Origin of the sequence: Azohydromonas sediminis (assembly GCF_003574675.1) — a bacterium.
Classification (GTDB): Bacteria; Pseudomonadota; Gammaproteobacteria; order Burkholderiales; family Burkholderiaceae_C; genus Calidifontimicrobium; species Calidifontimicrobium sediminis.
In genome coordinates this window covers 55,636-169,672 of the sequence record NZ_QOAZ01000002.1, presented here as the reverse complement: position 1 = coordinate 169,672, position 114,037 = coordinate 55,636, and the positions used below count along the sequence as shown (strand labels likewise).

At 72.0% G+C, this 114,037-nt stretch carries 98 protein-coding genes, 1 tRNA gene and 1 pseudogene (2 of these 100 running past the window's edge); 32 read left to right on the top strand and 68 right to left on the bottom strand.

The features are described 5' to 3' along the window. The 4 genes and pseudogenes from DRV96_RS02310 to DRV96_RS02295 form a co-directional block, all read right to left on the bottom strand. Positions 1-68 (bottom strand): annotated as a pseudogene (locus DRV96_RS02310) (CapA family protein) (it extends 1,042 nt beyond the left edge of the window). Positions 69-77: 9 nt separating this feature from the next. Next, a complete protein-coding gene (locus DRV96_RS02305; protein WP_119287248.1) occupies positions 78-623 on the bottom strand; it encodes an HPF/RaiA family ribosome-associated protein in 546 nt (181 codons plus the stop codon). Positions 624-702: 79 nt separating this feature from the next. Further along, on the bottom strand, positions 703-2,493 hold the full coding sequence (polX, locus tag DRV96_RS02300) for a DNA polymerase/3'-5' exonuclease PolX (RefSeq protein WP_119287246.1): 1,791 nt from the start codon (positions 2,491-2,493) through the stop codon (positions 703-705). After that, entirely contained in the window at positions 2,490-3,089 is a 600-nt protein-coding gene (locus tag DRV96_RS02295) for an isochorismatase family protein (protein WP_119287243.1), read from the bottom strand. Before DRV96_RS02295 ends, polX begins: the two co-directional genes overlap by 4 nt. A 128-nt stretch (positions 3,090-3,217) precedes the next feature. On the opposite strand from DRV96_RS02295, the gene DRV96_RS02290 reads away from it, so the two are divergent. Continuing rightward, positions 3,218-4,453, top strand: coding sequence for an SAM-dependent methyltransferase (locus DRV96_RS02290; RefSeq protein ID WP_235823248.1), 1,236 nt, complete (start codon positions 3,218-3,220; stop codon positions 4,451-4,453). Then, entirely contained in the window at positions 4,440-5,789 is a 1,350-nt protein-coding gene (locus DRV96_RS02285; protein WP_119287241.1) for an FAD-binding oxidoreductase, read from the top strand. Before DRV96_RS02290 ends, DRV96_RS02285 begins: the two co-directional genes overlap by 14 nt. Positions 5,790-5,804: 15 nt before the next feature. Here DRV96_RS02285 and purL read toward each other — a convergent pair whose 3' ends face one another. Then, positions 5,805-9,791: a phosphoribosylformylglycinamidine synthase gene (purL, locus tag DRV96_RS02280; RefSeq protein ID WP_119287239.1), complete on the bottom strand. Its 3,987-nt coding sequence runs from the start codon at positions 9,789-9,791 to the stop codon at positions 5,805-5,807. 104 nt (positions 9,792-9,895) lie between these two features. On the opposite strand from purL, the gene map reads away from it, so the two are divergent. The 5 genes from map (at position 9,896) to DRV96_RS02255 (ending at position 15,511) form a co-directional block, all read left to right on the top strand. Then, positions 9,896-10,717, top strand: a complete 822-nt coding sequence (map, locus tag DRV96_RS02275; protein WP_119287237.1) for a type I methionyl aminopeptidase — start codon at positions 9,896-9,898, stop codon at positions 10,715-10,717. Between the two features lie 5 nt (positions 10,718-10,722). After that, positions 10,723-13,344: a [protein-PII] uridylyltransferase gene (locus tag DRV96_RS02270; protein ID WP_119287464.1), complete on the top strand. Its 2,622-nt coding sequence runs from the start codon at positions 10,723-10,725 to the stop codon at positions 13,342-13,344. Between the two features lie 7 nt (positions 13,345-13,351). Further along, positions 13,352-14,434 carry a tRNA 2-selenouridine(34) synthase MnmH gene (gene mnmH, locus DRV96_RS02265; RefSeq protein WP_119287234.1) on the top strand — a complete coding sequence of 361 codons (1,083 nt, stop codon included), beginning with the start codon at positions 13,352-13,354 and terminating at the stop codon, positions 14,432-14,434. A 66-nt stretch (positions 14,435-14,500) separates the two neighbouring features. Continuing rightward, entirely contained in the window at positions 14,501-15,286 is a 786-nt protein-coding gene (locus tag DRV96_RS02260; RefSeq protein ID WP_119287231.1) for a DUF2189 domain-containing protein, read from the top strand. 6 nt (positions 15,287-15,292) lie between these two features. Beyond that, the gene (locus DRV96_RS02255; protein ID WP_119287229.1) at positions 15,293-15,511 is read left to right on the top strand and encodes a DUF2788 domain-containing protein; all 219 of its coding nucleotides are present in this window, start codon (positions 15,293-15,295) and stop codon (positions 15,509-15,511) included. 121 nt (positions 15,512-15,632) lie between these two features. On the opposite strand, the gene phbB is transcribed toward DRV96_RS02255, so the two are convergent. From phbB to phaC, 3 genes are all read right to left on the bottom strand, one after another. Then, on the bottom strand, positions 15,633-16,370 hold the full coding sequence (gene phbB, locus DRV96_RS02250; RefSeq protein ID WP_119287226.1) for an acetoacetyl-CoA reductase: 738 nt from the start codon (positions 16,368-16,370) through the stop codon (positions 15,633-15,635). A gap of 97 nt (positions 16,371-16,467) precedes the next feature. Next, positions 16,468-17,646: an acetyl-CoA C-acetyltransferase gene (locus tag DRV96_RS02245; protein ID WP_119287224.1), complete on the bottom strand. Its 1,179-nt coding sequence runs from the start codon at positions 17,644-17,646 to the stop codon at positions 16,468-16,470. 32 nt (positions 17,647-17,678) lie between these two features. Continuing rightward, a complete protein-coding gene (gene phaC, locus DRV96_RS02240; RefSeq protein WP_235823250.1) occupies positions 17,679-19,310 on the bottom strand; it encodes a class I poly(R)-hydroxyalkanoic acid synthase in 1,632 nt (543 codons plus the stop codon). A gap of 222 nt (positions 19,311-19,532) precedes the next feature. On the opposite strand from phaC, the gene DRV96_RS02235 reads away from it, so the two are divergent. Next, positions 19,533-19,802, top strand: coding sequence for a hypothetical protein (locus tag DRV96_RS02235; RefSeq protein ID WP_119287220.1), 270 nt, complete (start codon positions 19,533-19,535; stop codon positions 19,800-19,802). On the opposite strand, the gene pgeF is transcribed toward DRV96_RS02235, so the two are convergent. The 3 genes from pgeF to DRV96_RS02220 all read right to left on the bottom strand — a co-directional run bounded on the left by pgeF (position 19,728) and on the right by DRV96_RS02220 (position 22,041). Further along, positions 19,728-20,453, bottom strand: coding sequence for a peptidoglycan editing factor PgeF (pgeF, locus tag DRV96_RS02230; RefSeq protein WP_119287462.1), 726 nt, complete (start codon positions 20,451-20,453; stop codon positions 19,728-19,730). The genes DRV96_RS02235 and pgeF overlap by 75 nt on opposite strands. 221 nt (positions 20,454-20,674) lie before the next feature. Beyond that, complete coding sequence (gene maiA / locus DRV96_RS02225) at positions 20,675-21,313, bottom strand: maleylacetoacetate isomerase (RefSeq protein WP_119287460.1); 639 nt, start codon at positions 21,311-21,313, stop codon at positions 20,675-20,677. Between the two features lie 23 nt (positions 21,314-21,336). Next, complete coding sequence (locus tag DRV96_RS02220; protein WP_119287217.1) at positions 21,337-22,041, bottom strand: fumarylacetoacetate hydrolase family protein; 705 nt, start codon at positions 22,039-22,041, stop codon at positions 21,337-21,339. A gap of 97 nt (positions 22,042-22,138) precedes the next feature. Here DRV96_RS02220 and DRV96_RS02215 point away from each other — a divergent pair, with 97 nt between their 5' ends. Beyond that, positions 22,139-22,696 (top strand): NUDIX hydrolase, encoded by a 558-nt coding sequence (locus tag DRV96_RS02215; protein WP_119287215.1) that lies wholly within the window; start codon positions 22,139-22,141, stop codon positions 22,694-22,696. On the opposite strand, the gene DRV96_RS02210 is transcribed toward DRV96_RS02215, so the two are convergent. The 5 genes from DRV96_RS02210 to aceE form a co-directional block, all read right to left on the bottom strand. After that, complete coding sequence (locus DRV96_RS02210) at positions 22,693-24,645, bottom strand: bifunctional diguanylate cyclase/phosphodiesterase (RefSeq protein ID WP_119287213.1); 1,953 nt, start codon at positions 24,643-24,645, stop codon at positions 22,693-22,695. The genes DRV96_RS02215 and DRV96_RS02210 overlap by 4 nt on opposite strands. Positions 24,646-24,815: 170 nt before the next feature. Then, positions 24,816-26,057, bottom strand: a complete 1,242-nt coding sequence (locus DRV96_RS02205; protein WP_119287211.1) for a lytic murein transglycosylase — start codon at positions 26,055-26,057, stop codon at positions 24,816-24,818. 24 nt (positions 26,058-26,081) lie between these two features. Then, positions 26,082-27,884 carry a dihydrolipoyl dehydrogenase gene (gene lpdA / locus DRV96_RS02200; RefSeq protein ID WP_119287208.1) on the bottom strand — a complete coding sequence of 601 codons (1,803 nt, stop codon included), beginning with the start codon at positions 27,882-27,884 and terminating at the stop codon, positions 26,082-26,084. Positions 27,885-27,897: 13 nt separating this feature from the next. After that, on the bottom strand, positions 27,898-29,262 hold the full coding sequence (gene aceF, locus DRV96_RS02195; protein ID WP_119287206.1) for a dihydrolipoyllysine-residue acetyltransferase: 1,365 nt from the start codon (positions 29,260-29,262) through the stop codon (positions 27,898-27,900). A gap of 93 nt (positions 29,263-29,355) precedes the next feature. Then, complete coding sequence (gene aceE / locus DRV96_RS02190) at positions 29,356-32,082, bottom strand: pyruvate dehydrogenase (acetyl-transferring), homodimeric type (protein WP_119287204.1); 2,727 nt, start codon at positions 32,080-32,082, stop codon at positions 29,356-29,358. A gap of 175 nt (positions 32,083-32,257) precedes the next feature. Here aceE and DRV96_RS02185 point away from each other — a divergent pair, with 175 nt between their 5' ends. The 5 genes from DRV96_RS02185 to DRV96_RS02165 all read left to right on the top strand — a co-directional run bounded on the left by DRV96_RS02185 (position 32,258) and on the right by DRV96_RS02165 (position 39,074). Further along, positions 32,258-34,822, top strand: coding sequence for a PAS domain-containing sensor histidine kinase (locus DRV96_RS02185; RefSeq protein WP_119287201.1), 2,565 nt, complete (start codon positions 32,258-32,260; stop codon positions 34,820-34,822). Continuing rightward, entirely contained in the window at positions 34,819-35,442 is a 624-nt protein-coding gene (locus tag DRV96_RS02180; RefSeq protein WP_119287198.1) for a response regulator transcription factor, read from the top strand. The genes DRV96_RS02185 and DRV96_RS02180 overlap by 4 nt, the downstream gene beginning before the upstream one ends. 73 nt (positions 35,443-35,515) lie before the next feature. Beyond that, positions 35,516-36,385, top strand: a complete 870-nt coding sequence (gene folD / locus DRV96_RS02175) for a bifunctional methylenetetrahydrofolate dehydrogenase/methenyltetrahydrofolate cyclohydrolase FolD (protein ID WP_119287196.1) — start codon at positions 35,516-35,518, stop codon at positions 36,383-36,385. After that, positions 36,382-38,403 (top strand): M3 family metallopeptidase, encoded by a 2,022-nt coding sequence (locus DRV96_RS02170; RefSeq protein WP_119287194.1) that lies wholly within the window; start codon positions 36,382-36,384, stop codon positions 38,401-38,403. The genes folD and DRV96_RS02170 overlap by 4 nt, the downstream gene beginning before the upstream one ends. Positions 38,404-38,435: 32 nt before the next feature. Beyond that, complete coding sequence (locus DRV96_RS02165; RefSeq protein ID WP_119287192.1) at positions 38,436-39,074, top strand: glutaredoxin family protein; 639 nt, start codon at positions 38,436-38,438, stop codon at positions 39,072-39,074. Between the two features lie 191 nt (positions 39,075-39,265). Here DRV96_RS02165 and DRV96_RS02160 read toward each other — a convergent pair whose 3' ends face one another. Beyond that, complete coding sequence (locus DRV96_RS02160; protein ID WP_235823247.1) at positions 39,266-40,837, bottom strand: DNA recombination protein RmuC; 1,572 nt, start codon at positions 40,835-40,837, stop codon at positions 39,266-39,268. A gap of 127 nt (positions 40,838-40,964) precedes the next feature. On the opposite strand from DRV96_RS02160, the gene DRV96_RS02155 reads away from it, so the two are divergent. From DRV96_RS02155 to DRV96_RS02100, 12 genes are all read left to right on the top strand, one after another. Next, positions 40,965-41,726, top strand: coding sequence for a PAS domain-containing transcriptional regulator (locus DRV96_RS02155; RefSeq protein ID WP_119287190.1), 762 nt, complete (start codon positions 40,965-40,967; stop codon positions 41,724-41,726). A gap of 239 nt (positions 41,727-41,965) precedes the next feature. Then, positions 41,966-42,829 (top strand): FAD binding domain-containing protein, encoded by an 864-nt coding sequence (locus DRV96_RS02150; protein WP_119287187.1) that lies wholly within the window; start codon positions 41,966-41,968, stop codon positions 42,827-42,829. Between the two features lie 18 nt (positions 42,830-42,847). Beyond that, on the top strand, positions 42,848-43,339 hold the full coding sequence (locus tag DRV96_RS02145; protein WP_119287185.1) for a (2Fe-2S)-binding protein: 492 nt from the start codon (positions 42,848-42,850) through the stop codon (positions 43,337-43,339). A gap of 19 nt (positions 43,340-43,358) precedes the next feature. Further along, positions 43,359-45,767 (top strand): aerobic carbon-monoxide dehydrogenase large subunit, encoded by a 2,409-nt coding sequence (locus DRV96_RS02140; RefSeq protein WP_119287183.1) that lies wholly within the window; start codon positions 43,359-43,361, stop codon positions 45,765-45,767. Beyond that, entirely contained in the window at positions 45,768-46,433 is a 666-nt protein-coding gene (locus DRV96_RS02135) for an SRPBCC family protein (protein ID WP_119287180.1), read from the top strand. It begins immediately after the preceding gene. A 13-nt stretch (positions 46,434-46,446) separates the two neighbouring features. Further along, positions 46,447-47,343, top strand: a complete 897-nt coding sequence (locus tag DRV96_RS02130) for an AAA family ATPase (RefSeq protein ID WP_119287177.1) — start codon at positions 46,447-46,449, stop codon at positions 47,341-47,343. A gap of 16 nt (positions 47,344-47,359) precedes the next feature. Further along, positions 47,360-48,529: a vWA domain-containing protein gene (locus DRV96_RS02125; protein WP_119287176.1), complete on the top strand. Its 1,170-nt coding sequence runs from the start codon at positions 47,360-47,362 to the stop codon at positions 48,527-48,529. A 10-nt stretch (positions 48,530-48,539) separates the two neighbouring features. After that, positions 48,540-49,550: an XdhC family protein gene (locus DRV96_RS02120; RefSeq protein WP_119287173.1), complete on the top strand. Its 1,011-nt coding sequence runs from the start codon at positions 48,540-48,542 to the stop codon at positions 49,548-49,550. Between the two features lie 4 nt (positions 49,551-49,554). Beyond that, entirely contained in the window at positions 49,555-50,235 is a 681-nt protein-coding gene (locus DRV96_RS02115) for a nucleotidyltransferase family protein (RefSeq protein WP_119287171.1), read from the top strand. Positions 50,236-50,242: 7 nt separating this feature from the next. Next, on the top strand, positions 50,243-50,956 hold the full coding sequence (locus tag DRV96_RS02110; RefSeq protein ID WP_119287169.1) for a putative 2OG-Fe(II) oxygenase: 714 nt from the start codon (positions 50,243-50,245) through the stop codon (positions 50,954-50,956). 9 nt (positions 50,957-50,965) lie between these two features. Then, a complete protein-coding gene (locus tag DRV96_RS02105; protein WP_119287167.1) occupies positions 50,966-52,135 on the top strand; it encodes a hypothetical protein in 1,170 nt (389 codons plus the stop codon). After that, a complete protein-coding gene (locus tag DRV96_RS02100; protein ID WP_119287164.1) occupies positions 52,132-53,139 on the top strand; it encodes an XdhC family protein in 1,008 nt (335 codons plus the stop codon). The genes DRV96_RS02105 and DRV96_RS02100 overlap by 4 nt, the downstream gene beginning before the upstream one ends. Positions 53,140-53,185: 46 nt before the next feature. Here DRV96_RS02100 and DRV96_RS02095 read toward each other — a convergent pair whose 3' ends face one another. The 18 genes from DRV96_RS02095 to rpsB all read right to left on the bottom strand — a co-directional run bounded on the left by DRV96_RS02095 (position 53,186) and on the right by rpsB (position 70,146). Continuing rightward, complete coding sequence (locus DRV96_RS02095) at positions 53,186-54,601, bottom strand: FAD-dependent oxidoreductase (RefSeq protein WP_119287162.1); 1,416 nt, start codon at positions 54,599-54,601, stop codon at positions 53,186-53,188. 16 nt (positions 54,602-54,617) lie between these two features. Beyond that, entirely contained in the window at positions 54,618-55,001 is a 384-nt protein-coding gene (locus DRV96_RS02090; RefSeq protein ID WP_119287160.1) for a c-type cytochrome, read from the bottom strand. A 148-nt stretch (positions 55,002-55,149) separates the two neighbouring features. Continuing rightward, on the bottom strand, positions 55,150-55,929 hold the full coding sequence (locus tag DRV96_RS02085; protein WP_119287158.1) for a TrmH family RNA methyltransferase: 780 nt from the start codon (positions 55,927-55,929) through the stop codon (positions 55,150-55,152). After that, the gene (gene rnhB / locus DRV96_RS02080) at positions 55,926-56,618 is read right to left on the bottom strand and encodes a ribonuclease HII (protein ID WP_119287156.1); all 693 of its coding nucleotides are present in this window, start codon (positions 56,616-56,618) and stop codon (positions 55,926-55,928) included. Before rnhB ends, DRV96_RS02085 begins: the two co-directional genes overlap by 4 nt. Then, positions 56,590-57,702, bottom strand: a complete 1,113-nt coding sequence (lpxB, locus tag DRV96_RS02075) for a lipid-A-disaccharide synthase (RefSeq protein ID WP_119287455.1) — start codon at positions 57,700-57,702, stop codon at positions 56,590-56,592. Before lpxB ends, rnhB begins: the two co-directional genes overlap by 29 nt. A gap of 37 nt (positions 57,703-57,739) precedes the next feature. After that, positions 57,740-58,528, bottom strand: a complete 789-nt coding sequence (gene lpxA, locus DRV96_RS02070) for an acyl-ACP--UDP-N-acetylglucosamine O-acyltransferase (protein WP_119287154.1) — start codon at positions 58,526-58,528, stop codon at positions 57,740-57,742. 7 nt (positions 58,529-58,535) lie between these two features. Further along, complete coding sequence (gene fabZ / locus DRV96_RS02065) at positions 58,536-58,976, bottom strand: 3-hydroxyacyl-ACP dehydratase FabZ (RefSeq protein WP_119287152.1); 441 nt, start codon at positions 58,974-58,976, stop codon at positions 58,536-58,538. Positions 58,977-59,009: 33 nt separating this feature from the next. Beyond that, positions 59,010-60,032 carry a UDP-3-O-(3-hydroxymyristoyl)glucosamine N-acyltransferase gene (gene lpxD, locus DRV96_RS02060; protein ID WP_119287150.1) on the bottom strand — a complete coding sequence of 341 codons (1,023 nt, stop codon included), beginning with the start codon at positions 60,030-60,032 and terminating at the stop codon, positions 59,010-59,012. Further along, on the bottom strand, positions 60,029-60,538 hold the full coding sequence (locus DRV96_RS02055; RefSeq protein ID WP_119287148.1) for an OmpH/Skp family outer membrane protein: 510 nt from the start codon (positions 60,536-60,538) through the stop codon (positions 60,029-60,031). The genes lpxD and DRV96_RS02055 overlap by 4 nt, the downstream gene beginning before the upstream one ends. Beyond that, complete coding sequence (bamA, locus tag DRV96_RS02050; RefSeq protein ID WP_235823246.1) at positions 60,538-62,823, bottom strand: outer membrane protein assembly factor BamA; 2,286 nt, start codon at positions 62,821-62,823, stop codon at positions 60,538-60,540. The genes DRV96_RS02055 and bamA overlap by 1 nt, the downstream gene beginning before the upstream one ends. Before the next feature lie 33 nt (positions 62,824-62,856). Continuing rightward, positions 62,857-64,224: an RIP metalloprotease RseP gene (gene rseP / locus DRV96_RS02045; RefSeq protein WP_119287144.1), complete on the bottom strand. Its 1,368-nt coding sequence runs from the start codon at positions 64,222-64,224 to the stop codon at positions 62,857-62,859. After that, positions 64,221-65,408, bottom strand: a complete 1,188-nt coding sequence (gene ispC, locus DRV96_RS02040) for a 1-deoxy-D-xylulose-5-phosphate reductoisomerase (RefSeq protein ID WP_119287141.1) — start codon at positions 65,406-65,408, stop codon at positions 64,221-64,223. The genes rseP and ispC overlap by 4 nt, the downstream gene beginning before the upstream one ends. Positions 65,409-65,445: 37 nt before the next feature. Further along, the gene (locus DRV96_RS02035; protein WP_119287139.1) at positions 65,446-66,288 is read right to left on the bottom strand and encodes a phosphatidate cytidylyltransferase; all 843 of its coding nucleotides are present in this window, start codon (positions 66,286-66,288) and stop codon (positions 65,446-65,448) included. Further along, positions 66,288-67,046: a polyprenyl diphosphate synthase gene (gene uppS, locus DRV96_RS02030; RefSeq protein WP_272867951.1), complete on the bottom strand. Its 759-nt coding sequence runs from the start codon at positions 67,044-67,046 to the stop codon at positions 66,288-66,290. Before uppS ends, DRV96_RS02035 begins: the two co-directional genes overlap by 1 nt. A 14-nt stretch (positions 67,047-67,060) precedes the next feature. Beyond that, positions 67,061-67,624: a ribosome recycling factor gene (gene frr / locus DRV96_RS02025; protein WP_119287137.1), complete on the bottom strand. Its 564-nt coding sequence runs from the start codon at positions 67,622-67,624 to the stop codon at positions 67,061-67,063. Positions 67,625-67,637: 13 nt separating this feature from the next. Next, positions 67,638-68,348, bottom strand: a complete 711-nt coding sequence (pyrH, locus tag DRV96_RS02020; protein WP_119287135.1) for a UMP kinase — start codon at positions 68,346-68,348, stop codon at positions 67,638-67,640. A 60-nt stretch (positions 68,349-68,408) separates the two neighbouring features. Beyond that, positions 68,409-69,305 carry a translation elongation factor Ts gene (gene tsf / locus DRV96_RS02015; protein WP_119287133.1) on the bottom strand — a complete coding sequence of 299 codons (897 nt, stop codon included), beginning with the start codon at positions 69,303-69,305 and terminating at the stop codon, positions 68,409-68,411. Between the two features lie 97 nt (positions 69,306-69,402). Then, on the bottom strand, positions 69,403-70,146 hold the full coding sequence (gene rpsB / locus DRV96_RS02010) for a 30S ribosomal protein S2 (RefSeq protein ID WP_119287130.1): 744 nt from the start codon (positions 70,144-70,146) through the stop codon (positions 69,403-69,405). Between the two features lie 281 nt (positions 70,147-70,427). On the opposite strand from rpsB, the gene DRV96_RS02005 reads away from it, so the two are divergent. Beyond that, entirely contained in the window at positions 70,428-71,759 is a 1,332-nt protein-coding gene (locus DRV96_RS02005) for a D-amino acid dehydrogenase (protein WP_119287128.1), read from the top strand. Positions 71,760-71,848: 89 nt separating this feature from the next. Beyond that, entirely contained in the window at positions 71,849-73,339 is a 1,491-nt protein-coding gene (locus DRV96_RS02000) for an NAD(P)H-hydrate dehydratase (RefSeq protein WP_119287125.1), read from the top strand. A gap of 35 nt (positions 73,340-73,374) precedes the next feature. On the opposite strand, the gene rnr is transcribed toward DRV96_RS02000, so the two are convergent. After that, positions 73,375-75,582: a ribonuclease R gene (gene rnr, locus DRV96_RS01995; protein WP_119287123.1), complete on the bottom strand. Its 2,208-nt coding sequence runs from the start codon at positions 75,580-75,582 to the stop codon at positions 73,375-73,377. Between the two features lie 102 nt (positions 75,583-75,684). On the opposite strand from rnr, the gene DRV96_RS01990 reads away from it, so the two are divergent. After that, positions 75,685-75,769 (top strand) — tRNA-Leu (locus DRV96_RS01990). Positions 75,770-75,809: 40 nt separating this feature from the next. On the opposite strand, the gene DRV96_RS01985 is transcribed toward DRV96_RS01990, so the two are convergent. From DRV96_RS01985 to DRV96_RS01890, 20 genes are all read right to left on the bottom strand, one after another. After that, entirely contained in the window at positions 75,810-76,331 is a 522-nt protein-coding gene (locus DRV96_RS01985) for a phosphoribosyltransferase (RefSeq protein ID WP_119287121.1), read from the bottom strand. Positions 76,332-76,352: 21 nt separating this feature from the next. Further along, positions 76,353-77,696 carry an adenylosuccinate synthase gene (locus DRV96_RS01980; RefSeq protein ID WP_119287119.1) on the bottom strand — a complete coding sequence of 448 codons (1,344 nt, stop codon included), beginning with the start codon at positions 77,694-77,696 and terminating at the stop codon, positions 76,353-76,355. Between the two features lie 37 nt (positions 77,697-77,733). Then, positions 77,734-78,897 carry an ATP phosphoribosyltransferase regulatory subunit gene (locus DRV96_RS01975; protein ID WP_119287116.1) on the bottom strand — a complete coding sequence of 388 codons (1,164 nt, stop codon included), beginning with the start codon at positions 78,895-78,897 and terminating at the stop codon, positions 77,734-77,736. A gap of 81 nt (positions 78,898-78,978) precedes the next feature. Further along, a complete protein-coding gene (locus DRV96_RS01970) occupies positions 78,979-79,167 on the bottom strand; it encodes a DUF2065 domain-containing protein (RefSeq protein ID WP_119287114.1) in 189 nt (62 codons plus the stop codon). Between the two features lie 8 nt (positions 79,168-79,175). Further along, positions 79,176-80,054 carry a protease modulator HflC gene (gene hflC / locus DRV96_RS01965; RefSeq protein ID WP_119287112.1) on the bottom strand — a complete coding sequence of 293 codons (879 nt, stop codon included), beginning with the start codon at positions 80,052-80,054 and terminating at the stop codon, positions 79,176-79,178. A 19-nt stretch (positions 80,055-80,073) separates the two neighbouring features. Next, a complete protein-coding gene (gene hflK, locus DRV96_RS01960) occupies positions 80,074-81,393 on the bottom strand; it encodes an FtsH protease activity modulator HflK (protein WP_119287450.1) in 1,320 nt (439 codons plus the stop codon). Between the two features lie 2 nt (positions 81,394-81,395). Further along, positions 81,396-82,607 (bottom strand): GTPase HflX, encoded by a 1,212-nt coding sequence (gene hflX / locus DRV96_RS01955; protein ID WP_235823245.1) that lies wholly within the window; start codon positions 82,605-82,607, stop codon positions 81,396-81,398. Positions 82,608-82,644: 37 nt separating this feature from the next. Continuing rightward, positions 82,645-82,887, bottom strand: a complete 243-nt coding sequence (gene hfq, locus DRV96_RS01950) for an RNA chaperone Hfq (RefSeq protein WP_119287110.1) — start codon at positions 82,885-82,887, stop codon at positions 82,645-82,647. A gap of 88 nt (positions 82,888-82,975) precedes the next feature. Further along, positions 82,976-84,316, bottom strand: coding sequence for a ribosome biogenesis GTPase Der (gene der / locus DRV96_RS01945; protein WP_119287108.1), 1,341 nt, complete (start codon positions 84,314-84,316; stop codon positions 82,976-82,978). A gap of 19 nt (positions 84,317-84,335) precedes the next feature. Further along, positions 84,336-85,454, bottom strand: coding sequence for an outer membrane protein assembly factor BamB (gene bamB / locus DRV96_RS01940; protein WP_119287105.1), 1,119 nt, complete (start codon positions 85,452-85,454; stop codon positions 84,336-84,338). Next, positions 85,451-86,113, bottom strand: a complete 663-nt coding sequence (locus DRV96_RS01935; RefSeq protein WP_119287103.1) for a YfgM family protein — start codon at positions 86,111-86,113, stop codon at positions 85,451-85,453. Before DRV96_RS01935 ends, bamB begins: the two co-directional genes overlap by 4 nt. A gap of 25 nt (positions 86,114-86,138) precedes the next feature. Then, entirely contained in the window at positions 86,139-87,455 is a 1,317-nt protein-coding gene (gene hisS, locus DRV96_RS01930; protein WP_119287101.1) for a histidine--tRNA ligase, read from the bottom strand. A 79-nt stretch (positions 87,456-87,534) separates the two neighbouring features. After that, positions 87,535-88,830, bottom strand: coding sequence for a flavodoxin-dependent (E)-4-hydroxy-3-methylbut-2-enyl-diphosphate synthase (gene ispG / locus DRV96_RS01925; RefSeq protein ID WP_119287098.1), 1,296 nt, complete (start codon positions 88,828-88,830; stop codon positions 87,535-87,537). 39 nt (positions 88,831-88,869) lie between these two features. Next, a complete protein-coding gene (locus DRV96_RS01920; RefSeq protein ID WP_119287096.1) occupies positions 88,870-89,748 on the bottom strand; it encodes a helix-turn-helix domain-containing protein in 879 nt (292 codons plus the stop codon). Continuing rightward, the gene (gene pilW / locus DRV96_RS01915; protein WP_119287094.1) at positions 89,741-90,580 is read right to left on the bottom strand and encodes a type IV pilus biogenesis/stability protein PilW; all 840 of its coding nucleotides are present in this window, start codon (positions 90,578-90,580) and stop codon (positions 89,741-89,743) included. The genes DRV96_RS01920 and pilW overlap by 8 nt, the downstream gene beginning before the upstream one ends. A 76-nt stretch (positions 90,581-90,656) precedes the next feature. Continuing rightward, positions 90,657-91,766: a dual-specificity RNA methyltransferase RlmN gene (gene rlmN / locus DRV96_RS01910; protein WP_119287092.1), complete on the bottom strand. Its 1,110-nt coding sequence runs from the start codon at positions 91,764-91,766 to the stop codon at positions 90,657-90,659. Positions 91,767-91,848: 82 nt separating this feature from the next. Beyond that, the gene (gene ndk, locus DRV96_RS01905) at positions 91,849-92,274 is read right to left on the bottom strand and encodes a nucleoside-diphosphate kinase (protein ID WP_119287090.1); all 426 of its coding nucleotides are present in this window, start codon (positions 92,272-92,274) and stop codon (positions 91,849-91,851) included. A gap of 84 nt (positions 92,275-92,358) precedes the next feature. Next, positions 92,359-94,134 (bottom strand): pseudouridine synthase, encoded by a 1,776-nt coding sequence (locus DRV96_RS01900; RefSeq protein WP_119287087.1) that lies wholly within the window; start codon positions 94,132-94,134, stop codon positions 92,359-92,361. Further along, positions 94,131-94,940: an SMC-Scp complex subunit ScpB gene (scpB, locus tag DRV96_RS01895; protein WP_119287084.1), complete on the bottom strand. Its 810-nt coding sequence runs from the start codon at positions 94,938-94,940 to the stop codon at positions 94,131-94,133. The genes DRV96_RS01900 and scpB overlap by 4 nt, the downstream gene beginning before the upstream one ends. 275 nt (positions 94,941-95,215) lie before the next feature. Continuing rightward, the gene (locus tag DRV96_RS01890; RefSeq protein WP_119287082.1) at positions 95,216-96,250 is read right to left on the bottom strand and encodes an RluA family pseudouridine synthase; all 1,035 of its coding nucleotides are present in this window, start codon (positions 96,248-96,250) and stop codon (positions 95,216-95,218) included. A 59-nt stretch (positions 96,251-96,309) separates the two neighbouring features. Between DRV96_RS01890 and DRV96_RS01885 the strand changes: the two genes are divergently transcribed. Beyond that, positions 96,310-97,122: an outer membrane protein assembly factor BamD gene (locus DRV96_RS01885; RefSeq protein ID WP_119287446.1), complete on the top strand. Its 813-nt coding sequence runs from the start codon at positions 96,310-96,312 to the stop codon at positions 97,120-97,122. Positions 97,123-97,136: 14 nt separating this feature from the next. Here DRV96_RS01885 and DRV96_RS01880 read toward each other — a convergent pair whose 3' ends face one another. Then, positions 97,137-99,122 (bottom strand): DNA repair helicase YoaA, encoded by a 1,986-nt coding sequence (locus DRV96_RS01880; RefSeq protein ID WP_119287080.1) that lies wholly within the window; start codon positions 99,120-99,122, stop codon positions 97,137-97,139. A gap of 181 nt (positions 99,123-99,303) precedes the next feature. Continuing rightward, a complete protein-coding gene (locus DRV96_RS01875) occupies positions 99,304-99,510 on the bottom strand; it encodes a YdcH family protein (RefSeq protein WP_119287077.1) in 207 nt (68 codons plus the stop codon). Positions 99,511-99,569: 59 nt separating this feature from the next. On the opposite strand from DRV96_RS01875, the gene DRV96_RS01870 reads away from it, so the two are divergent. Then, positions 99,570-100,361 (top strand): PP2C family protein-serine/threonine phosphatase, encoded by a 792-nt coding sequence (locus tag DRV96_RS01870; protein ID WP_119287074.1) that lies wholly within the window; start codon positions 99,570-99,572, stop codon positions 100,359-100,361. A gap of 17 nt (positions 100,362-100,378) precedes the next feature. On the opposite strand, the gene zapE is transcribed toward DRV96_RS01870, so the two are convergent. The 5 genes from zapE to DRV96_RS01845 form a co-directional block, all read right to left on the bottom strand. Then, on the bottom strand, positions 100,379-101,476 hold the full coding sequence (gene zapE, locus DRV96_RS01865; RefSeq protein ID WP_119287071.1) for a cell division protein ZapE: 1,098 nt from the start codon (positions 101,474-101,476) through the stop codon (positions 100,379-100,381). Between the two features lie 13 nt (positions 101,477-101,489). Beyond that, complete coding sequence (gene lpdA / locus DRV96_RS01860) at positions 101,490-102,917, bottom strand: dihydrolipoyl dehydrogenase (RefSeq protein WP_119287068.1); 1,428 nt, start codon at positions 102,915-102,917, stop codon at positions 101,490-101,492. A 21-nt stretch (positions 102,918-102,938) separates the two neighbouring features. Continuing rightward, positions 102,939-103,262, bottom strand: coding sequence for a PspC domain-containing protein (locus DRV96_RS01855; protein ID WP_119287065.1), 324 nt, complete (start codon positions 103,260-103,262; stop codon positions 102,939-102,941). Positions 103,263-103,290: 28 nt separating this feature from the next. After that, entirely contained in the window at positions 103,291-104,565 is a 1,275-nt protein-coding gene (odhB, locus tag DRV96_RS01850) for a 2-oxoglutarate dehydrogenase complex dihydrolipoyllysine-residue succinyltransferase (RefSeq protein ID WP_119287063.1), read from the bottom strand. 140 nt (positions 104,566-104,705) lie between these two features. Beyond that, positions 104,706-107,564, bottom strand: a complete 2,859-nt coding sequence (locus tag DRV96_RS01845; protein ID WP_119287060.1) for a 2-oxoglutarate dehydrogenase E1 component — start codon at positions 107,562-107,564, stop codon at positions 104,706-104,708. 265 nt (positions 107,565-107,829) lie between these two features. Between DRV96_RS01845 and DRV96_RS01840 the strand changes: the two genes are divergently transcribed. Continuing rightward, positions 107,830-108,147: a hypothetical protein gene (locus DRV96_RS01840; protein WP_419187030.1), complete on the top strand. Its 318-nt coding sequence runs from the start codon at positions 107,830-107,832 to the stop codon at positions 108,145-108,147. 7 nt (positions 108,148-108,154) lie between these two features. Here the strand turns inward: DRV96_RS01840 and DRV96_RS01835 are convergent, their stop codons facing one another. The 5 genes from DRV96_RS01835 to DRV96_RS01815 all read right to left on the bottom strand — a co-directional run. Continuing rightward, positions 108,155-109,111: an NAD(P)H-dependent flavin oxidoreductase gene (locus DRV96_RS01835; protein WP_119287058.1), complete on the bottom strand. Its 957-nt coding sequence runs from the start codon at positions 109,109-109,111 to the stop codon at positions 108,155-108,157. 20 nt (positions 109,112-109,131) lie between these two features. After that, positions 109,132-110,922: an acyl-CoA dehydrogenase gene (locus DRV96_RS01830; RefSeq protein WP_119287056.1), complete on the bottom strand. Its 1,791-nt coding sequence runs from the start codon at positions 110,920-110,922 to the stop codon at positions 109,132-109,134. Positions 110,923-110,983: 61 nt separating this feature from the next. Then, complete coding sequence (locus tag DRV96_RS01825; RefSeq protein WP_119287054.1) at positions 110,984-111,916, bottom strand: electron transfer flavoprotein subunit alpha/FixB family protein; 933 nt, start codon at positions 111,914-111,916, stop codon at positions 110,984-110,986. A 147-nt stretch (positions 111,917-112,063) separates the two neighbouring features. Further along, complete coding sequence (locus DRV96_RS01820) at positions 112,064-112,813, bottom strand: electron transfer flavoprotein subunit beta/FixA family protein (RefSeq protein WP_119287052.1); 750 nt, start codon at positions 112,811-112,813, stop codon at positions 112,064-112,066. Positions 112,814-112,948: 135 nt separating this feature from the next. Then, a protein-coding gene (locus DRV96_RS01815; protein ID WP_119287050.1) for an MFS transporter crosses the window boundary here: on the bottom strand, positions 112,949-114,037 show its 3' portion. The gene runs 207 nt beyond the window's last position; 1,089 of the gene's 1,296 nt are visible here — the last part of the coding sequence; the start codon falls outside the window, past its right edge; the stop codon is at positions 112,949-112,951.

Genomic DNA, 114,037 nt, shown 5'->3' with positions numbered 1-114,037 from the left:
TGATCGACGCCACGACCCGTCATCACGTCGCCGGCGAGCAGCAGCGTGACGGTGCCGTCGGGCGTCATCGGCCCGGTTCAGGGGGTGTGGTGGCGCCCGAGGCTCACGCGCTTGGCTTGCAGGCCCTCGCCCGCCGGCTCGACGACGAACTGCACCGCGGTGCCGACGTCGACGCGGTCGAAATGACCACCGGCGACGTTGTCGCGGCTGAAGTAGTACTCCTCGCCGTCGGGCGTGCGGATGAAGCCGGAGCCGCCCTCGGCGTCGAGGCGCACGACTTCGCCGTGCAGCTCGCGCGCATGCTGCTTTTCGTCGCCGCGGCGCTGGTGCACGGCGTCCTGCAGCCGGCGCTTCATCGCGTCGAACGCGTCGCGCAGCGCGACGTAGACGTCCTCGTGCTGCACACGGTCGACGACGAGCTCACGCCCGGGTAGCGTCAGGTCGATGCGCACGCCGAACGGGTGACCCTGGTGCTTGTGCTTCTGCTCGAGATCGATCACGACGCGGCACGACATGATGTCGCTGCTCAGGTGCTCGAGGTGCGCGATCTTGTCGCGCACCGCCGTCTCGAGCGCGTCGGAGCGCTCGAGGCCGTGAAAAACGATCTGGGGCGGAACTTTCATCGCGGTCTCTCCTCTGGCCAGTGTATGCAGTCTGCCGCGGCCCGGGCGCCCGTGACCTGACATTCGTCAAGACCGGCGCTCAGCGCATCGTGCGCGCGAGCAGCGGCCGCAGCTGCGCCAGCGGTCGCGCGTTGAGCACGTCGGCGGCCTCGAGCCAGCCGCGCCGTGCCTGACCGACGCCGTGGCGCAGCACGTCGAAGTCGGCCGTCGCGTGCGCGTCGGAGTCGATCGCGACGAGCACGCCCTCGTCCTTCGCGAGCCGGCACGCGGAGTCGTCGAGGTCGAGCCGCTGCGGCTGCGCGTTCAGTTCGACGAAGCAGCCGCGCTGCTTCGCGTGGCGCAGCACGCGCGGCAGGTCCAGCTCGACCGGCCCGCGCTCGCCGAGCAGCCGCGCCGTCGGGTGCGCGAGGATCGTGAAGCAGCGCGCATCCATCGCGCGCAGCACGCGGTCGGTCTGCTTGTCGCGCGGCAGGTTCAGCCGCGAGTGCAGCGCGCCGACGACGAGGTCGAGCCGCTGCAGGATCTCGTCGGGCAGGTCGAGCCGCCCGTCGGCGAGGACGTCGACCTCGATGCCCTTGAGCAGCACGAGCCGCGCCTTCTGCGCGCGCAGCCGCGCGTTCAGGCGGTCGATGCGTTCGATCTGCGCCTCGAGCCGCTTCGCGTCGAGCCCGCGCGCCACCGCCAGGCGCGCCGAGTGGTCGGTGATCGCGAGGTACTCGAAGCCGCGCGCCTGCGCCGCCGCGGCCATCGCCTCGAGCGTGTCGCGGCCGTCGCTGTCGGTCGTGTGCACGTGCAGGTCGCCGCGCAGGTCGGCGAGCTCGACGAGCTTCGGCAGCCGGCCGGCCTGCGCCGCCTCGATCTCGCCGCGGTCCTCGCGCAGCTCGGGGGCGATGAACGGCAGCCCGACCGCGGCGTAGACCGAGGCCTCGGTGTCGCCGGCCACGCGCTCTTCGCCGCGGAACACGCCGTACTCGTTGATCTTCAGCCCCCGCGCCTGCGCGAGCCGGCGCAGCGCGATGTTGTGTGCCTTCGAGCCGGTGAAGTAGACGAGCGCGGCGCCGAATTCAGCCGCCGGCACGACGCGCAGGTCGACCTGCAGGCCGCTGGCGAGCACCACGCTCGCGCGCGTGCGGCCCTTCGCGAGCACCTGCCGCACCTGCGGCAGCGTCGTGAAGCGCTCCATCACGCCGCTGCGCCCGCGCACCGTCACGAGCAGGTCGAGGTCGCCGACGGTGTCGCGCCGCCGGCGCAGGCTGCCGGCGGGCACGACGCGCTCGACGCCCGGCACCGCGGCGAGTGCGGCGACGAGCGCGTCGGCGATGGGCTCGGCCAGCGCGATCGACATCCGGCCGGCATCCGCCAGCGGGGCCGCAGCTGCCGGCACAGCGATCGCCTGCAGGATCGCCTGCTCCGTCTTCGGTCCGAAGCCGGGGATCGCGCGGATGCGCCCGGCCCACGCGGCGGCGGCGAGGTCGTCGACGGTGTGGATGCCGAGCTCATGGTGCAGCGCGCGCACGCGCTTTGGCCCGAGCCCGGGCACTCTGAGCAGCGCCGTGATGCCCGGCGGCAGCTCGCCGCGCAGCCGCTCGAGGAGCGCGCAGGTGCCGGTGGCGACGATCTCGGCGATCTTGCCCGCGAGGTCGGCGCCGATGCCCGGCAGCGCCTCGAGGTCCGCGCCCAGCGCGACCAGCTCGGCCAGCGGCCGGCCCAGGCCGCTGACGGTGCGGGCCGCGTTGCGGTACGCCCGGATGCGAAACGGGTTCGCGTCCTCGACCTCGAGCAGGTCGGCGATCTCGTCGAACACCGCGGCGACCTCGGCGTTCGTGACCGCCGGCGCGGCCGGCGGCGGGGGCGCCGCACGGTGGGTCATGGCAGCACGTCGGCCGCGGCGGCGACGACGGCGCCGCGCTGCCGCATCGCGGCCAGCGCGCGCTCGCCGTCGCCGGGCTGCACGTCGACCGCCGCGACGCCGTCGGCGAGCACGACGACGGCGTAGCCCAGCGCCAGCGCGTCGAGCACGCTCGCCTGCACGCAGTAGTCGGTGGCCAGCCCGCAGACGAACAGCCGCTGCACGCCCAGCGCCTGCAGCCGCGCGTGCAAGTCGGTGCCGTCGAACGCCGAGTACGCGTCGCGCGCGGGCGTCGTCGCCTTCGAGATCACGACCGCGTCGGCAGGCAGCCGCAGCGCGGCGGGAAAGTCGGCGCCCGGCGTGCCGGCCACGCAGTGCGGAGGCCAAGGGCCGCCCTGCGCTCGGAACGAGCAGTGATCTGCCGGGTGCCAGTCGCGCGACGCGAACACCGGCAGCGCGAGCGCGGCAAAGCGCTGCAGCGCACGCCCGATGGCCGGCAGCACGGCGTCGCCGGCCGGCACCGCGAGGCTGCCGCCGGGCAGGAAGTCGTTCTGCACGTCGACGACGAGCAGCGCGTCGCCGGCGCCAACAGCGGGTACGGGAGACGGAGACGTCATCGGCGTGCGCTCGGGGGGCGATGGTGCGAGCGTGCGCAAGCCCGGCCTCGCGCGCCTTGATGCAGCGCAAGTCGCAAGCGCATCGTCGCTTGCCTACACTGCGTGCACCGCCACCGCCGGGAGAGCCCGTGCCGCTGTCGATCCAGGCCGTCGTCGATGCGCTGGGCGCGCACGCGACCCACCCGTTCGCGGTCACGCTGCCCGACGGCGCGCGCCACGCATGCGGCGACGGCGCGCCGGCGTTCACGCTGCACCTGCGCACCGAGGCGGCCGTGCTGGCCACGCTGGCGCGCGGCCACATCGGGCTGCTCGAAGCCTACTTCGACGGCGAAGTCGACGTCGACGGCAGCTTCCACGCCGCGATGGCGGTCGGCCTCGCGAGCGATCTGTCGCGCGGCACCAACCCGCTGCTCGCCGCCGAGAACCGCCTGCACGAGCTGCGCCACTCGAACCGCGACCCGGCGCAGGCCAAGGCCAACGCGCGCTTCCACTACGGCCTCGGCGAGCCGTTCTACCGCCTGTGGCTCGACGACCCGCTGAAGATGTACACCTGCGCCTACTGGCGCGAAGGCACCGCGACGCTCGAGGAGGCGCAGCGCAACAAGATCGACCACGTGATCCGCAAGATCCGCCTCGGCCCGGGCGAGCGCTACGTCGACATCGGCTGCGGCTTCGGCGGCTTCATGTTCCGCGCATGGGAGACGGTCGGCGCGCTCGGCACCGGCGTCAACACGACGACCGAGCAGGTGGATTGGCTGCGCGCCGAGATCGCGCGCCGCGGTCTCGCCGACCGGCTCGCGGTGCGCGAGGCCGACTTCCGAGACGTCGACGGCCCCTACGACAAGGTCGTCTCGATCGGCGTGCTCGAGCATGCCGGGCGCGACCAGCTCGCCGAGGTGATCCGCGCGCACGCCGACTTCCTCAAGCCCGGCGGGCTCGGGATGCTGCACTTCATCGGCCACGTCGGGCGCTGCGACACCGAGCTGTTCATCCGCAAGCACGTCTTTCCCGGCGGGTGGATCCCGAGCCTCGCCGACGTGATCGTCGAGATGGAGCGCTGTGGCCTCGAGGTGGTCGACGTCGAGAACCTGCGCCGCCACTACGCGCCGACGCTCGACGCGTGGGCCGAGCGCTTCGAGCGCCACTGGCCGCAGATCCAGGCGCTCGACCCGCAGCGCTTCGACGAGCGCTTCCGCCGCATCTGGCGCACCTACCTCGTCGGCTGCGCCGAGATGTTCCGCGCGCCCAGCGGCTACACGCACCTGTGGCAGATCGTGTTCAGCAAGGGCAATGTCACCCCCGACAACTACCCGATGAGCCGCGCGCACCTGTACCGCGACGACGCCGGCGATGGCGGCCGCTGACGACCATGCCGCGCGCCTGGACCGGCTGCGGGCGGTGCTCGCCGCCGCGCAGCCCTCGGCGCCGCTCGGGCTCGCCAAGCGCACGTCGAACCTGTTTCGCGACCGCACCGAGGGGCGCAAGCAGCGGCTGGACCTCGGCGAGTTCCACCACGTGCTGCGCATCGACACCACGGGCTGCTGGGTCGACGTCGAGGGCCTGTGCACCTACGAGGCGCTGGCCGACGCGACGCTGGCGGTGGGCCAGATGCCGGCGGTGGTGCCGCAGCTCAGGACGATCACGATCGGCGGTGCCGCGGCCGGGGTCGGCATCGAGGCGACGTCGTTTCGCGAGGGCCTGGTGCACGACACGCTGCTCGAGATCGAGGTGCTGCTGCCCGGCGGCGAGATCGTCGTCGCGACCCCCGATAACGCGCACCGCGACCTGTTCTACGGCTTCCCGAACTCGTACGGCACGCTCGGCTACGTGCTGCGGCTGAAGGCGCGCACGCGCCCCGTCAAGCGCTTCGTGCGTGTCGAGCACCGCCCGTTCGCCGATGCCGCGGCGTTCTTCGCCGCGCTCGACGCCGCGTGCGCCGACCCGGCGTCGGACTTCGTCGACGGCGTCGTCTTCGGCCGCGGCGACCACGTGCTCAGCGTCGCTCGCTTCGTCGACGACGCGCCGCAGGCGAGCGACTACACGTTCGAGCGCATCTACTGGCGCTCGCTGAATACGACGCCGGTGGACTTCCTGACCGCGCGCGACTACCTCTGGCGCTGGGACACCGACTGGTTCTGGTGCTCGAAGAACGTCGGCGCGCAGCATCCGCTGGTGCGCCGCCTGCTCGGGCGCGAACGGCTGAACTCGCGCACCTACACGAAGATCATGCGCCTGAACAGCCGCTTCGGCCTCACGCGCGCGTGGGCGCGGCTGCGCGGCGTGCACCCCGAGTCAGTGATCCAGGACGTCGACATCCCGCTGCCGCGCGCGGCCGAGTTCCTCGACTTCCTGCTCGCCGAGATCGGCATCGTGCCGGTGTGGGTCTGCCCGATCCGCCCGACCGATCCGGCGCACGCGTTCACGCTGTACCCGCTGACACCCGGCGTGCGCTACGTCAACTTCGGCTTCTGGGACGTCGTGAACGCGCGCGAGCCGCACCCGCCGGGGCACTTCAACCGCCTCGTCGAGCGCAAGGTGATCGAGCTCGGCGGCATCAAGTCGCTGTACTCCGAGAGCTACTTCCCGCGCGACGAGTTCGACCGCGCCTACGCGATGGACCGCTACCGCGCGCTGAAGGCGCGCTACGACCCGCAGCACCGCGCGCTCGACCTGTACGACAAGGTCGTCGGCCGGCGCTGATGCGCGGCGCCGGCGTCAGCCCAGCGCCGCGCGCGCGTTGCGGAACATGCGCATCCACGGGCTGAAGCCGTCGGCGCCGGCGCCCGACCAGCTCAGCTGGGCCTGGCGGAACACGCGCTCGGGGTGCGGCATCAGCGCGGTGAAGCGCCCGTCGGGCGTCGTCACCCCCGTCAGGCCGTCGGGGCTGCCGTTGGGGTTGTACGGGTAGACCTCGGTCGGCCGGCCGTGGGGGTCGACGAAGCGCAGCGCGCGCGCGACGCGCTGCGCGTCGCCGCGCTGCGAGAAGTCGGCGCGGCCCTCGCCGTGTGCGACCGCGATCGGCAGCCGGCTGCCGGCCATGCCGGTGAAGAAGATCGAGGGGCTCGCGAGCACCTCGACGAGGCTCAGCCGCGCCTCGAACTGCTCGCTGGCGTTGCGCGTGAACTTCGGCCACGCGTCGGCGCCGGGGATGATCGGCGCGAGCGCGGCCATCATCTGGCAGCCGTTGCACACGCCGAGCGCGATCGTGTCCGGTCGCTGGAAGAACGCCGCGAACTGCTCGGCCAGCGCCGGGTTGAACAGGATCGAGCGCGCCCAGCCCTCGCCGGCGCCGAGCGTGTCGCCGTAGCTGAAGCCGCCGCAGGCGACGAAGCCCTGGAACTGGTCGAGACGCGCGCGACCGGCCTGCAGGTCGCTCATGTGCACGTCGAAGGTGTCGAAGCCGGCGGCGTGTATCGCATAGCTCATCTCGACCTGCGAGTTGACGCCCTGCTCGCGCAGGATCGCGATCTTCGGCCGCGCGAGGTGCACGAACGGTGCGGTGACGTCGTCGGCGGGGTCGAACGTCAGGTGCACGTGCAGCCCGGTGTCGTCGGCGGCGCCGGCCAGCGCGTGTTCGCTGTCGGCGCACGCCGGGTTGTCGCGCAGCCGCGCGATGCGCCAGCTGACCTCGTCCCAGGTCTGGTGCAGGTGCGCCAGCGGCGCCGAGAATACGCACTTCGTGTCGCGCCAGACCTCGACGACGCCGCGGTCGTTGGGCGCCCCGATCACGTGCGTGAAGCGCCCGAGGCCGTGCGCGCGCAGCGTCGCGATCGCCGCGTCGCGGTCGGCGCGCCGCACCTGCAGCACCACGCCGAGCTCCTCGGCGAACAGCGCCTTGAGCGTCAGCTCGTTGCGCCGCTCGCTCACCTGGCTCGCCCAGTTCTTCGAGTCGCCGTACTCGGCGCGGCTGTCGCCGATGCCGTCGCCTTCGGTGACCAGCAGGTCGACGTTGAGGCTCACGCCGCGGTGGCCGGCGAACGCCATCTCGCAGACGCACGCCCACAGGCCTCCGTCGCTGCGGTCGTGGTAGGCGAGCAGCCGGCCGCCGGCGCGCAGCTCGTTGACGGCGGCCACCAGTGCCTTCAGGCGCTGCGGGTCGTCGAGGTCGGGCACCTCGTCGCCGAAGCGGCCGAGCGTCTGCGCGAGGATCGACCCGGCCAGGCGGTGGCGGCCGGCACCGAGGTCGACGAGCAGCAGCACCGTCTCGCCCGGCTGCAGCTGCGGAGTCAGCGTGCCGCGCACGTCGGGCAGCGTCGCGAAGGCGCTGACGATCAGCGACACCGGCGCGACGATCTGGCACGGGCCGTCGGCGCCGTTCCACTTCGTGCGCATCGACAGGCTGTCCTTGCCGACCGGGATGCCGACGCCGAGCGCCGGGCACAGCTCCAGACCGACCGCCTTCACGGTGTCGTACAGCGCCGCGTCCTCCCCGGCCTCGCCGCAGGCGGCCATCCAGTTCGCGCTGAGCTTGACGCGCGACAGTTCGATCGGCGCGGCGAGCAGGTTCGTGATCGCCTCGGCCACCGCCATGCGGCCCGACGCCGGGGCGTCGAGCGCCGCCAGCGGCGTGCGCTCGCCCATCGCCATCGCCTCGCCGCGGTAGCCGCTGAAGTCGGCGAGCGTGACGGCGCAGTCCGCCACCGGCACTTGCCACGGCCCCACCATCGGGTCGCGGTGGCTGAGCCCGCCCACCGTGCGGTCGCCGATCGTGATCAGGAATCGCTTGCTCGCCACCGTCGGGTGGCGCAGCACGTCGAACGCAGCCTGCTCGAGCGTCACGCCGGTCAGGTCGAGCGCGGCTTCGGTGCGCACGACGCGCTCGACGACGCGGTGCATCTTCGGCGGCTTGCCGAGCAGCACCTCCATCGGCATGTCGATCACGCGCTCGCCGCCCGCGCCGTCCTCGACGACGAGGTCACGCGCCTCGGTCGCGACGCCGACCACCGCGAACGGACAGCGCTCGCGCGCGCACATCTGCTCGAACAGCGGCATCAGCGCCGGGTCGACGGCCAGGACGTAGCGCTCCTGACTCTCGTTGCACCAGATCTCCTTCGGCGCCAGGCCGCTTTCCTCGAGCGGGACCTTTCGCAGGTCGAAGCGCGCGCCGCGGCCGGCGCCGTCGGCGAGCTCGGGGAACGCGTTGGACAGCCCCCCGGCGCCGACGTCGTGGATCGCGAGGATGGGGTTCTTGTCGCCGAGCGCCCAGCAGTGGTTGATGACCTCCTGCGCGCGGCGCTGGATCTCGGGGTTGCCGCGCTGCACACTGTCGAAGTCCAGCTCGGCGGTGTTGGTGCCGGCGGCCATCGAACTCGCGGCACCCCCGCCCATGCCGATGCGCATCCCCGGCCCGCCGAGCTGCACGAGCAGCGTGCCGGCGGGGAACGCCACCTTGTGCGTCTGCGTCGCGTCGATGCTGCCGACGCCGCCGGCGATCATGATCGGCTTGTGGTAGCCGCGCCGCACGCCAGCCACCGTCTGCTCGTAGACGCGGAAGTAGCCCGCCAGGTTGGGCCGGCCGAACTCGTTGTTGAACGCGGCGCTGCCCAGCGGTCCGTCGATCATGATCTGCAGCGCGCTCGCGATGTGCTCGGGCTTGCCGACGGGGTCGCGCTCCCAGGGCTCGTCGGTGCCGGGCAGATGCAGGTTCGACACCGAGAAGCCCGTCAGCCCCGCCTTCGGCCGCGCGCCGCGGCCGGTGGCGCCCTCGTCGCGGATCTCGCCGCCGGCGCCGGTGGCCGCGCCAGGGAACGGGCTGATCGCGGTCGGGTGGTTGTGCGTCTCGACCTTCATCAGCACGTGCGCGGTGACCTCGCGTGCGCCGTACTTCGGCGCGTTCGTGAAGCCCTCGGGCTGCCAGCGCACGACGGGGCCGCCTTCCATGATCGCGGCGTTGTCGCTGTAGGCCACGACGGTGTGCTGCGGGCTCGCCCGCTCGGTGTGGCGGATCATCGCGAACAGGCTGTGTGCCTGGCGCTGGCCGTCGATCGTGAAGTCGGCGTTGAAGATCTTGTGCCGGCAGTGCTCGCTGTTGGCCTGCGCGAACATCATCAGCTCGACGTCGCTCGGGTTGCGCCCGAGGCGGGTGAACGCATCGACGAGGTAGTCAACCTCGTCGTCGGACAGCGCCAGCCCGAACGCGGCGTTGGCCTCGAGCAGCGCCTCGCGGCCGAACGCGAGCACGTCGACGTGCGCCAGCGGCGGGGCCGGCTGCGGATCGAACAGGTGGCGCGCCGCGTCGCGCTCGAAGGCGACGCTCTCCGTCATGCGGTCGTGCAGCAGCGCGGCGACGGCCTCGCGCTCGGTGGCCGACAGCGGCTTCGCACCGCCGAGCAGGCCACCCTTGAGCGTCAGGTGGAACTCGGTCACGCGCTCGATGCGGTGCACTGGCAGGCCACAGTTGTGTGCGATGTCGGTGGCCTTGCTCGCCCACGGCGAGACGGTGCCCAGCCGCGGCATCACGACGACGAGCTCGCCGTCGGTCGGCCCGGCATAGGGGTCGCCGTAGGTCAGCAGCGCCTGTAGGCGGTCGCGCGCGGCGGCGTCGAGCGGTGCGTCGCTGGCGACCCAGTGCACGTGCCGCGCGGCGATGCCGACGACGCGCGGCACCACCGCGGCGATGCGATCGAGCAGCGCGCGGGCGCGGAACGCGGACAGCGCTTGGCTGCCCTCGAAGTGCAACAGGTGCGGGGAAGGCGACGGCATCGGAACCCGGGGTCGAGGGCGGGGCGGAAACGGCCTGCCCGCGTGGAGGGTTGGCCGCGGCGAAGACCCGGGATTCTACGGGGGCGATGGGATAATCCCGGCCCATGACGATTCCGATCAAGAGCGGCGCCGAAATCGACGCGATGCGCACCGCGTGCCGCCTCGCGTCCGAGGTACTGGACCTGCTGACGCCGCACGTCAAGCCCGGCGTCACGACGCTCGAACTCGACCGCATCGCGCACGACCATATCGTGCACGTGCAAGGCGGCATCCCCGCGACGCTGGGCTACCAGCCGCCGGGCTACCCGCCCTACCCGGCGTCGCTGTGCACGTCGGTCAACCACCAGGTCTGCCACGGCATCCCGAACGACCGGCCGCTGAAGAACGGCGACATCGTCAACATCGACGTCACCGTCATCAAAGACGGCTGGCACGGCGACAACAGCCGCATGTACATCGTCGGCGAGGGCTCGATCGCCGCGAAGCGGCTGTGCCAGATCACCTACGAGGCGATGTGGAAGGGCATCGTCAAGGTGCGCCCGGGCGCGCGGCTCGGCGACATCGGCCACGCGATCCAGACCTACGCTGAGGCAGCCGGCTACTCGGTGGTGCGCGAGTTCTGCGGCCACGGCGTCGGGCGCAAGTTCCACGAGGAGCCGCAGGTGCTGCACTACGGCCGGCCCGGCACGCTCGAGGAGCTCAAGCCGGGCATGATCTTCACGATCGAGCCGATGATCAATGCCGGCCGGCGCGAGATCCGCGAGCTCGGCGATGGCTGGACGATCGTCACGAAGGACCGCTCGCTGTCGGCGCAGTGGGAGCACACCGTGCTCGTCACCGAGACCGGCTACGAGGTGCTGACGGTATCGGCCGGCAGCCCGCCGCCGCCCGAGTTCGCGCGCGCGTCGCTGCCGGCGGCGGCGTGAGCGCGATGCCCGCCGCGCCGCTCGGCGCCGCCGCCAGCCTGGGCGACCTGCGCCAGCGCTTCCGCGACGGCAAGGCTGCGCTGCTCGAGCAGTTCCGCGCCGCACGCCCGACGGCGCCCGCCGCCACGCGGCTGCTGCGTGCGCTGGCACGCCACGTCGACGCGACGCTGGCGACGCTGTGGCAGCGCGCCGGTATGCCGACGGGCGCGGCGCTGGTCGCGGTGGGGGGCTACGGGCGCGGCGAGCTGTATCCCTACTCCGACGTCGACGTGCTCGTGCTGCTGCCCGACGCCGACGCGCAGCTGCGCCACGGCGAGGCGATCGAGGGCTTCATCACCGCGTGCTGGGACATCGGCCTCGAGATCGGCTCGTCGGTGCGCACGCTCGAGCAGTGCCTCGCCGAGAGCGAGCGCGACGTGACGGTGCGCACCGCACTGCTCGAGTCGCGCTACCTGTGTGGCGCGCGCCGCGCCTTCGACGCGTTCTGCCGCGCGCACGACGCGAGCATCGACGCGCGTGCGTTCCTGCGCGCGAAGACGCTCGAGATGCAGCAGCGCCACGTCAAGTACGAGGACACGCCGTACGCGCTCGAGCCCAACTGCAAGGAAAGCCCCGGCGGGCTGCGCGACCTGCAGGTCGTCGTGTGGGTCGCGCGCGCCGCGGGCCTCGGGCGTAACTGGAGCGAGCTCGCCGCCAACGGGCTCGTGACACCGTTCGAGGTCAAGCAGCTGCAACGCAACGAGGGGCTGCTCAAGCTGATCCGTGCGCGGCTGCACCTGGTGGCCGGGCGACGCGAGGACCGCCTCGTGTTCGACCTGCAGACCGCGGTGGCGGCAAGCTTCGGCTTCGCGTCGACGCCGTCGCAGCGCGCCTCCGAGGTGCTGATGCGCCGCTACTACTGGGCCGCCAAGGCGGTGGCGCAGCTCAACCAGATCCTGATGCTCAACATTGAGGAGCGCATCAGCGGCAGCGAAGGCGCGCCGATGCGCCCGCTCGACGACGCGCGCTTCCTCGACCGCGGCGGCATGCTCGAAGTCGCCAGCGACGACCTGTACCGCCGCGACCCGCACGCGATCCTGCAGACCTTCCACGTGTTCCAGCGCACGCCGGGCATCAAGGGGCTGTCGGCGCGCACGCTGCGTGCGCTGTACAACGCGCGCGAGCAGATGGGCGCGTCGTTCCGCCGCGACCCCGTCAACCGCCGCACCTTCATGCAGATCCTGCAGCACTCGGAGGGCGGGCAGACGCACGCACTGCGGCTGATGAACCAGACCTCGGTGCTCGGCCGCTACCTGTGGGTGTTCCGCCGCATCGTCGGCCAGATGCAGCACGACCTGTTCCACGTCTACACGGTGGACCAGCACATCCTGATGGTGCTGCGCAACGTGCGCCGCTTCTTCATCCCCGAGCACGCGCACGAGTACCCGTTCTGCTCGCAGCTCGCGCTGCAGTGGGACAAGCCGTGGCTGCTGTACATCGCGGCGCTGTTCCACGACGTCGCCAAGGGGCGCGGCGGCGACCACTCCGACCTCGGCGCGATGGAGGTGCGGCGCTTCTGCCGCCAGCACGGCGTCGGCGGCGACGATGCGAAGCTCGTCGAGTTCCTCGTGCAGCACCACCTGAGCATGTCGCGCATCGCGCAGAAGGAGGACCTGTCGGATCCCGAGGTCATCGCCGCGTTCGCAAGGCTCGTCGGCGACCCGCGGCGGCTCAACGCGCTGTACCTGCTGACGGTGGCCGACATCCGCGGCACGAGCCCGAAGGTGTGGAACGCGTGGAAGGGCAAGCTGCTCGAGGACCTGTACCGCCAGACGCTGCGTGCGCTCGGCGGCGCGAAGCCCAACATGGACGCCGAGATCGAAGCGCGCAAGGCCGAGGCACGCTCGATGCTCGCGCTCGCGTCGATGCTGCCCGACACCGAGCAGCCGCTGTGGCGCACGCTCGAGGTCAGCTACTTCGCGCGCCACGACGCGAGCGACATCGCGTGGCACGCGCGCGTGCTGTGGCGCCACGTGAACACGGCCGAGCCGGTCGTGCGCGCACGGCCGTGGGCGCTCGGCGAGGGGCTGCAGGTGCTGGTCTACGCGCCCGACCGGCCCGACCTGTTCGCGCGCATCTGCGGCTACTTCGACGGCGCCGGCTTCAACATCCAGGACGCCAAAATCCACACGACGCGCGCCGGCTACGCGCTCGACACGTTCCAGGTGATCCACCCGCAGATGGAGCCGCCGAACACGCCGAACTACCGCGACCTGACCGCGCTCGTCGAGACCGACCTCAAACGCGCGCTGCTCAGCGACGCGCCGTTGCCTGAGCCAAGCCGCGGACGCCTGTCGCGTCGCGTGCGTTCGTTCCCGGTGACGCCGCGCGTGTCGCTGCGCCCCGACGAGCGCGCGCAGCGCTGGCTGCTGTCGATCAGCACGAGCGACCGCTCGGGGCTGCTGTACAGCATCGCGCGCGTGCTGGCGCGCCACCGCGTGAACCTGCAGCTGGCCAAGATCACGACGCTGGGTGAGCGCGTCGAGGACACGTTCCTCGTCGACGGCCCCGAGCTGCAGCAGGCCAAGGCGCAGCTGCAGATCGAGAGCGAGCTGCTCGACGCCGTCGCGCCGCAGCCCGCGGGCTGATCGACGCATGGCGATCGCACTCGTCGAAGCGCGCGCCGTCGCCGATGGCACGGCCGGCGTCGATACCGTGATCGACGCGCGCTCGCCGGCCGAGTTCGCCGAGGACCACCTGCCGGGCGCGGTCAACTGGCCGGTGCTCGACGACCGCGAGCGCCGCGTCGTCGGCACGCTGTACAAGCAGGTCTCGCCGCACGAGGCGCGCAAGGTCGGCGCGGCGATGGTCGCACGCCGCATCGCCGACCACCTCGAGCGCTGGGTGGCCGGGTGGCCGCGCGAGTGGCGACCGCTCGTGTACTGCTGGCGCGGCGGTCAGCGCTCGGGCTCGCTGGCGTGGTTCCTCGACCAGATCGGTTTTCGCACACAGCAGCTCAGGGGCGGCTACAAGGCGTTTCGCGGCGTCGTGCGCGCCGACCTCGACCGGCTGCCCGCAGCGCTCTCGCTGCACGTGCTGACGGGACGCACCGGCAGCGGCAAGACACGGCTGCTGCACGCGCTGCGCGCGGCCGGCGCGCAGGTGCTCGACCTCGAGGCACTGGCGTGTCACCGCGGCTCGGTGCTCGGCGCCGTGCCCGGCACGCCGCAGCCGAGCCAGAAGGACTTCGAGACGCGTCTGTGGCAGGCACTGCGCGGCCTCGACCCGGCGCGGCCGGTGTTCGTCGAAAGCGAGAGCCGCAAGATCGGCGCGCTGCACCTGCCCGACGCGCTGATCGCGCGCATGCGCGAGCACGGCCGCTGCATCGAGGTCGAGCTGGCGCTCGATGGCCGCATCGCGCTGCTGCTCGAGGAGTACGCCTTCTTCACGCGCGACCCCGAGCAGTTCTGCCGGCGCCTGGCGGCGCTGGTGCCGCTCGCGGGCCACGCGACGGTGCAACGCTGGCAGGCGCTGGCACGTGCGGGGCGCTGGGCCGAGGCCTTCGCCGACCTGATGGAGCACCACTACGACCCGCTGTACGAGCGCTCGATGGCCCGCCACTTCGCAGGCCGTGCGGCCGCGCCGCGGCTCACGCTGCGCGGGCACGACGCGCCGGCGCTGGCCGCGGCGGCGCGCGACGTGCTCGACCTCGTGGCGCGCGGCGACCGAAGCCGCTGAGCACGCCGTGGCGCTTGACATCGCTCAATCGCCGCGACGCGACGTCGTGGCAGCATCGCGGCCACGATGACGCGCGACGCCGCCCCCTCCACGCAGCCGCTGCCGATCCGCCCGATCACGTTGTCGTCGCCGTGGCGCTGGCTGTCGCGCGGGTGGGACGACTTCGCGCGCTGTCCCGGCCCCGGCCTGATCCACGGCGCGGCGCTGGCCGTGTTCGGTGCCGTGCTGTTCGTGCTCGCATACGACCGCTTCTGGCTGCTCGCCGGCGCCTTCAGCGGGTTCCTGCTGCTGGCACCGGTGCTCGCGACGGGCCTGTATGCGATCAGCCGCGGCCTCGAGCGGGGCGAGCGTGTCGACATGCGCATCGCGCTGCGCACGTGGCGGCCGCGCGACCGGCGCCTCGTCGTGTTCGGCGTGCTGCTGGCGGCGGCCGGCACCGGCTGGGTGCTGACGTCGGCCGCGCTGATCACCGTCTTCGCCGACGCGCCGGTGCGCAACCCGCGCGACTTCCTGCACGTCGTCGTGCTGGCGCCGAAGTCGCTGCTGTTCGAGGCGTGGCTCGTGCTCGGCGGTGCGCTCGCGGCGCCGGTGTTCGCATCGAGCGTCGTCGCCATTCCGCTGCTGCTCGACCGGCCGGTAGGCATCTGGCGCGCGGTGCTGACGAGCTGGCGCGCCGTCGTCGAGCACCCGCTGCCGCTGGCGCTGTGGGCGGCGATCCTGATGACGATGACGGCGGTGGCGATCGCCGCCGGGATGGTCGGACTGCTGGTTGCGGTGCCGTGGCTCGCGCACGCGAGCTGGCACGCCTACCGCGACCTCGTCGACACGACGTCGCTGCCCGAGTCGGCCTGAGGCGCCATGTTCGGATTCGACGAGGAGCAGATCGCCTGGTTCGGCCTGACGTTCGGCGTCACGGCCTTCATGCTGTACATGATCTTCATCGTGCTGCAGCTCGCGCGCGAGTCGAAAGCCGGCAAATTCGGCACCTTCGTGCTGCTGCTCGTGCTCGGTTTCGGCCTGCTCGGCTTCGCCGCGAAGGGCCTGATCAAATACTTCCTCGCCGGCATCGGCGAGTGAGCCGCGCAAATGCGAAACGCCGGCGCAGGCCGGCGTTTTCGCTTGTCTGGCGGGCGCCCCTCGCGGCGGGTCGGGCAATACGTGGGGACACCCGTGACACGACCGCAGGCTGCGCCTGCGGTCAGCCCATGTGCAGGCCGCCGTTGCAGCTGAAGTCGGCGCCCGTCGTGAAGCCCGAGTCGGGGCCGGCGAGCCAGGCGACGATCGAGCCGATCTCCTCGGGCGTGCCCAGCCGCTTGACCGGGATCTGCGCGATGATCTTCTCGAGGATCTCGGGCTTGATCGCGCGGACCATGTCGGTGCCGATGTAGCCGGGGCTCACGGTGTTGACCGTCACGCCCTTGGCCGCCACTTCCTGCGCCAGCGCCATCGTGAAGCCGTGCATCCCGGCCTTGGCGGCCGAGTAGTTGGTCTGGCCGGCCTGGCCCTTCTCGCCGTTGACCGAGCTGATCTGGATGATCCGGCCCCAGCCCTTCTCGATCATGTCGGGCAGCACCTGCTTGGTCACGTTGAACATGCTGTTCAGATTGGTGTCGATGACGGCCTTCCAGTCCTCGGGCGTCATCTTCAGGAACATGCGGTCGCGCGTGATGCCGGCGTTGTTGACCAGCACGTCGATCGGGCCATGCTCGGCTTTGGCCTTCGCGAACGCGGCCACCGTCGAGTCCCAGTCGGCGACGTTGCCGACCGACGCGTAGAACGTGTAGCCGAGCGCCTTCTGCTCGTCGAGCCACTTCTGGTAGTCGCGGCTCGGCCCGCAGCCGGCGATCACCTTGAAGCCGTCGCGGGCCAGCCGCTGGCAGATCGCCGTGCCGATGCCGCCCATGCCGCCGGTCACGTAAGCCACTTTCTGTGTCATTGCTCGCTCCTTCGTCGTCGTTCGAACCGATGCCTCGAGGGTCCCGCTGGCCGCGAGCGCGGTCAAGCGGGTTGCCCCGCAGTGTGGCGGCTGCCCGTCAGCGCTCGACGGTCAGCGCCACGCCCATGCCGCCGCCGATGCACAGCGCGGCCAGCCCCCGCTTCGCGTCGCGGCGCTGCATCTCGTGCAGCAGCGTCACGAGGATGCGGCAGCCGCTCGCGCCGATCGGGTGGCCGATCGCGATCGCGCCGCCGTTGACGTTGACCTTCGCCGGATCGACCTCGAGCACCTTGTTGACCGCGCAGGCCTGCGCGGCGAACGCCTCGTTGAGCTCGAACAGGTCGACGTCGCCGACGCTCCAGCCTGCGCGCGCGAGCGCCTTCTTCGACGCCGGCACCGGGCCCATGCCCATCGTGGCCGGGTCCAGCCCGCTGGTGGCGTAGCTGGCGATGCGCGCCAGCGGCTTCAGGCCGAGTGCCGCGGCCTTGGCCGCGCTCATCACGACGACCGCCGCGGCCCCGTCGTTGATCCCCGACGCGTTGCCCGCCGTCACGCTGCCGGCCTTGTCGAAGGCCGGACGCAGCCCGGCGAGCGCCTCGGCGCTGGTCTTCGTGTTGATGTACTCGTCGCTCGCGAAGACGATGGGCTCGCCCTTCTTCTGCGGGATCGTGACGCCGACGATCTCGTCGCGGAACTTGCCCGCCGCCTGCGCGGCGGCCGCCTTCTGCTGGCTGGCCAGTGCGAGCGCGTCCTGCATCTCGCGCGTGATGCCGTGCGCCTTGGCGACGTTCTCGGCCGTGATGCCCATGTGGTATTGGTTGTAGACGTCCCACAGGCCGTCGACGATCATCGAGTCGATCATCTTCCAGTCGCCCATGCGCTGGCCGTCGCGGCTGCCGAGCAGCACGTGCGGGCTCGCGGACATGTTCTCCTGGCCGCCGGCGACGACGATCGCGCTGTCGCCGGTGGCCACCGCCTGCGCGGCGAGCATCACGGCCTTCAGCCCCGAGCCGCAGACGGCGTTGATCGTCAGCGCCGGCGTTTCCTTCGGAACGCCGGCCTTCATCATCGCCTGGCGCGCCGGGTTCTGGCCGGCGCCGGCGGCGAGCACCTGGCCCATGATCACTTCGCCGACCTGCGCCGGGTCGAGCTTCGCGCGCGCGATCGCCTCGCGCACGACGACCGCGCCGAGTTCGGTGGCCGGGGTCTTGGCGAGCGTGCCGCCGAACTTGCCGACCGCGGTGCGCGCGGCCGAGACGATGACGATGTCGGTCATGGTGAGTCTCCGGTGATGGTGGGAACGGTGATTCAGGCCTTCTGCTTCACGTAGCGGCCGGGGGCGGGCTCGATGGCCTTGTAGCCGTGTCCGCCGTAGGTCTTCGGCGCCGGCACCAGCTTGCCGGCGTGCGGCCTGACCCACGCGGCCCAGTCAGGCCACCAGCTGCCGGGCACCTCCTTCGCGCCGGCGAGCCACTCGTGCGCCGACGCCGGCAGCGCGTCGTTGACCCAGTGGCTGCGCTTGCCCTTGGCCGGCGGGTTGATGACGCCGGCGATGTGGCCGCTGGCGCCAAGCACGAAGCGCTTCTTGCCCTTGAGCAGCGCGGTGCTCTTGTAGGCCGACTCCCAAGGCACGATGTGGTCCTCGCGCGACGCGTAGATGAACACCGGCGCCTTGATCTTGCCGAGGTCGACCTTCTCGCCGCAGGTGGTCAGCCGCCCGGGGATCTTCAGCTCGTCTTGCAGGTAGGTGTGACGCAGGTACCAGCAGTACATCGGGCCGGGCAGGTTGGTGCTGTCGCCGTTCCAGTACAGCAGGTCGAACGGCGGCGGTGACTCCCCCTTGAGGTAGTTGCCCACGACATAGTTCCACACCAGGTCGTTCGGGCGCAGGAAGCTGAACGTCGTGGCCAGCTCGCGCCCCTTGAGCAGCTTGGGCCCGCCCGGTGCGTCGGGGCCGATCGTCATCTCGCGCAACTGCACCGACGCCTCGTCGACGAACACGTCGAGGATGCCGGTGTGGCTGAAGTCGAGCAGCGTCGTCAGCAGCGTCAGGCTCGACGCCGGCTGCTCGCCGCGCGCGGCGAGCACCGCCAGCGCCGTCGCGAGGATCGTGCCGCCGACGCAGAAGCCCAGCATGTCGAAGGACTGCTGCCCGGTGATCGCCTGCACCGCACGGATCGCCGCGATCGGGCCCTCCTCGATGTAGTCGTCCCAGGTCTTGTGCGCGAGCGACTCGTCGGGGTTGCGCCAGCTGATCACGAAGGTGCGGTGGCCCTGCTCGACGGTGTAGCGGATGAACGAGTTGTCCGGCTGCAGGTCGAGGATGTAGTACTTGTTGATGCAAGGCGGCACGAACAGGAACGGCTTCTCGTGCACCTTGGCCGTCAGCGGCTTGTACTCGATGAGCTGGATCAGGTCGTTCTCGAACACGACCGCGCCCTCGGTCGTGGCCACATTGCGCCCGACCTCGAACACGCTGGTGTCGGTCTGCGACACGTGACCCTGCTGCAGGTCCTTCAGCAGCATCTGCATGCCCTGCGCGATGCTCTGGCCCTGCGTCTCGAGCGCCTTGCGCAGCGCCTCGGGGTTGAGCGCGAGGAAGTTGCTCGGGCTCGCGGCGTCGATCCACTGCTGCACCGCGAAGCGCACGCGCTGGCGCGTCTTCTCGTCGCCTTCGAGCGACTCGGCCAGCTGCATCATCGTGCGCGCGTTGAGCAGGTACAGCTGCGCGAGGTAAGCCGCGGCCGGGTTGGCGGCCCAGTCCTCGCCGGCGAAGCGGCGGTCGGGCAGGGGCTGGCTCTTGTCGCCCGGTGCGGCCTGCAGCCGCTCGAGCGCCGAGTTCCAAAGGGTGGTAGCCTCTTTCAGGTAGTCGCCCTGCAGCTGCGCCAGGGCCTTGGGCGGCAGGCTCAGGCCCGAGAACGACTTCCAGATCTCGGCCACGGCGGAGCCGAAGGCCTGCGCGGCGTCGCCGTGCGGCGTCGGGGTCGAAGGGGGGCGGGTCGGCACGGGGTCTCCTCGTTCGTCGGCGCCTGGCCACCGTCGGATGGCGCGGCGCACTCGCTCTGTCGCCACTTTGTACCCGCAGATGCTTACCGAAGCATGACCCGGGAAATCCCGAAGGGACACGCGCGCCGCCTGGCGCACGACGCGTGAAGGAGCGTGATGTACCTGGTGCCGATCGCCTGGATGTACGTGGTGGGGATGGTGGCGCTGGCCGAAGCCCTGTCGGTCAACGGCACCGTGCTCGGCGCGCTGTTCACGCTCGTGTTCTGGGGCCTGCTGCCGCTGGCCGTCGTGATGTACGTGCTCGGCACCCCGGCGCGGCGCCGTGCTCGGCGGGAGGCGGCTGCCTCGCCGTCAGCCGCTGCGTCGCCAGACGGCGGCGGCATGGCGGCCGGTGACGCCGTCGCGGCGGAACGAAAAGAACCTTGAAGGCTCCTCGACGGTGCACGCGCCGGCGCCGTCGATCGACGTGACGCCGGCGGCCGTGAGCCGGTCGCGCGCCAGTGCGGCGAGGTCGGCCAGCCAGCGCGGGCTGCCGTCTGCCGGGCGGACGCCGGGCCGCGGCACGAAGCGCGGATGCGCCTGCGGCGCCAGCGGGTCGGCGCCGAAGGCCTGCAGCACGTCGGCGCCGACCTCGAACTGCCGCGGGCCGATGCACGGTCCGAGCCACGCGCACACGTCGCGCGGCGCGCAGCCGGCCAGCGCGCAGACGCGCTCGAGCGTGCGCTCGACGACACCGGCGGCGAGCCCGCGCCAGCCGGCGTGCGCCGCGCCGACCGCGCGGCCGTGCGGCGCCGCGAACAGCACTGGCAGACAGTCGGCCACCTGCACGACGCAGGCGACGCCGAAGCGGTCGGTCACGGCGCCGTCGGCCTCGGGCGGGTCGCCGACGGCGTCGTCGGCGGTCACGGTGACGACGCCGGCACCGTGGACCTGGCGCAGGTAGACGGGCCGCACGCCGAGCGCGCGCTCGAAGCGCCGCCGGTTCTCGGCGACGGCAGCCGGATCGTCGCCGACCGCGGTGCCGAGGTTGAGCGTGTCCCACGGCGCGCGGCTGACGCCGCCGGCGCGCGTCGTCATCAGCGCGCCGACGCCGTCGACGTCCCAGGCGGGCACGAGCACGTCACCCAGCACAGGGTCGATGTGAAAGGTCGCCACCTCAGGCGTGCGCACCGCCAAGGCGGCCCCGACGGCCGGTGCTGCACGACGCCGCCAGCGGCGGCCGCGGATGGGCTTGCCCCGCTGCGCGGACGCCGTGCCCTCGCGACGGCGCGCCGCGGGCGCTGCCGTGCTCGGGCGCGTCAGCGCGCATCCGGGCACGCCGACGGCTGCGTCTTCGCGAACGCGTCGAGCGTCATGCAGTGCTCGAAGATGCGCATCACGGTCGGCACGTGGTCGAGCCGGCACTCGAAGCGCAGCGCGTTGTGGATCTGCGGCACCAGCGTGATGTCGGCCAGCGTCGGCGTGTCGCCGTGGCAGAAGCGTCCGGTGGCCGGACGGTCGGCGAGTTGCCGCTCGATCGCGGCCAGCCCGGTCTCGACCCAGTGGCGGTACCAGCGGTTCTTGTCGTCCTCGCTGACCTTCAGGTCGTGGACGAGGTAGCGCAGCACGCGCAGGTTGTTCAGCGGGTGGATCTCGCACGCGACGTCGAGCGCGAGCGCGCGCACGCGCGCGCGACCCAGCGGGTCCTGGGGCAGGAGCGGCGGCTCGGGGTGCGTCTCGTCGAGGTATTCGATGATCGCCAGCGACTGCGTCAGCAGTCGGTCGCCGTCTTTGAGCAGCGGCACCAGCCGCGACGCCGACACCGCGGCGTACGACTCGGCCATCTGCTCGTTGGCCGGCAGGTTGACGGCGACGTAGTCGTACTCCAGGCCCTTGAGCGCGAGCGCGATGCGCACGCGGTACGACGCCGACGAACGGAAGTAGTTGTAAAGCTGCATCGACATGCCCTGCCCTCCCCGCCTCAGCGCACCGCCACGCGCAGCGTGCCGAGGCCCTCGATCGCCGCTTCCATCACGTCGCCGCGCACGACGGCGCCGACGCCCGCCGGCGTGCCGGTGTAGATCAGGTCGCCGGGTGCCAGCATCCACGCGCGGCTGATCGCGGCGATCGTCTCGTCGACGTTCCAGATCAGGTCGCCGAGGTCGCCGCGCTGGCGCGGCTGGCCATTGACCGACAGCGTGATCGCACCTTGCGTCAGCGTGCCGGTGACCGCCTTCGGGTGGATCGGCCCGATCGGCGCCGACTGCTCGAACGCCTTGCCGATTTCCCACGGCCGGCCCTGCTTCTTCATGTCGGCCTGCAGGTCGCGCCGCGTCATGTCCAGGCCGATCGCGTAGCCGTAGACGTGCTCGCCGGCCCGCTCGGGCGCGATATCGCGGCCGCCGCGGCCGATCGCGACGACGAGCTCGACCTCGTGGTGCAGATCCGCCGTCAGCCCGGGGTAGTCGATTGCGCCGGTCTCGCCGGCGGGGACGACGACGATCGCATCGGCCGGCTTCATGAAGAAGAACGGCGGCTCGCGCCCGCTGTGCCCCATCTCCTTCGCGTGCTCGGCGTAGTTGCGGCCGACGCAGTAGATGCGGTGCACGGGAAACGCGCCGCCGCCGGCCACCGGCACGAGCACGGGTGGCGCGGCGGGCACGACGAGAGGCGCAGTGGCGGACATCGCGGGCTCCTAGAACAGGCGCCGGATGATGCCATGCAGCGGCTCGTCCGCCGTCCCAGAGGGCCGCTGGGCGCGGGGGGCACGTTACACTGGTGCGATGCTGCACCGCAGCCAGATCAAGCACTGTCGCGCCTGCGGCACCGCGGTCGAGCACGTTGTGCCGGCCGACGACAACCGACCGCGCGCGGTGTGCCCGGCGTGCGGCACGGTCCACTACGAGAACCCGCTGAACGTCGTCGGCACGGTGCCGGTGTGGGGCGGCGACCAGGTGCTGCTGTGCCGGCGCAACATCGAGCCGCGCAAGGGACTGTGGACGCTGCCGGCGGGCTTCCTCGAGCTCGGCGAGACGACGGCCGAAGGCGCGCTGCGCGAGACGGTCGAGGAAGCCGGCGCCGAGATCGACCTCGGTCCGCTGTTCACGGTGCTCAACGTGACCCGCGCGGGGCAGGTGCACTTCTTCTACCTGGCGACGCTGCGCCACACGCGCTTCGCGCCCGGCCCCGAGACGATCGAGGCGCAGCTGTTCCGCGAGCACGAGGTGCCGTGGGACGAGATCGCGTTCCGCACCGTGCGCGCGACGCTGCAGCGCTTCTTCGCCGACCGCCGCCGCGGGCGCTTCGGCGAGCACGGCGTGCACTGCGAGGACATCGCTTAGCCGGCCGAAGGCGCCGCGACGGCGGCCGCCGCCGGTGCGGCGGGTGCGTGCGCCCACGCGCCGCCGACACCGTCGAGCCCGAGGTCGAACAGCACGGCGGCGTCGCGTGCGTCGGCCACGCCCTCGGCGAAGACGCGCAGCGACAGCGGACGCAGCAGCGCCACCGTCGCCCGCACGACGTGGCGCGCGACCTCGCTCGAGGCCACGCCCGCGCACAGCGACGCGTCGAGCTTCACGTGGTCGACGCCCAGCTCGTACAGCCGCTCGATGCGCGTGAGCCGCAGGCCCGCGTGCGAGAGGCCGACGCGAACGCCCAGCGGCCGCACCAGCTGTGCGAATCGCTGGAGCAGCTCGAACTGCTCGACCGCCATGCGCTCGGGCACGTCGAGCCACAGACGGCCCGCCGGGGGCGGCCGCTCGCGCAGACGGTGCTGCACGCGCATCGCGAACCCGCCGTCGGCGACAGACGCGGCGCCGACGTGCACCGCGCGCGGCCGTGCGTCGCCGGCGATGGCCTCGAGCGCGAGCGTGATCGCACACAGGTCGGCCTCGGGCACGCGCTCGCTGCGCTGCGCCAGCGGCAGCCAGTGGGATGCGGGCTCGAAGGGTCCGCCGGCGCGCAGCTGCAGCCGCAACGGGCACTCGACGTGGACGACGCGACGCTGCGCGTCGAGCACCGGCTGCGCGCCCAGCTGCACGCGGCGCTGCGCGAGCGCGTCGGAAATCGCCTCGAACCAGCGGTGTTCGCCGCCATGCCGCGCGGAGTCGGCGGCGACGACGTGGATGCCGAATGGGCCGTCGGCCTCGGCGCGTGCCAGCGCCAGGTCGGCGGCGGCGAGCAGGTCGCCCAGCGCGCGCGTGTGCGCGAACTCGACTGCGCCGACGTGCACGTGCACGTTCCGGCCGATGCCGGCCAGCGCCGACGCGAGCGCGCCGGCGATCGACTCGGCGGTCTCGGCGGCCATCCCCGGCGCCGGCAGCAGCAGCGCGAAGTCGGCGCCGTTGAGCCGCGCCGCGAGGCAGTCGCCGACGCGCGCCGGGTAGGCCTGCACCAGTTCGGCGACGACGCGCACCGCGCGGTCGGCGCTCTCGCGGCCGAGCGTGCGGTTCAGGCCGGCCAGGTCGGCAAGCCGCACGATCACGAGGCTGCCGCTCGCGGGGCCGTCTTCGCGCCCGAGCAGCGCGTGGACCTGCTCGACGAAGGCCGCACGGTGCAGCAGCCCGGTGTCGGCATCGCACGTGGCCTGACGCCGCAGCGCTTCGATCTGCGCCGCCTGCGCCTCGAACAGCGCGCGCGTGCGTCGCGCGGCCGCGTTGAGCGACTCGGCAACGGCGCGCAGCTGCGGATGCGCCGGCACGTCGACCTGCGCGCGCCGGCCGAGCGCGAGCTGGGTCGCCTGCTCATGCAGCTGCTGCCAGGGTCTGCCGAGCCGGCATACGACGACGCCGGCCAGCGCCATCGCCGTCCACGCGAGCGCGACCGAGGCCCCCAGCATCGCGCGCGCCGTGTGCCACAGCGCGTCGTGCGCCGGCGCCGTCGCGGCAGTCACTTCGAGCGTGGCCACCGTCACGCCGTCGTGCCGCACCGTCGCGACGCCGGCCGCCGGCTCGATGTCCCAGATGCGCACCCACCAGGCGGGCGCCGACGATGGCCGGGCCGGCGTGTCGCGCTCGGCCGCCGGCGCGGTGTCCCCGCGCGTCAGGCGCACCCGCAGCGTGCCACTGTCGGAGGTGGCGGCCGCGAGCGCGGCATCGAGCCGGTGCGTGTCGCCGTCCAGACGTGACAACGCGGCCGCCAGCACCTGGGCAGCCGCGTGATTGGCCGCCTGCCAGTCGGCCTCGATGCGGTCGCGCACGGCCGCCACGTGCAGCACCCACCCGGCTGCGACCGCGAGCACGACGCCGGCGGCGCAGACGACGGCAAGGCGCTGCGTCAGCGAGAGGGCCATGGCGTCGACGCTGCATGCGCGCCGGCGCCGCGTGGGCGCACGCGGTCACAGGCGAACGGACGAAGCAAGCGGAAGGTGGCCACGGTGCGCGGAAGACGCACGCCAGAAGCGGCGCCGTCGCCACGGTCATCGGCCGCGGACGCGCCGACTTGAGGCGCCCGCCGACAAGTTCAAGGCCTGCGCAGCGCCTCGAGCAGCCGCTGCCCTGCGCGGCCGCTGACCTCGTGGCCGAGGCGCTGCTGCTCGGCGCGGATCGCGGCGCGGCTCTTGTCGCCGAGCATGCCGTCGATCGGGCCGATGTCGTGACCCCGCGCCGCGAGCAGCGCCTGCAGTTCGCGCCGTTCGGCGCGCGACAGACCGGGGTCGTCGGTCGGCCACCGCCGCACGAAGGGGCCGCCACCGCGCAGACGGTCCGCCAGGTGCGCGATCGCGAGCGCGTAGCTCTCGGCCGCGTTGTAGCCGAACAGCGCGTCGAAGTTGCGCAGCACGAGGAACGCCGGGCCGTCGGCGCCGGCCGGCGTCAGCAACCCGGCCGGCGTCGATGCCGGCATCCCGCCCGCGTCGAGCGCCATGCCGTCGGCGCGGCGCAGCCCCTGCGCGGCCCAATGCGCGAGCGGCCGCTTGACGCGGCGCCCCTCGCCGCGCAGGTCCAGGCCCGGCGGCAGTCGCACCTCGAAGCCCCACGGCTCGCCGCTGCGCCAGCCGGCGCGCTGCAGGAACTGCGCCGTTGATGCGAGTGCGTCGGGGATGCTCGCGACGAGGTCGCGTCGGCCGTCGCCGTCGAAGTCGACCGCCAGCCGCTCGTAGGTGCTGGGCATGAACTGCGTGTGGCCGAACGCGCCGGCCCACGAGCCGACGAGCTGCTCGGGCCGCAAGTCGCCGGCCTGCGCGATGCGCAGCGTCGCGAACAGCTCGCCGCGGAAGTAGCGCTGCCGTCGCCCCTCGCAGCTCAGCGTCGCCAGCGACTGCACCAGCGGGAAGCTGCCGAAGCTGCGTCCGTAATCGCTCTCGACGCCCCACACCGCGACGACGGTCTGCGCGTCGACGCCGAAGCGGCGCTCGACTGCGGCGAGCGTCTCGGCGTGCGCGGTGAGCGCAAGCCGCCCGTCGGCGATGCGCTCGTCGTCGACGAGCGCGGCGAGGTAGTCCCAGATCGGCAGGCGGAACTCGGGCTGGAAGTCCAGTCGCGCGAGCACGCTGCGGTCGGGCTGCAGGCCGGCGGTGTGCCGCTGCCACGTCTCGCGCTCGACGCCAGCGGCCTGCGCCTCGGGCTGCAGTGCGGCCAGGCAGCGTGCGAAGTCGGCGTCGGCGCGGGCCGACGCGGCGACGCCGGCCAGCGCCAGCCCGGCGCACCGCACCGCCAGCCACCGGCGGCGCCGGCGCGGCGCCGGCGGCGTCACGGGACGATCCATGCCGTGATCGTAGACGCCCGCCGCTCAGCGCCGCTGCGGCGGCAAGTCGGTGCACGAGCCGTGCGCCGCTTCGGCGGCCATGCCGATCGACTCGCCGAGCGTCGGGTGCGGGTGGATCGTCTTGCCGATGTCGATCTCGTCGGCGCCCATCTCGATCGCGAGCGCCACCTCACCGATCATGTCGCCCGCGTGGGTGCCGACGATGCCGCCACCGACGATGCGATGGCTTTCGGCGTCGAACAACAGCTTCGTGAAGCCCTCGTCGCGCCCGTTGGCGATCGCGCGGCCCGACGCGGTCCACGGGAACAGGCCCTTCTTGACCGCGATGCCCTTGGCCTTGGCCTCGTCCTCGGTCAGGCCCACCCACGCGACCTCGGGGTCGGTGTAGGCCACGCTCGGGATCACGCGCGCGTCGAAGCGTGCCTTCGCGAGCTTGTCGTCGCCGAGCTGCACGCCGGCGGCCACTTCGGCCGCGACGTGCCCTTCGTGCACCGCCTTGTGCGCGAGCATCGGCTGGCCGACGATGTCGCCGATCGCGAAGATGTGCGCAACGTTGGTGCGCATCTGCACGTCGACCGGGACGAAGCCGCGGTCGGTGACCGCGATGCCGGCCTTGTCGGCGCCGATCTTCTTGCCGTTCGGGCTGCGGCCCACGGCCTGCAGCACGAGGTCGTACAGCTGTGCTTCCTTCGGTGCGCCCTCGCCCTCGAACGTCACGCGGATGCCGTCGGCCGTTGCCTCGGCGCCGACCGTCTTCGTCTTCAGCATCACGTGGTCGAAGCGCCGCGCGTTCATCTTGTGCCACACCTTGACGAGGTCGCGGTCGGCGCCCTGCATCAGCCCGTCGAGCATCTCGACGACGTCCAGCCGCGCGCCGAGCGTCGAGTACACGGTGCCCATCTCGAGGCCGATGATGCCGCCGCCGACGATCAGCATGCGCTTCGGCATCTGGCGCAGCTGCAGCGCGCCGGTGGAGTCGACGATGCGCGGATCGTCGGGCAGGAACGGCAGCCGCACCGCCTGCGAGCCGGCGGCAACGATGCACTGCCGGAACTTCACCGTGCTCGTCTTGCCGGTCTTGTCCTGTCCGTCGCCCGTCGTCTCCTCGACGCGCACGTGGTGCGTGCCGACGAAGGCGCCGTAGCCGCGCACGATCGTCACCTTGCGCATTTTGGCCATCGCCGCCAGCCCGCCGGTGAGCTTGGCCACGACCTTGTTCTTGTGCGCGAGCAGCTTGGCGGCGTCGACGCTCGGCGCGCCGTACGAGACGCCGAGGTCGGCGAAGTGCGCGACCTCGTCCATCACCGCCGCGACGTGCAGCAGCGCCTTGCTCGGGATGCAGCCGACGTTCAGGCACACGCCACCGAGCGTCGGGTAGCGCTCGACGAGCACGACCTTGAGACCGAGGTCCACGGCGCGGAACGCCGCCGAATAGCCGCCGGGCCCGGCGCCGAGCACGAGCAGGTCGCACTCGAGGTCGGCACCGCCGGCGTAGCTGGCGGCCACCGGCGCCGGGGTCGGCGTCGCCGCGGGAGCTGGAGCTGGCGCCGGCGCAGCGGCTGCCGCTGGCGCAGCCTCGGCCGCGGCGCCGGCCGCGTCGAGCAGCAGGATCACCGAGCCTTCGCTGACCTTGTCGCCGAGCGTGACCTTCATCTCCTTGACGACGCCGGCCGCCGACGACGGGATCTCCATCGACGCCTTGTCGCTCTCGACCGTGATCAGGCTCTGCTCGGCCTTCACCGTGTCGCCGGGCTTGACGAGCACCTCGATCACCGCGACGTCCTTGAAGTCGCCGATGTCGGGCACCTTCACTTCGATCGTGGCCATCGTGCGCTCCCGTTCAAAGGGCGATGCGGCGGAAGTCCGCCAGCAGCGACGCGAAGTAGACATTGAAGCGTGCGGCGGCGGCGCCGTCGATCACGCGGTGGTCCCAGCTCAGCGACAGCGGCAGCATCAGGCGCGGCACGAACTGCTTGCCGTCCCACTTCGGCTCCCAGCTGCTGCGGCACACGCCCATGATCGCGACCTCGGGCGCGTTGATGATCGGCGTGAAGTAGCGCCCGCCGATGCCACCGAGCGAGCTGATGCTGAAGCAGCCGCCGCTCATCTCGGCCGGCGAGAGCTTGCCGTCGCGCGCCTTCTTCGCCAGCTCGCTCATCTCCTGGCTGATCTGCAGGATGCCCTTCTTGTCGGCGTCCTTGATCACCGGCACGACGAGACCGTTCGGCGTGTCGGCGGCGAAGCCGATGTGGTAGTACTTCTTCAGCACCAGCTGGTCACCGTCCACGCTGGCGTTGAACTCGGGAAACTTCTTCAGCGCCGCGACCGCCGCCTTGATCATGAAGGCGAGCATCGTGACCTTGATGCCGTCCTTATCGTGCTCCTTGTTGAGCTGGACGCGGAACGCCTCGAGGTCGGTGATGTCGGCGTCGTCGTGGTTCGTGACGTGCGGGATCAGCACCCAGTTGCGGTGCAGGTTCGCGCCGCTGATCTTCTTGATGCGCGACAGGTCCTTGCGCTCGACCTCGCCGAACTTCGCGAAGTCGACCTGCGGCCACGGCAGCAGCCCGGGGAACGCGCCACCGGCGGCCGCCGGCACCGCGGCCTGCACCTTCTTCGCAGCCGCTGCGGTCTGCAGGTCGCCCGCCATCACGCGCTTGACGAACGCGTGCACGTCGTCGTGCGTGATGCGGCCCTTCGGCCCGGTGGCCGGCACCTCGTCGAGCGGCACGCCGAGCTCGCGGGCGAGCTTGCGCACCGACGGCGACGCGTGCGGCAGCCTGCCCGCCGGCGCGGCCAGCTCGGGCGCTGGCGGCGGCACGGTGGCCGGTGCGGCTGCCACGGCGGCTGCGGGGACGGGCGCCGCGGCCGCCGTGGCCGCGGGCACGGGCGCAGGGGCCGGCGCTGGCGCGGCCGCGGCTGTCGCCGCAGGCGCGGGTGCCGGTGCCGTTGCCCCCGCCTCGGCCCCCGCCGCGTCGAGCAGCAGGATCACCGAGCCTTCGCTGACCTTGTCACCGAGCGCGACCTTCATCTCCTTGACGACGCCGGCGTGCGACGACGGGATCTCCATCGACGCCTTGTCGCTCTCGACCGTGATCAGGCTCTGCTCGGCCTTCACCGTGTCGCCGGGCTTGACGAGCACCTCGATCACCGCGACGTCCTTGAAGTCGCCGATGTCGGGTACTTTCACTTCGACCAATGCCATGGGGTTGTCTCCGGGCTTGGGGCGCGTTGGCGGCCGCCGCTCGCGTCGCCGTGGCGACGCGGACCGGGCCGCCGGGCGCACCCTGCAGCGCGCTTACGCGTACAGGGGGTTGATCTTGTCGGCGTCGATGCCGTAGGTGCGGATCGCTTCGGCGACCTTGGCCGCCGGCAGCACGCCGTCGTCGGCGAGCGCCTTCAGTGCCGCGACGACGATGTAGTGGCGATCGACCTCGAAGTGCGCGCGCAGGCGGTAGCGGAAATCGCTGCGCCCGAAGCCGTCGGTGCCGAGCACGCGGTAGCTGCGGCCCTTCGGGATGAAGGCGCGGATCTGCTCGGCGTAGTTCTTCATGTAGTCGGTCGACGCGACGACCGGCCCGGCGTGCGGCTCGAGCTGCTGCGTCACGAACGGCACGCGCGGCGTCTCGGTCGGGTGCAGCAGGTTCCAGCGCTCGCAGTCCTGGCCGTCGCGCGTCAGTTCGTTGAAGCTCGGGCAGCTCCAGACATTGGCCGCCACACCCCAGTCGCGCTCGAGCAGTTCCTTCGCGAAGATCGACTCCCGCAGGATCGCGCCGCTGCCCAGCAGGTTCACGCGCGGTGCGTCCTTGCCTTGGGCCTGCCCTTCGGCGAACAGGTACATGCCCTTGATGATCTGCGCCTCGGTGCCCGGCTTCAGGCCCGGCATCGCGTAGTTCTCGTTGAGCAGCGTGACGTAGAAGAACACGTTGTCCTGCTTCTCGACCATGCGCTTGAGGCCGTGGTGCAGGATCACGCCGACCTCGTGCGCGAAGGTCGGGTCGTAGCTGACGCAATTGGGAATCGTGCTGGCGAGGATGTGGCTGTGGCCGTCCTCGTGCTGCAGGCCCTCGCCGTTGAGCGTCGTGCGCCCGGAGGTGCCGCCGAGCAGGAAGCCGCGCGCCTGCATGTCGCCCGCGGCCCAGGCGAGGTCGCCGACGCGCTGCAGCCCGAACATCGAGTAGAAGATGTAGAAGGGCACCATGATGCGGTTGTTCGTCGAGTACGACGTCGCCGCGGCGATCCAGCTCGACATGCCGCCCGCCTCGTTGATGCCCTCCTGCAGGATCTGCCCGGCCTCGTCCTCGCGGTAGTACATGACCTGGTCCTTGTCGACCGGCGTGTACTTTTGCCCTTCCGGGTTGTAGATGCCGACCTGGCGGAACAGCCCCTCCATGCCGAACGTGCGCGCCTCGTCGACGAGGATCGGCACGACGCGCGGACCGAGCGCCTGGTCGCGCAGCAGCTGCGTCAGGAAGCGCACGTAGGCCTGCGTCGTCGAGATCTCGCGGCCCTCGGCGGTGGGCTCGAGCACGGCCTTGAACGTTTCGAGCGAAGGCACCGTGAACTGCTCGTCGCTCCTCGTGCGGCGCTTGGGCAGGTAGCCGCCGAGCGCCTTGCGCCGCTCGTGCAGGTACTTCATCTCCGGCGTGTCGTCGGCCGGCTTGTAGAACGGGATCTTCGGCAACTCGCTGTCGGGGATCGGGATGTTGAAGCGGTCGCGCATGTAGCGGATGTCGTCGTCCGACAGCTTCTTCGTCTGGTGCGCGGTGTTCTTGCCCTCACCGGCCTTGCCCATGCCGTAGCCCTTGACCGTCTTGACGAGGATCACGGTCGGCTGGCCGACGTGGCTGTTCGCCTTGTGGAACGCGGCGTAGACCTTGTTCGCGTCGTGGCCGCCGCGGCGCAGGTTCCAGATGTCTTCGTCGCTCATCTTCGCGACGAGCTCGAGCAGGCGCGGGTCGCGGCCGAAGAAGTGCTTGCGCACGAACGCGCCGTCGTTGGCCTTGAACGCCTGGTAGTCGCCGTCGAGCGTCTCCATCATCACGCGGCGCAGCGCGCCGGTCTTGTCGCGCGCGAGCAGCGGGTCCCAGTTGCTGCCCCACAGCAGCTTGATGACGTTCCAGCCGGCGCCGCGGAAGTCGCCTTCGAGCTCCTGGATGATCTTGCCGTTGCCGCGCACCGGGCCGTCGAGGCGCTGCAGGTTGCAGTTGATGACGAAGATCAGGTTGTCGAGCTTCTCGCGGGCGGCCAGACCGATCGCGCCCAGGCTCTCGGGCTCGTCCATCTCGCCGTCGCCGCAGAAGACCCAGACCTTGCGCCGGCTCGTGTCGGCGATGCCGCGCGCGTGCAGGTATTTCAGGAAGCGCGCCTGGTAGATCGCCATGATCGGCCCGAGCCCCATCGAGACGGTGGGGAACTGCCAGAAGTCGGGCATCAGCTTCGGGTGCGGGTAGCTCGACAGTCCCTTGCCGCCGACTTCCTGGCGGAAGTGCAGCAGCTGCTCCTCGGTGAGCCGCCCCTCCATGAAGGCGCGCGCGTAGATGCCGGGTGCCGAGTGGCCCTGGATGTAGATCAGGTCGCCGCCGTGCGTGCCGCCGGCGTCGGTGTCGTCGGCGTGCCAGAAGTGGTTGAAGCCGGCGGCGAACATGTGCGCCAGGCTCTGGAACGAACTGATGTGGCCGCCGAGCTCGCTGCCGTCGGGCGACTCGAGGCGGTTGGCCTTGACGACCATCGCCATCGCGTTCCAGCGCATGTAGGCGCGCAGCCGCCCTTCGAGCTCGAGGTTGCCTGGGCTGCGCTCCTCGTCCTCGGGCTCGATCGTGTTGACGTAACCCGTCGTGGCCGAGAACGGACGGTCGATGCCGTGCTGCCGTGCCTCCTCGAGCAGCTGCTCGAGCAGGAAGTGCGCGCGGTCGCGGCCCTCGGCTTCGATCAGCGCGTCGAGCGCGTCGAGCCATTCGCGCGTCTCCTGCGCGTCGGGGTCGTTGGCGGCGAGGGGGAGGATGTTCTGGGGCTGGGCCGACATGCGTGTCTCCTTCGTGGGGCCGTGGGGGCCGATCGCGGCGCGGCGAATTCTGGCACAAGGCGGGCGATATTCCAAATTGTGCGAAGGTTTTCCAACTGATGAAATTTGCGCTGATCCAAGGCTTCGCGGCGGCTTGGCCGATCGAGGGAGCGACCGCGCCGCCCATAATCGCCGGATGCTGTCGACCGACGTGCGCGATCCGACACCTCCACTGTCGCGAACCCGGCGCCTGATCGGGCGCTGGTGGAAGCGCCAGTCGCCCGTGCGCCAGGACCGCTTCGCGACGCTCGGCCCGCTGGTGTCGGTGCTGCTGTTCCTCGCCGCGATCATCTCCGCGTTCTGGTACCTGCGCCACGAGGAATTCGCGCGCGAGACCCAAGCCGTCAAGCGCGACACCGAGATCGCACAGCAGCAGCTGCGCCTGCGGCTCGTCGAGAACCGGGACCTGCTCGTTCGCTTCGCGCGCGACCTCGTCGCGCGCGAGCCGGGACGCGAGGAATTCGCTGCGCAGGCGCTTTCGATCGGCAGCGAACGCCCGGAGATCGCATACCTGCTGTGGCTCGGCCCCGACCGTCAGCGCATTGCCGCCTGGGCGGCGACGCCGTTCCACTACGAGCCCAACGCGCAAGGCGAGGCACCCGGGCTCGACGTCGACGGCACGAGCGGCGACTCGGCGCCGGCACGCGCCTTCGCGGCCGCCCTCGCGCAGCGCCAGCCGGTGTATTCCGCGGCGTTCAACGACATCACCGGTGCACCGGTGTTCCAGATCCACGTGCCGCTGATGCAGCGCGGCCGCGTGGCCGGGATGCTGGTGGCGCAGTACACGATCGACGTGTTGCTGCGACTCGCGGTGCCCCACGAAATCGTGCATCGCCACGCGATGTCGGTGCTGGATGCGGCCACCGGCCGCGAGCTGGTCGGCACCGTCACCGGCATGCCCGGCGAGCCCCCCCGGCGCGCCGAGATCGTCTACGAGCTGCCGCTGACGCCGGTGTCCGAGTACCTGCTGCTGCGCGGCCAAGGCTCGCGCACCTCGGCCGGGCTCGTCAGCAGCACGCTGTTCTGGATGGTCGTGCTGCTGTCGGCGCTGACGGTGTGGATGCTGTTCGGCAGCTGGCGGCACATGCGCCGGCGCACGCAGATCCAGGATGCGCTCGTCGCCGAGACGAATTTCCGTCGCGCGATGGAGAACTCGATGCTCACCGGCATGCGCGCGATGGACCTCGAGGGCCGCATCACCTACGTGAACCCGGCGTTCTGCGCGATGACGGGGTTCTCCGAGACCGAGCTGATCGGCCGCATGCCGCCGTTCCCGTACTGGCCGCCCGACCGCATCGAGGAGAACACGCGCCTGCTGCGCCAGGAGATGGCCGGCCGCAGCCCGGCCGGCGGCATCGAGGTCAAGGTGATGCGCAAGGACGGCACCGTGTTCGACGCGCGCATGTACGTCTCGCCGCTGGTCGACGCGCACGGCGAACAGACCGGCTGGATGACCTCGATCACCAACATCACCGAGGCCAAGCGCATCCGCGACCAGCTCTCGGCGTCGCACGAGCGCTTCACGACGGTGCTCGAGGGGCTCGACGCGGCGGTGTCGGTGCTGTCGGTGCAGCAAAGCGAGCTGCTGTTCGCCAACCGCTCGTACCGCATGTGGTTCGGCGCCGACGCGCGCGGCCACGCGCTGCTGGCCGGCACGCAGTTCCGCCTGCCCGAGCCGCACGGCGACGACGAGGACGGTTTCGCCGGGATTCCGACGCAGGAATTCACCGACAGCGGTTCCGACCCGCGCGAAGTCTTCGTCGAGGCGCTGGGCAAGTGGTTCGACGTGCGCTCGCGCTACCTGCAGTGGACCGACGGCCGGCTGGCGCAGATGCTGATCGCCACCGACATCACGGCCCGCCGCCGCGCCGAGGAGCTCGCGCAGCAGCAGGCGCAGAAGGCCGAGGTCACGAGCCGGCTGGTGACGATGGGCGAGATGGCGTCGTCGGTCGCGCACGAGCTGAACCAGCCGCTGACCGCGATCACCAACTACTGCAACGGCATGGTCTCGCGCGTGAAGTCGGGCACGATCAGCAACGAGGACCTGATCGCCGCGCTCGAGAAGACGGCGCACCAGGCGCGCCGCGCGGGCCAGATCATCCACCGCATCCGGGCCTTCGTGAAGCGCAGCGAGCCGCAGCGCCAGAGCGCGCAGGCGCGCTCGATCGTCGACAACGTCGTCGAGCTCGCGGGCATCGAACTGCGCCGCCGGCGCGTGCAGCTGCAGACCTACGTCGCGCAGCACCTGCCGGCGCTGATGGTCGACCCGATCCTGATCGAACAGGTGCTGCTCAACCTGCTGAAGAACGCCGCCGAGGCGATCGACCTCGCGCAGCTGCCGCCGTCGCGCCGCCACATCGAGCTGCGCGTGGTGCCGCGGCACACGCCGGAAGACGGCGGCGGCGTCGAGTTCAGCGTCACCGACAGCGGCCCCGGGATGAAGCCCGAGGTCCTCGCGCGCATGTATGAGGCGTTCTACTCGACGAAGGCCGACGGGCTGGGCATCGGGCTCGGGCTGTGCCGCTCGATCGTCGAGTCGCACCGCGGCCGGCTGCGGGCGCAGAACCTCTACAATGGCGAGGCCGTCGTCGGCTGCCGCTTCTCATTCACGCTGCCGGTCGACCTGGGGGCCCGCGCCGACGAGGCGCCGCCCGCGCCCCCCGAGATGCAACGCACCGCGGACTCCGCCACCCTCCCATGAGCCTGATTCCCAAGAAGGGCACCGTCTACGTCGTCGACGACGACGAGGCGGTGCGCGATTCGCTGCAGTGGCTGCTCGAAGGCAAGGACTACCGCGTCAAGTGCTTCGACTCGGCCGAGTCGTTCCTTTCGCGCTTCGACCCGCGCGAGGTCGCGTGCCTGATCGCCGACATCCGCATGGACGGCATGAGCGGGCTGGAGCTGCAGGACCGCCTGATCGAGCGCAAGAGCCCGCTGCCGATCGTCTTCATCACCGGCCACGGCGACGTGCCGATGGCGGTGACGACGATGAAGAAGGGCGCGATGGACTTCATCGAGAAGCCGTTCAAGGAAGACGAGCTGCTCGCCCTTGTCGAGCGCATGCTCGAGCAGGCGCGTACCGCGTTCAGCCAGCACCAGGAGCAGGCCAGCCGCGACGCGCTGCTGTCGCGCCTGACGACGCGCGAGACGCAGGTGCTCGAGCGCATCGTCGCCGGACGGCTCAACAAGCAGATCGCCGACGACCTGGGCATCAGCATCAAGACGGTCGAGGCGCACCGCGCCAACATCATGGAAAAGCTCAACGCCAACACTGTCGCCGACCTGCTCAAGATCGCCCTCGGCGCGCACAGCAAGGTCTGAACGCGTCGCCGATCCGCTGCCCCGAGGCCGCTGCCCCCAGCGGCCTCGTTCGTTTCTGACGAGGACCCCACCAATGACCGCCCGCCTGATCGACGGCAACGCCCTGTCCCGCCACCTGCGCGCCGAGGTCGCGCGCCGCGCCGCCGCGCTCACGGCGCGCGGCGTCACGCCGGGGCTGGCCGTGATCCTCGTCGGCGACGACCCGGCCTCGGCCGTCTACGTGCGCAACAAGGTCAAGGCCTGCCACGACACCGGCATCCGCTCGGTGCAGGAAACCTACCCGGCGAGCCTGACGCAGTCGGAACTGCTCGCACGCATCGCCACGCTGAACGCCGACCCGGCGATCCACGGCATCCTCGTGCAGATGCCGCTGCCGCGCCACCTCGACGCGCAGGCCGTCATCGAGGCGATCGACCCGGCGAAGGACGTCGACGGCTTCTCGACCGCCAGCGCCGGCGAGCTGATGACCGGCCTGCCCGGGCTGCGCCCCGCGACGCCGGCCGGCTGCATGAAGCTGATCGAGAGCACCGGCATCGACCTGCGCGGCAAGCACGCCGTCGTCGTCGGGCGCAGCAACACGGTGGGCAAGCCGATGGCGCTGCTGCTGCTGCAGGCGAACGCCACGGTGACGGTGTGCCACAGCGCGACGCCCGACCTCGGCGCCTTCACGCGCCAGGCCGACGTCGTCGTCGTCGCCGTCGGGCGCCTCCACACGCTGCGCGGCGACATGGTCAAGCCCGGCGCCGTCGTGATCGACGTGGGCATCAACCGCGACGAGCACGGCAAGCTGTGCGGCGACGTCGACTTCGCTGCGGTGTCGCAGGTCGCCGGCGCGATCACCCCGGTGCCCGGCGGGGTCGGGCCGATGACGATCACAATGCTGCTGGTCAACACCCTCGACGCGGCCGAACGCGCCGCCGGCGCGGCCGCCACGACACCATGACCAATCCGCTGCTCGACACCGCGGGGCTGCCCCGCTTCGCCGACATCCGCCCCGAGCACGTCACGCCGGCGCTCGACGTGCTGCTCGCCGACGCGCGCGCCGCGCTCGAGCGCGCCGTCGGCCCGGAGGTGCCGGCCGACTACGACGCGATGTCGGCCGTGCTCGACGTCGCCACCGAGCGCCTCGGCCGTGCCTGGGGTGCCGTCAACCACCTGAACCACGTCGCCGACACGCCCGAGCTGCGTGCCGCCTACAACGAGAACCTGCCGCGCGTCACCGAGTTCTACACCGCGCTCGGCGCCGACGAGCGGCTGTACGCGAGGTACAAGGCGATCGCCGCGAGCCCTGCCGCGGCCACGCTCAGCGCGGCGCGGCGGCGCGCGCTCGACAACGCGCTGCGCGACTTCGTGCTCTCGGGCGCCGAGCTCAGCGGCGCGACCAAGGAGCGCTTCCGCCAGATCCAGGAGCGCCTGGCCGAGCTGTCGCAGGCCTACTCCGAACACGTGCTCGACGCGACCGACCGCTACGCGCTGTACGTGCCCGCCTCGCGGCTCGACGGCGTGCCCGACGACGTGCGCGACGCCGCGCGCGAAGCCGCACAGGCCGAGGGCCGCGACGGGTGCAAGCTCACGCTGCGCGCGCCGTGCTACTGGCCCGTGATGCAGTACGGCACCGACCGCGCGCTGCGCGAGACGCTGCACCGCGCCTACGCGACGCGCGCCAGCGAGCTCGGCGACCCCGCGCTCGACAACACCGCCGTGATGCGCGAGCTGCTCGAGCTGCGGCGCGAGGAGGCGCAGCTGCTCGGCCACCCGACGTACGCGCACCTGTCGCTGGTGCCGAAGATGGCCGACAGCCCCGAGCAGGTGCTCGGCTTCCTGCGCGACCTCGCACGGCGCGCGCGGCCGTACGCCGAGCGCGACCTCGCCGAGCTGCGCGAGTTCGCCGCGCGCGAGCTCGGCATCGCCGAGCTGCAGCCCTGGGACCTGGCCTACGCCAGCGAGCGGCTCAAGCAGGCGCGCTACGCGTTCAGCGACCAGGAGGTAAGGCAGTACCTGACCGAGCCGCGCGTGCTCGACGGGCTGTTTCGCATCGTCGAGACCGTGTTTGAGGTCGAGATCCGCCCCGACACCGCGCCGCCGGCGTGGCACCCGAGCGTGCGCTTCTACCGCCTCGAGCGCGGCGGCGAGCTGCTCGCGCAGTTCTATCTCGACCCGTACGCCCGGCCGGGCAAGCGCGCCGGCGCTTGGATGGACGACGCACGCGGGCGCTGGAAGCGTCCCGACACGGGGCTGCAGACGCCGGTGGCGCACCTGGTGTGCAACTTCGCGCCGCCGGTGGGCGACAAGCCCGCGCTGCTGACGCACGACGACGTCACGACCCTGTTCCACGAGTTCGGCCACGGGCTGCACCACATGCTCACTCGCGTCGACGAGCTCGGCGTGGCCGGCATCAGCGGCGTCGAGTGGGACGCGGTCGAACTGCCCAGCCAGTTCATGGAGAACTTCTGCTGGGAGTGGGACGTGATCAAGCGGCTGAGCGCGCACGTCGACACCGGCGAGGCGCTGCCGCGCGCGCTGTTCGACAAGATGCTGGCGGCGAAGAACTTCCAGAGCGGGCTGCAGATGCTGCGCCAGGTCGAGTTCGCGCTGTTCGACATGCGCATCCACCTCGAGCCCGACGCGGCCCGTCGCATCGCCGCGATCGCCGAGGAGGTGCGCGACGAGGTCTCGGTCGTGCCGCGCGCCGACTACAACCGCTTCGCGCACTCGTTCTCGCACATCTTCGCCGGCGGCTATGCCGCCGGTTACTACAGTTACAAGTGGGCCGAAGTGCTCAGCGCCGACGCCTGGAGCGCGTTCGAGGAGCGCGGCATCTTCGACCGCGACACCGGGCGGCGCTACCGGCGCGAGATCCTCGAAGTCGGTGGCAGCCGCAAGGCGATCGACAGCTTCCGCGCCTTTCGCGGGCGCGAACCCTCGATCGACGCGCTGCTGCGCCACCAAGGCATGGCTTGAGCCGGCCGCGCGCGCTGCGGTAGATTGCACCCATGCGCATGCCCCGCCGTCGCCCGTCGCCCGCACCCGTTGCGCTGCTGCTCGCCCTCGCCGCGCTGCCGGTCGCCGCGCAGGGGCTGTACAAGATCGTCGCCCCCGACGGCACCGTCACCTACACCGATCGCCCGCCACCGGCCGGCAGTGCGCGCATCCAGGCGCTCGGCCGCAGCGGCGCGCCGAGCGCATCGGGCGGGGTGGCGACACTGCCCGTCGGGCTGCGCGAAGCGGTCGCGCGGTTTCCCGTCGTGCTGTACACCGTGCCCAACTGCGCCCCGTGCGAGCGCGGCCGCGAACTGCTGCGCGCGCGCGGCATCCCCTACGAGGAGCGCCTGGCCGACCCTGACAGCGATCGCGAGGCCTGGCTGCGCGCCGTCGGCAGCATGGAAGCCCCCGGCCTGACGGTGGGCGCGCAGCTGCTGCGCGGCTTCAATGCCGACGAATGGCAGTCCACGCTCGACCTCGCGGGCTACCCGCGCACGTCGCGGCTGCCGCCGAACCACCCGCCACCGGCCGTGGTCCCGCTGGTGGCCCGCCGCACGCTGCCCGAGCCGGTGCCCACCGGCGAAGCGCCCGCCGAACTGCCGCCGCAGCCGACGGTGCCGCTGCCGGGTGGGGGCGGCATCCGTTTCTGAGCGCCGGTGCGTCAGCCTGACGCGGCGCGCGTACTGCAGCTGCCAGCCGCCGCCGCGCGATGACCCTCGCGCAGCGCCTGCAGTGGCGCGGCCAGGCGCAGCCCCGCCATCGCCGCGTGCACGCTGTCTGCGCGCCGATCAGCGCCAGCAGCACGCGCGCCGGCAGCCCCGGCGCCGTGGCTGCCGGCGGCTCAGGCATGGGGGGCGTCGTCGGCGCCGCGTGCGTCGGCCGAGGTGCCGAGCAGCTGCTGCGCCTGCGCCTCGGGCAGCGCCTCGACGGTCTTGAGCTGGCGCGCCATCGCGCGCGTGCGCACCTCGGCGGCGTCGATCGTCGCGCTCGCCTCGTCGAGCTTCTTCTTCGTCTTGGCGAGCACGTCGCCGAACTTGGCGAACTCGGTCTTCACGGCGCCGAGCACCTGCCAGACCTCGGCGCTGCGCTTTTCCAGCGCCAGCGTGCGAAACCCCATCTGCAGGCTCGACAGCGTGGCCAGCAGCGTCGTCGGGCCCGCCAGCGTCACGCGCTGCTCACGCTGCAGCGACTCGACCAGCCCGGGGCGGCGCAGCGCCTCGGCGTACAGGCCCTCGGTGGGCACGAACAGGATCGCGAAGTCGGTCGTGTGCGGCGCGGCGACGTACTTTTCGCGGATCGTCTTCGCCTCCAGCCGCAGCCGCGCCTCGATCGCCTTCGACGCGGCGTCGACGCCGGCGGCATCGGCGCGCTCGTGCGCGTCGAGCAGGCGCTCGTAGTCCTCGCGCGGGAACTTGGCGTCGATCGGCAGCCACAGCGGGCGGCCGTCGTCGCGCCGTCCCGGCAGCTTGATCGCGAACTCGACGCGTGCACCGCTGCCGGGCACGGTCTCGACGTTGGCGGCGTACTGGTCGGGCGCCATCACCTGCTCGAGCAGCGCGGCGAGCTGCACCTCGCCGAAGACGCCGCGCGTCTTCACGTTGGTCAGCACGCGGTTGAGCGATCCGACGTCGCGCGCGAGCACCTGCATCTCACCCAGGCCCTGGTGCACCTGCTCGAGCCGCTCGGCGACCTGGCGGAAGCTCTCGCCCAGGCGCTGCTCGAGCGTGGCGTGCAGCTTCTCGTCGACGGTGGCGCGCATCTGCTCGAGCTTGGCCTCGTTGCCCTGCTGCAGCGCCTGCAGCCGGCCCTCGACCGTCTGCCGCATGTCGGCCAGCCGCCGCTCGTTCGACTCGGCGAGCGCGCGCAGCTGCTCGGCCAGCGTGTCGCCCAGGCGCTGCAGTGCCAGCGCCTGCTGCTCGGACATGCGCTGCAGCGCCTGCGCCTGCTGTTCCGCCACCCGCTGCAGCGTTTGCGACTGCTGCTCGGCCTGCCGCGCGAGCGCGGCGTCCTGCGCGTCGCGCGCGGCCTGGCTCTGCTGCGCGAGCGCCTGCGTCGCGCCGTGCAGCGCGTCGGCCACTTGTTGCTGCATCGCGGCCAGCTGCGTGCGCAGCGTGTCGATCTGCTCGTTTTGCGTGCGCGCGACGTCGCCCGACTGCGCGAGCAGCGTCTGCTGGAACAGCGCGAGCGTGCCGGCCAGCTCCTGCCGTGACGTGCGCGCGCTGTCGGCCACCTCGCCGCGCAGTTCGCGCGCGAGCTGCTGTGCGTCGTCGGCGGCGGCGCGCCGCAGCGTTTCGCCCAACGCCCGCAGCGCGGCGTCGTCGCCGCGGCGCCACGCCAGCCACGCGACGACGACCAGCGTGACCGCCGCGAGCGCGAGCAGCGCCCAGCCCATCCATCCGTCGACCGTGATCATCAAGTCATTGTCTCAGCCGCGCCGGCAGGGTCGGCGCCCGCGCACGCCGTGCAGCCGCGTGGTTCAATCGCGGCACGTGCCGCGCCCGGCCGATCCCCGGGTGGTCGCGCGGCGTGGAGACCGACCGATGGACCTCAAAGGGCACGCGGTATCGCCCTTGTACCTGCTCGAGCGCTTCGACGTCGGCATCGTGCACCTCGATGCCGAGCGCCGCGTGCTCGGCATGAACGACTTCGCGCGCCGGGTGCTGCCGGTCGACGAGAAGCAGCCGTTCGACCGCTTCGTGCTGTCGTTCCACCCCGAGCGCTCGCAGCCCAAGGTCGAGTTCCTGCTCGACCAGGCCGCGCAGTGCCCGGTCGCGAACCCGCCGCCGATGACGATGATCATCAACATCCCGGAGCGGGTGCTGCTGATCAAGGTCACGCGCATCTACGACGGCGCCGGCCGGCCCAGCGGCTACGTGCTCGTGTTCTACGACATCACCGAGCTCGTCAGCAGCGACGACGGCGCGCGCGCGGCGACGGCCCGCCGGCGGCTGCAGAAGATCCCCACCGTCGTGCAGCAGCGCATCGTCCTCGTCGACGCCGACGACGTGCTGTGCATCCACTCCGACGGCCACTACACGCACGTGTGCACGGTGCAGGGGCGGCATTTCTGCAACCTCAACATCGGCGACCTCGAGGCGCGCCTCGACCCCGAGCAGTTCATGCGCGTGCACCGCGGCCACATCGTCAACCTGCGCGCCGTGCGCCAGCTGCGCCGCGAGGACGGCCGCCTGCTGATCGAGATGCATCCCGAGATGCCGCCGATCCCGGTGTCGCGCGCCAGCGCCGCCGCGCTGCTCGAGCGACTCGGCGTGTCGGTCGGCGCGGCCGGCCGCCCCGCCTGAGCGCGGGTTTTCCCTCACCTAGGACTTTCCCGCATCGCTGCGCCGGCCCGCACGGCGCCGCAGCACTTCGTGCGTGGCGCGCGCGTTTGGTGCATGCACGGCCGCCGTTCGTGCACGGAAGCCGGCAGACCCCGCACGCTGCGCGCTTTGGCGCGTCGAAGAAGAATCCGTCCCGTCCAGGACAGACCCGGTCAGCGCGCACCGCCGGCCCCGGACCGCGAGCCCACCAGGAGACACGCATGATCCCACCCGCCTTCGACTACCATGCCCCGAAGAGCGTCGGCGAAGCCATCGCCCTGCTCGGCCAGTACGGCAGCGACGCCAAGATCCTCGCCGGCGGCCACAGCCTGCTGCCGATGATGAAGCTGCGCTTCGCGCAGCCGGCGCACCTGATCGACATCAACCGCATCGCCGAGCTGCGCGGCATCTGCGAAGACGGCGCCGACGTCGTGATCGGCGCGATGACGGTCGAGAACGACCTCATCGCGAGCCCGATCCTGCGCGCCAAGGTGCCGCTGCTGGCCGAGGCGCCCAAGCTCATCGCCGACCCGCAGGTGCGCAACCGCGGCACGATCGGCGGCGACATCGCGCACGGCGATCCCGGCAACGACCACCCGGCGCTCGCGATCGCCGTCGACGCGAGCTTCGTGCTCGAGGGCCCGAACGGCCGGCGCACCGTCAAGGCCGACGGCTTCTTCCACGGCACCTACATGACCGACCTCGCCGAGGACGAGATCCTCGTCGCGATCCGCGTGCCGGCGTTCGCCGCCGGCACCGGCTGGGCCTACGAGAAGCTCAAGCGCAAGACGGGCGACTGGGCCACCGCGGGCGCCGCCGTCGTGATGCGCATGGACGCCGGCCGTGTGACGCACTGCCGCATCGCGCTGACCAACGTCGCGCCGATGGCGCTGCGCGCCACCGACGCCGAGCGCGCACTGCTCGGCCAGCCGCTGACCGACGCGAGCGTCGCGGCGGCCGCGCAGGCGGCGATGGCGATCTGCGACCCCGCCGAGGACCTGCGCGGCGACCGCGAGTACAAGACCGCGATGGCCGGCGAGATGGTCAAGCGCGCCGTACGCGCCGCCGCGGCGCGCTGCCAGTAAAGACAACGGAGACACCGCATGGCCAAGAAACTGATCACCGTCACCGTCAACGGCCGCAAGCACGAAAAGGCCGTCGAGCCGCGCATGCTGCTCGTGCACTTCCTGCGCGAGGAGCTGAACCTGACCGGCGCGCACATCGGCTGCGAGACGAGCCACTGCGGCGCGTGCACCGTCGACGTCGACGGGCGCAGCGTCAAGGGCTGCACGCACCTGGCGGTGCAGTGCGACGGCTCCGAGGTGCTGACCGTCGAGGGCCTCGCGCAGGGCAGCGTGCTGCACGCGGTGCAGGAGGGCTTCTACAAGGAGCACGGCCTGCAGTGCGGCTTCTGCACCCCCGGCATGCTGATGCGCGCGTACCGCTTCCTGCAGGAGAACCCGAACCCGACGGAAGAGGAGATCCGCATGGGCATGAGCGGGAACCTGTGCCGCTGCACCGGCTACCAGAACATCGTCAAGGCGGTGCAGTACGCGGCAGAGAAGCTGCGCGAGCAAGCCGCCGCCACCGCCTGAGGCCCGAGGAGACCGCACGATGAACGCACCGATGACCGCCGCCGAGCGCACCGCCGCGCTGCAGGGCATGGGCGAGGCCCGCCTGCGCAAGGAAGACGCCCGCTTCATCCAGGGCAAGGGCAACTACGTCGACGACATCAAGCTGCCCGGGATGCTGCACATGGACATCGTGCGCAGCCCGCTGGCGCACGCGCGCATCAAGCGCATCGACAAGTCGGAGGCGCTGAAAGTGCCCGGCGTCGTCGCCGTGCTGACCGCCGAGGACCTCAAGCCGCTGAAGCTGCACTGGATGCCCACGCTCGCCGGCGACGTCGCCGCCGTGCTCGCCGACGGCAAGGTGCACTTCCAGATGCAGGAAGTCGCCGTCGTGATCGCCGAGGACCGCTACGCCGCCGCCGACGGTGTCGAGGCGGTGCAGGTCGAGTACGAGGAACTGCCCGTCGTCGTCGACCCATACGAGGCGCTCAAGCCCGACGCCCCCGTGCTGCGCGAGGACCTGGCCGGCAAGACCAGCGGCGCGCACGGCCCGCGCGAGCACCACAACCACATCTTCACGTGGACCGCCGGCGACAAGGACGCCGCCGACGCCGCGTTCGCGAACGCGCCGGTGACGGTGTCGCAGCACATGTACTACCCGCGCGTGCACCCCTGCCCGCTCGAGACCTGCGGCTGCGTCGCGAGCTTCGACCCCGTCAAGGGCGAGCTGACGACGTGGATGACGAGCCAGGCGCCGCACGTCGTGCGCACCGTCGTCAGCCTGCTATCGGGCATCCCCGAGAGCAAGGTGCGCATCGTCAGCCCCGACATCGGCGGCGGCTTCGGCAACAAGGTCGGCGTCTACCCCGGCTACGTCTGCGCGATCGTCGCGTCGATCGTGCTCGGCAAGCCGGTCAAGTGGGTCGAGGACCGCATCGAGAACATCTCGACGACGGCGTTCGCGCGCGACTACCACATGGACGGCGAACTGGCCGCCACCGCCGACGGCAAGATCCTCGGCCTGCGCGTCAACGTCGTCGCCGACCACGGCGCCTTCGACGCCTGCGCCGACCCGACCAAGTTCCCCGCCGGGCTGTTCCACATCTGCACCGGCAGCTACGACATCCCGGCCGCGTACTGCAGCGTCAAGGGCGTCTACACCAACAAGGCGCCGGGCGGCGTCGCGTACCGCTGCTCGTTCCGCGTCACCGAGGCGGTGTACCTGATCGAGCGCATGGTCGACGTGCTCGCGCAGAAGCTCGGCATGGACAAGGCCGAGATCCGCGCGAAGAATTTCATCCGCAAGGAACAGTTCCCGTACAAGAGCGCGTTCGGCTTCGAGTACGACAGCGGCGACTACCACACGGCGCTGCAGAAGGTGCTCGACGCGGTCGACTACAAGGCCTTGCGCGCCGAGCAGGCGGCCAAGCGCGCCGACCCGAACTGCCCGACGCTGATGGGCATCGGCCTGGTGACCTTCACCGAGGTGGTGGGCGCGGGGCCGAGCAAGATGTGCGACATCCTCGGCGTGGGCATGTTCGACAGCTGCGAGATCCGCGTCCACCCCACCGGCAGCGCGATCGCGCGCATGGGCACGATCACGCAGGGCCAGGGCCACCAGACCACGTACGCGCAGATCATCGCCACCGAGCTCGGCATCCCCAGCGAGGTGATCCAGGTCGAGGAAGGCGACACCAGCACCGCCCCCTACGGCCTGGGCACCTACGGCAGCCGCTCGACGCCGGTGGCCGGCGCCGCGATCGCGATGGCGGCACGCAAGATCCACGCGAAGGCGCGCAAGATCGCCGCGCACCTGCTCGAAGTCGGCGAGAACGACCTCGACTGGGAGATCGACCGCTTCAAGGTCAAGGGCGACGACAGCCGCTTCAAGACGATGAAGGACATCGCCTGGGCGGCGTACAACAACGTGCCGCCCGGCATGGAGATGGGGCTCGAGGCGGTGCACTACTACGACCCGCCGAACTTCACCTACCCGTTCGGCATCTACCTGTGCGTCGTCGACATCGACCGCGCCACCGGCGAGACCAAGGTGCGGCGCTTCTACGCGCTGGACGACTGCGGCACGCGCATCAACCCGATGATCATCGAGGGCCAGATCCACGGCGGGCTGACCGAGGGCTTCGCGGTCGCGATGGGCCAGCAGATGCCGTTCGACGCGCAGGGCAACCTGCTCGGCAACACGCTGATGGACTATTTCCTGCCCACCGCCGTCGAGACGCCGAAGTGGGAGACCGACCACACCGTCACGCCGAGCCCGCACCACCCCATCGGCGCCAAGGGCGTGGCCGAGAGCCCGCACGTCGGCTCGATCCCGACCTTCACCGCGGCGGTCGTCGACGCGTTCGCGCACTTGGGCGTCACGCACATGGACATGCCGCACAACGCGTACCGCGTGTGGAAGCAACTCAAGGCCTGCGGAGTCGCCCTGTAAATGGAAGTCAACCTCGACAAACGCTACCCGCTCGACGTCGACCCCGCGCGTGCGTGGCAGGTGCTGCGCGACGTGCACGCGGTGGCCGGCTGCATGCCCGGTGCCGCGATCACCGAACAGGTCGACGCGACGCACTACAAGGGCACGGTCAAGGTCAAGGTCGGGCCGACGACGGCCGCGTTCGCCGGCGACATCGAGGTGCGCGAGGTGGCCGACGACGCGATGCGCGTCGTGCTGTTCGGCAAGGGCGCCGACCGCGGCGGCTCGTCGGCGTCGATGGAGCTCACCGCCCACGTCGAACCGGTGGCCGGCGACGCGTCGAAGTCGGAGCTCGTCGGCAAGGCCGACGTGATCGTCAACGGCAAGTTCGCGCAGTTCGGCGGCCGCATGATGGTGCAGGTCTCCGACATGATCCTCGCGCAGTTCGCCGACAACTTCCGCGCGACGGCGGCGGCGCTGCCCGCCCCGGCGGCGGCACCGACCGCGCCGGCCACGGCCGCCGAGGATGCCGCGCCGACGGCCGCCGCCGCGGCCGAACCCGCCGCCGCGCAGGCCGCCGCACCCGCCGCCCCGCCGAAGCTCAACAAGGACCTGAACGCCTTCGCGATCCTGTGGATGCTGGTCAAGAACTGGTTCGCCGGCCTGTTCGGCAAGCGTGCCACCTGAGACGGCCCGACGCATGACCGACGCCGAGCTGCGCGAATGCCTGCACCGCGCCGGCTACATCGCCGACGAGGCGCTGGCCACGACGCTGTGGCTCGCCGGCGAGCTGCAGCGCCCGCTGCTGCTCGAGGGCGACGCCGGCGTCGGCAAGACGGCGCTCGCCTCGGCGCTGGCGCGCGGGCTCGACCGGCGCCTCGTGCGGCTGCAGTGCCACGAGGGGCTGGACCTGGCGCAGGCCGCGTACGAGTGGAACTACGGCCGGCAACTGCTCGCGATTCGGCTGCACGAAGCCGACGCCGAGAAGCCGCGCGAAGCCGACCTGTTCGGCCGCGACTACCTGCTCGAGCGCCCGCTGCTGCAGGCGATCGCCAGCGAGCGTCCCTGCGTGCTGCTGATCGACGAGGTCGACCGTGCCGACGAGGCCTTCGAGGCCTTCCTGCTCGAGGTGCTGGCCGACTGGCAGATCACGGTGCCCGAGCTCGGCACGATCCGCGCGCGGCACGTGCCGCTCGCGATCCTGACCAGCAACGGCACGCGCGAGCTGTCGGATGCGCTGCGCCGCCGCTGCCTGTACCACTGGCTCGACTACCCGACGCTCGCGCGCGAGATCGCGATCGTGCGCGCGACGCTGCCGCAGGCCGAGTCCGCGCTCGTCGAGCAGGCGGTGGCCTTCGTGCAGACGCTGCGCCGCGAAGACCTCGGCAAGACCCCCGGCGTGGCCGAGACGCTCGACTGGATCCGCGCGCTGCACCGGCTCGACTTCAAGGCGCTGCCCGACGACCCGGCGCAGTGGCTCGGCACGCTCGGCTGCCTGCTGAAGACGCGCGAGGACCGCTTCCAGCTCGGTGCCGACGAGGTGCGCCGCATCGCCGAAGGCCGGCGGCGCGGCGTCGCCGAGAACGCGTCGGCCTGACGCACGGACACTGCACATGGCCCCGGGCGCCCTCGCCTCGATCGCCGGCTTCGCGGCGCTGCTGCGCGACCACGGGCTGAACGTCGGCGTCGCCGAGCAGCAGGCGATGGTGCGCGCCGCGCTCACGGTGCCGCTCGAACGCGCCGCGCGCCCCGGCGCCGGGCTCGACGCCGCGTGGCGCGCGATCGCGTGCCACGATGCGCGCGACTGGCGACGCTGGCCCGAGCTGTTCGAGCGCTACTGGCACGCCGAGCGGCTGAAGGGCAGCGTCAAGGTCAGCGGCCAGACGCGCCCGTCGCGCGACCTGCGCCAGGTCGTGCAGGCGCTGCACGATGAACTCGGTGCGAGCGCGCCGCCGCGCGGCGACGGCGCGGCGATGGCCGACACCGCGCTCGACGCGGCGGCCTTCACCGACGACGCGCCGGGGCTGTCGCGCGCGCAAGGCGGCGCCAGCCGCACCGAGGCGCTGCACGACCGCAGCCTCACGCAGTGGCTGCCGCAAGACCTCGCGACGCTGCAGCGGCTCGCCGAGCGCATCGCGCAGCGCCTGCGCCGGCAGGTGACGCGGCGCTGGCGCGATGACGCGCGCGGCTACCGGCTCGACGTGCGGCGCACGCTGCGCTCGAGTCTGGCCACCGGCGGCGTGCCGCTGGCGCCGGCGTGGCGCACGCCGCGGCGCGAGCGCCCGCGGCTGTTCGTGCTCGTCGACGTCAGCCGCTCGATGGAGACGCACGCGCAGCTGTTCCTGCGCATCGCGCGCGCCTTCGTCCACGCCGCCGACGCGCGCGTGTTCGTGTTCCACACGCGGCTCGCCGAAGTCACGCCGCTGCTGCGGCGCGACTCGGGCGCGGTGCAGGACAAGGTCAACGCCGTGACGGCCGGCTTCGGCGGCGGCACGCGTATCGCGACGAGCCTGAACGACTTCGCGCGCGTGCACGCACGCGGCCAGCTCGGCCGGCGCGCGCGGGTGTGGATCCTGTCCGACGGCTTCGACGCCGACCCCCCGCAGCAGCTGCGCGACGAACTGCTGCGGCTGCGCGCCGGCGGCGCGAAGATCGCGTGGTTCCACCCGTCGGCGCAACCGCCGGCGTCGCAGGCGGTCGAACACGCGCGGGACCTGATCGGCCGCTTCGCGCGGCTGGCCACGCTGCGCGACCTCGAACAGGCCGCCGTCGTCTTGCAGTGAAGGAGTTGCGATGACCACTTCCGCCCCCGACGTGATCGCCGCGGCGCACCGGCTGCAGCAGCAGGGCCAGCCGTACGCGCTGGTCAGCGTGCTGCGCGTGCAGCCGCCTGCGTCGGCGCGCCCCGGCGACAAGGCCGTCGTCACCGCCGACGGCATCGCGTGCGGCTGGATCGGCGGCGGCTGCGCGCAGCCGGCAGTGCTGAAGACGGTGCGCCAGGCGCTGGCCGACGGCCGCGCGCGGGTGATCCGCATCGCACCGACCGACGAGAGTGCGACGCGCGAACTCGGTGACGTGCTCGAGTTCGGCATGGCGTGCCACTCGGGCGGCACGATCGAGCTGTTCGTCGACCCGGTGCTGCCGCGCGCGACGCTCGTCGTCGTCGGTGACTCGCCGGTGGCCGCGGCGCTGGCCGCGCTGGCACCTCGCGTGGGCTTCAACGTGCGCGTCGTCGCGCACGGCGCCGACGCCGCGCGCTTCCCCGACGCGGCCGAAGTGATCGGCGACGACAGCGCCGAGCCGCTCGCCGCACGCATCGCGCCCGGCGCGTTCGTCGTCGTCGCGACGCAGGGCCGGCGCGACGTGCCCGGGCTGCGTGCAGCGCTGGCGCTGCGTGCGCGCTGCGTGTGGTTCGTCGCCAGCGCGAAGAAGGCGCAGGTGCTGCGCGCGTCGCTGATCGAGTCCGGCGCCGACCCGCAGTCGGTGGCCGCGATCGTCGCACCGGCCGGCCAGCCGATCGGCGCGCAGACGCCGGAGGAGATCGCGCTGTCGGTGCTCGTGGCCGTCGTCGCGGCGCGCCGCGGCGCCGGCGTCGACGCGCGCCCGGCCGACGAGGCCGTCACCGCACCGGCAGCGAGCGACGCGCCCCGCGCCAAGGTGTCGGCGGCCGCCGCGGCCGCCCGCGCGCGCCTGGCCGCCCGCGCCGAAGCGTCGGCGGCCGGCACGGCGGGTGACGGCGGGTCGTGCTGCGGCGGCGACGCGCCGGTGTCGGCGACGCCACCGTCGTCGTGCTGCGGGAGCTGACGCGATGGGCTGCATCCTCAAGGGCGGCGGCGGGCTGTACAGCCGGCTGGTGGTCGGTGCCGTCGTGCTCGCGGCGGGCGCCGGCTCGCGGCTCGGCGGGCGGCCCAAGTGCCTGCTCGAACTCGGCGGCGTGCCGCTGATCCGGCGCACGCTGATCGCGCTGTCGGGCGCCGGCGTCGACGAGGTCGTCGTCGTGCTCGGCCACCACGCCGACGTCGTCGAACCGGTCGTCGCGCCGTTTCCGGTCACGCTGGTGCGCAACCCCGACCCCGACGCCGGGCAGGTGTCGTCGCAGCGCGTCGGGCTCGCGGCACTCACCGGCAAGCTCGACGCCGTGCTCGTCGCGCTGGCCGACCAGCCGCTGCTCAACGCGCAGGACATCACGGCGCTGATCGGCGCGTACAAGAAGCGCCCGGCGGGCACCTCGGTCGTCTTCCCGCAGGTGGGCGGCGAGCCGGGCAACCCGGTGATCTTCAGCGCCGACGTGCGCGACCAGATCCTCGCCGGCGACGCGCACGTCGGCTGCCGGCAGTGGCGCGGCGCGCACCCCGAGGCGGTCGCGCCGTTCGTCACCGACAACCGCCGCTTCAAGGTCGACGTCGACACGCCCGAGGACCTCGAGCGCTTCGAGCGCGAGACCGGCCACGCGCTGCGCTGGCCCGCCGGACTCGTGGCGCCGGCCTGAAGCGGCGATGGCGCTCGCCCCCGGCTTCCACGCGCTGTGGCCCACGCCGCTGGGCGTGCACCGCTACGCCGAGGCCGACGCGCTGAACCCGCTGCTCGTGCGCGTGTTCGGCGCACTGCGCGCGACGCAGTCTCACGCGCGCGGCGAGGCGCCCGGCGCCTTCTTCGCCAGCGACGACGACCTGCTTGGGCGCGTGCAGCTGCCCGAGTGGCAGCGCTTCGTGCGCTTCGTCGTCGAGAGCCTGCGCGACACCGTCACGCGCGCCAACGCCGCGGCGTGGCCGCCGTCGTGGGCCGAACGCGGCGTCGATCTGCAGCTGCGCGTCGAAGGCATGTGGTTCCAGGCCGCCAACGGCGGTGCGTTCCACGACGTGCACACGCACGGCAACGCGTCGTGGTCGGGCGTCTACTGCGTGCAGGTCGACGCGCCCGACGTGCGGCGCGCGCATCCGGTGTACGGGGTGGCCAACGGCGTCACGCGCTTCTACGGCCCGCCGTTCGCGCACCTCGGCGGCGCGCACGTCGACCTCGGCAACGCCTACCTGCAGCCGCCGCACGTCGACGTCGAGCCGGTGCCGGGGCAACTGGTGCTGTTCCCCGCGTGGCTCGCGCACCATGCGCTGCCGTACGCGGGCATGCTCGAGCGCGTGATCGTCTCGTTCAACGCCAGCGTCCACGCCGCCGGCGGCAGCGACCGGCTGCACGACTACGCCGGCGCCTGAGAGCCCACGATGAACGCGCTGCCCGCCCTCGAGCCCCGCGCGGCCTGCGCACTGGCCGCGCGCACGCTGGCGTGGACGCTGCTGTTCGGCGGCTGGCTCGTGCTCGGTGCGCTCGGGTTGCGCCATGCGCCGGTGGCGACCGGGGCGCTGGCGCCGGTCGCGCTGTGGCTGCTGGCCATCGGTGTCGCGGCGCGCGTGGGTGCGGCGTGGTCACTGTCGCCGCGCGTGCTGCGCGCCGTGCTCGTCGGCAGCGCGGCGCTGGTCGCGGCGTGCCTGGCCGCACTGGCGCACGGCGCGCCGCACTCGCTGTGGCCGGCGGCCGTCGCGTGGGGGGTGTTGATCGTCGTGGCGTCGCGCGTCGTGCGCGGCTGGCGCCGCCGGCCCGGCCCACGCTTTTCTCCGCCCGTCGTGCCGGCCGCGCTCGGTGCGCTGGTGGCCTGGCTGCTGGCTGGGGAGCCGGCGGCGGTCGCGGCACACCCCGCCGCAGCGGCGGCCGCGCTGACCGTCATTGGCCTCGCGCTGGCGGCGCTGGTGCCTTCGCCGCACAGTGAACCGCGCAGCGGCGCGCCGGGCTGCCGCAGCGGTCTGTTCGACTGCGCGCTCGCGTGGCCGACGCTCGCGCAGTGGCGCGTGCCGGCGCACTGGCCATGGCTCGCGGCTGCGCTCGCGATGCTGCCGATGATGGCGTCGCTGCCGCTGCTGGCCGAGGGCTGTGCGCGCACCGGCTGGCGCCCGCAGGCCGTGACGGGGCTGCACCTGCTGGCGATGCTGGTGCCCGCCGCCGTCGTCGCGGCGCTGCGTGCGCGCGTGCTCGTGCAGGCCGCGCGCGCGTTCGTGGCCGGCCTGCTGATCGCCGGCGGCGTCGCCGCGCTCACCGTGCCCGGCAGCGACGGCACGATGGCTGCGATGCTGCTGCACGCGGCCGCGTGGGGCATCGCGTGGTCGGCGGCGATGGCGCCGGCGACCGACCGCACACGGCTGCCCGCGGTACACGGTGGCGCGGGCGCCTCGGCGCTGGCCAGCGCCGCCGTCGTGCTCGCGCTGGGTGTGGCCGTCGCCGGCAGCGGGTGGGCGGCGTGGAGTGCCCTTCACGCCGCGCTCGGTGCGATCGCGGCGCTCGGCGTGGCCGCCGCGTGGCTGCGGCGGCATCCACCGGTTTTCGAGGAGTTGCGAGGATGAACAGCATCGATGTCGACGTGATCCGCACCGCGCTCGACTGGCTCGACCGCGGCCACCGCGTCACGCTGGGCACGGTGGTGCGCACGTGGGGCTCGGCGCCGCGCCCGCCCGGGTCGCTGATGATCATCCGCGACGACGGCCAGGTCGCCGGCTCGGTGTCTGGCGGCTGCATCGAGGACGACCTGATCGGCCGCGTCGCGCGCGGCGAGCTCGCGAGCCGGCTGCCGCAAGTCACGACCTATGGCGCCAGCGCCGAGGAGGCGCAGCGCTTCGGGCTGCCGTGCGGCGGCACGGTGCAAGTCGTGCTCGAGCCGCTCGCCGCGGCGTCGCAGCTGCGCGAACTGCTGGTGGCGATCGAATCGCATCGGCTCGTCGCGCGCCGGCTCGACCTCGCCACTGGCGTCGTGACGCTCGGCCCCGCGCAGGCCGGCGACACGGTGCGCTTCGACGGCCGCACGCTCGTGACGGTGCACGGCCCGCGCATGCGGCTGCTGATCGTCGGCGGCGGGCAGCTCGCGCGCTATCTGGCCGGCATGGCGGTGATGCTCGACTACCGCGTGACGGTGTGCGAGCCGCGCGAGGAGTACCACGAGGGGTGGACCGCGCTGGACGGCGTCACGCTGTCGACGCAGATGCCCGACGACCTGGTGCTCGCGATGAACCTCGACGCCAACAGCGCGGTGGTGGCCGTCACGCACGACCCGAAGCTCGACGACCTGGCGCTGATGGAGGCGCTGCGCACGCCGGCGTTCTACGTCGGCGCGCTCGGCTCGAAGCGCAACAACGACGCGCGCCGGCAGCGGCTTCGCGAGCACTTCGGGCTGGCCGACGACGAACTCGCGCGGCTGCGCGGTCCAGTGGGGCTGAACCTGGGCGCGCTGACGCCCCCCGAGATCGCGCTGGCGATCGTCGCCGAGATGACGGCGCGGCGGCGCGGCGCGAACGTCGACGGGCCGCTCGCCGACTGGAGCGGCTCGACGACCGAGTGCCGCACGCGCGCCTGAGCCGCCGCACGCGTGCCCGCGGCGGCGGTGCGCCCGCGAGCCGCTGTCAGCCGGCCGTGTCGGCCATCAGCGTCTTGAACCAGACGCCCATGTCCTGGAAGTTGCCGCTGCTGATGACGGCCGACTCGGTCGCGGTCGCCGGTGCCCCGTTGATCGTCGTGCGCCCGCCACCCGCAGCGATCTTCATGCGGCGGTCGAGCGGGTCGTACTGGTAGACCGCCGTCAGCCACGACGCGGTGCCCGCCGTGACCGGCGAATAGCACGCCGAATTGGCCACCGGGGCCGGGTCGGGCCCCTGACCGAGGAAGGCGCGCACGATCGCGTCGGCACAGATCTTGGCTTCCTGGTTCGCGACGTGGCCGGCCTTGGGCATGCCCGTCACGGCGGCGTCGCCGAGCACGTGGATGCCGCTGCCCGGCAGCGCCGTCGTTTCGTAGCTCAGCATGTCGACGCCGGCCCAGCGGCCGTCGGGACCATTGTTGAGCCCCGCGCGCGCCATCCAGCCGTCGCCGGCGCTGCCGACGGCGCGGTGCGGCGGAATCGGGTTGACGACGCGCGCGGCGATCGTGCGCGTCAACCCGAGCGCATCGACGTAGCGCACGACACCCGAGGCCGCGTCGATCTCGATGCCGAACGCGCCGGGCACGTAGTCGATCACGCCGGCGTGGATCTGGTTGAACGCCGTCTCGAAGGTGTGCCGCTCGGCCTGGATCGCGAGGTTCTCGTCGAGCACGACGACGCGGCAGTTCGGGCCCTTGGCCGTCTTCAGGTAGTCGGCGACGAGGCACGCGCGCTCGTACGGCCCCGGCGGGCAGCGGTACGGCGCCTTCGGGATCGTCATCACGAACGTGTCGCCGTTGCTCATCGCGGCGATGCGCTGGCGCAGCAGCGTCGTCTGCGGCCCGGCACGCCACGCGTGCGGCGTGCGGGTGTCGTAGTCGGTCTGCGTGAGGCCGTAGGCGTCGTCGAAGCTCACGCCCGGCGCGAGCACGAGGCGGTCGTAGCCGAGCCGGCTGCCGTCCGACAGCGTCACCTCGTGCGCCGCGGCGTCGATCGCGACGAGGCTGGCGGCCTTGCGCAGCACGCCGTAGCGGCTCGTCAGCGCGTCGCGCTTGAACTGCAGCGACGCGACCGTGCGGCTGCCGTTGAGCACGAGGTTGCTCATGATGTTCGACGTGTAGACGGCGTCGGGGTCGACGAGCGTGACCTGCACGCCGGGGCCGCCCCACAGCCGCAGGTACTTCGCCGCCGTCATGCCGGCCATGCCGCCACCGACGACGACGACCCGCTTGCCGGTGATGCCGGTGTTGGCGAGCGCGATCGTCGTGCTGCCACTGCTGCTGGTCTTCTTGTCGTCGGCGCGACCGGCGAGCGGCCAGGTGCTGGCCGCGAGCGTCGCAGCGCCGAGCGCCACGATCTGGCGGCGGCTCAGGGCCGCCGCGACGGGTTGCTTGTTGTCCATCGGGTCCTCCGCGGCGTCACTGTTGCAGGTAGGCGATGATTTGGCGCAGCTGCTCGGGCGTGTACCCCTGGGCGTGCGCGGCCATGATGTTCGAGCCGGCAGGTTTGCCCGCGAACTCGAGCACCTCCTTGGCTTCGCTGCCGCGAATCTTGTCGAAGCCCCCCAGGCCCAGCGTGCCGTGACACTGGAAACAATTCGACGCCAACAGGCGTCCCTCGGTCGAGGCGGGTTGCGTCATCGCCGTGGCGGTCCTCGATGCCGCGGGAGCGGCCTGTGCGCTGTCGGCATCGACGGCCACCGCCGCCTCGCCACCGCCTCCGCCGCCGCAGGCGACGAGCACGAGGGCGGTGGCGCTGGCAAGCCAAGCGCGGCGACGGTATCGGTCAAGGGTGTTGGGCATGGATCCTCCTGGTCTTCGTTGGCGCGACTCTCGCGCCTTCGCAGCATCGCGCTGCCGGATGAGGGAATCCTTAACGCGGTGCCGCCGATGCGTAACCGACGCGTGACAGACGTGTGCGTGCGCTGCGGCCGACGCCGGCGGCCGCGGCTCATCCGAGCGCGCGTGCGCGCAGCGACTCGTACAGGCAGATCGCCGCGGCCGCGGCGACGTTGAGCGACTCCTCGCCGCCGGGCTGCGGGATGCGCAGCGCCATGGCTGCGCGCGCCAGCAGCGCCGGCTGCACGCCCTGCCCTTCGTGGCCGAACACCCACGCGCACGGCCACGGCAGCGCCGCTCCCGGCAGCGCGACGCCCTCGTGCGAACTCGTCGCCAGCAGCGGCACGCGCAACGCCTCCAGCGTGTGCGGCGGCTGTGCGTCGAGCAGGCGCAGCGCGAAGTGCGCGCCCATCGCGGCGCGCAGCACCTTCGGCGTCCACAGGCCGGCGGTGCCGGCGAGCGCGACGATCTGCACGAAACCCAACGCCGCCGCGCTGCGCAGGATCGAGCCGACGTTGCCCGCGTCCTGCACGCGGTCGAGCACGACGGTGGGCGCGTCGGGTTGCAGCGCTGGGGCAGCCGGCAGGTCGAGCACGAAGCCCAGCGGCGCCGGCGACTCGAGCGTGCTCAGGCCGTTCCACAGGGCGTTGTCGACGACGTGCACGCGCGCGGCCGCACGCGCGAGCGCGGCCCAGGCCGGCTCGCGCACGGCGCTTGCGCTCAGCACCGCGGCGCGCGGCCGAACGCCGCGCGCCAGCGCCGCGCGGCACAGGTGCTCGCCCTCGAGCCAGACCGCGCCGAGTTTGCGCGTCGCGGCGGGCTCGCGCGCCAGCCGCCGCAGCTTGACGAGCAGCGGGTTGTCGCGCGACGTGATGACGACGGGTTCGCTCATGTCGTCGTGCCGTCGCCGCCCACGAGCGCGAGCAGCGGGCCGCCGCACACGGCGCGCACCGGCGCGAAGCTGCGCCGGTGCACCGGCGACGCACCGTGCGCACGCAGTGCCGCCAGATGCTCGGGCGTCGGGTAGCCCTTGTGCACCGCAAAGCCGTACTGCGGGTGCGCCGCGTCGAGGGCGACACAGAGCCGGTCGCGGTGCACCTTCGCGAGGATCGAAGCCGCCGAGATCGCGGCCACCGTCGCGTCGCCCTTGACCACCGCCTGCGCCGGCATCGGCAGCGCCGGTACGCGGTTGCCGTCGACGAGCACGCGCCGTGGCAGCAGCCGCAGCCCCTGCACGGCGCGCTGCATCGCGAGCATCGTCGCGTTGAGGATGTTCAGGCGGTCGATCTCGTCGACGCTGGCCTCGGCGATGCAGCACGCCAGAGCCTTCGCGCGGATTTCATCGAACAGGCGCTCGCGCGTCACCGGCCCGAGCCGCTTGGAGTCGGCCAGCCCGGCGATCGGCTGCAGTTCGTCGAGGATCACGGCGGCGGCGACGACGGGCCCGGCGAGCGGTCCGCGCCCCGCCTCGTCGACGCCGGCCACCAGGCCGAGGCAGTCCTGCCGCGCGAGCAGCGCGCGCCAGCGGTGCGGCAGCGTCGCCGCGCGCCGTTCAGCGGCCGAGGAGCGTCGCGATGGCATCGGTGGCCGCGCGCGCAGTGTCGCGCTGCAGTTGCAGGTGCAGCTCGGCGAAGCGCGCGTGCAGCGCCTGCACGCGCGCCGCGTCGTCGAGCCAGCGGCCGACTTCGTGCGCGAGCGCCGCGGGTGTGGCCGCGCGCTGCAGCAGTTCGGGCACGACGAAGTCCTGGCTGAGGATGTTCGGCAGCGCGACCCACGGCTGGTAGCGCATGCGGCTCATGATCTGCCAGCTCAGCTCGTTCATGTGGTAGGCCACGACCATCGGCCGCTTGAACAGCGCCGCCTCGAGCGTCGCGGTCCCGCTGGCGATCAGCGTGACGTCGCAGGCGGCCAGCGCCTCGTGCGAGCGGCCGTCGAGCAGCATCACCGGCACGTCGTGGCGGGCGACCATCGCCTGCAACCGCTCGCGCTGCCCGGGCGCGGCCGGCAGCACGAAGCGCAGGTGCGGGCGCTGCCGGTGCAGCCGCGCCGCCGCGGCGAGGAAGCGCGGGCCCAGGTGCGTGACCTCGCCGCTGCGGCTGCCGGGCAGCAGCGCGACGACGGTGTCGGTCTCGGCGAGCCCGAGCGCCGCGCGCGCCGCGGCGCGCGGCGGCTCGGGCGGGATCACGTCGGCCAGCGGGTGGCCGACGTAGGTCGCCGCGACGCCGTGGCGCGCGAGCAGCGCCGGCTCGAACGGGAACAGGCACAGCACGTGGTCGACGCTGGCGGCGATCTTCGCGGCCCGCCCGCCGCGCCAGGCCCAGATCGACGGGCAGACGAAGTGCACGGTGCGGATGCCGCCGGCCTTCAGGCGCGCCTCGAGGCCGAGGTTGAAGTCGGGCGCGTCGACGCCGACGAACAGGTCGGGCCGCTCGGCGAGCAGCCGGTCGCCGAGCGCACGTCGGATCGCCGACAGCGCGCGGTAGTGGCGCAGCGCCTCGGCATAGCCGTGCACCGCGAGCCGCTCGCTCGGCCACCAGGCGTCGAAGCCCTGTGCGGCCATTTGCGGCCCGCCGATGCCGGCGGCGCGCAGGTCCGGCCAGCGGGCCCTCAGCGCCGCCAGCAGGTGCGACGCGAGCAGGTCGCCCGAGGCCTCGCCGGCGACCATGCCGAGCCAGGGCGACGCGGTCGCCGTCACGGGGCGCTCAGCGCGCGATGCCGCGCGTCGCGCGCGCGAGGAAGTCCAGCATCAGTGCGACGTCGCCGGCCGCCGCAGGCACCTCGGCGGCGAGCGCGGCGATGCGTTCGCGCGCCTGCTCGAGCGTCAGCCCCTGCCGGTACAGCAGCCGGTGCATCTGCTTGACGGCGCCGATGCGCTCGGGGCCGAAGCCGCGCCGGCGCAGGCCCTCGGCGTTGAAGCCGCGCACCGCGAGCGGGTTGCCGTCGACGAGCATGAACGGCGGCACGTCCTGCGACACCGCGCTGCCGAAGCCGACCATCACGTGCGCGCCGATCTTGCAGAACTGGTGCACGCCGGTCAGGCCGCCGACGATGGCCCAGTCGCCGACGTGCACGTGGCCCGCGAGCGTCGCATTGTTGGCCAGGATCGTGTGGCTGCCGACCTGGCAGTCGTGCGCCAGGTGCACGTAGGCCATGACCCAGTTGTCGTCGCCGAGCCGCGTGACGCCCGCGTCCTGCGCGGTGCCGACGTTGAAGGTGCAGAACTCGCGGATCGTGTTGCCGTCGCCGATCACGAGCTCGGTCGGCTCGCCGGCGTACTTCTTGTCCTGCGGTGCCGCGCCGAGCGAGCAGAACTGGAAGATGCGGTTGCCGCGGCCGATCGTCGTGCGGCCCTCGATCACGCAGTGCGGCCCGACGGTGGTGTCGGCACCGATGCGCACGTGCGGGCCGACCAGCGTGTAGGCACCGACCTCGACCGACGCGTCGAGCTCGGCGTGCGGATCGACGATCGCGGTGGGGTGGACGCGCGCCACGCCGCACTCACTCCGAGCGGCGCACCGTGCACATCAGCTCGGCCTCGACCGCGACCTCGTCGCCGACGCGCGCCTGCGCCGCGTACTTGAAGATGCCCTGGCGCGCGCGCAGGAGCGTCACGTCGAGCAAGAGCTGGTCGCCGGGCTCGACGACGCGCTTGAAGCGCGCACCGTCGATGCCGGCGAAGTAGAACAGCGTCTTCTCGTCGACGACGATGCCGGCGCTGTCGAACGACAGCAGCGCGCTGGCCTGCGCGAGCGCCTCGAGCATCAGCACACCGGGCATCACCGGCCGCGACGGGAAGTGGCCGACGAAGTAAGGCTCGTTGATCGAGACGTTCTTCAGCGCGAGCAGCCGCTTGCCATGCTCGACCTCGAGCACGCGGTCGACCATCACGAACGGATAGCGGTGCGGCAGTCTCTTGAGGATCTCGTGGATGTCCATCATGGTGGTGGGCCGGCAGTGTGTCGCGACGCGGCGTCAGCCGGTCTTCTTCTCGAGCTCACGCACGCGCTCGCGCAGCCGGTGCAGCTGCCGCAGCGTCGCCGCGTTCTTCTCCCAGGACGCATTGTCGTCGAGCGGAAACACGCCGGTGTAGTGACCCGGCTGGCGGATTGAGCGGCTGACGAAACTGCCGGCCGAGACGTGCACGTGGTCGGCGATCTCGAGGTGGCCGGCGATCATCGCCGCGCCGCCGATCGTGCAGTGCGCGCCGATCGTCGCGCTGCCGGCGATGCCGACGCAGCCGGCCATCGCAGTGTGCGCGCCGATGCGCACGTTGTGCGCGATCTGGATCAGGTTGTCGAGCTTGACGCCGTCCTCGATGACGGTGTCGTCGAGCGCGCCGCGGTCGATGCAGGTGTTGGCGCCGATCTCGACGTCGTCGCCGATGCGCACCGCGCCGAGCTGCTCGATCTTCTCCCACCGCCCCTCGTGCGGCGCGAAGCCGAAGCCGTCGCCACCGATCACCGCACCGGGCTGCACGATGCAGCGCGCCCCGAGGCGGCAGCCCTCGCCGACGACGACCCGCGGCGCGAGCCGCGTGCCCTCGCCGATGACCGCGCCGGCGCCGACGTGGCACTGTGCGCCAATGACCGCGCCCGCCTCGACGCGTGCGCCGCGCCCGACGAAGGCCAGCGCGCCGACCGACGCATCGGGGTGCACCTGGGCACCCTCTTCGACGACGGCGGTCGGGTGCACGCCCGCAGCAGCCGGCACGCGCGTGCGCCGCGCCCACCACTGCGTCAGGCGCGCGAAGTACAGGTAGGGATCGGCGGTGGCGATCGTCGCGGTGCGTGCCTCGGCACGCACTTCGGGGCTGACGATCACGCAGCCGGCCTGCGTCGAGGCGAGCTGCGCGCGGTAGCGCGGGTTCGCGAGGAAGCTCAGCGTCGAACGATCGGCGCCGGCCAGCGGACCGATGCGCGCGATGCGCTGCTGCGGATCGCCGGTCAGCTCGCCGCCGAGCGCGGCGACGATCTCGCCCAGCGTCGCCGCGGTCACTTGCCGTTGTTCAGCGCGTCGATCACGCGCCGGGTGATGTCGACGCGCGGGCCGGCGAACACGACCTCCTGCAGGATGAGGTCGTACTTCTCCTGGTCGAAGATCTGCCTGACAGCGCGGTTGGCACGGTCGAGCACCTGCGCCAGCTCCTCGTTCTTGCGCTGCGCGAGATCCTCCTGGAACTCGCGGCGCTTGCGCTGGAACTCGCGGTCCTGCTCGACGAGTTCGCGCTGGCGGCGGTTGCGCTCGCTCTCGGCCAGCGTCGGTGCATCACGGTCCAGGCGCTCGGAGGCCGCCTTGAGCTTGGCGGCCATGTCGGCGAGGTCCTTCTCGCGCTTGCTGAACTCGGCTTCGAGCTTGGCCTGCGCGGCCTTCGCGGGCTGCGAGTCGCGCAGCACGCGCTGCAGGTCGACGTAGCCGATCTTGAGCTCCTGCGCCTGCGCGAACGCGCTGGCGGCCAGCAGCACGACCGCGGCCAGCACCGACTTCCACTGCCTCGTGTCCATCAAAACGCGGTCCCGATCTGGAATTGGAAGTTCTGAATTGTATCGTTGCGCTCTTTGCGCACCGGGACGCCGTAGCTCAGCTTCAGCGGGCCGACCGGTGACAGCCAGCTCAGGCCGACACCGACCGACGCGCGCAGCGACGACAGCTCGATCTTCTCGTCCTCGCCCCAGACGTTGCCGGCGTCGACGAAGCCGAACAGCCGCAGCGTCTTGTCCGCACCCGAGCCGGGCATCGGCGTGTAGAACTCGGCATTCAGGTTCAGCCGCTTCGGTCCGCCGGTGTAGGTGCCGGTGACGTCGACCGGGCCGAGCGAGCCCTGCTCGAAGCCGCGCACCGACCCGAGGCCGCCGCCGTAGTAGTTCTTGAAGAACGGGTACGCGCGGTCGTCGAGCGAGACCCCGTAGCCCAGTTCGGCATTCAGGCCGAGCGTGTTGCGCAGACCGAGCGCGAAGTACTGCTGCGCCTGCAGGTTCGCGCGCGCGTAGCGCGTGTCACCGCCCGCGCCCCACTCGAGGTTGACGCGCGTGTAGCGGCCGGTGGTCGGGATCAGCGCGCTGTCGCGGCCGTCGCGCGCCCAGCCCAGCGTCAGCGGAATCGTCAGGCTGGTGTCGCCGTAGGCCTCGCGGTACAGGTACCAGCTGTTGGGCAGCGACGTGCCGCCGCGGATCTGCGTGCTCTCGATCCCGACGCCGAAGAAGACGGTGTCGGACTCGGAGAACGGCACGCCGAAGCGGATCGAGCCGCCCGTCGTGACCAGGCTGTACGAGCTGCTCGAGCCTCTCGTCGGGCGCGAGGTGCGGTAGAACACGTCGAACGCTCGCGACACCCCGTCGGCCGTGAAGTACGGGTTGACGCTCGACAACACGAAGTTGCGATTGAAGCGGCTCGTGTTGACCTCGAAGCCGAGGTAGTTGCCGGTGCCGAAGATGTTCTCCTGCTTGATCGACGCCGTCAGCGACAGCTTGTCGGCGCTCGAATAGCCGGCACCCAGCATCAGGTTGCCGGTGGGCTTTTCGACGACCTTGACCGCCAGGTCGACCTGGTCGGGCGCGCCGGGCACCTCCTCGGTGTCGACGCTGACCTCGGTGAAGAAGCCGAGGCGGTCGACGCGGTCGCGCGAGAGCTTGATGCGCGCCCCGTCGTACCACGCCGACTCGAACTGGCGGAACTCGCGGCGGATCACCTCGTCGCGCGTGCGCAGGTTGCCCGCGACGTTGATGCGGCGCACGTAGACGCGCTGCTGCGGCTGCGCGACGAAGACGACGACGACGCGGCCGGTGTTGCGGTCGATCTCGGGGCGCGGCTCGATGCGCGCGAACGCGTAGCCGTACAGGCCGAAGCGCTCGGCGAACAGACGCTGCGTGTCGGCGACGTCCTGCGCACGGTAGGGCTGCCCGGGGGTCACGCGCACGAGCGACTTGAATTCGTCGTCCTTGCCGAGATAGTCGCCCTCGAGCCGCACGCCAGTGACGAAGAACTGCTGCCCCTCGCGGATCGAGATCGTGATCGAGATGTCGGTCTTGTCGGGCGAGATCGTGACCTGCGTCGACTCGACGGCGAAGTCGAGGTAGCCGCGGTTGGTGTAGTACGCGCGCAGCGTCTCGAGGTCGGCATTGAGCTTGGCGCGCGAGTAGCGGTCGCTCTTGGTGTACCAGGTCAGCCAGCCACCGGTGGTCTGCTCGAAAAGGCCCAGCAGCGTGCGCTCGGGGAACACGGTGTTGCCGACGATGCGGATCTCGCGGATGCGCGCCGCGCCACCCTCGACAACGTTGAACGTGACGTTGACACGGTTGCGCTCGACCGGCGTGACCGTCGTGACTACCTCGGCCGCGTACAGGCTGCGCGAGAGGTACTGGCGCTTGATCTCCTGCTCGGCGCGGTCGACGAGCGAGCGGTCGAACGGCAGCCCTTCGCCGATGCCGGCATCGCGCAGCGCACGGGTGATGACGTCGGTCTCGAACTCCTTCATGCCGACGAAGCGCACGCTCGAGATCAGCGGCCGCTCTTCGACGACGACGACGACGACGTCGCCGTCGATCTCGAGCCGCACGTCGCTGAACAGCCCGGTGGCGAACAGCGCGCGCAGCGCCGCGGCCCCCTTGGCGTCGTCGTAGGTGTCGCCGACGCGAAATGGCAGCGACGCGAACACGGTGCCGGGGTCGGTGCGCTGCAGGCCCTCGACGCGGATGTCCTTGAGCACGAACGGGTCGACGGCCCACGCGGGCGCGACGGCAGAGGCGGCCACCAGCGCGACACAGGCGGCCACCGGGCGCAACACGCCCATCGGAATCGGAAAAGGCATCGGGCAGAAGGGAATTCAGTGCAGGCCGAGCAAGCGGGCCACGTCGTTGGACAACGCGAGCGCCATCATCAGCAGCAGGATCAGTGCGCCGGCACGCTGCAGCCGCTCGAGCCAGGCCTCGGAGACCGGACGCCCGGTCACGCCCTCGTAGAAATAATACATGAGGTGCCCGCCATCGAGCATCGGCAGCGGCAGCAGGTTGAGCACGCCCAGGCTGACGCTCACGAGCGCGAGGAAGCCCAGGTAGTACGCCAGACCCTGCGTCACCGACTGCCCGGCGTAGTCGGCGATCGTCAGCGGGCCCGACAGATTCTTCAGCGACGCCTCGCCGATCAGCATGCTGCCGAGCATCTTCAGCGTCAGCGTCGAGACCTCCCAGGTCCGCGTGACGCCCTCGGCGATGCCGTCGAGCGGGCCGTAGCGCACCTTGACCATCTGCGGCGGCGGGCCGATGTAGGCGTCGATGCGGCCAGCCGGCGGGTTCGCGTCGGTGGCCACGCGCGGCGTGACCGTCAGCTCGATCACGCGGCCCGCGCGCTCGACCTCCCACGTCATCGGCACCGGCTGCCCGTCGCGCACGGCCGCGACGATGCGCTCGCGCAGTGCCGCCGCATCGGCGATCGCGACGCCGTCGACACGCAGCACGCGGTCGCCCGGCTGCAGCCCTGCGCGTGCCGCCGGGCCGCCGGGGCGCACCTCGCCCATCGTCGCCTCGCTGAACGCGGTGCCCAGGCCGATGCGGCGCATCAGCGTCGCGTCGACCTCGCGCGCGCCGAGGCCGGCCAAATCGAGCCGCAGCACGCGCATGCCGCGGCCGTCGCGATCGGTCACACGCAGCTGCAGGTCGCGCCCGCTCAGTGTGGCCTGCGTGACCTGCCAGCGCAAGTCGGTCAGCGAGCGCACCGGGGACCACGCCTCACCGTCGGGCGACCATTCGACGACCCAGTCGCCGGCACGCAGCCCGGCGCGCTCGGCGACGCTGCCCGCCGGGGGCGTCGCCAGCACGGCCTTCGGCTCGTCGACGCCGATCCAGTGCGCGCCGGCGTACAGCACGACGGCGAGCACGAGGTTGGCCGCCGGCCCGGCGGCCACGATGAACGCGCGTTGCGCGAGCGGCTTGCGGTTGAACGCGAGGTCGCGCTCGTGGGGCGCCACCGGGCCCTCGCGCTCGTCGAGCATGCGCACGTAGCCGCCGAGCGGCAGCGCGCTGACGACGAACTCGGTGCCGTCGGGGGTGCGCTGGCGTCGCCAAAGCACATGTCCGAAGCCGACCGAGAAGCGCAGCACCTTGACCCCGCAGGCGCGCGCCGCGCGGTAGTGACCCCACTCGTGGATCACGATCAGGATGCCCAGCGTCAGCAGGAACGCGAGCACGGTCGTCATCGCGCGCGCTCCTGCACCCTCTGCCGCGCCGCGCTGCGCGCACGCGCGTCAAGCGCCAGCACGTCGTCGAGTCCGGGCTGCGCGGGCAGGTCCGGCAGCACGCGCGCGACGACGTCGGCATTGATGCGGTGGATGTCGGTGAATGCGATCGTGCCGGCGAGGAAGGCGGCCACCGCCTCCTCGTTGGCCGCGTTGAGCACCGCGGTGCTGCCCTCGGGGCCGCGCAGCGCGTCCCACGCAAGGAACAGCGACGGAAAGCGCCGCGCGTCGGGCGCCTCGAACGTCAGCGCACCGAGGCGCGTGAAGTCGAGCGCGTCGGCGCCGCACTCGATGCGCTCGGGATGCGCCAGCCCCACGGCGATCGGCACGCGCATGTCGGGCGTGCCCAGCTGCGCGAGCACCGAGCGGTCGCGGCAGACGACCATCGAGTGGACGATGCTCTGCGGGTGGATGACGACGCGCACCTGCTCGGGCGCGAGGCCGAACAGCCAGCGTGCCTCGATGACCTCGAGCGCCTTGTTCATCATCGTCGCCGAGTCGACCGAGATCTTGCGCCCCATGACCCAGTTCGGGTGCGCGCAGGCTTCGTCGGGCGTCACGTCGGCGAGGCTGTCCGGGTCGCGCGCGCGGAACGGACCGCCCGAGGCGGTGAGCACGATGTGGTCGATCGTCTCGGGCCAGCGGCGGCGGTCCTCGGGCAGGCACTGGAAGATCGCCGAGTGCTCGCTGTCGATCGGCAGCAGCGTCGCGCCGCCGGCGCGCACCGCGTCCATGAACATCGCGCCGCCGACGACGAGCGCCTCCTTGTTGGCCAGCAGCAGGCGCTTGCCGGCGCGCGCAGCGGCCAGGCACGACGGCAGTCCGGCCGCGCCGACGATCGCGGCCATCACGGCGTCGACTTCCGGGTGCGCCGCCAGCTCGCACAGCGCCCGCGCGCCCACGTGCACCTCGGTGGCGACGCCGTGCGCACGCAGCGCCTCGCGCAGGCGCACCGCGCCGGCGTCGTCGGCGACCACGGCATGGCGGGGACGGAAGCGAACGCACTGCTGCGCGAGGTCGTCGATGCGCGACTGCGCGCTGAGCGCGAACACCTCGTAGCGCTGCGGATGGCGCGCGACGACGTCGAGCGTGCTGCGCCCGATCGAACCGGTCGCCCCGAGGATGCACAACCGTTGCGGCTTCATCGCGCGCAGTATCGATCAGTGCCGGTGGCGCGGCGCCTCACGCGCGCACCAGCCCCAGCCCGGCGAGGGCGATCGGGAACACCGGCAGCAGCGCGTCGACGCGGTCGAGGACGCCGCCGTGTCCGGGCAGCAGCCCGCTGCTGTCCTTCGCACCGGCAGCGCGCTTGACGAGCGATTCGACCAGGTCGCCGACGACGCTCATCGCCGTGAGCACGACGCTGCCGACGACGACGGCGGCGACGCCACCGGCATCCTGCAGCCGCGTGTACAGGCTGGGCGCGAGCTGCAGGTGGCGATCCAGCCACAGCCAGCCGAACGCCAGCAGCAGCACGCCGGCGACCCCGCTGTAGACGCCTTCCCAGCTCTTGCCGGGGCTGATCGTCGGTGCCAGCTTGCGGCGACCGAACGCACGTCCGCCGAAATAGGCCGCGACGTCGGCGACCCACACCAGGCACAGCACCGACAGCACGAAGTTGAGCCCCACGGCGCGAGACTGCGCCAGCGCGAGCCATGCGAGCCACAGGGCGGACAAGCCCAACGCCCACCGCAGCCCGCGCGGCAGGTGCGGCCAGCCGGTGGGTCCGGCGCGCAGCGCGAACGTGCCCCCGACGATCCACAGCAGCGCGCCGAGCAGCCACAGCGCGGTTGGCGCCCGCTCGATCCAGCCGAGCGACGCTGCCGCACCGCAGGCGGCCGCCACCGCCACGCCGCTGGCCAGCGCCAGGGCGCCGCCGACGCCGTTCAGGCGCGCCCACTCCCAGCCGGCCGCAGCGATCAGCAGCAGCGTCAGCGCCGCGAACGGCAGCGGATCGTCGGCCAGCAGGGCCGGCACGAGCAGCGCGAGCAGCACCACCGCGGTGACGATGCGCTGCTTGAGCATCAGGCGTTGGCGACCAGCTCGGAAGGCTCGGGTTGGACCATGCCGAAGCGCCGCTCACGCCGGGCGTACTCGCGCAGCGCCGCGTCGAGATCGTCGGCGTCGAACTCGGGCCACAGCCGCTCGCTGAAGTACAGCTCGGCATAGGCCGCCTGCCACAGCAGGAAGTTGCTCAGCCTCATCTCGCCGCCGGTGCGGATGAACAGGTCGGGGTCGGGCGCGTGGCTGAGCGCCATGTGGCGCGCGATCGTCGCCTCGTCGATGTGCGCGGGGTCGATGCCGGCGGCCGCGATGCGGCGGCAGGCCTGCACGACGTCCCAGCGCCCGCCGTAGTTGAACGCCACCGTCAGCGTGATGCGCCGGTTGTGCGCGGTCTGCGCCTCGGCGCGGTCGATCGCCTCGCGCACCTTGTCCGACACGTTGCCGCGGTCGCCGACGACGCGCACGCGAACCCCCTCGCGCCCCAGGTCGGCGAGATGGTTCTGCACCGTGAACAGCACCAGGTTCATCAGCCCGGCGACCTCCTCGTCGGGACGCTTCCAGTTCTCCGACGAGAAGGCGAACACGGTCAGGAACTCGATGCCGCGCTCGGCCGCCGCACGCACGACGCGCACCATCGTGTCGACGCCGGCCTTGTGGCCGAAGACGCGCGGCAGGTGACGGCGGCGCGCGTAGCGTCCGTTGCCGTCCATCACGATCGCCACGTGCCGCGGCACGCGCGCCAGCGCGGCGTTGGCGGGAGCAGTGCTGAGATCGGTCACGAGGGCAGCGCGTCTCAGACCGCCATGATCTCGGCTTCCTTGCCGGCGATCAGCTTGTCGATCTCGGCGACCATGCGATCGGTCAGCCGCTGCATCTCGTCGAGCAGGCGGCGCTCCTCGTCCTCGCTGATCGCCTTGTCCTTCAGCAGCTTCTTGGCGTGCTCGTTGGCATCGCGGCGCAGGTTGCGCACCGCCACCTTCGCCTCCTCGCCGGCGTGACGCGCGACCTTGGTGAGTTCGCGGCGGCGCTCCTCCGTCAGCGGGGGCATCGGCACGCGCAGCAGGTCGCCCTGCGACGACGGATTCAGCCCGAGGTCGCTCTCGCGGATCGCCTTCTCGATCTTCGCGCCCATGCCCTTCTCCCAGGGCTGCACGCTGATCGTGCGGGCGTCGAGCAGGCTGACGTTGGCGACCTGGCTGATCGGCACCATCGAGCCGTAGTACTCGACGTGCACCTGGTCGAGCAGTCCCGGGTGGGCGCGACCGGTGCGGATCTTCTGCAGCTCGGCGCGCAGTGCGTCGAGCGACTTGGCCATCTTCTGCTCGGCCGTCTTGCGGATTTCGGCGGGGGTGGTCATCGAAGCACTCTCGTCACACGTGCACCAGCGTGCCCTCGTCCTCGCCGAGCACGACGCGCCTGAGCGCGCCCGGCTTGAAGATCGAGAACACCTTGATCGGCAGTTTCTGGTCGCGGCACAGCGCGAAGGCCGTGGCATCCATCACTTGCAGGTTGCGCACGATCGCCTCGTCGAAGGTGATGCGCGCGTAGCGCGTCGCGGCTGGGTCCTTGGCCGGGTCGGCGGTGTAGACGCCGTCGACCTTCGTCGCCTTGAGCACGATTTCGGCGCCGATCTCGGCACCACGCAGCGCCGCAGCGGTGTCGGTCGTGAAGAAGGGGTTGCCGGTGCCGGCGGCGAAGACGACGACCTTGCCCTCCTCGAGGTACTGCAGCGCCTTCGGCCGCACGTAGGGCTCGACGACCTGTTCGATCGCGATCGCGCTCATCACGCGCGCCGTCATGCCCTCCTGGCGCATCGTGTCGGCGAGCGCCAGCGAGTTCATGACGGTGGCGAGCATGCCCATGTAGTCGGCGGTCGCGCGATCCATGCCGACCGAGCCGCCGGCCACGCCGCGGAAGATGTTGCCGCCGCCGATCACGACGGCGACCTCGCAGCCCAGCCGCGTGACGTCCTGCACCTCGCGCACGATGCGCACGATCGTCGCGCGGTTGATGCCATAGGCATCGTCGCCCATCAGGGCCTCGCCCGACAACTTCAGCAGGATGCGCTTGTACGCCGCCATCGACCGGGTTCCCTGAGTCACGCCGCCCGCAAGTGTAGGGCGGCGCGCCTCACCGCTGGCTTACTGGCCCTTGGCCGCAGCGACCTGCGCCGCGACTTCGGCCGCGAAATCGTCGGTCCTCTTCTCGATGCCCTCGCCGACGACGTACAGCGTGAAGCCCTTGACCGTCGTCTTCTTGTCCTTGAGCATCTGCCCGACGGTCTGCTTGCCGTCGGCGGCCTTGACGAAGACCTGGTCGAGCAGCGAGACCTCCTTCAGGAACTTCTGCACCGCGCCTTCGACCATCTTCGCGACGATCTCGGCGGGCTTGCCCGACTCGGCGGCCTTCTCGGTGGCGATGCGGCGTTCCCTGTCGACGAGGTCGGCCGGCACGTCGGCCGCCGACAGCGCCGCCGGCTTCATCGCCGCGACGTGCATCGCGACGTCCTTAGCCGCGACGTCGTCACCGTCGAACTCGACGATCACGCCGATGCGCGTACCGTGCAGGTAGTGCGCGAGCTTGCCGCCACCGGCGTAGCGCTTGAAGCGCCGGATCGTCATGTTCTCGCCGATCTTGCCGATCAGGCCCCTGCGCACGTCTTCGACCGTCGGGCCGAAGCCGTCCTGCGCGAGCGGCAGCGCCGCGAGCGCAGCCACGTCGGCCGGTGCGTGCTGCGCGACGAGATCGGCGCAGGCCTTCGCGAACGCGAGGAACGACTCGTTCTTCGAGACGAAGTCGGTCTCACAGTTGACCTCGACCAGTGCGCCGGTCGTGCCGGCCACCGACGCGGCGACGACGCCCTCGGCGGTGACGCGCGAGGCGGCCTTGCCGGCCTTGTTGCCGAGCTTGACGCGCAGGATCTCCTCGGCGCGGGCCATGTCGCCGTCGGCCTCGGTCAGCGCCTTCTTGCACTCCATCATCGGCGCGTCGGTCTTGGCGCGCAGTTCGGCGACCATGCTTGCAGTGATTGCGGGCATTGCCAGTGACTCCCTAGTAAAAGCAGGCCGCGGGCCCGCGGGCCCGCGGCATCGGTGTACCGTGCGGCGGCACGGGGCGCGCGCGCCCCGCGCGGCGTCAGGCGTCTTCGCTGACCTCGACGAACTCGTCGCCGCCGGCGACGGCCTGCACGACCTCGGCGGTCGCCTGCGCCTTGCCCTCGAGGACGGCGTCGGCCACGGCCCGCGCGTACAGCGCGACCGCCTTGGCCGAGTCGTCGTTGCCCGGGATCACGTAGTCGATGCCCTCGGGCGAGTGGTTGGTGTCGACGACCGCCACCACCGGGATGCCGAGCTTCTTGGCCTCGGCCACCGCGATCTTGTGGTAGCCGACGTCGATGACGAACAGCGCATCGGGCAGCGCGTTCATGTCCTGGATGCCGCCGATGTCCTTGAGCAGCTTGTCGAGCTCGCGCTGGAACAGCAGGCTTTCCTTCTTCGTCATCTGCTCGGTGCCGGCCTCGGCCTGGGCCTGCATGTCCTTGAGCTTCTTCAGCGACCCCTTGACGGTCTTGAAGTTGGTCAGCATGCCGCCGAGCCAGCGCTGGTCGACGTAGGGCATCCCGCAGCGCTGCGCTTCCTGCGCGATCACGTCGCGCGCCTGGCGCTTGGTGCCCACCATCAGGATCGTGCCCCGGCGCGCGGCGAGCTGGCGCACGAACTTCAACGCTTCCTCGAACAGAGGCTGCGTCTTCTCGAGGTTGATGATGTGGATCTTGTTGCGATGGCCGTAGATGTAGGGGGCCATCTTGGGGTTCCAGAAGCGCGTCTGGTGTCCGAAATGGACACCCGCTTCCAGCATTTCACGCATGCTGACGTTCATTAGGGGCTCCGAAGGTTGGGTCTAGAATCCGACGCTGATCGCAACCTCTGGTTACCTTCGTAACGCGGGCTGCGACACCTGTCGGTCGCCGGATTCGCGAGTCGTCGCCTGCACGGCACCGACGCGGCGGCGGTCCTCGGCGGACCCCCTCACGCCACAGCACGACGCTGCGCAGACAAACTTGTGAAGTATAGCACTCCGCCTTGGCCCGCTTGCGGCCGCGCCACCCCGACCGTCCCCGCCGCCCCCCATCGGGCTTCGAGCGCGACGCGGAGACGCTGATGCGCGTGGCCGTGATCGGCGCCGGCATCGTCGGCGTCACGACGGCGTACGAGCTTGCCCGCGACGGCCACGAGGTCGCCGTGTTCGAGCGCCGCACCAGCGTCGCCAGCGAGGGCAGCTTCGCCAACGCCGGCGTCGTCGCGCCCGGCTACGTCGCGCCGTGGGCGGCGCCCGGCATGCCGGCCAAAGTCCTGCGTCACCTCTTCGGCCGCCACGCGGCGGTGCGTTTCGCTGGCTGGCCCGACGCCGCCCTCGCCCGCTGGCTGTGGCGATGGTGGCGCGAGTGCGCACCCGCGCGTTACGCGGTCAACCGCGCCCGGCTGCACCGGCTGGCCGCCTACAGCCGTGAACGACTCGACGCGCTGACCGACGAACTCGGCCTCGACTACGAGCGTGCACGCGGCTACCTCGTGCTGCTGCGCACGCCGCGCGACGTCGAGCGTGCGCAGCCCGGTCTCGCCCTGCTGCGCGAGGTCGGTGCCCGCCACGAGTGCCTCGATGCCGCCGGCTGCCGGCGCGTCGAGCCCGGCTTGAATGGCGACACGCCGCTGGCGGGCGGCATCCACCTGCCCGACGACGGCGTCGGCAACTGCCGCCAGTTCGCGCACGCGGTCAAGCAGGTCGCGCAGCGCCGTGGCGTGCAGTGGCATTTCGGCTGCGAGGTGCTGGCCGTGACGCCCGGCGCGCGCCCGCAGCTGACGCTGCGACGCGTTGCGCCGCAAGACGGCGTCGCCGCACCGCCGCATGCGCTCGACGTCGACGCCGTCGTGCTGTGCTCGGCGCTGGGCACGCTGCCGTTGCTGCGACCGCACGGCGCCCGACTGCCGATGGCGCCCGTCTACGGCTACTCGATCACGGCGCCGCTGCGCGACCTCGATGCGCAGGCGCTGGGCGCCCCGCGCGCGGCGCTGATGGACGAAACGTTCAAGGTGGCGATCAGCCGCCTCGGGCAGCGCGTGCGGGTGGCCGGCGGCGCAGAGCTCGGCGGCAGCCTCGAGCAGCTGCGCCCGCAGCCTTTCGCGACGCTGCACAAGGTGCTCGACGACTGGTTCCCCGGTGCCGCGCAGACCGCGCAGGCCCAACGCTGGAAAGGCGCACGACCGATGATGCCCGACGGTGCGCCGCTGCTCGGCGCGAGCGGCCTGCCCGGCGTGTGGCTCAACGCCGGCCACGGCTCGAGCGGCTGGGCGCTGGCGTGCGGCAGTGCGCGCGTCGTCGCCGACCTGATCGCCGGCCGCGAATGCGCGATCGACACCGACGGGCTCGGCCTGGCGCGCTACCGGGCCGCCGCGCGTGCTGCCGTCGCCGCAGCGGCCCAGCCGGCGGCTTGACCCGCCGCTGAACCGCCGGCTGCCACGCGCGCGGCGTCGGCGCGTGTCTCGCCTTGTGCGGGCGCTGCCGCTCCGGTAGCCTGCCGTCCATGCTCAGATTGATCGACGCCGATCCCGCCTCGCGGCCGCTGTTCGACACCGCCGCCACACGCCGCATCGAGCGCGCCGCCCTGGCGCGCGTGCCGCCAGGCACCCTCGTGCGCCGCGCCGGACTCGCGGTGGCCAAGCTCGCGCTGGCGCTGCAGCCGCACGCACGGCGCGTGTGGATCATGGCCGGCCCCGGCAACAACGGCGCCGACGGGCTGGAAGCCGCCGCGCGGCTGCAGGCCGCCGGGTTGCAGGCGAACGTGCACCTCGTGGCCGAGCGCGCGCGCCTCGGGCGTGACGCCGGCGAAGCCCTGGCGCGCGCGCTCGCCGCCGGCGCCGACGTCACCGACGGTGCGCCGGCCGAGCCGCCGGCGTGCGACCTCGCGATCGACGCGCTGCTGGGCCTCGGCCTGTCGCGCGCGCCCGAGGGTGCGCTCGCGCAAGCGATTGCCGCGTTCAACCGCGTCGCGGCACCGCGGCTGGCCGTCGACCTGCCCTCGGGCCTCGACGCCGACCGCGGCGTCGCGCCCGGTGCGGCCGTCGTCGCGACGGACACCGTGACGATGCTGACGCTCAAGCCGGGGCTGTTCACGGCGCACGGACGCGACTTCGCCGGTCGCGTGTGGCTCGCCGACCTCGACGAGCCCGACGTCGCCGAGCCCCCCTCCGCCTGGCTCACGGGCGACGACGGGCCCACACCACCGCGCCGCCACGCGCAGCACAAGGGCAGCTTCGGCGACGTCGTCGTCGTCGGCGGCGCACCGGGCATGGTCGGCGCCGCGTGGCTCGCGGCACGCGCCGCGCTCGCCGCTGGCGCCGGGCGGGTCTACGTCAGCCTGCTCGATGCGACGGCGCCGCACTGGCATGCGGCGCACCCCGAGCTGATGGGCCGTGAACGCGTGTGGACCGAGCACGTGCCGCTGCTGCGCACAGCCACCGTCGTCTGTGGCTGCGGCGGCGGGGATGCCGTGCGCGCCGCGCTGCCGACGCTGCTGGGCGCGGCGCCGCGGCTCGTGCTCGACGCCGACGCGCTCAACGCGATCGCCGCCGACGCGTCGCTGCGCGCGCTGCTGCGCGCGCGCAGCGACCGCGGCGCGGCCACGGTGCTGACCCCGCATCCGCTCGAAGCCGGGCGCCTGCTCGGGCGCAGCGCGGCCGACGTGCAGGCCGACCGGCTCGCCGCGGCCCAGGCGCTCGCCGACGCCGAGGGGGCCGTCGTCGTGCTCAAGGGATCGGGCACCGTGACGGCCGCGCCGGCGTGCTCGCCGTGGGTCAACCGCAGCGGCAACGCGGCGCTGGCCACCGCCGGCACCGGCGACGTGCTCGCCGGCTGGCTTGGTGGCCGCTGGGCCGCGCAGGGCGCGCACGACCTCTTGGCCCTGCAGCGACAGTGCGCCGATGTCGTCGCGCGCCACGGTCGTGCTGCCGACCGCCACGGCAGCGCGACGGTGCTGCGTGCCGGGATGCTGGTCGAGGCGATGCTCGACGCCTGAGGGCTTGCTGCCGCGGCGCGACGACGCGCGAGCGCTCAGCGGCGCTTGCGCGCCGCGGTCGACCGGCCGCCGCGACCCTTCGCGGAAGCGGCCGCAGCACCGCCAGCGCCCTTGGTTCGCGTGCGCGCGCGGGCGCTGCGCGCGCCGGCGCGCGCAGCACGGTCGCGCTCGCGCACCTCGTGCAGCGCCTGCACGGCGCCGCGCTCGGACGCCACGCGCCCGCGCGCGAGCAAGCGCTCGTCCTCGCCTTCGCGCACGAGGCGGAAGTCGATCTTGCGCCCGTCGAGGTCGACGCGGCTGACTTGCACGCGCACCCGTGTGCCCACCCCGTAGCGGATGCCGGTGCGCTCACCGCGCAGCTCCTGGCGCGCCTCGTCGAAGCGGAAGTACTCGCCGCCGAGTTCGGTGATGTGGACCAGCCCGTCGACATACAGCGCGTCGAGCGTGACGAACAGGCCGAAGCTGGTCACCGCACTGACGGTGCCCGAGAACTCCTCGCCCAGGCGGTCGCGCATGTAGCGGCACTTGAGCCAGGCCTCGACGTCGCGCGAGGCCTCGTCGGCGCGGCGCTCGTTGGCGCTGCAGTGCACGCCGACGGCCTCCCAGCGTTCGGCCTCCTGCGTCGACGCCTTCGGCGCCTTGCCACCGCGGCGCAGCTTGGGGGCGTCTTCGACGACGCCGGTCGACAGGTGGTAGCGCTTGCCGTGCAGCAGCGCCTTGAGCACGCGGTGGATCAGCAGATCCGGGTAGCGCCGGATCGGGCTCGTGAAGTGCGTGTAGGCCTCGTACGCCAACCCGAAGTGGCTGCCCTTGATGCCGCTGTAGATCGCCTGCTGCATCGAGCGCAGCAGCATCGTGTGGATCTGCGCGGCGTCGGGACGGTCGCGCGTGGCGGCGGCGATCGCCTGGAACTCGCCCGGCGTCGGCTCCTCGCTCAACCCCAGACCGATGCCCAGCGCGCGCAGGTAGTTCTGCAGCGTCGTGCGCTTCTCGGGCGTCGGCCCCTCGTGGACGCGGTACAGCGACGGGTGCTCGGCGCGCGCGATGAAGTCGGCCGCGCACACGTTGGCGGCGAGCATCGCCTCCTCGATCAGCCGGTGCGCCTCGGTGCGCACGCGCGGCACGATCTTCTCGATGCGGCCGTTGTCGTCGCAGACGATCTGCGTCTCGGTGGTCTCGAAGTCGACCGCGCCGCGCTTGGCGCGGTGCTTGAGCAGCGCGCGGTACACCTCGTGCAGGTGCACGAGGTGCGGCACCAGCGCCTCGCGGCGCGCCGCCTCCGGGCCCTTGGTGTTGGCGAGGATCGCCGCGACCTCGGTGTAGGTCAGCCGCGCGTGCGAGCAGATCACGGCCGGGTAGAACTGGTACGCGGTGATCTCGCCGGCCGTGTCGACCAGCATGTCGCACACCATCGCCAGCCGGTCCTCGTGCGGATTGAGCGAGCACAGCCCGTTGCTGAGCTTTTCCGGCAGCATCGGGATCACGCGGCGCGGGAAGTACACCGACGTCGCGCGCTCGTAGGCGTCGCGGTCCAGCGGCTCGCCGGGCTTGACGTAGTGACTCACGTCGGCGATGGCCACGACGAGCCGCCAGCCGTTGAACGCGCTCTTGCCGCGCCCGCTCTTGTGCGGTTCGCAGTAGACCGCGTCGTCGAAGTCGCGTGCGTCCTCGCCGTCGATCGTCACCAGCGGCACGTCGGTGAGGTCGATGCGGTGGCGGCGGTCGATGGGGCGGATCTTGTCGGGCAGCGCCGCGGCCTGCGCGATCGCCTCGGGCGAGAAGCGGTGCGGCACTTCGTACTTGCGCACCGCGATCTCGATCTCCATGCCGGGGTCGTCGATGTCGCCGAGCACCTCGGTCACGCGCCCCACGGGCTGCGAGAACATCGACGGCGGCTCGGTCAGCTCGACCGCCACCACCTGCCCGGGCTGCGCGTTGGCGATCGCGTTCTTCGGGATCAGGATGTCCTGGCCGTAGCGACGATCCTCGGGCGCGACGACCCACACGCCGCCTTCGTGCAGCAGGCGCCCGATGATCGGCGCCTTGCGGCGCTCGACGATGTCGAGCACGCGCCCCTCGGGGCGGCCCTTGCGGTCGTAGCGCACGATGCGCACGCGCACGCGGTCGCGGTGCAGCACGGCGCGCATCTCCTGCGGGCTCAGGTACACGTCGGGCCCGTCGTCGCGCACGACGAAGCCGTGGCCATCACGGTGGCCCTGGACGATGCCCTCGACTTCGCTCATCAGCGCGGCACCCGGGGCCAGGGTGCTCGTGGTTGGATCTTTTTTGATGCTAAACTTTCGTTCTCTTGATGCCGCGCAGCCTCGCGCAGCGACGGCGTCGATGCCCAGGTGGCGGAATTGGTAGACGCACTAGTTTCAGGTACTAGCGCTTAACGGCGTGGAGGTTCGAGTCCTCTCCTGGGCACCACACACGACACACGAGGCCGGCTCTGCCGGCCTCTTGCATTTCAGATCTCGTACTTCTTCGCCAGGCCCTCGGGCCTGAGGTGATCGTACTCCTCGAACGGCTGGTGGATCCACGGACTCGTGGGCAGCAGCTCGACGTAGTAGTCGGGGGTGTAGCTCGACACCCCCTTGACCCAGATGACGGCCGAGCGCAGCTCGACGATGGCCGGCATGCCGCGCAGACGCTCCACGACGGCGCGCAGCGTGACGCCCGAGTCGGCGAGGTCGTCGACGAGCAGCACGCGCCCGGCCAGCTCGCCCTTGGGCAGCGTGATGTACTTCGCCATGTCGAGCCGCCCCTGGATCGTGCCGCCTTCGGCGCGGTACGAACTCGTCGACATGATCGCCAGCGGCTTGTCGAACACGCGCGACAGCACGTCACCGGGGCGCATGCCCCCGCGCGCGAGGCACAGGATCTGGTCGAACTCCCAGCCCGACGCATGCACCTTGAGCGCCAGGCGCTCGATCAGCATGTGGTACTCGTCCCACGAGACGTAGAGGTGCTTGCCGTCGTCGGTCAACATCTGGGGATCTCCTGCGCTTGTTCAAGCCTGATACGGGTGGCGCAGCACGATCGTGTGCTCGCGGTCGGGCCCGGTCGAGACCATGTCGACGGGCGCGCCGATGAATTCCTGCACGCGCTCGAGGTAGCGGCGCGCGTTGACCGGCAGCCGCTCCCACTGCGTGATCCCTGCGGTCGACTCGCTCCAGCCCGGCAGCGTTTCGTACACCGGCCGGCACGCCGCGATGTCGTCGGCGTCGAGCGGCAGGATGTCGATGCGGCGGCCGTGCAGCTCGTAGCCGACGCCGACGCGGATCTCGGGCAGCCCGTCGAGCACGTCGAGCTTGGTGATGCACAGCCCCGAGACACCGTTGATGACGATGCTGCGCTTGAGCGCCGCCGCGTCGAGCCAGCCGCAACGGCGCGCACGACCGGTGACGGTGCCGCGCTCGGCGCCCACCGTGCTCAGGTGGTGGCCCACGCTGCCCGGCTCGTCGATCGGCAGCTCGGTCGGAAACGGCCCCGAGCCGACGCGCGTCGTGTAGGCCTTCGTGATGCCGAGCACGTAGTGCAGCATCCCCGGCCCGACGCCCGAGCCCGCCGCGGCGTTGCCGGCGACGCAGTTGCTCGACGTCACGTAGGGATAGGTGCCGTGGTCGATGTCGAGCAGCGTGCCCTGCGCGCCCTCGAACAGGATGTTGCGCCCCGCCAGGTGCGCCTGGTGGATCAGGTAGCCGACGTCGGCCATCATCGGCTTGAGCTGCTCGGCCACGCGCATCGCGTGGTCGTAGATCGGGGCGAACTCGAGCGGGCGGCTCTTCAGGTAGCCGGCAAGCGCGACGTTGTGCAGCTCGAGCAGCTCGCGCAGGCGGGCCGCGAAGCGCTCGGGGTGCTTCAGGTCCTGCACGCGCAGCGCGCGGCGCGCGACCTTGTCCTCGTAGGCCGGGCCGATCCCCTTGCCGGTGGTGCCGATCTTGCCGCTGCCGCTGGTCTCGCGCAGCGCCTCGCGCGCGCGGTCAAGCTCGACGTGGAACGGCAGGATCAGCGGGCACGACTCGCTCAGGTACAGCCGCGAGCGCACCTCGAGCCCGATGCCCTCGAGCCGCTCGATCTCGCCGAGCAGGTGCGTCGGATCGACGACGACGCCGTTGCCGATGTAGCACGCGACGCCGTCGCGCATGATGCCGCTGGGGATCAGCTGCAGCGCCGTCTTGACGCCCTTGATGACCAGCGTGTGCCCGGCGTTGTGGCCGCCCTGGAAGCGCACGACGCCGTGCGCGTGGTCGGTGAGCCAGTCGACGACCTTGCCCTTGCCCTCGTCGCCCCACTGGGTGCCCACCACCACCACGTTGCGCCCGCGCAGGGGCGCTGCTGTCTGTGACGTCATCGTTCGTCCGGAAATCGTGCCCACCGCCACCGCGCCGTCACAGCGCGCGCAGCACCCATTGCCCGCCGACCTCGACCAGTTCGCGGTCGCAGTCGAATTCGTCGACCTCGTGCTCGTGCCCGGGCAGGATGCACAGCACGGTCTCGCCGAGCGAGCGCAGCTTGCGCACCGCCTGGCGCAGTCGCTCGTCGCTGCCCCAGGGTGCGCGGATCGCCCCGCGCACGGGCGCGGGCGGTGCGAGCAGCGCGAGCGCCTTCAGGTCGAGGCTGAAGCCCACCGCCGGGCGGTTGCGCCCGAACACGGCGCCGACCTCGTCGTAGCGCCCGCCACGCACGAGTGCGTCGCTCGAACCGCTGGCGTAGACCGCGAAACGCATGCCGCTGTAGTACGCGTAGCCGCTCATGTCGCCGAGGTCGAAACCGATTCGCACCTGCGGGTGCATGCGCTGCAGCTCGGCGGCCAGGCGCTCGAGATCGTCGAGCGCCGCGTCGATCAGCGCGCGCTGCGGCAGCCGCTCACGCGCCTGCGCGAGCACCTCCGGCCCGCCGTACAGCGCCGGCAGCGCGTGCAGCGCGGCCCGTCCTTCGGCCGGCACGAGCGCGGCGAGCGCATCGAGCGCCGCCGGATCCTTGGCCGACAGCGCATCGACGATGGCCTCGAGCTGCGTCACATCGAGCGGCGCGCCGGCCAGCACGCCGCGCACGATGCGCGCGTCGCCGAGGTCGAGCACCGGCTGTTCGACGCCCGCCGCGCGCAATCCGTCGAGCGCGAGTTCGATGACCTCGAGGTCGGCCTCCAGCCCGGCGTGGCCATAAATCTCGGCGCCGAACTGCAGCGGCTCGCGCGTCGCGTGCATGCCCGCCGGCCGCGTGTGCAGCACCGGCCCGCAGTAGCACAGGCGCGCGACGCCCTGGCGGTTGAGCAGGTGCGCGTCGATACGCGCGACCTGCGGCGTCGTGTCGGCCCGCACGCCCAGCGTGCGCCCGCTGAGCTGGTCGATCAGCTTGAAGGTGCGCAGGTCCAGCGCGTGGCCGGTGCCCGACAGCAGCGACTCGAGGTGCTCCAGCAGCGGGGGAATCACGAGCTCGAAGCCGTAGCCGCGCGCCAGGTCGAGCAGCGATCGGCGCAGGTCCTCGATGTGTCGCGCCTGCGCGGGCAGCACATCGGCGATGTGCTCGGGCAGCAACCAGGCAGACGTCATCGCGGGGGTGGCGTGTGAAAACGGCATTGTACGGGCCGCACTGCACGACCTCGGTGCGCGCACCGCCGCGCACGGGCGCCGTCAGTGCAGGAACAGCAGCGCGAGGACGACGCCGAGCAGCATGCTGCTCAGCCCGAGGAAGCGGATCTGGCCGTCGGTCATGCGCACCGCGCGCTCGAACACCTGCCGCCAAAGCACCGGGCTGATGAACGGCAGCAGGCCCTCGAACACCAGCATCAGCGCGAACGCGCCGAGCAGGACATCGCCCACGGCGCGCGTCAGCGCCCGGCGGGCGCCGCACCGCGCATCGCGCGGAAGAAGTCGCTGCCCGGGTCGACGACCATCAGGTCGTTCTTGCTCTGGAAGCTCGCGCGGTAGGCTTCGAGGCTGCGGTAGAACTGCGCGAACTGCGGGTCGCGTCCGAACGCCTCGGCGTACAGCGCGGACGCGCGCGCGTCGCCCTCGCCCTTGATCTTCTGCGCGTCGCGGAACGCCTCGGCGAGGATCACCTCGCGCTGGCGGTCGGCGTCGGCGCGGATCTTCTCGCCCTCGGCGGCACCGGTCGAGCGCAGCTCGTTGGCCACGCGCTTGCGCTCCGACTCCATGCGGCGGTAGACGGCGTCGGTGATGTCGGCGACGAAGTCGACACGCTTGACGCGCACGTCGACGATCTCGATGCCGAAGTTCTGCGACACCTCGGTGAGGCGGTCGCGCACGCCTTGCATCACGCGCTCGCGGTCGGTCGCGAGCACGCCGGTGACGGTCTGGCGCGTGATCTCCTCGTTGAAGGCGGCCTGCACCACCGGCGTCAGGCGCACGTCGAGGTTGCGCATGTCGGTGCCGCTGTTGCGGATGAACTGGCGCGGGTCGCTGATGCGCCACTTGACCATCCAGTCGACGAGCACGCTCTTCTTCTCGGCGGTGAAGATCGGCCGCGGGTCGGTGTTGTCCAGCGTCTGGATGCGCTTGTCGAGGAAGACGACGTTCTGGAACGGCGGCGGCAGCTTCCAGTTCAGCCCGGGCTCGGTGATGACGGTCTTGATCTCGCCCAGCGCATAGACGGCGGCGATCTGGCGCTGGTCGACGACGAACAGCGTCGACGACAGCACCATCAGCAGCACGAGCAGTGCGGCGGCGATGGCTCCGATTCGGTTCATGTCGCGGGTCCTCGTGTCGTCAGCGGATGTCGCGCTCGCGGCCGCGGCCGTCGCGCGCGCGGGCGTCCTGCGTGACGGCGGCGGCCGCGGCCGGCGCCGTGGGCACGTCGGTGCGCGGTGCCGCGGCGGGCGCAGGGCCCGACGCCGACTGCCGCATCAGCTGGTCGAGCGGCAGGTACAGCAGGTTGGAGCCGGTGCGGCTGTCGACCAGCACCTTGGTGACGTTGGAGTACACCGACTGCATCGTCTCCAGGTACAGGCGGTCGCGCGTGACGGCCGGCGCGCGCTGGTACTCGGCGAGCACCGAGCGGAAGCGCTGCGCATCGCCCTCGGCGGTGGCGATCACGCGCGCCTTGTACGCCTCGGCCTCCTCGCGCAGGCGTGCGGCGGTACCCTGCGCCTTCGGGATCACATCGCTCGCGTAGGCCTCGCCTTCGTTGCGGAAGCGGTCGCGGTCGGCGCCGGCGCGCACGGCGTCGTTGAACGCCGCCTGCACCTGCTCGGGCACCTGCACGTTCTGGATGTTGACGTTGGTGATCACGATGCCGGCCTTCAGGCGGTCGAGCTGGCCCTGGATCGAGCGCACGAGGTCGGCAGCGATCGCGTCGCGGGCGGCATACAGCACCGAGTCGACCTGGCTGCGCCCGACGATCTCGCGCACCGCCGACTCGGCAGCGAGCACGACGGCCTCGTCGGGGTTGCGGTTCTCGAACAGGTACGCGCGCGAGTCGCTCAGGCGGTACTGCACCGTGAAGCGGATGTCGACGATGTTCTCGTCCTGCGTCAGCATCGACGAATCGCGCAGCCCGGTGGCCTGCAGCACCGTGTTGCGGCCGATGTCGACCGAGCGCAGCTGCGTGAACGGCACCGTCTCGTGCGCCTGGAACGGGTACGGCAGCCGCCACTGGATGCCGGCGTCGACGGTCGTGGTGTAACGCCCGAACGTCGTGACGACGGCCTGCTGGCCTTCCTGCACGATGTAGACGCCGCTGCCGAGCCAGATCAGCGCGACGACGCCGACGATCAGACCGACGCCGATGCCCGCGCTCTTCATGTCGGGCGGCTGGAAGCCGGGGCCACCGCCCTGCCCGCCGCCGTCACCGCCGCCGAAGCCCTCGCGGCGCGGCCCCTTCTTGCCGCCGAACAGGTTCGACAGCTTGCCGTTGAAGTCTTTCCACAGCTCGTCGAGGTCGGGTGGGCCGTCGTTGCGCCCGCTGTTGAGCACCAGCGTGTCTTGGCGGCGGCCGCGCAGCACCGCGCGGGCGAGCGCGCGCGCGGCGGCCGCGACGGCGCGCAGGCGAAGGGCGAGCGGCTCGCGGTCGAAGGCAGAGGAATGCATGGTCATGCTTGCATCGGGGAAGGCGAAACCGGGACCGCGCGCACCGCGTCGACAGGCGCGGACGACGACGCGGCCGCGAGGCGCGCCATCAGTCGGCGCAGCTCGGGCAGCCCGGTGCCGTCGAGGGCGCTGACGAACACGCGCGGCGTGCGCTGCCCGCCTGCGCGCTCGACGCTGTCGACGAGCTCGCGCGGCCGGCGCGACGGCTCGAGCCGGTCGACCTTGTTGAACACCAGCACCTGCGGGATGTCGTGCGCGCCGATCTCGGCCAGCACGCGCTCGACCTCGGCGATCTGCTCATCGCGCGTCGGGCTGGCGGCATCGACGACGTGCAGCAGCAAGTCGGCGTCGACCGCCTCCTGCAGCGTGGCCTGGAACGCCTCGACGAGCTTGTGCGGCAGGTCGCGGATGAAGCCCACGGTGTCCGACAGCGACACCGAGCGGCCCGGCTCGTCGTCGTCCGGCGGCAGGTACAGCGAGCGCACCGTCGGGTCGAGCGTCGCGAACAGCTGGTCGGCGGCGTAGGTGCGCGCCTTCACGAGCGCATTGAACAGCGTCGACTTGCCCGCGTTGGTGTAGCCCACCAGCGCGATGCGGAACGTGCCGCTGCGCTCGCGCGCGCGGCGCTGCGTCTGGCGCTGGCGCTTGACGCGGTCCAGCCGCGTCTTCACGCTGCGGATGCGCTCGCTGATCATGCGGCGGTCGAGCTCGATCTGCGTCTCGCCCGGGCCGCCGCGCGTGCCGATGCCGCCGCGCTGGCGCTCCAGGTGGCTCCAGCGGCGCACGAGCCGCGTCGACAGGTACTGCAGCCGCGCGAGCTCGACCTGCAGCTTGCCCTCGTGACTCTTCGCGCGCTCGGCGAAGATCTCGAGGATCAGCGCCGTGCGGTCCGACACCGGCACGCCGAGGTGCCGCTCGAGGTTGCGCTGCTGCACCGGCGACAGCGCCTGGTCGAAGATCACGCCCTGCGCGCCGTGCTGCTGCACCAGCGCCTTGATCTCGTCGGCCTTGCCGCTGCCGACGAACAGCGCCGCGTCGGGCGCCTTGCGCCGCGCGAACACGCGCGCAACGACTTCGTCGCCGGCCGATTCGGCGAGCTGGGCGAGTTCGTCGAGCGTCGGGTCGAACGACGAGCCGGGGCCGAGGTCGACGCCGACCAGCACCACGCGGGCGGCACCCGGCGCCGGTGCGGTCGACAGTTCTGCGGGGGTCAAGGTGTGCGTGCGGCGCAAAGCGGGCGGCAAAGGCCGGTCAGGACGCCTCGCCGGCGTCCTGGGCGTGGAAATTCACGGCGCGGCCGGGCACCACGGTGGAGATCGCGTGCTTGTAGACCATCTGCGTGACGGTGTTGCGCAGCAGGACCACGTACTGGTCGAACGACTCGATGTGGCCCTGCAGCTTGATGCCGTTGACGAGGTAGATCGACACCGGCACGTGTTCCTTGCGCAGGAGGTTCAGGAACGGGTCTTGTAGTAGCTGCCCTTTGTTGCTCACGATATTCTCCGTGTTGGATGCCGAGGATCGCGGCACGTTAACACAGCGCCGCCGCGGCCGAGACGCGCCGGCGCGATCACCGCGTCGGTTAAGTGTCGCGCTCGACGAAAGGGTTCCGCGCCGAGCGCAGTTCGATGCGCAGCGGCGTGCCGACGAGCTGGAAATGCTCGCGGATGCGGCCCTCGAGGTACCGCTTGTAGGCGTCGGTGACGTGTTCCAGCGCGGTGCCGTGGATCACGACGATCGGCGGGTTCATGCCGCCCTGGTGCGCGTAGCGCAGCTTGGGCCGAAACGCGCCGGCGCGCTTGGGCGCCTGGTGCGCGACGGCGTCGAGGACCAGGCGCGTGAGCACCGGCGTGGGCAGCTTGCGCGTGGCCGACGCGTAGGCCTCGCCGATCGCCTTCCACAGCGGCCCGAGCCCCTGGCGCTTGAGCGCCGAGATGTGCACGCGCGGCGCGTAGCGCAGGAACGCCAGCCGCTGCTCGAGCGAGCGCTCGAACTGCTCGCGCTGGTAGCGGTCGGCGGCGTCCCACTTGTTGACGGCGATCACGACCGCCCGGCCGGCGTCGAGGATGTAACCGGCGATGTGCGCGTCCTGCTCGCCCACGCCCTGCGTCGCGTCGAGCAGCAGCACGACGACGTGCGCGTCGGCGATCGCCTGCAGCGTCTTGACGACGGAAAACTTCTCGACCGCCTCGAACACGCGCCCCTTGCGGCGCAGCCCGGCGGTGTCGATCAGCTCGTAACGGCGCCCGCCGCGTTCGAGCGGCACGCGGATCGCGTCGCGCGTCGTGCCCGGCTGGTCGAACGCCACCAGCCGCTCCTCGCCGAGCCAGGCGTTGATCAGCGTGCTCTTGCCGACGTTGGGGCGCCCCGCCACCGCCAGGCGGATCGGCCGCTCGCCCTCGTCGCCCTCTTCAGGTTCGTGCGCGGGCGGCGGCAGCACCTCGAGCACCGCCTCCATCAGGCTGCGGATGCCCTGCCCGTGCGCCGCCGAGATCGGGTGCGGCTCGCCGATGCCCAGCTCGTGGAATTCGGCCAGGCGCGGCGAGTCGGACATCCCCTCGGCCTTGTTGACCGCCAGCAGCACCCGCTTGCCGGCCTGGCGCAGGTAGCGCGCGATGTCGTGATCCTGCGCCGACAGCCCGGCGCGCAGGTCGACGACGAAGATCACGGCGTCGGCCTCGGCGACCGCCTGCATCGTCTGCCGCGCCATCGCCGCGACGATGCCGGTGGGCTTCTGCGGTTCGAAGCCGCCGGTGTCGACGACGATCAGCTCGCGGCCGCCGAACTTGGCGTCGCCGTAGTGGCGGTCGCGCGTGAGCCCCGGCAGGTCGGCGACGATCGCGTCGCGCGTGCCGGTCAGCCGGTTGAACAGCGTCGACTTGCCGACATTGGCGCGGCCGACGAGCGCGACGACGGGCTTCATCGCCCTGCTCCGCACCCCGTCACGACGGCCGGAACGCGAACAGCCCGCCGCGGCGCGTGACGACGAGGACGGTGCTGCCCGACACCACCGGCGTGCCCACCACGGCAGAGCCGTCGGTGGCCAGGCGCAGCAGCGGCTCGCCGGTGGCGGCGGCCAGCCAGTGCAGGTAGCCCTCGGCGTCGCCGAACATCACCGTCGGGCCGAGCGCGATCGGCCCGCTGAGCCCGCGGTACAGGAAGCGCGGCGACGACCACAGCACCTCGCCGGTGGCCGTGTTCCACGCCGTGATGCGGTCGCTGCCGTCGGCCGCGAAGACACGCTGCGCGTCGCCGCCGACGGCCTGCGTGCCCCCCACCGGGCGGCTCCACACCTGCGTGACGCGCTCGGCGTCGATGCAGCCCACCGCGTGCTGGAATGCGCGCGCGCAAAACACCTGGCCCACGCGCAGCGGCGGGCCGACAAGGTCGGCCAGCCGCTCGACCTCGTTGGTGCCGCGCGGTGCCGCCAGCGGCACCTCCCAGCGCACGGTGCCGCGCAGCGGGTCGACGCCGGCCAGCCGCGCGCCCTGGCCGACGAGCAGCGTGTCACCGAACGCGGCGACGACGCCCGCCTGCGCCAGCGTCAGCGCCTCGCCCGGGCGCTGCAGCCGCCACAGGCGGCGGCCGTCGAGCGCGTCGAACGCGTGCACGGTGCGGTCGACGCTTATCACGAAGACGCGCTCGCCGGCCACCAGCGGCGGCGTCGCCACGCGCGCGGGCACGCGCTGGCGCCACGCGACGCGCGCGCCGTCGAGCACGACGACCTCGTTGTCGCGCGTGACGACGGCAGCGAAGCGGCCGTCGCTGCCGACGCCGGCGGTGATCGGCGCGCCCACCGCCGTGCGCCACAGCACGCGGCCGTCGTCGGCGGCCAGCGCGAGCACGCTGCCGTCGCCCGAGGCGACGACGAAGCGGTCGCCGACGACGGCCGGCGCGAGCGGGAAATCGACCGCTCCGACGCGCTGGCTCCACACCTGGCGGCCGGTGATCTTGGCGGTAAGCGGCTCGAGCCGCGTCGGCGGCGGCCGCGACGTCGACGAGCAGGCGGCGACGAGCAGCGCCGCCGCCAGCGCCGCCACGGCCGCGGTGCGACGCGTCATCGCGCGGCTCCGTCGGCCGCCGGCGCGGCGCCGAGCGCGGTCAGCTTGGCCTCGACGAGCTGGCGGTACTCGACGCTGGCGTCCATCGCGCGCCAGGCGGCCTGGTACGCGGCCTTGGCGTCGTCGCGGCGGCCGAGCGCCATCAGCGCGTCGCCGCGGCGGTCGGCCACCAGCGCCGCGAACGCGGCGTCCTTGACGGTATCGAGCAGCTTCAGCGCCTCGTCGGGCTTGCCGTCGTCGAGCAGCACACCGGCCAGCCGCAGCCGTGCGATCGCGCGGTACTCGTCCTCGGCGGCATGGTCGGCCACCCACTGCAGCGCGGCACGACCGGCGTCGCGCTGCTGCTGTTCGAACTGCACGCGCGCGGCCAGCAGGCCGCCCTTTTCGGCATACGCGGTGGACGGGTAGCGCTGCTTGAGGTCGTCGAACACGCGCGCGACGCGCGCCGCGTCACCGGCGTGCGCCGCGCGCTCGAGCTCGTCGAACATCGCCGCGGCCTTCATCGACTGACCGCGCTGGTACCAGGTCCAGCCGTTCCAGCCGGCGTACGAACCCAGCGCCACGATCAGCGTCCAGGTGATCAGGTTGCCGTACCGCTTCCAGAACGCCTTCAGCGCTTCGAGCTGTTCCTGCTCCTGCAGGTCGAGGGGAGTCGCCATGTCGGTGGAAAGGGACGCAGCCGGGTCAAAGCGTCGGATTATCGTCGAGGAGCTCGTGCGCCCACTGCGCTACCCGTGCCAGCGGGCGCGTGACCTGCGCGCCGGTGGCCTCGCCGGGGCGGGCACGCAGCGGCTTGAGCCCGACCTCGCCGCGGGCGAGTTCCTCGTCGCCGAACACGAGCGCCCACGTCGCACCGCTCGCGTCGGCACGCCGGAACTGCGCCTTCATGCTGCCGAAGCCGTCCTTGCCGCCGGCGTGCATCAGCACCGACACCCCAGCGGCGCGCAGCGCCTCGAGCACCGGCAAGGCCTGCGCGAGCACGGCCGGCGACGGCAGCACCGCGAAAGCGCGCGGCGGCACGGGCGCCGGCGCGACGCCGGCCTCGGCCAGCAGCAGCAGCAGCCGCTCGACGCCCAGCGCCCAGCCCACCGCGGGCGCCGGCTTGCCGCCGAGCTGCTCGATCAGCGGGTCGTAGCGCCCGCCACCGCACACCGTGCCCTGGGCGCCGAGGCGCTCGGTGATCCACTCGAACACGGTCAGGTTGTAGTAGTCCATCCCGCGCACGAGCCGCGGGTTGACGCGGTACTCGAGGCCCGCGGCATCGAGCACGCGCCGCAGGCCATCGAAGTGCGCGCGCGACTCGTCGCCGAGGTACTCGATGAGCTTCGGCGCCGCCTCGATCAGCGGCTGCATCGCCGGGTTCTTGCTGTCGAGGATGCGCAGCGGATTGGTGTGCAGCCGCCGGCGCGAGTCGTCGTCGAGCAGGTCGTGGTGCGCCTCGAAGTGCGCGACCAGCGCGGCGCGGTGCGCGCGCCGCTCGTGCGGCTGGCCCAGGCTGTTGATCTCCAGCCGCAGGTCGCGCCCCTCGACGAGGCCGAGCTCGCGCCACAGCGCGCGGCACATCAGGATCAGCTCGGCGTCGACGTCGGGCCCCGGGAAGCCGAGCGCCTCGGCGCCGATCTGGTGGAACTGGCGGTAGCGGCCCTTCTGCGGGCGCTCGTGGCGAAACATCGGCCCCATGTAGTACAGCCGCTTGCCGCCGTCGTGCAGCAGCGAGTGCTCGATCGCCGCGCGCACGACGCCGGCGGTGTTCTCGGGCCGCAGCGACAGCTGGTCGCCGTTCATCGCGTCGACGAACGAGTACATCTCCTTCTCGACGATGTCGGTCACCTCGCCGAGCCCGCGCACGAACAGCGCGGTCGGCTCCACGAGCGGCGTGCGGATGTTCTGGTAGCCGTAGCGCGCCATCAGGCCGCACAGCGTGCGCTCGAGCCACTCCCAGCGCGCCGAGTCGGGCGGCAGGATGTCGTTCATGCCCTTGACGGCTTGCAGCTTGTCCATGGTCTCGGGTGCGAAAAGTGGGGGGGTCGTCGCGGGGCCGCGGCCCCGCGCGCTGGCGCCAGGCCCGGGCAGCGGCCGTTCAGGCCGCCGAGGAATGGGGCGCGCCGAAGCGGCGCTCGATGTAGTCCTCGACGATCTTCTGGAACTCGGTGGCGATGCCCTCGCCGCGCAGCGTCATCGCCTTGTGGCCGTCGATGAACACCGGCGCGGCCGGCGCCTCGCCGGTGCCGGGCAGGCTGATGCCGATGTCGGCGTGCTTGCTCTCGCCCGGGCCGTTGACGATGCAGCCCATCACGGCGACTTTCATCGTCTCGACGCCGGGGTACTTCGACTTCCACACCGGCATCTGCGCGCGCAGGTAGTCGTCGATCTGCTTGGCCAGCTCCTGGAACGTCGTGCTCGTCGTGCGCCCGCAGCCCGGGCAGGCGGTGACACTCGGGTTGAACGTGCGCAGGCCGAGGGCCTGCAGGATCTCGAGCGCGACGACGACTTCCTGCGTGCGCGCCTCGCCCGGCTGCGGCGTCAGGCTCACGCGGATCGTGTCGCCGATGCCCTCCTGCAGCAGCACCGCCAGCGCCGACGCCGACGCCACGGTGCCCTTGGTGCCCATCCCGGCCTCGGTCAGCCCGAGGTGCAGCGCGTAATCGCACCGGCGCGCGAGCGCACGGTAGACGCTGATGAGGTCCTGCACGCCGCTGACCTTGCAGCTGATGACGATGTGGTCGGGATTCAGTCCAAGCTCGCGCGCGTACGCCGCCGACGACAGCGCCGACTGCACGAGCGCCTGGTACATCACCTGCTGCGCCTCCCACGGCTCGGGGCGCTTCGCGTTGTCGTCCATCAGCTGCGCGAGCAGCTCCTGGTCGAGGCTGCCCCAGTTGACGCCGATGCGCACGACCTTGTCGTACTTCATCGCCGCCTCGACCATCATCGCGAACTGGCGGTCGCGCTTGTCGCCCTTGCCGACGTTGCCGGGGTTGATGCGGTACTTGCTCAGCGCCTGCGCCATCGCCGGAAAGTCGGTGAGCAGGCGGTGGCCGTTGTAGTGGAAGTCGCCGACCAGCGGCACGTCGATGCCCATGCGGTCGAGCTGGTCGCGGATGTGCGGCACCGCCGCCGCCGCCTCGGGCGTGTTGACCGTGATGCGCACCAGCTCGGAGCCGGCCAGCGCGAGCTCCTTGACCTGGATCGCCGTCTCGATGACGTCGACGGTGTCGGTGTTGGTCATCGACTGCACGCGCACCGGCGCGTCGCCGCCGATCGTCACGACGCGGTCGCCCCACACGACGCGCGCCTGGCGCGAGCGGCGTGGCGCCGGCTGCGCGGCCTCGATCGGGCCGTCATCGGGGACGGGTTCGCTGTGCGGTCGGGTCATGGCGTCACTCGGGTCAGGCGCGCGTCGGGGCGCGCGGATTCACTCGAGGCTGATCCGCGCCACGTTGTCGCGCGTGCGCGTCGCGAGGTCGACCGCCTGGCCGCGAAACGTCACCGTCGTGCCCGTCACGTTGCCGATTGTCGCGCGCAGCGGCAAGGCCCCGTTCACGCCGACGGCTTCGCCCGCCTGCAGCGTGCGCGACAGCAGCACGTTGCCGTCGCGGTCACGCACCTCGACCCACGACGCCTCGCTGGCGCGCAGCAGCAGCGTGTCGGGCGCCGCTGCCGCGGGCGGTGTCGCGGCAGTCGTGGACGGGGCGGGTGCGGCCTGGGGCAGCGGCGCGGGAGACACGGGCTCGGCAGGCGCCGGCGCGGGCGCCTCGGACGCGGCCGGCTCGGCGGGTAGCGCCGGCTGCGCCACCGGCTCGACGGCGGGCGGCGGCTCGACGCGCACGGTCTCGGGGGCCTCGCTCACCGTCGGCCCGAACAGGTTCTGTGGCAGCAGGTAGACGACGGCCGCGGCGAGCAGCACGATCGCCGGCGCCCAGAAGATCGGCCGGTTGATGAGCGTCAGCTCGCCGCCGTCGTCGCGGCCGGGCCGGTCGCGAAACGGCGCATTCAGCCCGCTGGCGACCTGTTCGAGCCGCGCGGCGCCGTTCGGTCGCGGCAGCAGCGCGAGCACCGGCGCGGCGTCGATCTTCAGCGCGCGGCACACCGTCTGCGCGAGCGCGCGCGCAAACGCCGGGTCGGGCAGCTCGTCGTAGCGGTCCGCCTCGAGCGCCTCGAGCTTGCGCGGCGCGACCTTGATCGTCGTCGCGAGCACCGCGATGTGCAGCCCCTGCCGCTCCCGCGCCGCGCGCAGCAGCGCTCCGGCCGTCGAGGCCGCGGGCGGCGTCGGCTCGGCGGCGGCCTCAGTCATCGAAGCGCCGGCTCTCGAGCGCCGCCGCTTCTGGCGACTGCGGGAAGCGGCCGCGCAGCTGCCGCCCGTAGTCGGCCACGCCGGTGGCATTGCCCAACTTGTGTTCGATGCGCGCGGCCAGCCACAGCGTCTGCGCGTTGACCTGCTCGGGCACCGCGTTGACGCGCCCGATGTAGAAGCGCGCGCGTTCGTACTGCCCCAGGCGCAGCAGCACCTCGGCGAGGTTGAAGCCGGTGGCGGGGTTGGACGGGTCGAGCTCGTACGAGCGCGCCAGCGTGCGCTCGGCGAGCTCGTAGCGCCCCTCGCGCGCCTGGCACACGCCGCGCGCGAGCAGCGTGCGCGTGACGCCGCGGTAGTTCGGCAGCTCGAGCGCGCGCGCGAACATCGCGTCGGCTTCGGCGTAGCGGCGCTGCTGGCACATCACCCACGCCCAGTTGTGCATCGTCTCGCCGTCGCGCGGCGCGAGCTCGAGCGCGCGGCGAAAGCTCTCCTCGGCGAGCCTCATGTCGCCGAGGCTGGCGTAGACGAGGCCGCGCAGGTTGAAGGCGTCGGCGAAGTCGGGCTTGGCCGCCAGCGCCTGCTTGATCTCGTCGAGCGCCGTCTCGGTCTGGCCGCGGGCGAAGTAGTTACTGGCCAGCTCGACGCGCACGCGCGCGCGGCGCTCGGCGTCGGTGAGGTCGGAGGCGGTGCGCACCTCGGAGGCACCACCCGCACCGTCGGTCGTCGCGCAGCCGGCGCCGAGCCCGGCGGCCAGCGCGGCGATCGTCAGGGCGGCCCACGCCGCGGCAGCGCGGGCGCGGCGGGTCGGCTGCGGGCAGGCGATGGCGGGCATGGGGCTGCGGGCTCCTGGCAGGCGGGGCGTCGGGCTCGTGCCGCGGGGGACCTTCGCGCGCGTGCGCATCAGGGCATCAGGGGTTGGCTGCCGCAGCCGGGGCGCGCAGCGGCGCGCGCACCAACCGCAGGTGCACCCGGGTGCGGTCCTGCACCTCGCCGGCGAGCTGGCCGCAGGCCGCGTCGATGTCGTCGCCGCGCGTCTTGCGCACAGTCGTCACGATGCCGGCGTCCTGCAGCACGCGGGCGAACGCGGCGACGCGCTCGCGCGGCGAGCGCTTCAACCCCGACGCCGGGAAGGGGTTGAACGGGATCAGGTTGAACTTGCACGGCACGCGGACCTTGACGAGGCGCACCAGCTCGCGCGCGTGCGCGTCGCTGTCGTTGACGCCGTCAAGCATGCAGTACTCGAAGGTCACGAAGTCGCGCGGCGCGCGCTCGAGGTAGCGCACGCAGGCATCGAGCAGCGCGTCGATGCCGTCCTTGCGGTTGAGCGGCACCAGCGCGCTGCGCAGCGCGTCGTTGGGCGCGTGCAGCGACACCGCCAGCGCCACCGGGCAGTCCTCGCGCAGGCGGTCGATCATCGCGACCATGCCCGAGGTCGAGACCGTCACGCGCCGGCGCGACAGGCCGTAGCCGTGGTCGTCGAGCATGACCTTCAGCGCCGGCACCAGCGCCGCGTAGTTCTGCAGCGGCTCGCCCATGCCCATCATCACGACGTTGTCGATCACGCGCTCGCCGCCGGGCTGGCGCAGCCGGTGCTCGGCGAACCACAGCTGCGCGACGATCTCGCCGGTGGACAGGTTGCGGCTGAAGCCCTGGTGACCGGTGCTGCAGAAGCGGCAGCCGACCGCGCAGCCGGCCTGCGACGACACGCACAGCGTGCCGCGGTCGTCCTCGGGGATGTAGACGGTCTCGACGGCGTTGCCGCCGCCGACGTCGAACAGCCACTTGACGGTGCCGTCGGCGCTGCGGTGCTCGCTGATCAGCGGCAGCCCGCGCACTTCGGCGACCCCGGCGAGCTTGCCGCGCAGCGACTTCGCGAGGTCCGACATGCGATCGAAGTCGGACTCGCCTTTCTGGTGGATCCAGCGAAACAGCTGGACCGCGCGGAAGCGCTTCTCGCCCAGGCCCTCGCAGTACGCCGCCAGCGCGTCGAGGTCGAAGTCGAGCAGGTTGACCGTCATGTCAGCGCGCGCCGCTGGCGCTGCGGCAGGCCGCGCGCCCGGCCGCGGGCCGCGAGCGAAGCGGGCACGGGCGCGTCATGCCTCAGCGGCTGTAGATGTTCATCGCCGGGAAGAAGAACGCCACCTCGACGGCGGCGGTCTCCGGCGCGTCGGAGCCGTGCACCGCGTTGGCGTCGATGCTGTCGGCGAAGTCGGCGCGGATCGTGCCCTCGGCGGCCTTCTTCGGGTCGGTGGCGCCCATCAGCTCGCGGTTCTTCGCAATCGCGTTCTCGCCCTCGAGCACCTGCACCATCACCGGGCCCGAGGTCATGAAGCTGACGAGATCGTTGAAGAACGGGCGCGACTTGTGCACCGCATAGAACGCCTCGGCCTCGGCGCGCGACAGGTGCAGCATCTTCGCGGCGACGATCTTCAAGCCGGCGGCTTCGAAACGCGCGTAGATCTGGCCGATCACGTTCTTCGCGACGGCGTCTGGCTTGATGATCGACAGGGTGCGCTCGATGGCCATGACTTTATTCTCCTGAATCAAGAACTTGGCAAAGTTTTGTATTGTAGTCGCCAGCGCCCGCCGGGCGGTCGGGCGCGCCGCGCCTCAGCGCCCGCCGCGGCGGCCGCCGCCGCGCCCCGAGCGGGTCTTGCGCTGCAGCGCATCGGCGCCGATGTAGCCGACCGAGGTCTGCATCGGGTCGGGCTGGCGCGGCGTCGTCCCGCCGCCTTTGCCCTTCGCGGCGCCCTTGCCGCCTGCCTTCCCCCCACCGCGGCGGGTACCGAGCAGCGGCCGCTCCTTCTGGACGAAGCGCTTGTCGTAGGTCTGCTGCAGCGGGTTCGGGATCGGGCCGTCCTCGTCGAGTTCGCGCCGCGGGGCGCGCTCGCGCTGCAGCGCCCGCTTGTCGTAGGTCTGCTGCAGCGGGTTCGGGATCGGGCCGTCGTCGTCGATCTCGCGCCGCGGCGTGCGCTCGCGCTGCAGCGCGCGCTTGTCGTAGGTCTGCTGCAGCGGACTGGGGATCGGCCCGCCTTCGAAGCGGTCGGCGGCTTCGCTGCCCTCGGCGCCACGCCCGCCGCGACCCCGGCGGCGTCGACGCGACGTGCGCCCGCCGCCTTCGCCGTCGGCCGCGCGCGCCGCCGCTGGCTGCGCGGCGCGGCGGATCGCCTTGACGTCGGCTTCGCCGAGCTCGACCCACGCGCCGCGCTTGAGCCCGCGCGGCAGCACGACGGTGCCGTAGCGGATGCGGATCAGCCGGCTGACGGTCAGCCCGACGGCGTCGAACAGGCGCCGCACCTCGCGGTGGCGCCCTTCGGTGATCACGACGCGGTACCAGTGGTTGGCCCCTTCGCCGCCACCGTCGACGATCGATTCGAACTTGGCCGGCTGGCCGTCGATCTCGACGCCCTCGAGCAGCCGCCGGCGCGCCTCGTCGTCGAGCAGGCCGAGCACGCGCACTGCGTACTCGCGCTCGACACCGAAGCGCGGGTGCATCAGCTGGTTGGCCAGCTCGCCCGAGTTCGTGAACAGAAGCAGGCCCTCGGTGTTGATGTCCAGCCGCCCGACCGACTGCCACTTGCCCTGGTGCAGTTTCGGCAGCCGGCGGAACACCGTCGGGCGCTGCTGCGGGTCGTCGTGGGTGACGATCTCGCCGGCGGGCTTGTGGTAGGCGAGCACGCGCGGCGGCGGCGGCGCGATGCGCAGCTTGATCGGCTTGCCGTTGACCTTGACCTGGTCGCCCCAGCTGATGCGCTGGCCCGTGTGCGCCGGCTCGCCGTTGACGGTGATGCGCCCCTCGAGGATCAGCTGCTCCATGTCGCGCCGCGAGCCGATGCCCGCCTGCGCGAGCACCTTGTGCAGCTTGGGCGCGTCGGGCTCGGGGGCCAGCACGCGCTTGATCGGCGCGGGCTCGACGGTCTCGGTGTCGGCGGGCGGCTCGGCATCGAACGCGCCGGACACGACGGCGCCGAACACCGCATCGGGGTCGGCCCGCTCGGCGAGGACGGCCTCGACGGGTGGCGCTTCGGCGACGACCTCTCCGGACACTTCGCCGCCGCCCGGTGCCGCCGCGGCGGCAGTGCCGTCGCGCCGCCCGCGCCCGCGCCGGCCGCGACGGCGGTTGCGCCCGCTGCGGGCCGGACGCGCCTGCGCGGCGTCGCCTTCGCCCGCAGCGCCCGCCGCAGCCTCAGCGGCGTCGGCGGGGGCCGCGGCGTCAGCGCCGGTGGCGAAGGCCCCACCCTCGCCAGGCGCCGCCTCGGCCGGTCCGGCGCTCGCGCCGCGGGCCCGCCGCGACGACGGCTTGGCCGGTGCCGCGGCCGCGGGCTCGGCGCGCGCATCGTCGGCGGGCGCGGGCGGCGGCGTGAAGTCGGGGTCGGTCGCGTTCATGGCTGTGGCGGTGACGAGGATTCGGACAGGGGATCGTGGGACGTCGGGCGCGGCGACGACGCGTCGTCGGTGGCCGCCGCCGCTGCGCCCGGCGCCGCGTCGGCGGCCGGCGCGGCGGGCGCGCCGTTCGCAGCCTCGGTGTCGGCGATGGCGTCGGCGGCGGCCTCGCTGACCGCAACCGCGGTGGGCGCGTTGGCCGCCACGGCGGACTCGCCGCCGGTGCCACTGTCGACGTGCTCGGCGACGTCGAGCAGCGACGGCTGCAACGGTGGCGCTTCGGCCAACGCCGCGGGGCTCGCGCCGTCGATGGCCGGCAGATCGGCCAGGCTCGCCAGGCCAAGATCGTCGAGGAACTGCCGCGTCGTGCCGTACAGCGCCGGGCGGCCCGGCGCGTCGCGGTGGCCAATGACTTCGATCCAGCCGCGGTCCTCGAGCTGCTTGACGATCTGGCTGCCCACCGTGACGCCGCGGATGTCCTCGATGTCGCCGCGCGTCACGGGCTGGCGGTACGCGATGATGGCCAGCGTCTCGAGCACCGCGCGCGAATAGCGCGGCGGCTTCTCGGGATGCAGGCGGTCGAGGAACTCGCGCATCTCGGGACGGCTCTGGAAGCGCCATCCCGAGGCGAGCGTGACGAGCTCGACCCCGCGGCCGGCCCAGTCGCTGGCCAGCTCGTCGAGCAGGCTGCGCAGCGTGTCGGCGCCGACCTGGTCGTCGAACAGCTGGCGCAGTTCGCGCAGCGACAGCGGCTGCGCTGCGCACAACAGCGCAGTCTCGAGCACGCGCTTGGCGTCGTCGGTGTTCATCGGGATCGGTCGGCGGGCCGCTGGGCGGCCGGGCGCAGTGCGTACGTTCGGGTTGTCGCGGGTTTGCGGTCTGCGTGCGAACCACGCAGTCCGGCAAGGCACCGGTCGGGGTCTTCCTGCTCGAAGCCGGTCGCGCGGTGTAATCGCCACCGTCGGTGCGGCGCGCAGCGCGATCGACCGCTCGTTGGCCGCTGCCGGCGGCACGCCGGCAGCGGGGATCGCCCGCCGTGCCGGCCACGTCGGACACGCGCGCCTGCCGCGCCTCGTGTCCCGGGTCATTCGGAACCGGAACGCATTGTAGCCGCTGGCGCAGCGCCGACCACCTGCTGCCACGCCCGCGCGAGGTCGGCCGGCAGCGGCCGCTCGAACTGCAACCACGCGCCCGACACCGGGTGTGCAAAACCCAGGCGCGCCGCGTGCAGTGCCTGCCGCTCGACGCCCAGCGCCGGCGCCCCGCCGTACAGTGCGTCGGCCACCAGCGGATGGCCGCGGTGCGCCAGGTGCACGCGGATCTGGTGGGTGCGCCCGGTGTGCAGACGGCACCACACCGCGCTGACGCCCCGCGCATGCGCCACCGGCGTGACTTCGGTGCGCGCCGGCTTGCCGTGCGCGACGACGGCCATGCGCACACGCACGCGAGGGTCGCGGCCGATCGGTGCCTCGACCGTGAACGGCGCCGCGCCGACGTCGCCGTGCGCCAGCGCCTGGTACTCGCGCCGCACCTCGCGCGCGGCGATCGCGCGCACCAGCGCGGTCATCGCGGGCAGCGTCCGCGCGACGACCATCAGCCCCGAGGTGTCCTTGTCGAGCCGGTGCACGATGCCGGCGCGCGGCAGCGCGGCCGCGCCGGCGTCGCGCGCCAGCAGGCCGTTGACCAGTGTACCCGACCAGTTCCCGGGCGCGGGGTGCACGACCAGCCCGGCGGGCTTGTCGATCACGAGCACGTCGTTGTCCTCGTGCACGACGACGAGCGCCATCGGCTGCGGCCGGAACGCGCGCGCCTGCGCGGTGGGCACCAGCTCGACCGCAAGGCGCTGGCCGGCGCGCACCGCGCGCGAGGCCATGGTCGCCACCTCGCCGTCGACGCGCACGTGGCCGCGCTCGATCAAGCCTTGCAGATGGCTGCGCGAGAACTCGGGGGCCAGCGCGACGAGCGCCTTGTCCAGCCGCAGGCCGTGCAGCGCGGCGTCGACCACGCGCTCACGCAGCTCAACGGCGCCTTCGCCGCCACCGGCGGCGTCACCCGCCTCGTCGTCGTCCCAGTCGGGCTCGCCGGGGGGCTGACGGGGGGTGTCGACGGGTCGGGCCATTACACTGCGCGCTGGTTGGAACGGAGCGCGCGTCGGACGTGCCGGCGCCCACGATGAACATGATCCGAAGCCGCGGCCCTTGGGCCGCCTCGAAGACGATCGCCGCGCTGGGTCTGGCGGCGCTGCTGGCCGCCTGCGGCGGCACGCCCAAGGTCGACGACAACCGGACGGCCGAGGCATTGTATGCAGAGGCCCGCGACGACCTCGCGTCGGGCAACTACGAGCGCGCGATCGCGACGCTCGAGCGCGTCGAGGGCCGCGCCGCCGGCACGCTGCTCGCGCAGCAGGCACAGCTCGAACTGGCCTACGCGCGCTGGAAGAGCGGCGAGCGCGAACAGGCGCTGGCCGGTCTGGACCGCTTCATCCGGCTGAACCCGTCGAGCCCGGCGATCGACTACGCGATGTACCTGCGCGGGCTCGTGAACTTCGTCGACAACCTGGGCTTCTTCGGCAACCTGTCGGGGCAGGAGCTGTCGGAGCGCGACCAGCAGGCCTCGCGCGAGGCCTACCAGTCGTTCAAGCAGCTCGTCGACATGTACCCGCAGTCGAAGTACGCCGACGACGCGCGCGTGCGCATGGACTACATCGTCAACGCGCTGGCCGAGTACGAGGTCCACGTCGCGCGCTACTACTACCGGCGCGGCGCCTACGTGGCGGCGGCCAACCGCGCGCAGTACGCGCTGCAGGAGTACCGCCAGGCGCCGGCCGCCGAAGAGGCGCTGTACCTGCTCGCGCGCAGCTACGACCGGCTCGGCCTCGCGACGCTGCGCGACGACGTCGAGCGCGTGCTCAAGCTCAACTTCCCCGACAGCCGATTCCTGCGCGGCGGCGAGCTCGTCGAACGCGAGCGCCCCTGGTGGCGGCTGTGGTGAGCTGAGCCCGCGCGTCAGCCGCCGTCTCGTTCGGCCGCCAGCTGCCTCAGCCAGTCCATCGCCTGCGCCTCGTCGCGCAGCAGCGGCATCGGCGGCAGCGCAGCGCGCAGCCGCGCGCCATAGCCCATCTGCGTCAGCCGCGGGTCGCACACGACGAGCAGGCCGCGGTCGGTCTCGGTGCGGATCAGCCGCCCGGCGCCCTGCTTCAGCGACACCGCGGCCTCGGCGACGAAGTACTCGTTGAACGCCGAGCGCCCGGCACGCTCGATCTGCCGCACACGTGCCTCGACGAGCGGGTCGTTCGGCGGCGGGAACGGCAGTTTGTCGATCACGACGCACTGCAGCGCGTCGCCCGGCACGTCGATGCCTTCCCAGAAGCTCTGCGAGCCGGCGAGCACGGCCTGCGGCCGCGCGACGAAGCGCTGCAGCAGCGCGCGCTTGGGCTCGTCGCCCTGCACGAGCACGTCGAGCCCGCTGTCGGCGAGGTGTTCGCGCAGCGCCTGCGCCACCACGTCGAGCGCGCGCAGCGTCGTCGTCAGCACGAAGGTGCGCCCGCCGAGCACCTGCGCACAGCGGCGCGCGATCTCGGCGACCGCCGGCGCGTGTGCGGCGTCGCCGGGCCGGGGCAGCCGCGGCGGCACCCACAGCCGCGCGTGCGCCGCGTAGTCGAACGGGCTGCCGAGCTTGAGCGTCGTCGCGTCGTCGAGGCCCGCGGGACCGGTGAACCACGACAGGCGCTCGTCGTCGCCGAGCGTGGCCGACGTGAAGACCCAGGCCTTCGGCGCGGCCGCGCGCTGCGCGGCCATCGTCGCGCGGATGTCGAGCGCCGACTCGACCAGGCGCACGTGCAGCGAGGTCAGGTCGACCCAGCGCACGCGGTCATCGGGGGCGGCGCCGGCGAACTGGCGCGCCAGCCGCGCCAGGCCGAGCGCGCGCTGCTGCAGGCGCGGGAAGTCGGGGGCCAGTTCGCTCACCGTGTCCAGCGCCGCGGCAGCGCCGTCGGCGGCCGCCGCGAGCGCGGCCAGCGCCTCTGCGAAACCCTGCCGGGCGACGACGTCGCTCCAAGGCCGCCTCGCAGATCCGCGCACGGCCCCGCCGGCCGACAGCCGCAGCTCGCGCGCGGCACGGTCGCAGGCGGCCGCGAGGTCGGACCACGGCTGCAGCCCGCGCGCCCACTGCAGCCCGGCGGCGAGCAGGTCGCGCGCGAAGTCGACCACCGCGGCGCTGGCCAGCGTCGTGCCGAGGAACTGCACGCCGGCCTCGACGAGCTGGTGCGCCTCGTCGAAGACGGCGGCGTCGACGGTGGGCAGCAGCTCGGCGACGCCGCTGTCGCGCAGCGCGAGGTCGGCGAAAAACAGGTGGTGGTTGACGACGACGATGTCGGCGGCCATCGCGTCGCGGCGCGCGGCCATCACGTGGCAGTCGCGCCACTGCGGGCAGTCGCTGCCCAGGCAGTTGTCGCGTGTCGACGTGACGAGCGGAATGACCGGCGAGCGCTCGTCGAGCCCGGTGAGTTCGGCCAGGTCGCCGCTGCGCGTCGTCGTCGCCCACTGCTCGACGCGCGCCAGCGCGCGCACCGCGAGGCGGTCGGGCAGCTGCGCCGACTGCCGCGCCTGCTGCAGCCGGTGCAGGCACAGGTAGCTCGCGCGGCCCTTGAGCAGCGCCAGCCGCACCGGCACGTGCAGCGCCTGCGCGAGCCGCGGCAAGTCGCGCAGGTACAGCTGGTCCTGCAGACTCTTGGTGGCCGTGCTGACGAGCGCGCGCCGCCCCGACAGCAGCAGCGGCACGAGGTACGCGAACGTCTTGCCGACGCCGGTGCCGGCCTCGACGACGAGCGCCGAGCGCGTCTCGATCGCGCGTGCGACGGCGCGCGCGAAGACCTGCTGCACCTCGCGCTCGACGTAGCCGGCGTCGGCGCGCGCCAGCGGCCCGCCGGCAGCGAACGCCGCTTCGACCGCTGGCTCCAGTTCGTCGGTGACCGTGTCCCCGTGCACCGACATCAGGCCGCACGACCCCGGCGCAGTCGAGAACCCGAGCGCCACGCGATCGCGTCGAGCGGCCGCCGCGGATGCGGCTCGGCCGGTTCGCTGGCGGCGCCCCGCCCGGGGGCCGAGCGGCGACGTGCGAAAGCCTGCCGGCATGCCAGCCGGCAGGCTGCAGCCGCTGCGGGGGGGAGCCCGTTCACGCCGGCTCGGGCGGCTCGAGCTGCGCCTCGAGCCGCGCGATCTGGTCGCGCAGCAGCAGACGCCGCTTCTTCAGCCGCCGCAACGCCAGGTCGTCGCCCGGCCGGTCCAGCGCCGCGCGGTCGATCAGGTCGTCGAGGTCGGCATGCTCGATGCGCAGCTCGATCAGCCGGCGCTGGGGCGAATGCAGGTTCTCGTCGTTCATCACGAAGCGCCGCGCAGTGTAGCTTTCGCACGCAGGCGCTGCCGTATAGTCGGCGCGCCATGTCGAAAGCGCCCTCTGCTTACCGCCTCTCGGCGGCCACCGCGCTGCACCGCGGAGACCGCCTGTACCAGCAGGACCAGGTGCAGATCCTCGTGCACGACAAGGTCCCCGGTTGCACGCTGGCCATCGTGGCCGACGGCATGGGCGGCAAGAGCGGCGGACGCAAGGCGGCCGACCAGGTCATCCTGACGGCACGCCAGCTGTTCGAGCGCTTCACGCCCAAGGACGACGACCCGGCCGAGCTGCTGCGCCAGCTCGTGCTCGAGGCGCACCTGATGATCAAGCTCACCGCGATCACCGCCGAGGAGGAGCCGCACAGCACCGTCGCCGCGTTCCTGATCACGCCGGGGCTGCGCTGCGACGTCGTCCACGCCGGCGACTCGCGCGTGTACCACTTCCGCGGCGCGGCGATGATCGGCCGCACCAGCGACCACTCCTACGTGCAGCGCCTGCTCGACGAGGGCACGCTCAGCGAGGAGGAAGCCAACACGCACCCGCAGTCGAACCTGCTGACCGGCTGCCTGGGCACGCAGCAGGAGCCGCCGATCACGCTGGCGCGCATCGACCAGCTGGCGATCGGCGACACGCTGTTGGCCTGCAGCGACGGCCTGTGGCATTACTTCACGCCCGCCGAGTTCGGCGACGTCGTGCACTCGCTGCCGCCGCGCGAGGCGAGCGAGCTGCTGGTCGAGAAGGCGCGCCAGCGCGCGCGCGGCGCCGGCGACAACCTGTCGCTGGCGATGATCAAGGTCGAGGCCCTGGACCGGCCCAAGCCCGCGCCGGCGCGCTGAGCGCGCGCCGGCGGCGCTCAGGTCAGCCGCGTGTCGACCTCGCGTCGACCCTGGGCCAGATACTCGGCCGACTGCATCTCGTGCAGCCGCGAGACGGTGCGCGGGAACTCATGCGCCAGCGGTCCCTCGAGGTAGAGCTGCTCGGGCGGCACCTGCGCCGAGACGATCAGGCGCACGCGGCGGTCGTACAGCACGTCGACGAGCCACGTGAAGCGCCGTGCCTCGCTGGCCAGCCGCGGCGGCATCTGCGGCACGCCCGACAGCAGCACGGTGTGGAAGCGCGAGGCGATCTCGAGGTAGTCGTTCTGTGAACGCGGACCGCCGCACAGCGCCGCGAAGTCGAACCACACGACGCCGCCGGCACGCCGGCGCGCGCGCAGCACACGGTGCTCGATGTGAAGCTCGGGGTCTTCGTCGCGCGCCTCGGCGAGCTGCTCGAACGCGGCCTCGAGCGCCGCGTCGGCCTCGGGGCCCAGCGGCGTGTGGTAGGTCTGCAGACGTTCGAGCGTGCGGCGGCGGTAGTCGGTGCCGCCGTCGACGTCGACGACCTCGAGCTTGTCCTTCAGCAGCTCGATCGCCGGCAGGATGCGGTCGCGGTGCAGCCCGTGGGGGTACAGCGCGTCGGGGTGGAAGTTCGACGTCGTCACGATGCTCACGCGCTGGTCGAACAGCGCCTTGAGCAGGCGGTGCAGGATCATCGCGTCGGTGACGTCGGCGACGTGGAACTCGTCGAAACAGATCAGCCGGAAGCGGCGCGCGATGCGCCGGCCGAGCTCGTCGAGCGGGTTGGCGGTGCCCTTGAGCTCCTGCAGCTCGCGGTGCACCTCGCGCATGAACTCGTGGAAGTGCAGCCGCGTCTTGCGCTTGAGCGGCACGGACTGGAAGAAGCAGTCCATCAGGAAGCTCTTGCCGCGCCCGACGCCGCCGTGCATGTACACACCGCGCGGGATCGGCGGCTTGACGAACATGCGCTGCAGCGCCGTGCGCCGGCGCGCCAGGTACGCGAGCCACTCGTTCTCGCAGCGCTCGAGCGCGTCGACGGCGCGCAGCTGCGCCGGGTCGGGCAGGAACCCGCGCTCGCGCAGCGCGTTCAGGTAGACCTGCCGGACGCCCACCGCGCGCGGCCGCTCAGAAATTCAGCGCGCGCTTGTCGACCGCGAGCGCGGCTTCCTTCGTCGCCTCCGACAGCGACGGATGCGCATGGCAGATGCGCGCGATGTCTTCGCTGCTGGCGCGGAACTCCATCGCGACGACCGCCTCGGCGATCAGCTCGCTGGCCATCGGGCCGACGATGTGCACGCCGAGGATCTCATCGGTGGCGGCGTCGGCGAGGACCTTGACCATCCCGGTCGTGTCGCCGAGCGCGCGTGCGCGCCCGTTGGCCGCGAACGGGAACGTGCCGGCCTTGTAGGCGCGGCCGGCCGCCTTGAGCTGCTGCTCGGTCTGGCCGACCCACGCGATCTCGGGGCTGGTGTAGATGACCCACGGAATCGTGTTGAAGTCGACGTGGGGGTGCTGGCCGGCGATGCGCTCGGCCACCGCCGCGCCCTCCTCCTCGGCCTTGTGCGCGAGCATCGGACCGCGCACGACGTCGCCCACGGCCCACACGCCGGGCAGGTTCGTGCGGCACTCGGCGTCGACGACGATCGCGCCGCGCTCGTCGAGCTGGAGCCCGACCGCCTCGGCGTTGAGGCCCGTCGTGTTCGGCACGCGGCCGATCGAGACGATCAGCCGCTCGACCTCGAGCGTCTGCGCCGCGCCCTTGGCGTCGGTGTAGGCGACCGTAACGCCCTTCTTGCCCGCCTGGATCTCGCCGACCTTGACACCGAGCTCGATCTTCAGGCCCTGCTTCGTGAACGCCTTGTGCGCCTCCTTCGCGATCTGCTCGTCGACGGCACCGAGGAAGGTCGGCAGCGCTTCGAGCACCGTCACCTGCGCGCCGAGGCGGCGCCACACCGAGCCCATCTCGAGCCCGATCACGCCCGAGCCGATCAGGCCCAGCGTCTTCGGCACCGCCGGGATGCGCAGCGCGCCGTCGTTGCTGAGGATGCGCTCCTCGTCGAACGCGACGCCCGGCAGTGCCCGCGGGTTCGAACCGGTGGCGACGATCACCTGCTTGCCCACCAGCGTCTCGTCCTGCGCGCCGCGGACCTGGATCTCCCAGCCGCCGTCGACGGCCTTCACGAACGAGCCGCGGCCGTGGAAGAAGCTGACCTTGTTCTTCTTGAACAGGTACAGGATGCCGTCGTTGTTCTGCTTCACGACGGTGTCCTTGCGCGCGAGCATCTTCGCGACGTCGATGCGCAGGTTGTCCAGGCCGATGCCGTGCGCGGCGAAATGGTGGCCGGCGTGCTCGAAGTACTCGCTGCTTTGCAGCAGCGCCTTGCTCGGGATGCAGCCGACGTTGGTGCAGGTGCCGCCGGGGGCCGGGCCGCCGGTGGCGTTCTTCCACTCGTCGATGCAGGCCGTGTTGAAGCCGAGCTGGGCGGCGCGGATCGCGGCGATGTAGCCGCCGGGGCCGCCGCCGATCACGATGACGTCGAAGGTCTTGGACATGGGTGGTCAGGAGTGGGTGGATCAGGCCTCGGGGGGCACGAAGATCCACAGCAGCAGGTAGAGGACGACGCCGGCGCCGCCGGCCATCGCCAGCAGCGCGAACAGCAGGCGCCAGATCCACGAATCGACGCCGGTGGCGATCGCCAGCCCGCCGCACACGCCGCCGAGCCACTTGTCGGTGCGGTTGCGGCGCAGCGCATTGAAGGCCTGCACTGCGGGCGGCGGTGGTGGCGGCGACGGGGGCGCGTCGAGCAGGCGCGCCTTCGCGCGCGCGAACTCGTCGTCGCTGAGCGCGCCGCTGGCGTGCAGCTGCTCGAGCTTGGCGAGTTCGTCGGCGAGGCTCATGCGGGGCGTCGGACGCGGGGCGTGACGATCAGATGTCGAACAGCAGGCGCGCCGGGTCCTCCAGCGCCTCCTTCATCGCCACCAGACCGAGCACGGCCTCGCGGCCGTCGATGATGCGGTGGTCGTACGACATCGCGAGGTAGTTGATCGGGCGGATCACGATCTGCCCGTTCTCGACCACCGGCCGCTCCTTCGTCGCGTGCACGCCGAGGATCGCGCTTTGCGGCGGGTTGATGATCGGCGTGCTGAGCATGCTGCCGAACACGCCGCCGTTGCTGATCGAGAACGTGCCGCCGGTCAGTTCCTCGATGCCGAGCTTGCCGTCCTTGGCCTTGACGCCGAACTCGGCGATCTTCTTCTCGATCTCGGCGAACGTCATCTGGTCGGCGTTGCGCAGGATCGGCACCACCAGCCCGCGCGGGCTGCCCACCGCGATGCCGATGTCGAAGTAGCCGTGATAGACGATGTCGGTGCCGTCGACCGACGCGTTGAGGATCGGGTACTTCTTCAGCGCGTGCACCGCGGCCTTGACGAAGAAGCTCATGAAGCCGAGCTTGACGCCGTGCTCCTTCTCGAACTTCTCCTGGAAGCGCTTGCGCATCTCCATCACCGGGGCCATGTTGACCTCGTTGAAGGTGGTCAGGATCGCGTTCGTGGCCTGCGACTGCAGCAGGCGCTCGGCCACGCGCGCGCGCAGGCGCGTCATCGGCACGCGCTGCTCGGGGCGGTCGCCCAGGTTCAGCCTGACCGGCGCGGCCACCGGCGGCAGCGGCTTTGCTGCGGCCGCCGGGACCGTCACGGCGGCGGGCACCGGCGCGGCCGGCTTGGCCGGTACGGCCAGCGTGCCGAGGACGTCGCCCTTGGTCACGCGGCCGTCCTTGCCGGTGCCGGGCACCGAGCCGGGTGCAAGGCCGTGGTCGGCCATCAGCTTGGCGGCCGCGGGCATCGCGACGCCGGTCTTGGCGCCGGCCGCGGCGACCGGCGCGGGCGACGGGGCGGGCGAAGGCGCCACCGCCTCGGCAGGCGCGGGCGCGGGCGCAGGCGCCGCGACGCCGGCGACGGCCTCGGTGTCGATGCGCGCGATCACCTGGTCGCTGACGACGGTGCCGCCGTCGCCGACGACGATCTCGGCCAGCACGCCGGCAGCCGGCGCGGGCACCTCGAGCACGACCTTGTCGGTCTCGATCTCGATGAGGATCTCGTCCATCGCCACGGCCTCGCCGGGCTTCTTCTTCCACTGCAGCAGCGTGGCCTCGGCCACCGATTCCGACAGCTGCGGAACCTTCACTTCAACGATTGCCATGTTGGTCTTTCTGGGTATGACGCGCGCCCGTCAAGCGGCCGCCGCCGATCCGGCCGGGCCGGTCCGCCGGCGGCGCCCCCCAAGACCCGAAGGTCCCCTTCGTGACCCGGGGGAGCGCCGAAGGCGCTTCGGGGGTGGTCTTACTTCGTCAGCACGAAGCCCTTGATCTTGCCGAAGGCCTGGTCGAGCAGTGCCTTCTGCTGCTCCTGGTGCAGGTGTGCATAGCCCACCGCCGGCGACGCCGACGCGGGCCGCCCGGCGTAGCCGAGCTTCTGGCCGTCGAGCATGTTCTCGTGGATGTAGTGCTGCACGAAGAACCACGCGCCCTGGTTCTGCGGCTCGTCCTGGCACCAGATGACTTCGGTGGCGTTCGGATACTTCTTCATCTCGGTCGCGAACGCCTTGTGCGGGAACGGGTACAGCTGCGCGACGCGCAGGATCGCGACGTCGTCGGCGCTCTTCTCGGCGCGCTTGCGCGCGAGGTCGAAGTACACCTTGCCCGAGCAGACGATCACGCGCTTGACCTTGGCCGCCACGATGTCGGCGTCGACCTCGGGCATCACGGTGCGGAACTCGCCCTTCGCGAACTCCGACAGCGGCGAGGTCGCGTCCTTCGCGCGCAGCAGCGACTTGGGCGTGAAGATGATCAGCGGCTTGCGGAACTGGCGCACCATCTGCCGGCGCAGCAGGTGGAAGATCTGAGACGCCGTCGTCGGCTGGCAGATCTGGATGTTGTTGTCCGCGGCCAGCTGCATGAAGCGCTCGAGGCGCGCCGAGCTGTGCTCGGGGCCTTGACCTTCGTAGCCGTGCGGCAGCATCAGCACTAGTCCGTTGGCGCGGCCCCACTTGACCTCTCCGCTGGCGATGAACTGGTCGATCACGACCTGCGCGCCATTGGCAAAGTCGCCGAACTGTGCTTCCCAGATCGTCAGCGTGTTCGGGTCGGCCGACGCATAGCCGTACTCGAAGCCGAGCACCGCCTCTTCCGACAGGATCGAGTCGATGACGGTGAACTGGGCCTGGCCCTCGGCGACGTTCTGCAGCGGGATGTAGGTGCCCTCGTCCCACTTCTCGCGGTTCTGGTCGTGCAGCACGGCGTGACGGTGCACGAAGGTGCCGCGCCCGGAGTCCTCGCCCGACAGCCGCACCGCGTAGCCGCTGGCCACCAGCGACGCGAACGCCAGGTGCTCGCCCATGCCCCAGTCGACGTTGATCTCGCCGCGGCCCATCGCGGCACGGTCGGCCAGCACCTTCTCGACCAGCGGGTGCAGCTTGAAGTTGGGCGGCACCGTCGTGATGCGTTCGGCCAGGCGCTTGAGCTCGGCGAGCGGCAGCGCGGTGTCGGCAGCGTCGGTCCACTTCTTGCCGAGGAACGGCGTCCAGTCGACCGCGTACTTGCTCTTGAAGTTGGTTAGCACCGGGTCGACGGTGTGGCGCCCGGCGTCCATCGCGGCGCGGTAGGCCTTGGCCATCTCGTCGGGCCCGTCGGGCGGCAGCACGCCCTGCAGCACGAGCTTGTCGCCGTACAGCTTGCGCGTGCCCGGATGCTTGGCGATCTTCTTGTACATCAGCGGCTGCGTCAGGCTCGGCGTGTCCTGCTCGTTGTGGCCGAGCTTGCGGAAGCACACGATGTCGACGACGACGTCCTTCTTGAACTGCTGGCGGTAGTCCATCGCCAGCTGGGTGCAGAACACCACCGCCTCCGGGTCGTCGCCGTTGACGTGCAGCACCGGCGCTTCGATCATCTTGACGACGTCGGTACAGTACAGCGTCGAGCGGCTGTCGCGCGGGTCGCTCGTCGTGAAGCCGATCTGGTTGTTGATGACGATGTGCACCGTGCCGCCGGTGTAGTAGCCGCGCGTCTGCGCGAGCGCCAGCGTCTCCATCACGACGCCCTGGCCGGCGAACGCGGCGTCGCCGTGCACCAGCACCGGCAGCACGAGCTTGCCTTCCTTGTCGCCGCGGCGGTCCTGGCGCGCACGCACCGAGCCCTCGACGACCGGGTTGACGATCTCGAGGTGCGACGGGTTGAACGCCAGGCTCAGGTGCACCGGCCCGCCGGGCGTCGAGACGTCGCTCGAAAAGCCCTGGTGGTACTTGACGTCGCCGGCAGGCAGGTTCTCGGGCGCGGTGTGCTCGAACTCGGCGAACAGGTCCTTGGGCATCTTGCCCAGCGTGTTGACGAGCACGTTCAGCCGGCCGCGGTGCGCCATGCCGATGACGATCTCCTGCACGCCCTGCTCGCCGGCACGCTGCACCAGCTCGTCCATCGCGGCGATGAAGCTCTCGCCGCCCTCGAGCGAGAAGCGCTTCTGGCCGACGTACTTGGTGTGCAGGTAGCGCTCGAGGCCCTCGGCGGCCGTCAGCCGCTCGAGGATGTGCTTCTTCTTGTCGGCGGTGAAGGTGGGCTTGCTGCGGGTGCTCTCCAGGCGCTCCTGCCACCAGCGCTTCTCGGCCGGGTCGGTGATGTGCATGAACTCGGCACCGACGGTGCCGCAGTACGTGTCACGCAGGGCCTGCACGATCTCGCGCAGCGTCATCTCCTCGGCCTTGGTGAAGTACGTGTTCGTCGCGCTGAACGCGAGGTCCATGTCGGCCTCGGTCAGGTCGTAGAACGCGGGCTCCAGCTCGGGGATCTTCGGGCGCTCCTGGCGCTTGAGCGGGTCGAGGTCGGCCCAGCGGCTGCCGAGGAAGCGGTACGCGGCGATCAGGCTCTGGACGTGGACCTGCTTGCGCGCGATCGCCAGGTCGGCGCTCGACGTCTTGACGGCGAACGCATTGGCCTTGGCCCGCTGCGCGAACGACTCGATGACGGGGGCGTGGGCGACGTCGCGCGCCTCGCTGCCGTCGACCGCCGGCACGTGCTGCAGGTTGTCGAAATAGGCGCGCCAGTTGTCGGGCACGCTGCCGGGGTTGTCGAGGTACGCCTCGTACAGCTCCTCGACGTAGGGGGCGTTGCCGCCGAACAGGTACGAGTTCGCCCTGAATTGTTCCATCATCGCTCGCTCACCTTTCGCCCCGGTTTCCAGGGCTCCGATGGGTTGTCAAACCTTCCGCGACCCGGCTGCACCGGTTGGCGGATTGCGACCCGCCTTGCTGCTTGTCTCGCACCAGGCCAGCGCCTGGACCAGCAAGGGGACGGGAAGGACCTCACATCACGGGCGCGACTGTACTCTCGTTTTCACCACCCGTGCCGCGATTTGACATGGCGAACCCTTCCGATTCGCTGACACGCGCGGCGCCATGTGGCGTCCAATCCACGCCGTGGTGACTTCTCGCGTGATCCTGCTGCACCCGCTCGCGCCACCGAAGCCGCCGCCCGGCGCCGCGTGCAACGGCTGCGGCGTGTGCTGCGCGGCCGAGCCGTGCCCGCTGGGCATCGCGCTGACGCGCAGACGCCGCGGCGCCTGCGCCGCGCTGCGCTGGGACGACGCGCAGGCGCGCTACCGCTGCGGCGGGCTCGCCGACGCCACGCTGCGCGTGCCGCGCTGGGCCGCGCCGGCCGCGCGGGCGCTGGCCGCGCGCTGGATCGCCGCCGGCGCGGGCTGCGACAGCGACCTCGTGCCGCAGCCGTCGCGCTGAACGCGCGTCAGCGCAGCGCCAGCCGCGCGCGGGCGGCGTCGTATTCGCGCTTCAGGCGCGCGACCAGCTCGCGCGCCGGCACGACGGCGTGCACCGCGCCGATGCCCTGGCCGCAGCCCCAGATGTCCTTCCACGCCTTCGCGGCACCGCCGCTGGCGAAGTTCATCGTGCTGACGTCGCCCTCGGGCAGGTGGTCCGGGTCCATGCCGGCGGCGCGGATCGACGGCTTCAGGTAGTTGCCGTGCACGCCGGTGAACAGGCTCGAGTAGACGATGTCGTCGCTCGTGCAGTCGACGATGCACTGCTTGTATGCGTCGGAGGCGCGCGCCTCGTCGGTGGCGATGAAGGCCGAGCCGATGTAGGCGAAGTCGGCGCCCATCGCCTGCGCCGCCAGCACCGCGCCGCCGGTGGCGATCGCGCCCGACAGCGCGAGCGGGCCGTCGAACCACTCGCGGATCTCCTGCACCAGCGCGAACGGGCTCTTGGTGCCGGCGTGGCCGCCGGCACCGGCGGCCACGGCGATCAGCCCGTCGGCGCCCTTGTCGACGGCCTTGTGCGCGAACGTGTTGTTGATGACGTCGTGCAGCACGATGCCGCCCCAGGCGTGCACCGCGTCGTTGACGTCGGTGCGCGCGCCGAGGCTCGTGATCACGATCGGCACCTTGTACTTCGCGCACACCTGCATGTCGTGCTCGAGGCGGTCGTTGCTCTTGTGCACGATCTGGTTGATCGCGAACGGCGCGGCCGGGCGGTCCGGGTGGTCGCGGTTCCACGCCGCCAGGCCTTCCGTGATCTCGGCCAGCCACTCGTCGAGCTGCGACGCGGGCCGCGCGTTGAGCGCCGGCATCGAGCCGACGACGCCCGCGGTGCACTGCGCGATGACGAGCTTCGGGTTGCTGATGATGAACAGCGGCGCGCCGATGACCGGCAGCGTCAGGTTGGCGAACACGGCAGGCAGGGTCAATGCGGTCTCCCGGGGTGGATTCAGAAGGCGTCGAGCGCCATCGCCGTGACGCCCTCGGCGCCTTCGATGATGCTGTCGCGCAGGCCCGGCACCTTGCTCAGGATGTGGTCGGCGTAGAAGCGCGCCGTCGTGACCTTGGCCTGCATGAACGCGGTGTCGTCGCCGGCCGCGAGCTTGCGCTCGGCCGCGAGCAGCGCGCGCGCCATCTGCCAGCCGGCCATCACGTTGCCGGCGAGCATCAGGTACGGCACCGAACCGGCGAACGCGGCGTTGGGGTTCGTCTTCGTGTTCGCGACGATGTAGTCGACGACCTCGACGAAGGCCGCGCGTGCTGCCGCCAGCCGCTTGCGCATTGCCGCCGCGGCCGCGCCGCCGTGCCGCGCGAGCTCGCCCTCGGTGGCTTCGATCTGCGCGGCGATCGCCTTGGCCGTCGCGCCGCCATCGCGCGCCGTCTTGCGGCCGACGAGGTCGTTGGCCTGGATCGCCGTCGTGCCCTCGTAGATCGTCAAGATCTTGGCGTCGCGCAGGTACTGCGCCGCGCCCGTCTCCTCGATGAAGCCCATGCCGCCGTGCACCTGCACGCCGAGCGAGGCGACCTCGAGGCTCATCTCGGTGCTGTAGCCCTTCACGAGCGGCACCATGAACTCATAGAAGGCTTGGTTGCTCGCGCGCACGGCGGCGTCCGGGTGCGCGTGCGCGGCGTCGTAGGCGGCGGCCGCGACGGCCGCCATCGCGCGGCAGCCCTCGGTGTAGGCGCGCATCGTCATCAGCATGCGCCGCACGTCGGGGTGATGCAGGATCGGCCCGGCCTTGGGCAGCGAGCCGTCGACCGGCCGGCCCTGCACGCGCTCGCGCGCGTAGGCCACCGCCTTCTGGTACGCGCGCTCGGCCAGCGCAATGCCCTGCACGCCGACCGCGTAGCGCGCGGCATTCATCATGATGAACATGTACTCGAGGCCGCGGTTCTCCTGGCCGACGAGGTAGCCCACCGCGCCGCCATGGTCGCCGTACTGCAGCACCGCGGTCGGGCTTGCCTTGATGCCCAGCTTGTGCTCGATGCTGACGCAGTGCACGTCGTTGCGCGCGCCGAGGCTGCCGTCGGCGTTGACAAGGAACTTGGGCACGATGAACAGGCTGATGCCTTTGACGCCCTCGGGCGCGCCGGTGACGCGCGCGAGCACGAGGTGGACGATGTTCTCGGCCATGTCGTGCTCGCCATACGTGATGAAGATCTTCGTGCCGAAGATCCGGTAGGTGCCGTCGGGCTGCGGCTCGGCGCGCGTGCGCACCGCGGCGAGGTCGCTGCCGGCCTGCGGCTCGGTCAGGTTCATCGTGCCGGTCCAGCGGCCTTCGATCATCGGCGGGATGTACGTGGCCTTCTGGGCGTCGCTGCCGGCGGTCAGCAGCGCCTCGATCGCGCCGTCGGTCAGCAGCGGGCACAGCGCGAAGCTGAGGTTGGCGCTGTTGAGCATCTCGCCGCAGGCCGCACCGATCGTCTTCGGCAGCCCCTGCCCGCCGAATTCGACCGGGTGCTGCAGGCCCTGCCAGCCGCCTTCGACGAACTGGCGGAACGCCTCCTTGAAGCCGGGTGTGGTCGTCACCACGCCGTCCTTCCACGACGACGGGTTGCGGTCGCCCTCCCAGTTCAGCGGCGCGATGACGCCTTCGTTGAGCTTGGCGCACTCCTCGAGCACGGCCTGCGCCGTCTCGGCGGTGGCCTCCTCGAAACCGGGCAGCTGCGCGACTTGTGCGAGTCCGGCCAGTTCGGTCATCGCGAACAGCATGTCCTTGACGGGGGCGCGGTAAGTCATGGGGCACTCCGGATGCACGGCGGGGGCGCCACCGGCGCCCCCGCCGCGGGGTGGATGGGGGTCAGAGCTTCTCGACCAGCTCCGGCACGGCGGTGAACAGGTCGGCCTCGAGGCCGTAGTCGGCCACCGCGAAGATCGGCGCCTCGGGGTCCTTGTTGATCGCCACGATCACCTTGCTGTCCTTCATCCCCGCCAGGTGCTGGATCGCCCCGCTGATGCCGCACGCGATGTACAGCTGCGGCGCCACGATCTTGCCCGTCTGCCCGACCTGCCAGTCGTTCGGCGCGTAGCCCGCATCGACCGCCGCACGGCTCGCCCCCAGCGCCGCACCGAGCTTGTCCGCCAGCGGCGTGAGCACCTCGGTGAACTTCTCGGCGCTGCCCAGCGCGCGCCCCCCGCTGACGATGATCTTGGCTGCCGTCAGCTCCGGGCGGTCGAGCTTGGCGATCTCGCTGCCCAGCCACTGCGCCTTGTCGCTCGCGGCCACTGCGGGGATGCTCTCGACCGCCGCGCTGCCGCCTTCCGCCGGCGCCGCGTCGAAGCCGGTCGTGCGCACCGTGAGGACCTTCACCGCATCGGTGGACTGTACCGTGGCGATCGCGTTGCCCGCGTAGATCGGCCGCTCGAACGTGTCGGCGCTGACGACCTTGCTCACATCGCTGACCTGCGCGACGTCGAGCAGCGCGGCCACGCGCGGCGCGACGTTCTTGCCCGCCGCGGTGGCCGGGAAGAGGATGTGGCTGTAGCCCGCGGCCACCGCCAGCACCTGCGCGGCGAGGTTCTCGGCCAGCCCGTGGGCGTGGGCCTCTCCGTCGGCGTGCAGCACCTTGGCCACGCCGCCGATGCGCGCGGCGGCCTGCGCGGCGGCGCCAGCCTGGTGGCCGGCCACCAGCACGTGCACCTCGGCGCCGCACTGGCGCGCGGCGGTCACGGTGTTCAGCGTCGCGCCCTTGATCGAGGCGTGGTCGTGTTCGGCAATGACGAGTACAGGCATTTCAGTCTTCTCCGGCGCCCCTGGGGCACCTGACATGCATGGATCGTAGGCTTTCCAGCGGACGCCGCGGATGCGGCTTCGCCGCTGCGCTGGCGTCGCCCCCTCGAGGGGGAGCGGCGCCAGCCGCTTCGGGGGTGGTCCCGTCCTTCAGATCACCTTGGCTTCGTTCTTCAGTTTGTCGACCAGCGTCGCGACGTCGGGCACCTTGATGCCCGCGCCGCGCTTGGGCGGCTCGGCCACCTTGAGCGTCTTCAGCCGCGGCGTCACGTCCACGCCCAGATCCGCCGGCTTGACCACGTCCAGCGGCTTCTTCTTGGCCTTCATGATGTTGGGCAGCGTCACGTAGCGCGGCTCGTTGAGCCGCAGGTCGGTCGTGATCACCGCCGGCAGCGCGAGCCGCACCGTCTCCAGCCCGCCGTCGACTTCGCGCGTGACCTTGACCGCCTGCCCGTCGACCTCGACCTTGCTCGCGAACGTGCCCTGCGGCCAGCCGGCCAGCGCCGCGAGCATCTGCCCGGTCTGGTTGCTGTCGTCGTCGATGGCCTGCTTGCCCAGGATCACCAGCGCCGGCTGCTCGCGCTCCACCAGCGCCTTGAGCAGCTTGGCCACCGCCAGCGGCTGCAGCTCGACGTCGGTCTCCACCAGGATCGCGCGGTCGGCGCCGATGGCCATCGCCGTGCGCAGCGTCTCCTGGCACTGCGCCACCCCGCACGACACCGCCACCACCTCGCTGGCCGCGCCCTTCTCCCTGAGCCGCACCGCCTCCTCGACGGCAATCTCGTCGAACGGGTTCATGCTCATCTTGACGTTGGCGATGTCCACACCGCTGCCGTCGGACTTCACCCGCGCCTTCACGTTGTAGTCGACCACCCGCTTGACGGGGACGAGGATCTTCATGCGGCAATGCTCCTGCGTGGATGGCTGTCGTGGGGCCGCCGATTCTAGGAGCCGGCGTCCAGAGCCACCCCAAAATCGAACGATCGTGCTATTTTGACATCACCGGCGGGCGCGGTCCAGACCGCACTGCGCACTTCAGCCCTGCGCGGCAGCGATGCCCCGGCGCACGTCGACGAACGCGAGCAGCACCAGCCCGGCGACGAAGAACAGACCGGTGGACACGATCGCGAGCCGGTGGTTGCCGTCGGTCAGCAGCGTCACGAGCCCGTAGGTCATCGGCCCGAGGATCGCCGACAGGCGGATCGCGAAGGTCCACAGACCGAAGAACTCGGCGCGCCGCAGCGCCGGCGACAGCGCGCCGGCGAGCGCGCGCCCGGCCGACTGGCTCGAGCCCATGCACAGCCCCGCGATCACCGCCGGCACCCAGAACAGCGCGGGGCCGGTGGCCGCCCAGGCGAGCAGCGTCATCGCGATCCAGCCGACGAGCGTCACCGCCAGTGCCGGGCGGTGACCGATGCGGTCCTGCACGTAGCCCCACGCGAACGCGCCCGCCGCCGCGGCGACGTTGACGAGGAAGATCAGCATCATCGTCTGCTGCTGCTCGAAGCGCAGCACCTGCTCGGCATATACCGCCGCGAGCGCGACGACGACCGAGATCCCGGCCTGATACGCCACCGCGCAGGCGAGCAGCGCCGTGAAGTCGCGGAAGCGCCGGGCCTCGTGCCACGTGCGCGCCAGCCGCTCGAGCGAGGCACGCAAGCCGGTCTCGCTGGCCGGCTGCGCCTGCGGCAGCGCGCGCTCCTTCAGCAGCGCGAACGTGGCCAGCGACGCCAGCGCGAACACGCCGGCCGTGATCAGCATCGTCACCGGCACGAAGTGCGAGGCCGGCCGCCCCTGCCCCTGCGCCCAGATCACGTACGCCAGGCTCAGCCCCAGCGTGAGCATGCCGCCGAAGTAGCCGAAGCTCCAGCCCCAGCCCGAAACGCGGCCGAGGCTGTCCTCGCGCGCCAGTTCGGGCAGGAAGGCCGCGATCAGCGACTCGCCGTAGGTGTAGAAGACGTTCGACAGCACGACGGCCACCACGGCCCACGCGACGTCGCCGGGGCCGGCGCCGGCGAGCGCGGCCGTCGTCGCGACGCAGCCGATCGTCGACAGCGCGAGCAGCCGCTTCTTCGCCGCGCGCAAGTCGGCGTAAGCGCCGATCGCCGGCATCGTCGCCATCAC

Bases quoted from the DNA above. Each gene is read 5' to 3' on its own strand.
- DRV96_RS02245 (WP_119287224.1), bottom strand. From the start codon at position 17,646: ATGACCGACATCGTCATCGTCTCGGCCGCGCGCACCGCGGTCGGCAAG.
- DRV96_RS02205 (WP_119287211.1), bottom strand. From the start codon at position 26,057: ATGGATCGTCCCGTGACGCCGCCGGCGCCGCGCCGGCGCCGCCGGTGG.
- maiA (WP_119287460.1), bottom strand. From the start codon at position 21,313: ATGCAGCTTTACAACTACTTCCGTTCGTCGGCGTCGTACCGCGTGCGC.
- DRV96_RS02135 (WP_119287180.1), top strand. From the start codon at position 45,768: ATGGAAGTCAACCTCGACAAACGCTACCCGCTCGACGTCGACCCCGCG.
- DRV96_RS02255 (WP_119287229.1), top strand. From the start codon at position 15,293: ATGTTCGGATTCGACGAGGAGCAGATCGCCTGGTTCGGCCTGACGTTC.
- DRV96_RS02180 (WP_119287198.1), top strand. From the start codon at position 34,819: ATGAGCCTGATTCCCAAGAAGGGCACCGTCTACGTCGTCGACGACGAC.
- ndk (WP_119287090.1), bottom strand. From the start codon at position 92,274: ATGGCCATCGAGCGCACCCTGTCGATCATCAAGCCAGACGCCGTCGCG.
- hflC (WP_119287112.1), bottom strand. From the start codon at position 80,054: ATGAACCGAATCGGAGCCATCGCCGCCGCACTGCTCGTGCTGCTGATG.
- DRV96_RS01830 (WP_119287056.1), bottom strand. From the start codon at position 110,922: ATGACTTACCGCGCCCCCGTCAAGGACATGCTGTTCGCGATGACCGAA.
- fabZ (WP_119287152.1), bottom strand. From the start codon at position 58,976: ATGATGGACATCCACGAGATCCTCAAGAGACTGCCGCACCGCTATCCG.
- DRV96_RS02150 (WP_119287187.1), top strand. From the start codon at position 41,966: ATGATCCCACCCGCCTTCGACTACCATGCCCCGAAGAGCGTCGGCGAA.
- aceE (WP_119287204.1), bottom strand. From the start codon at position 32,082: ATGTCGGCCCAGCCCCAGAACATCCTCCCCCTCGCCGCCAACGACCCC.
- lpxB (WP_119287455.1), bottom strand. From the start codon at position 57,702: ATGGTCGCCGGCGAGGCCTCGGGCGACCTGCTCGCGTCGCACCTGCTG.
- DRV96_RS02285 (WP_119287241.1), top strand. From the start codon at position 4,440: ATGGCGGCCGCTGACGACCATGCCGCGCGCCTGGACCGGCTGCGGGCG.
- DRV96_RS02270 (WP_119287464.1), top strand. From the start codon at position 10,723: ATGCCCGCCGCGCCGCTCGGCGCCGCCGCCAGCCTGGGCGACCTGCGC.
- DRV96_RS01825 (WP_119287054.1), bottom strand. From the start codon at position 111,916: ATGCCTGTACTCGTCATTGCCGAACACGACCACGCCTCGATCAAGGGC.
- DRV96_RS02160 (WP_235823247.1), bottom strand. From the start codon at position 40,837: ATGATCACGGTCGACGGATGGATGGGCTGGGCGCTGCTCGCGCTCGCG.
- ispC (WP_119287141.1), bottom strand. From the start codon at position 65,408: ATGAAGCCGCAACGGTTGTGCATCCTCGGGGCGACCGGTTCGATCGGG.
- DRV96_RS02215 (WP_119287215.1), top strand. From the start codon at position 22,139: ATGCTGCACCGCAGCCAGATCAAGCACTGTCGCGCCTGCGGCACCGCG.
- DRV96_RS02100 (WP_119287164.1), top strand. From the start codon at position 52,132: ATGAACAGCATCGATGTCGACGTGATCCGCACCGCGCTCGACTGGCTC.
- DRV96_RS01900 (WP_119287087.1), bottom strand. From the start codon at position 94,134: ATGAACGCGACCGACCCCGACTTCACGCCGCCGCCCGCGCCCGCCGAC.
- DRV96_RS01870 (WP_119287074.1), top strand. From the start codon at position 99,570: ATGTCGAAAGCGCCCTCTGCTTACCGCCTCTCGGCGGCCACCGCGCTG.
- DRV96_RS01855 (WP_119287065.1), bottom strand. From the start codon at position 103,262: ATGAGCCTCGCCGACGAACTCGCCAAGCTCGAGCAGCTGCACGCCAGC.
- frr (WP_119287137.1), bottom strand. From the start codon at position 67,624: ATGACCACCCCCGCCGAAATCCGCAAGACGGCCGAGCAGAAGATGGCC.
- DRV96_RS01845 (WP_119287060.1), bottom strand. From the start codon at position 107,564: ATGATGGAACAATTCAGGGCGAACTCGTACCTGTTCGGCGGCAACGCC.
- pyrH (WP_119287135.1), bottom strand. From the start codon at position 68,348: ATGGCGGCGTACAAGCGCATCCTGCTGAAGTTGTCGGGCGAGGCCCTG.
- DRV96_RS02185 (WP_119287201.1), top strand. From the start codon at position 32,258: ATGCTGTCGACCGACGTGCGCGATCCGACACCTCCACTGTCGCGAACC.
- mnmH (WP_119287234.1), top strand. From the start codon at position 13,352: ATGGCGATCGCACTCGTCGAAGCGCGCGCCGTCGCCGATGGCACGGCC.
- der (WP_119287108.1), bottom strand. From the start codon at position 84,316: ATGAAGCCCGTCGTCGCGCTCGTCGGCCGCGCCAATGTCGGCAAGTCG.
- DRV96_RS02155 (WP_119287190.1), top strand. From the start codon at position 40,965: ATGGACCTCAAAGGGCACGCGGTATCGCCCTTGTACCTGCTCGAGCGC.
- DRV96_RS02000 (WP_119287125.1), top strand. From the start codon at position 71,849: ATGCTCAGATTGATCGACGCCGATCCCGCCTCGCGGCCGCTGTTCGAC.
- DRV96_RS01885 (WP_119287446.1), top strand. From the start codon at position 96,310: ATGATCCGAAGCCGCGGCCCTTGGGCCGCCTCGAAGACGATCGCCGCG.
- DRV96_RS01880 (WP_119287080.1), bottom strand. From the start codon at position 99,122: ATGTCGGTGCACGGGGACACGGTCACCGACGAACTGGAGCCAGCGGTC.
- DRV96_RS02120 (WP_119287173.1), top strand. From the start codon at position 48,540: ATGACCACTTCCGCCCCCGACGTGATCGCCGCGGCGCACCGGCTGCAG.
- DRV96_RS02005 (WP_119287128.1), top strand. From the start codon at position 70,428: ATGCGCGTGGCCGTGATCGGCGCCGGCATCGTCGGCGTCACGACGGCG.
- pgeF (WP_119287462.1), bottom strand. From the start codon at position 20,453: ATGACGACGCGCGCCGGCGGCGTCAGCCGCGCGCCGTGGGACACGCTC.
- rseP (WP_119287144.1), bottom strand. From the start codon at position 64,224: ATGACGACCGTGCTCGCGTTCCTGCTGACGCTGGGCATCCTGATCGTG.
- folD (WP_119287196.1), top strand. From the start codon at position 35,516: ATGACCGCCCGCCTGATCGACGGCAACGCCCTGTCCCGCCACCTGCGC.
- DRV96_RS02165 (WP_119287192.1), top strand. From the start codon at position 38,436: ATGCGCATGCCCCGCCGTCGCCCGTCGCCCGCACCCGTTGCGCTGCTG.
- rnr (WP_119287123.1), bottom strand. From the start codon at position 75,582: ATGAGCGAAGTCGAGGGCATCGTCCAGGGCCACCGTGATGGCCACGGC.
- DRV96_RS02095 (WP_119287162.1), bottom strand. From the start codon at position 54,601: ATGGACAACAAGCAACCCGTCGCGGCGGCCCTGAGCCGCCGCCAGATC.
- DRV96_RS02035 (WP_119287139.1), bottom strand. From the start codon at position 66,288: ATGCTCAAGCAGCGCATCGTCACCGCGGTGGTGCTGCTCGCGCTGCTC.
- DRV96_RS02145 (WP_119287185.1), top strand. From the start codon at position 42,848: ATGGCCAAGAAACTGATCACCGTCACCGTCAACGGCCGCAAGCACGAA.
- DRV96_RS02210 (WP_119287213.1), bottom strand. From the start codon at position 24,645: ATGGCCCTCTCGCTGACGCAGCGCCTTGCCGTCGTCTGCGCCGCCGGC.
- DRV96_RS01935 (WP_119287103.1), bottom strand. From the start codon at position 86,113: ATGGCGACTCCCCTCGACCTGCAGGAGCAGGAACAGCTCGAAGCGCTG.
- DRV96_RS02105 (WP_119287167.1), top strand. From the start codon at position 50,966: ATGAACGCGCTGCCCGCCCTCGAGCCCCGCGCGGCCTGCGCACTGGCC.
- DRV96_RS01890 (WP_119287082.1), bottom strand. From the start codon at position 96,250: ATGGCCCGACCCGTCGACACCCCCCGTCAGCCCCCCGGCGAGCCCGAC.
- aceF (WP_119287206.1), bottom strand. From the start codon at position 29,262: ATGGCATTGGTCGAAGTGAAAGTACCCGACATCGGCGACTTCAAGGAC.
- DRV96_RS02055 (WP_119287148.1), bottom strand. From the start codon at position 60,538: ATGGACACGAGGCAGTGGAAGTCGGTGCTGGCCGCGGTCGTGCTGCTG.
- hisS (WP_119287101.1), bottom strand. From the start codon at position 87,455: ATGGACAAGCTGCAAGCCGTCAAGGGCATGAACGACATCCTGCCGCCC.
- DRV96_RS02220 (WP_119287217.1), bottom strand. From the start codon at position 22,041: ATGTCCGCCACTGCGCCTCTCGTCGTGCCCGCCGCGCCACCCGTGCTC.
- DRV96_RS02130 (WP_119287177.1), top strand. From the start codon at position 46,447: ATGACCGACGCCGAGCTGCGCGAATGCCTGCACCGCGCCGGCTACATC.
- DRV96_RS01920 (WP_119287096.1), bottom strand. From the start codon at position 89,748: ATGACTGAGGCCGCCGCCGAGCCGACGCCGCCCGCGGCCTCGACGGCC.
- hflK (WP_119287450.1), bottom strand. From the start codon at position 81,393: ATGCATTCCTCTGCCTTCGACCGCGAGCCGCTCGCCCTTCGCCTGCGC.
- DRV96_RS02090 (WP_119287160.1), bottom strand. From the start codon at position 55,001: ATGCCCAACACCCTTGACCGATACCGTCGCCGCGCTTGGCTTGCCAGC.
- polX (WP_119287246.1), bottom strand. From the start codon at position 2,493: ATGACCCACCGTGCGGCGCCCCCGCCGCCGGCCGCGCCGGCGGTCACG.
- bamA (WP_235823246.1), bottom strand. From the start codon at position 62,823: ATGGGCGTGTTGCGCCCGGTGGCCGCCTGTGTCGCGCTGGTGGCCGCC.
- DRV96_RS02115 (WP_119287171.1), top strand. From the start codon at position 49,555: ATGGGCTGCATCCTCAAGGGCGGCGGCGGGCTGTACAGCCGGCTGGTG.
- DRV96_RS02260 (WP_119287231.1), top strand. From the start codon at position 14,501: ATGACGCGCGACGCCGCCCCCTCCACGCAGCCGCTGCCGATCCGCCCG.
- bamB (WP_119287105.1), bottom strand. From the start codon at position 85,454: ATGACGCGTCGCACCGCGGCCGTGGCGGCGCTGGCGGCGGCGCTGCTC.
- rlmN (WP_119287092.1), bottom strand. From the start codon at position 91,766: ATGACGGTCAACCTGCTCGACTTCGACCTCGACGCGCTGGCGGCGTAC.
- DRV96_RS02125 (WP_119287176.1), top strand. From the start codon at position 47,360: ATGGCCCCGGGCGCCCTCGCCTCGATCGCCGGCTTCGCGGCGCTGCTG.
- ispG (WP_119287098.1), bottom strand. From the start codon at position 88,830: ATGACCCGACCGCACAGCGAACCCGTCCCCGATGACGGCCCGATCGAG.
- DRV96_RS01820 (WP_119287052.1), bottom strand. From the start codon at position 112,813: ATGAAGATCCTCGTCCCCGTCAAGCGGGTGGTCGACTACAACGTGAAG.
- pilW (WP_119287094.1), bottom strand. From the start codon at position 90,580: ATGCCCGCCATCGCCTGCCCGCAGCCGACCCGCCGCGCCCGCGCTGCC.
- DRV96_RS01985 (WP_119287121.1), bottom strand. From the start codon at position 76,331: ATGTTGACCGACGACGGCAAGCACCTCTACGTCTCGTGGGACGAGTAC.
- DRV96_RS02235 (WP_119287220.1), top strand. From the start codon at position 19,533: ATGTACCTGGTGCCGATCGCCTGGATGTACGTGGTGGGGATGGTGGCG.
- DRV96_RS02140 (WP_119287183.1), top strand. From the start codon at position 43,359: ATGAACGCACCGATGACCGCCGCCGAGCGCACCGCCGCGCTGCAGGGC.
- DRV96_RS02305 (WP_119287248.1), bottom strand. From the start codon at position 623: ATGAAAGTTCCGCCCCAGATCGTTTTTCACGGCCTCGAGCGCTCCGAC.
- rnhB (WP_119287156.1), bottom strand. From the start codon at position 56,618: ATGCCATCGCGACGCTCCTCGGCCGCTGAACGGCGCGCGGCGACGCTG.
- phbB (WP_119287226.1), bottom strand. From the start codon at position 16,370: ATGACACAGAAAGTGGCTTACGTGACCGGCGGCATGGGCGGCATCGGC.
- odhB (WP_119287063.1), bottom strand. From the start codon at position 104,565: ATGGCAATCGTTGAAGTGAAGGTTCCGCAGCTGTCGGAATCGGTGGCC.
- DRV96_RS01875 (WP_119287077.1), bottom strand. From the start codon at position 99,510: ATGAACGACGAGAACCTGCATTCGCCCCAGCGCCGGCTGATCGAGCTG.
- scpB (WP_119287084.1), bottom strand. From the start codon at position 94,940: ATGAACACCGACGACGCCAAGCGCGTGCTCGAGACTGCGCTGTTGTGC.
- DRV96_RS02085 (WP_119287158.1), bottom strand. From the start codon at position 55,929: ATGAGCGAACCCGTCGTCATCACGTCGCGCGACAACCCGCTGCTCGTC.
- map (WP_119287237.1), top strand. From the start codon at position 9,896: ATGACGATTCCGATCAAGAGCGGCGCCGAAATCGACGCGATGCGCACC.
- DRV96_RS02110 (WP_119287169.1), top strand. From the start codon at position 50,243: ATGGCGCTCGCCCCCGGCTTCCACGCGCTGTGGCCCACGCCGCTGGGC.
- DRV96_RS01980 (WP_119287119.1), bottom strand. From the start codon at position 77,696: ATGACGTCACAGACAGCAGCGCCCCTGCGCGGGCGCAACGTGGTGGTG.
- lpdA (WP_119287068.1), bottom strand. From the start codon at position 102,917: ATGTCCAAGACCTTCGACGTCATCGTGATCGGCGGCGGCCCCGGCGGC.
- DRV96_RS01975 (WP_119287116.1), bottom strand. From the start codon at position 78,897: ATGACGTCTGCCTGGTTGCTGCCCGAGCACATCGCCGATGTGCTGCCC.
- DRV96_RS02295 (WP_119287243.1), bottom strand. From the start codon at position 3,089: ATGACGTCTCCGTCTCCCGTACCCGCTGTTGGCGCCGGCGACGCGCTG.
- lpdA (WP_119287208.1), bottom strand. From the start codon at position 27,884: ATGGCCACGATCGAAGTGAAGGTGCCCGACATCGGCGACTTCAAGGAC.
- DRV96_RS02170 (WP_119287194.1), top strand. From the start codon at position 36,382: ATGACCAATCCGCTGCTCGACACCGCGGGGCTGCCCCGCTTCGCCGAC.
- tsf (WP_119287133.1), bottom strand. From the start codon at position 69,305: ATGCCCGCAATCACTGCAAGCATGGTCGCCGAACTGCGCGCCAAGACC.
- purL (WP_119287239.1), bottom strand. From the start codon at position 9,791: ATGCCGTCGCCTTCCCCGCACCTGTTGCACTTCGAGGGCAGCCAAGCG.
- rpsB (WP_119287130.1), bottom strand. From the start codon at position 70,146: ATGAACGTCAGCATGCGTGAAATGCTGGAAGCGGGTGTCCATTTCGGA.